Genomic DNA, 115,343 nt, shown 5'->3' on the forward strand with positions numbered 1-115,343 from the left:
CTATCCAAAACTACGCGAAGAAATCGGGATAGAGGAAATCAGTGGCTCACAGTTAAGCCGGAGGATTAATGATTTACCAACTGAGCTGGTCCAAAAATTATTTATAAAAGTTGTTGAAAATCTTTCTGAACTTACTAAAGGATTACAGGGTCTTCCGAATGGGTTAGGGAGGTTACGAATCGTTGATTCTACCGAAATAAGGTTACCCCAAAATTTATGTGACTGGGCAAATATTTCGAAGAAACAAACGGGAGTTAAAATGCATACGCGACTAACGGTTGCTTCTTCAGACGTTGTTTTTCCAGACAAAATTGTACCATCCTCCGGAAGGTTAAGTGACTTTGAAAGTTCAGATGTAATGATAGAAAAATCAGATTCTATCTATATAATGGACCGCGGCTATCCTTCCAGAGAGAATCTTCAATCCTGGCAAGAAAAAGGCGTATCGTTTGTCGTGCGGATATCCAAATCCCTTCGATTGGGGATGTTAGAAGAATTTACTCCTACACATCCATCTGTAGTTCGGGACGCTAAAGTATCCTATACGGTTTCTCAACCACCAGTACGTTATGTAGAATTCATCGACGAAAAAAAGAGAACATATAGGATTCTGACGGATAGATTTGACCTTGCAGACCAACAAATAATGGAATTATATCGAGCGCGGTGGATGATAGAATTATTCTTTAAATGGATTAAACAACATTTAAGATTAACAAAAATATGGAGCACTAAGCCACAAGGAATTTGGAACCAAATGTTCTTAGCCTTGATTGCGTACGTATTATCGTTAATCATTAAACTCCAAACACATTCTAAAAAGTCACCTTGGGAATTCTTTAGACTACTACAAACCTATCTGTTTAAAACAGTTAGCTCATTTGAAAAAGCTCTAAATATCAAAAAGAAAAGAACGTCCAAAGGAAGACAAAAGGTCCCGATATCAAAAAATAAGTTGACACCGGAACTTGGTAATGTAGCTATGGATAAAAAGGGAATCAAAAAAAGAAAACGAAGATAACTAATTCACAATTGTAAAAAAAAGGGAACAAGGTCGAATGCAACCTCGTTTCCCTTTTTTCTCTATCAGGATAAAAGCAACTTGAAAAAAATTACATAAATTCAATTTACCAACAAACACGCAAGGCTAGTGGACAGGTCCCTCGTCCACACAGAAACTGGAAAATGGAAGCTGGAGATAGTGAGCTCACTTCTCCATAAATGAACCCAACCATTAAATTATCATGTAGAGTTTTATGCTATTTTGCACTACTATTTGCAGCAAATGATAACATCGCTCGTCAAACGTGAAAGGGACAGAGTTTTGTCCCTTTTTTAGTTTGGTATATAGAGTGTAAGATGACTTTGGAAAACCTATTGAAGAACTAATCTGTTTATTTTTTGGTATACTAATAAACGACTTAGTATCTAATAATAATACCTACTGCAAAATAAGAGTGCCTACTGCCGTGTAGTCAACTCAATAATGTATAGTACAGTTAATTTATTATTTTCCAAAAAATGTGTGGACGAGGGACCTGTCCGAGACCACTGAAAAACCCCTCCTAATAAATGTAAAAAAATAAAAAAAGAAAACCTTCCTTTATCAAAATTTGGTATAATTAGACACGACCAAGAATCTAATTATCAATCGAAAAGGAAGGTTTTCTTCTATGCTTAAAGAAAAAGATATGCAGTTAAGCATCTACTCCGAATTATACTATAAAATCCCCAAAAATCATACACTCAAACTTGTCAGAGAAGCAGTTGATTTTTCTTATATTAACAAAGTACTGGAAAAATCGTATTGTAAATACTATGGTAGGCCTGCCAAAGAACCAGAAATGATGGTTAAATTACTCGTTCTTGGATACCTTTATAATCTTTCTGACGAAAGAGTAATAGAAGATGCTTCACTTAATCTAGCTTATATGTACTTTCTAGATATTAATCCTGAAGACACACTACCACACCCCAGCCTGTTAGCCAAGTTTAGAAAACACAGACTACAGGATGTCTCGTTAGATGATATTATAGCCCTATTTGTTAAACAATGCGTCGATAAAGGGATTATCAAAGGTAGTTCTGTAAGTATTGATACCACTCATACAGAAGCTAACACGTTCAAAGCTACACCCGAACGGGTGATGAAAAGATTAGTTAGTAAGATGTTTAAAACATTAAAAGAGGAAGTAGAAAAAATTCCAAGTGATATCAATCAAGAAATCCCGGATTATAAAGAAATTGAAGACCCTAAAGTTGCGAAAGAAACAATGAAAGCCTATGTTGAAGAAACTATCACCACAGTAACAGAAAACGTAGACGTAGAAACTACACCCAAGACAAAAGCAGTGATTGAAAATGCGAAAGAAATACTATCCGACCCAAAGTTTTTAGCCCAAAAAGGTGTACGTTCCATTGTTGACCAAGAAGCAAGAGTTGGGCACAAAAGTAAAACTTCCAACTTCTTTGGATATAAAACAGAATTTATGATTACAACAGAAGATAGAATTATTACTTCCGTAAGGGTAGGCAATGGGGCATACGTGGACGGTAGTTTTTTTGACGAGCTATTACAACTCACTATAAAGTCTGGTATTTCGGTTGAAGAACTATATGGAGATAAGGCATATTTCAAAAAAGTAATTTTGGACAAATTAAAAGAAATAAAAGCAGCTGCCTACATACCTGTAAGTGAAATGGCTTATAGAATTAATGAAGAGTTATTTAGTTATAACAAAGACGCTGATCAATGGAGTTGCGAACAGGGAAATACGACTATAAAAAAATATTATAAGAACACCAAAAACAGACAATCGTACAAATATTACTTTGATAGAGAAAAATGTAAAGCCTGTCCAATCAGGACAGATTGTATTAAAGGAAAAAATGTTGGAAAAATCTTAGAAGTTGGAATCAACACACCAGAATTCTATGAATATAGCCAACAACAAAAACAACCAGAGTTTAAAGAAAAGTATAAAAAGAGAGCATGCCAAGAATGGAAAAACGGCGAAATGAAATGCTTTCACGGGCTAGATCGTGCCAGGGGGTACGGTCTCAAAAGCATGTCTACACAAGCAAAATTAACTGCATTAGCAGTTAATATAAAGAGGATAGGAAAGATCCTATCCTCCAAAACAGGGTAAAAAACACTGGTTAGCATCAAAATAGGACAACATTTTCCTTATTTAGGGGTAAAAGTTGTCCTTATTATTTTTTTTGTTTCAAAAAAAGGGACTTTTTCAGTGATTTCGACCTGTCCCTATGTCCCACCTATGTCCCAAATGAGGTGAGAGTGTGATTACCGTTATTGGTAGTATTAATATGGATTTAGTTGTTGGTACGAACCACGTTCCTGATAAAGGGGAAACGACGTTAGGAACTTCTTTTTCTACATTTACTGGTGGAAAAGGGGCCAATCAAGCAGTAGCGGCTGCAAGATTGGGAGGAGAAGTACAAATGATTGGTGCTTGTGGTACGGATGAGTATGGCAAAATAGCGCTTGCTTCATTAAAACAAGAAAACATAAAAACTGATCATTTATTTTTATTTCCTGATGAAACAACGGGCATTGCGTCTATTATTGTATCGGATGCAGATAATCGGATTATTGTTGTTCCCGGGGCCAATAATCGATTAACTCCTAAAGAAATAGACGAAATGAAAGACGAAATTATTAAAAGCAAAATGGTCGTCCTACAGTTGGAAATACCGTCGGAAACTGTTCATTCGATATTGAAACTATGCAACGAACACCACATCCCTGTCGTTTTAAACCCAGCGCCAGTGAATCATTTTAAGCAGAAGTTTATCGATATAGCGACCTATTTAACACCAAATGAATCCGAATGTAAAAGCATTTTTGGCGAAGATATCGAAAAGTCGTTAGAACGTTATCCGAACAAATTAATTGTAACGTTAGGTGAAAAAGGTGCCCGTTTTTATAATGGGGAAGAGCATGTGTTTATAAATGGCTTTAAAACGAAAGCTGTTGATACAACAGGTGCAGGTGATACGTTTAATGGGAGCTTAGCTTATTCCTTAACAGAGGGAAAAAATCTTGAAGAAGCTGTAAAATTCGCTAATGCAAGTGCTTCTTTAGCTGTTGAGAAAAAAGGTGCTCAAACTGGTATGCCTTCATTGGAGCAAGTTTTGAGTAGATTACAAACGAAAAAATAGATTCGGGCTCCTGTCCGAAAATGAGAGAAGAATAATGGAGTGACTCTATATGAAACCAATTATTTTTGATGTTGATACTGGAATTGATGATGCTTTAGCAATGTCCTACGCACTGCATTCCCCTGAATTGGAGCTGCTCGGTTTTACAACCTGTTTTGGAAACGTACCAGTAGATGAAGCGACCCGTAATACACTTGCTGTTTTAGAAAAAGTCGGGAAACACGTTCCTGTTTACGAAGGTGCTGCTCAAATGTTCATTCGTGGGGAGAAGAAGGTATGGGCAAAACATGTTCATGGAGAGGACGGCTTAGGCAACTCCTTGCAACACCACCCAACTACTAAAGCAGAAAGCCAATCTGCCCCTGATTTTATGATTGAACAGGTGAAAAAGCGTCCGCAAGAAATAACTATCATTGCTGTTGGCCCGCTTACGAACGTTGCACTTGCTATACAGAAAGCGCCAGAAATTATTCCCCTCATAAAAGAAGTAATAATAATGGGTGGAGCAGTAACAGTACCCGGAAATGTAAATGCTTTTGCAGAGGCAAATATGATCGCTGACCCAGAAGCAGCCGACTATGTATTCTCTTCCGGATTAAACATCACCCTAGTAGGACTAGATATAACGTTGCAGACGTTGTTGCCAAAATCCAAGCTTGCTGAATGGCGTGCTACTGGAAAAGAAACGGCTCAATTTTTTGCAGATATTACGGATTTCTACATAAATTACTATGAATCCTATTATCCTGGAATTGGCGGTTGTGCCCTTCATGACCCACTCGCAGTAGGAGTAGCCATTGATGCAAGTTTAGTGTCAGCGGAATCGATGAACGTTAAAGTTACATTAGAAGGTGAAGAAGTAGGAAGAACAGTCGGTTATCCTGAAGATGAGCCGAAAATTCGTGTTTGTACGAAAGTCGATGCGGCACGATTTTTAGAACACTTTCTTAGTAGGGTAGTAGGCTGAAAAATAGAATGTGCCAATTAACAACAGCTTAGAAATTTATTACGTAATAGAAGATGAGGTCAATTATATGTTAAAAAAACTATCCAATAGAGTTTATTATATGCCGCATTATTCCGAAACAGATCGTCCAGCACTAGGGTTAGTTTGTGGAGATAATTTTAGCGTTATTGTTGATGCTGGAAATTCACCTGCCCATGCAAGGGATTTTTTAAATTTAGTAGAAAAAATGGATATAGCACCAGTTAAGTTTGTCGTCATCACGCACTGGCATTGGGACCATATTTTCGGTATTAAAACGATGGACTTATTAACGATTAGTCATGAAGAAACGAAAAAGAAAATAGATTATTTAAAAACGTTAGATTGGGACGATGCTTCACTAGATGCACGGGTGGAGACAGGTGAAGAAATTGAGTTTTGTAGCGATATGATTAAACGCGAAATGCCAACGAGGGAACATTTAGAGTTACAGGCTCCCAACATCACATTTGATCATAAGGTGGAAATGGATTTAGGTGGTGTGACTTGTGTAGTAGAGCATGTTGGAGGGGTTCACGCACATGATTCTTCAATTATATACATTCCTGATGAAAAAATAATGTTTCTCGCAGATTGCGTTTATCAAGATTTTTATAGTGGTGAATGGAGCTATAATTTGGATGAGCTTCACACGCTTTTAGAGAAAATAAAGAAATACGACACGAACTGGTATGTGCTTGGTCACCAAGATCCGAAAACTCATGCAGAAATGTGGAATTTTTTTGAGGACCTAACAAGCATCGGTGAAATCGTCGGCCAAGAAACATCACTGGAAAAAGCGGTCGCAAAATTTACAGACGTACGAAAAATAAACCCAACCGAAGACCAAATAGAATTCATCCAAAACTTCATAAACGGCAACTTAAAAAAATAAAGGGAAGAGGGACAGGTACCGTGGATGGAGGTCCCTTGTCCCTTTTGTTATATTGTGGTAACACTTACTAAAAATCTTTGGACGGTGGGAAGGACATAAACTCAAGAAGTAGATTAGATTATTCACAGAGGCTTCTCATATAGGAACTGTCCCCGCACAAACTCCTTATAAAAAGGCATCCCATACTAATGACAGAAAGAATAAAAGAGTTATCGTACTGCCAACAATAATGATTTTTCCTCTTTTTTCTTTGCTGGATTTTTTTTTAAGCAAGTATCTGAAATAAAAAAAGCACCCAACTGCAATTAACAGAAACTCTAGCAGAAAGCTTCCAATAAAAGAATTCCACAGCCCGAATCCAAGTAGCGGTAAATCACCTATATTGCCAGGAAGAATAGGCAAATCAGGCCGATGAACGATTAGATCGAGTATCCAATGGCTAAATGAGACTAACCCTATAATGACTCCTGAATTTTTACCCCAAAACTGTCCTGAAATGATACCTGCTAGTAAACTAATAATTAGTGCGCCAACTAAAGAGTGAGTGTAGAAGGCGTTGATTGCCATACTTCCATAACCGCCCTCCCCTATTGGCTCTATTGACTCTAACCCACCTAAACTAAATGGAATGAACACTAGATCAAGCAATTGTGTACTGACTAATAGCGACCATAGTGGTAGTTCCGGATATTTACTTTTTACAACAGTGGCAACCCCAAAGTGCCCAGCGAACATTATGAACAACTCCTTAAAGGTTAAATCTGTTTTCATTATAAAGAGTTATTTTAAGTAATATATTTAAAATAGGAAGTTTTTACATAACTATTACAAAATGTCAACCAAGCCTTTAAATTTTGGGAAAAAGTAAGGGGAGAAAACAGATTAATAACACATTGAGAAGGAAAACGTACTATAAAAATTTGATATAATTAGGGTGAATGTTAACACTGATGAATTGGCCATAAAATATATTTTTCCAATATTTATGTGAATGGGGAACCTGTCTCTCTGTCCCTGGGATAGTTTATGCAATTTTTGTACATCTCTACAGGATAGAATGGTCGTTAGTAAGGTCACCCACATAGAAGGGAGTTATGGTTATGAACAATGCAACTATTAATCACTTATCTAGTGAGGAGATTAAAGTAGTCTTAAGGGCAGCAGATGAAATTATTGCACGGGGTGGTAGGACTCTCCTTGCCAAAATTTTAAAAGGGTCACGAGAAAAAAAGGTACTAGAGTTAGAGTTGGATAAGTGTCCGGTCTACGGTGCATTTCGATCAGAAACATTAGAAGAGATCACGAAGAAAATCGATTGGATGATAGATTATGATTTCTTAGCTATTGAATATAGTGGAAAATTACCGATGATTGTATTTACCGATCGAGGATGGCAAATTGAAGCGGACCAACGAGCGGATGAATTTTTAATAGAATGGGAACAGTGGTTGGATGAAGGAAAGATAGACCCAGAAATGAGCTATTTAAAAGACCGCAACAGAGAAATGATCTTGTTATTTCTTGATAAAATAAAAGAATCAGGGAATAAACAGTTCATTCCTTACTTAGAATTGTGGGAAAAGATTGATTATAAGAAAGTTAGGGCAGAAATTCGGTCAACCATCAAAATTTTAGAATCAGACGAAATAATAGAGCAACAATCAATGAATACAAGGGTGGAATCTATTAATAAAGCCCTCGAGGGATTAGCTCCTCAAGATTTCCTATTGAAATGTTGGGAGTGCGGTGATCGATTTACCTTTACGGTAGAAGAGCAAAAGTTATATAGACAAAAAGGATTTGTTCACCCGAAAAGATGTAAAAGCTGCCGCCGTAAAAAAAGGTATGAAGATTATTTTTGAAAAAAGACGAGTACTTTCTTCTCGTCTTTTTTATCAACTCCATTATTGATACTAGCCCATCCTATACATTGTTTTCCTAAAAATGTGTGAACAAGGAACCACTGTCAAACCCTCTATCCAGTAATGGTTAATAATGGTATAATTTATAGAGTAGTAGTGTTGTAGAGCTATCGGAAAAGAGGTGAAATAGATGTCTGGTGAAAAAGTAATGTTGGTAGAGGATGACAGTGATATTAGAGAGATTTTACAAATGTATCTACAAAAGGAAGGCTACCATATCATTCATGCGGAAGATGGTACGACAGCGTTACGGCTGTTAGATGAGAAAAAGCCTGACGTTATTATTTTAGATGTCGTCCTGCCAGGAATGGATGGATTTGAAGTGTGCCGCTTATTACGTCAAAAGACAAATATCCCAATCCTATTTTTAAGCTCGAAGGAAGATGAGATTGATAAAATACTAGGACATAAAATTGGTGGCGATGACTATGTAACAAAACCATTTAGTCCGGCTCTCGTAATAGCGAAAGTTCAAGGTCATCTTCGCCGTAATCGCCATATCGCTGGACATACTAGCTCAAAAGAGGAAAAGGCAAGCGAAGTGATTGAATACCCAGGTCTACACATAGATAAAGGAAGTTGTGTTGTAAAGGCAAATGGATCACCCGTCCTTTTATCAGCAAAAGAATATCAGCTCCTATGTTTATTAGCGGAACATCCAAATCGTGTGTACAGTGTAGATGATCTTTTTGAACTCATTTGGGGTGAAGAAAGCCTCGGTGATAATCGAACAGTTATGGTGCATATTAGTAATTTACGTAAGAAGATTGAACCAGTATCAGATAAACCTATGTACATTGTAACAGTTAGAGGAATGGGCTATAAATTCATTAGTCATAAAGAGTAACCGTGCCATTTTAAAAAATTATATATTTCTTCAATCGTTAAGCCTAAAGCTCTCGCTTCTAATATTAACGTTACCCATTCACTATCTAGCTCCTGACTAGAATCAATACTAATATGTATACTATTATTGTCCATCATCCAACCTCCATGAGTTAAGCATACGTATATAGTAGTCGAATAACTATAAGTTACGTATAAGGGTTGTTAAAGTTTTGTTAAAGAAATTAGAAAATTCCTAAAGGGTGAGGCAAGTGAGAGGAATACCTGTATTGCCAGATTATAAACTCGTTAACATTGAAATAGAAAATAGTACCTCGATTATGTATAAAGGATATGCTACACGTGAAAATAAACTCATACTACTAAAATCAGCAAAACAGCCCACTCATACTCTTCAAGAAGTCGCATCTCGTATCCATGAATATCACATTACGAAAGATTTAAGGATGGACGGTATAATTAATCCAATAAAATTAGAAAAGCATTTGAACGAACCATATATCATTTTGGAGTATTTTCCCGGAGTAACTTTACGAGAAATGCTTAAAGATAAAAAACAACTAGACCTTTCAAAATTCCTTTCTATTGCGATTAAATTAACAGCTGCACTTATCAACCTACATAAAGAACAAATCATCCACAAAAATATAAATCCAGACAACATCGTTATTCATCGAACAACTGGCCAAATAAAGCTTACAGGTTTTTATTATGCAACAACATTAAAAAAGGAAAATCAACGTCATAATATAACACCAAATGAAATAGAAGGACAGCTAGCATACATTTCTCCAGAGCAAACCGGAAGAATGAATCGCTCAGTTGACTATAGGGCGGATTTATATTCTTTAGGTGTTGTATTGTATGAAATGATCACTGGAGAACTGCCTTTTACCTATGAAGAACCTATGGAGCTTTTACATGCACATCTAGCAAAAAGACCTTCCGATCCTATTGATAAAAACGATAGTGTTCCTCAAATTATTTCTGACATCATTATGAGACTTCTTTCGAAAACACCGGAGACCAGGTATAAAAGCGCATTTGGTTTACGGGAGGATCTAAAAAAGAGTAATGACCAACTTCAGTTATTTGGCAATGTGGCACCTTTTCAGCTTGGGCAACATGATCCAGCTGCAACATTCGAACCAGGAATCAAATTATACGGTAGAAACTTGGAGAAAGAGTTGTTACTTAAGGCGTTTGAACGTGTAAGTAATGGCAATGCTGAATTAGTCCTCATAAAGGGACACTCTGGAATAGGAAAAACAGCTCTTGTACATGAGATACAAACTCCATTAGTAAAAGAAAAAGGGTATTTTATTTCGGGTAAATTTGATTTGCTTCAAAGGCAAAAACCATATTCACCAATCCTGCAAGCTTTTAAATCGTTAATGAGACTAATTTTATCAGAAGGTGACGAACGTATTCAAAGTTGGAAAACAAGTATCAAAGCCCAATTGTCCAATAATGAATCAATCATTACATCGATCATTCCTGAGTTAAAATGGATAACAGGGGAAAATTTAGAGGAAAATACGTTAGCAAATAAGGATGCGCATTTAAGGTTTCACTTGATTTTTCAAAAATTCGTAAATGCATTTGCAACAAAGGAGCATCCGTTAGTTCTATTTCTTGATGATTTACAATGGGCAGATACAGCATCACTAGAGCTAATTGAGTATTTGCTTACACATATAGATAGTCGTTACTTTTTATTAATAGGAGCATATCGCCATAATGAAATTGGGATGGATCATCCATTTACAGAAACAATTAACAATTTAAAGAAAGAACGTGTTGTTATTACGGAAATTACGTTAAATCCGTTAGAGGATAGGATATTACTTCAATGGGTAGAAGAGGCACTGATGGATGATGGTTTAGAAACGAGACAACTAGCTCATGTTATGTTCAAGCTTACTCAAGGAAACCCATTCTTCATAATGCAGTTGTTTCAATCCCTTTACAATGACGAATCGATTATGTTTGACGAAGAATTAGGGAAATGGAGCATCCGCTTTGACAGAATTCAAACAACGCTAGAAAAGGAAAATATTATCGATCTAATGATTAAACGAGTTCAACAGCTACCTTTGGAAACTCAAGAGTTATTAAAGAAGGCTTCATGTATTGGCAATGAATTCGACTTAAAAACATTGTCCACTATTTGCGAAAAAGATCTTGCTACAACAGGGGGAATTTTGTGGAGGTCTCTGGAAGCAGGGTTAATTTTACCGGAGGACTCCATCTACAAATGGATATATCCGGATGGAGCCCCACATATTGTGGATCAGCCACCTACATATAGATTTTTACATGACCGGGTGCAACAAGCAGTATACTCTCTCATGACAAAAGAAGAAAAAGAACAGACGCACCTTAAGATAGGTAGGCTGCTCATGATTTTAAGTGCAGAGGATCATCATTTATTTGACATGGTCAATCATTTGAATATTTGTAGAAGCTATTTAAAGGATGAAGAACAACTTGCACTCGTTCAATGGAATGTAAAAGCCGGTGAACAGGCGAAAGAATCAGCTGCCTTTAAAGAATCTCTAGAGTATTTTCAAACTGCTTACGAAATGTTTGGTGCAAGATGGGATACGCATTATAGTTTAACGAAACAGCTAATGACAGGACTTGGGGAATGTTGTTATTTAAATAGTAAGTTTGAGGAAGCAGAATGGACGTTGAATCAAGTATTAGAAAATGTACGAACTAATCACGAAAAATTATCCATCTATAATTTAAAGGTAGTACTCTACACTCATGTCCATCGGGTGGGAGAGGCTGTACAATCTGGAATTGCTGGATTAAGAATGTTTGGATGGAAGATTCACAGAAAACCAAGTAAAGCGTTAATTGCGGTAGAGATATTACAGGCAAAAATAGCCTTACGTAAGAAAAACACAAAAGATCTAATGAAGCTTCCTACGTTAGAAGATCAAGAAAAAATTTTATTATTAAATACGATGATTACGATGAATGCACCAGCCTTTCATGTCGATCAAAATCTTGCAACGATACTAATGGTAAGAGCATTACGTTTTTCTTTAAAACATGGCATGACGGATATAACATCACTAGTATTTAATAATTATGCGCTTATTTTAAGTGCAGGGTTTAATGATTTTCATAAAAGCTATGAGTTTGGCAAGCTAGCAATTGAAGTAGCGGAAAGAAGTGGAAATATCGGATTAAAAGGTAGAACCTATTTTGTCTTTGGCAGTTTTATCAATCATTGGAAGCATCCACTAAAACGTAATTTTAACTATTTAAAGCAGTCTCAGCAATATTGTATAGATGCAGGAAACATCCACCTAGCGGGGGCGAACAGTTCATTTATTTCTATAACCCTTTTCATGATGGGGGAGTATTTATATGACGTGCTTACCGGTATTAAAAATCAACTCAAATTTATTGATAAAATTCGTTACGTTATTTCGAAAGGTTTTTTAAATGAGTTTGTTCAATGGATTGAGGTACTCCAGAATGAACAAGCAACAATGAATTGGGACTTTGAACAAATATTAGACGATGATTCTGCGAAAATTATTCACTACACGATAAGATTACAGCTGTCTTATTTGTTTAATCAGAAAGAATTCGCGAAAGTAGTGATCGACCATTTAGAACCATTAGTAAGTAATCGTTTAACACTCGTTATTATCTCTGAATACTATTTTTATGATGCACTTTGGGCTTCTAGGTTTTATGATGATGTTTCTCTTTTTGAACAAAAAGTACTGTATCGAAAATTAAAAAAGAATGCAAAAAAGCTGAAAGATTGGGCAAAGCTTTGTCCAGAAAATTACCAGCATAAATGGAAGCTCTTAATTGCTGAAATAGCAAGGATAGAAGGAAAGCATAATGGTGCAATTACAAACTATGATGACGCTATCCAGCTTGCAAAAGAAAACAATTTTATTCAAGATGTGGCAATAAGTAATGAGCTTGCAGGCTACTATTATATTTCAAGAGGTTTAGAAAGTGTAGCAAGTGCTTATTTGACAGAAGCATATCGTACTTATATTAAGTGGGGTGCCTATGCAAAAGCAAGGAAATTACGGGAGGGATATGCAAGTTATATTATGAACGTTTCCAATGAAAGAGGGTCTCAGTCATCTCTCTTCGAATTTGATATGAAAGCCAGCTTCCAAGCTTCTCAAGCGATATCAAGTGAAATTATTCAAGAACGATTAGTCCATAAATTAATGGATATAACGATGAGAAATGCTGGAGCAGAGAGGGGAGTGCTTGTACTTGTCAGAGATGCTGAATTACTAGTCGTTGCTATAGCTAACATTGATGGGCAAATAGAGGAATTATCGTTTCAACCGGTGGAAGATTCTAACATCTTTTCTGAAAAAATTGTTCGTTACGTTGCGAAAAGCCAGGAAGCGGTTGTGTTAAACGATGCTAAGATAGAAGGGATTTTTGTTGAAGACCCATATGTAGTTAAAAATAATGTGAAGTCGATTTTATGTTTACCAGCTATATTTAAAGGAAAATTAACTAGTATACTATATTTAGAAAATAATCGAACAACCCATGTATTTACGGAAGATAGAATTAAATTTTTATCGTTTCTTTCAACTCAAGTAGCTATTTCGATTGAAAATGCCGAGCTATATGGAAAGTTAGAAGAGAAGGTAAAAGATCGCACAAAGGAGCTTGAATACGCTAATAAGCACTTGGAACAAATGAATATTGAGCTTGAAAAGTCTGAAGGAGAAAGGCGCCACTTATTTTCTAATATATCTCATGATTTGCGGGCACCTATTGCTTCTGTAAGCGGGTATATACAAGCAATATTAGATAAGTTAATAGATTCTGAAGAGGAACGAGATGCTATTTTAAGAAAGTGTTTACAGCGAGTAGATGGCTTGAATATGATGATTAATGACATATTTGAACTTGCTCAGCTTGAATCTGGACAAACCCATTTTTCGTTTGATTTCGTGCCGATTGACCGTTTGATTAAGCGATATAGTGAGCAATTTGAATATGATGTGATTAGAAATGGATTAAATTATACAGTCACGATTGAAGATATTGGCCTGGAGCATTACCCAATGGTTCAAGTAGATGTGAAAAGATTTAACCAAGTATTTTCCAATATTATTACAAACGCGATGAAGCACACGAAAATAGGAGAGATTTCTATTAGTCTTCATTTTAATAAAGACTTGGAAGAGGCATACATATCCATCCAAGATAGCGGAGAAGGAATACAAGTAGAAGATATCCCTTATATATTTGATCGGAATTTTTCCAAATCAAGTGAGGGTAATGGGCTAGGATTAGCTATAAGTAGAGAAATAATACTATTACACAACGGTGAAATTTGGGTGGAAAGTGAACATGGTAAAGGATCAACCTTCTTTATTAAGTTGCCTGTTTTTCAAGTGGATAGTCTAGTTGATGTTTAAATGGATGAGGGACCTGTGTGATAAGAATTTTATTTGATCTTAAACAAACCATTCGTAAATTAATACGAATGGTTTTTGTAAATTTACGGATGGTCATCCATCCGTCCACAAATTATAACCCACTTTCATCTAAATACCTTATACTAGTTATTTTGTCATCAGAGTTGAAGGTAACTCTACCAGAAACTTCTGCTGTTTGTTGTTCGCTTCCTTCTTTTTCGGTTAACAGAGTGGCTTTAAAATCATAGGTTCCTTCTGTAGTTTCGCTACTATCCACTTCGATGTGATCTACCTTCATTTCATAACCTCCATTATACGCCGTTAAATGATAATGAAAAGCGTAGGTTGAAATAAAGCTCGTATACATCTCTTCAGTGAAATAAGACTTATAAAGTTTCTCGTAATAGCTTTCAATCTTAGCTGGATCTTCCCACTCAATAACTTCAAGGTCTGGCCCATTTAGTTGATGTTTTAGAACTGTAGAGATGGCTTCAATATGTTTTTCTTGAGTAGCGGATGAAGAGCAACTAGCCATAAATAACATTATTCCAAATAAAAGCAATGGCGTAACTATTCGAGCTTTGTTAAACGTAAGAAACTTTTTCATTATTAATCCCCCCATATTTCTATTACGAATTATATATAAAAAAGTTCCGAAATGCGAAATAGTTTTCCAAAAAATGTGTGGACGAGGGACTGTCCCTCCGTCCACCTTTGTCCCTATAGCTAGTTCTTACATACTAATTCATAGTTTTAAAAACTGGTCATTTTATCACAGTTCCTCTTTTGTTACAAGGAAAAAAACGATAATTTACATATTCTTTACTTAATACCCATCAAGGTTTAATAGTTTTCTTTTATGATAAATGCGAGTTTAATAGTTTTACTAAGAAAGGAGATTGTTAAATGAGACGCATTTTGAGTAAAAAATTAGCTATTATTTCAATGGCTACAGCTGTAACTATTTCTACTTTAGGCTTTACTGGGTACAATAGTTTTCCGGAAGCTAAGGGTAAGAAGAATGAACCAACGAATGTCATTATGATGGTGATGGATGGAACTAGTGCAGGGGCTACTACTCTAGCAAGATGGTATAAAGGTGAGGACCTTGCCATGGATGAAATTGTTGTTGGAGGAGTGCGTACTCATTCTGCTGAAGCAGCGATTACGGATTCAGCACCAGCTGCAACGGCTTTGGCAACAGGATATAAAAGTAATGATAAGGTCATTGGGCTACTTCCTGAAGTAGTAAATACACCTGGAGTAGACGCTGTTGACCCTGAAGATGCCTATAAGCCAGTTGCGAATGTATTAGAAGGGGCAAAATTATTAGGAAAGTCAACAGGTATCATTTCTACTTCTGAAATTCAACATGCAACTCCAGCAGGATTCTCTTCTCACGCAACACATCGAAGTAACTACCAAGATATAGCGGAGCAACAGGTGTATCAAGAAATTGATGTTGTTCTAGGTGGGGGAAAAGAAGCTCTACAACCAGGCACAACTAGAAATGCTCGAGTGGATGGTGTAGATTTAATTGAAGTACTTGAAAACAAAGGATATGACTTCGTTGAATCACGTGATGAACTTTTAAATACAAACTCAAATAAAATTTGGGGATCATTTGCTCCTTCAGCTTTAGCTTACGATTTTGATCGTCAGGCTACAAACAATAATGAACCATCTCTTGCGGAAATGACGAAAAAAGCGATTGACACTCTATCTCAAAATGAAAAGGGCTTCTTCCTATTTGTAGAGGGAAGTAAGGTAGACTGGGCAGCTCATGCCAATGATACAATCGGTATTTTAAGTGATGTTCTAGCTTTTGATGACGCGGTAAAAGAAGCACTAGACTTTGCTAAAAAAGATGGAAATACAATGGTTATCGCAGTTAGTGACCACGGAAACAGTGGGATTACGATGGGGAACGTAAATACAAACTCTAATTATCCTGAAATTCCAGTTTCTGCATATATTGATCCGTTAAAGAAAGCAACGATGACAATTGAAGGTGCGTTAAGGCAATTAAAATCAGATCGCTCCAATATGAAAGAAGTAGCCGTATTGTATGGCTTGGACAACTTAACAGCAACAGAAATTGAAAATCTAAAATCGTCTAAAACTTTACAAGCTGATATGACGAAAATGCTGGCAAATCGCGCGAACATTGGATTTTCAACTGGTGGACATACTGGGGAGGATGTTTTCCTTTACGCATATGGACCGTCCAAACCGTTTGGCTTAGTAGATAACACCGACATTGCGAAAACAATGGCAAAATTTTTAGGAATTAATTTAGATAAAACAACGGACAAGCTCTTTGTTAATGCAAGAGAGTCCTTTGAGAACAAAGGATATACAACTCGTATCGATGTAACAGATGCGAACAACCCTGTATTTATTGCAGAAAAACAAAAAATCAAAATTGAACTACCTGTTAATAAAAACATTGCCTACGTTACACAAAATAACAAATCATACGTTAAAACGCTTGATGGCGTAACAGTATACAACTCAAAAGATTTCTCGTATCAAAAACTGCGTTAAATCTATCAAAATAGTGGACAGAGGGACAGGTACCGTGGACATGGGGACAGGTCCCTCGTCCACACTTTTTTTGGAAATTTTATAATTATATAGAAATTATTGAAGGGCAAAAAGGTGTTCGCTATATACTAGCAAACGCCTTTTTCTGTTAGCCACACCACTCCATTCCTTAAACCACAAGCAATTATCTCTCCTAGCCCACATATACATCAATATATAGACAATTTAGCGCAATCGGGAAAAGTGTAAAAACAATGGAGTGGAAAATTCTACTTATCTACTCAAACGAAATGGGGAATAGCATGATACAAGTAGCTGGAAGACCTTTAACTGCAGAAAGTGTAGCCGAGTTTGGAGCGGATGAAAGGATAATTATTCAACAAATGTTGAATGCACCTGAAACATTTTCTTACCGAACGATGAACGAACTTCGGTTTGAACTCAACATGCGTAAAAATATTATGGATAGCGCACGAGAGATGAGCGATAGTAAGGCTGCGTTTACTATTTTTGAAACCGCTCGTTGTAATCCTGCATACTGGAATTTGACCAATGCCGGAGGGTTTTTATTAAGGCCAGGTGTAAGACCTTCAGAAGCAGTTTTAGATATTTATCGTAACGGTTCTCTTTACGCATTTGAATGTGCAACCGCAATGGTAATTGTCTATTATCATGCAGTTTTGAAAAGTATAGGGTCACCGAATTTTGATATTCTTTTTCAGAACCTTTACTTGTATAGCTGGCATACAGACCCGGACTTAGAATTACACTCATCTTACCTGAATTATTTTCTACCTGGAGATGTTGTGTATTTCAATAATCCAGAGTTTCATCCGAATGTATCGTGGTTTAGAGGTTTGAATGCGGTTGTATTAAGTGATGGGACATATTTCGGTCACGGGTTTGGAATCATGACTGCAGATCAGATTATAAATTTTTTAAATACACAACGTTTTCCAGGAAGCACGCAGCCTGCTTACTTAGCTAATATAGTTACAAGAATTTCGTCTTCAACGATGCATAAGCTTTTCACCTTACAAGGCAGTCGTATTGCTCATAAAAAGCCAAAAGTGGTTGTGCATCATAATCTTTGTTCGATATCGTCTGTACAGTATGAGCATTATTGTAAACAAGTAAATGGATCGAATTCTAATTAAATGTCACACATGAGTGAACGTGCAAATTTATGTCTACCTTGAGAAAAGTGGTAAAAATAAAAGAAACGCATTTTCAACAATGCGTTTCTCCCTTTAGCGATGCTAGAGACTAACATCTTTCACTTCAGAGGTATTCATTTTATTACGGCGAACATGAAGTAACTGGAAAGCAAGTAATACTATAAAAGTGATTAATCCAATTGTGTCGGTATACGATTCCGGATAAATCAATAGTAATCCAGCTAATATAGTGACAATTCTTTCTATCCAATTTATTTTTCTATACCAGAAACCAATTAATCCAGCACCTATAGAAATCATCCCAATAATAGCAGTAAAAAGGGTCCAGGATACTTCTAAGAAGGTTGTGTCAATTAATAGTAATTGAGGTTGAAACACGAACATGTATGGAATGATAAATGCTGCTATCGCTAGTTTTGAAGCATTTACTCCCGTTCGAATAGGGTCACCTTTTGATATACCAGTTGCTGCAAAGGCTGCAAGTGCTACTGGAGGTGTAATATCTGCAACAATACCAAAATAAAATACAAACATATGGGCAGCTAAAACTGGAATAGCAACTTCTAATTGCCCATTTAGTGCAATAATTGCCGGGAGGGCAATCGTAGAAGTAATAATATAGTTAGCAGTTGTTGGTGAACCAATACCTAGTATGATAGATGTAATCATTGTGAAAAATAATGTTAAAAACAATAATAAACTTGGTGTAGAAGTGATAGAAGATGCAATACCAACTAGTCCATTACCTAACTTTAGGCCTAATCCTGTTTTTGTCACAATACCAACGATTAAACCAGCACATGCAGTTGCTGCAGCAACTCCTAACGCAGTACGTGCACCAGAAGTTAAAGCGAAAAGAATCTTAGATGGAGTAATTCTTGTATCTTTTCTAATTAAACTGACTAAAATAGCACTTAAAATTCCATATAATGCTGTTCGCTCAATACTCATTCCTTGGAAAAGTAGAACAACGATTACAACGATCGGAAGTAAAAGGTGAATTTTCTTTAATACTTCTTTTTTCGGTGGAATCTCTTCTTTCGGTAATCCAAGCAAACCTAATTTTTTTGCTTCAAAATGGGTCATAATCCAAATGCCTGAAAAATATAGAATTGCCGGAATAACAGCAGCTTTTGCTATATCCCAATAAGGTACACCCGCAAATTCAATCATTAGAAAAGCAGCAGCACCCATTATTGGTGGCATGATTTGACCACCAGTTGAGGCAGCTGCTTCGACAGCACCAGCAAAATTTTTGTGATACCCGAGACGTTTCATTAATGGAATTGTATAGGAACCTGTCGTTACGGTATTGGCAACGGAGCTTCCTGAAATAGTCCCTTGCAATGCACTTGAGAAAATCGCTACTTTGGCTGGTCCACCGATACGACGACCTGCTATTGAAATAGCTAAATCATTAAAATAGTTACCTACACCAGTTTGGACGAGAAATGCCCCAAATAAAAGGAAGAGAAAGATAAAGGTGGATGAAACCTGTAACGGTGTACCAAGTATCCCTTCTGTAGTAAAGAACATAGATTGTACTAATTGGTGTAAATTAAGCCCGCGATGAGCAAGCATACCAGGCATATAAGGGCCGAAATAGCCATACGCTAAAAATACTACTGCTATAATTGTAATAGGAATACCAACTGCTCTTCTTGCAGCCTCTAAAACTAGCAAGATTGCGATACTACCGATTACAAGCTGTTCAGTAGAAATCCTACCAATTTGCTGGACGAGTGAGTCGTAATTTAATGGCCAGTAAGAACAAACTATAATTGTTAATAGGATTAGAATATAGTCATACCAAGCTACCTTATTTTTCACCCGACCTTTAATTGCCGGAAATAATAAGAAAATCGCTGTTAGTGCAAAACCCAAATGAACAGTTCGTTGAATATAGGCAGTGAATTGACCGAAAATACCTGTATATAACTGGAATAAAGAGAACGAAAGTAGTAATATAAAAACAACTTTAGCAGAATAACCAGTTAATTTACGAGTGTTAGATTCAGCGTCATACTTTTTTAGTAATTCTTCATGTTCTTCTGGTGTTAATTGTTTATCATTTGTAGCTTTTTCACTCATGTATCTTAACTCCTTTCAAATATTGCCAAACGGTAAGTTTTTTCATTTCAACTTTATACCACGCACCTGGTTCAAAATAATCGTTAAATTCGACCATTTTTTTACCATTGTCCCATACAAGACGATGCTCGGATATAGTTTTACCATTTCGTATATTCATAGAGGGGAAAATATTATTCATATTTTTTATATGATATTTACCATTTTCATATACAAACAGCTCTTCCTCGTTTGCGTTAGAAGGCATTCCTATACCAAACTGTTCATAAACTATTTCATATTGAAGTATATTAAGGTTGGGTAGAACTCTGTATTTTTCTGTTACATCGGTTAAATGAATAGAATGAGTAAAAATAATGGTAAACTCTTCCCCTTTATTAATTGGAAGAATTGCTTGAATTCGATTCGTGTTTTCAAAGTGAAATACTAAAGCAGTCCGAAAGGGATAAACAAATATACCCCCCATAATGAAAATAGTGAAACAGATAATATATAATGACCTATTTTGTTTGAGAAATTTCATAGTAGAACCTACCAATTATAAGAGTTTTTAAAATAGGTTATCTTTGATGCACATTTATCATTCATTTAATTTGGATTATATGATAAAAAAGAAAGGCCGAAAGCACAAACAAGTAGGGTTGTGCCGGCCTTCTCTCTTTTACTATTCCTTTATTACTCCAACTTCTTTAAAGTACTTTTCAGCACCAGGGTGTAAATCGATGCCAATTCCATTTAAAGCTGTATCTTTGGAAATGAATTCACTTTTTGCATGAGCAATTTTATCAGTATTTTCATAGATAGCTTTCGTAATATTATAAACTAATTCTTCAGATAGGCTATCTGTTACTGCTAACATTGCAAGCACTGCAACTGTTTGAACTTCATCTTTCATTCCATATGTTCCAGCTGCGATAACATCTGATGCATAGAAAGGATATTTTGAAATTAATTCGTCAACTTTTTCTTTTGAGATACCAATAATAGAAACAGGTGTAGTAGCTGATAAACCTTCAACAGCACCTGTTGGAGTACCTGCAGTAATGAAAGCTGCATCAATACGCCCATCTTGAATTCCACCTGTAGATTCACCGAAGTCTAAATTTTGTGCATTAATATCATCTATAGATAAGCCATGAACTTCTAAAATTTGAGTAGCGTTCATATATGTTCCTGATCCTGGTGCACCAACAGAAACCGATTTACCTTTTAAATCTTCTACACTAGTAATTCCAGAATCAGCTCTTGTAACAATTTGTACTGTTTCTGGATAAAGAGATCCGATTGCTAGAACATTATCGACTGCTTTTCCTTCAAATGCATTTACCCCTTCAACTGCATATGAAACAACATCAGTTTGTACAAATGCTAGCTCAGCATCTCCTTGTTGTAGCGCAACTACGTTATCCGCAGAAGCATTGGAAGAAACTGCGTCTGTTTGAACTCCAGTTTCATCAGTAATAATTGTTGCCATTGCTCCACCTAATGGGTAGTATGTACCACTAGTACCACCAGTTAACATACTTAAATATTCAGGATTGTCTCCACCTTCATCACTACTCGAAGTGTTACTACCACCACATGCTGTTAAAAACAACGAAAAAATAAACAACACTAAAAGTAATAATATAGACTTTTGTTTTTTCACACTAAATCCCCCTTTGTCTATTTAGTAATTACAAGTAAAGTTTATATAATATTCAATTAATTGTCAAACCTTCTTTACAAATATAGTAGTGTACAAATCTAATAGAAAATATGTCTAATAAGAGATAATTTTAAGTAGTTTTTTGAAATTCGAAAGAAAAGTCTTTATTAGGTTTATTAACATTTACAAGACTTGATTCTTGACCTTCCTTGTCCACCAAGGGCGTTTACCCATTTATTAGGCAGACAGGTCCCTATTCCAACTAGGTGAGTATAATGTAGTGTAAATATACTAAACCGAAAAGGAGTACTGAGATATGTATGCTAATAATGTACCGCCTATGGTGGCAGGCGCAAATATGCCACCAAATGTACCGCCGATGGTTGCAGGTGTAATGGATGTTCCTTATGCAGCACCAGCTTACGGATATGGATGTGGCCCTGTTGCTCCAGCTTGTGGGTATGGGCACGGGTTTTTGCTAATTGTTGTGTTGTTTATATTACTAATCATTGTAGGATGCAGTTTCCCTAAATGCTAATATAAGAATCAGTGGGCGGCTATCTCAAAAAAGGTACCGCCTTTGAAATTTGTGTAAAATGAATTGACTTGTACCAGCGCCTAAACTGCCCTGTCTCCTATTACACCCAATAAAAGAACCGACATTTATCCCAAATTTGTTCTTTAAGTTATTGTTCATAGAATATTTTTGTGATTTTACAGGTTTCAAAAATTACTTTACAAGATGTCGAATTTACTTATTTAATCATCAGATGTAATTAATAGATAGTTTTGTAACCCAAGAAGTTTCCTTTAAAATAGTGAATGAATATTCACTCACTACGTGTTATGATAATAAAAAAGAAAGCAAGGGGAGTGAACATTGTTATTTAAAAAGGATTTTACTCAGAAAACTCTAAATGGAGTTCAGATGGGAAATGGAACAATCGCTTTTCAAGGTGTAAAGCTTAATGTTCATAGCTTTTGTACGGACGGAGTGTTAATTGATACCGGTGCGAGGTCTCTAGAGAAATTTTTTATCCCCTTTTTTGAAAACTTATCGATCGATCAAGTAATGATAACGCACTATCATGAAGATCATACAGGGTGTGCAACGTATTTACAAAAAGAAAAGAAGTTCCCACTTTATATGAGTAACGAAATGATAGCATCCTGCAAGGAAAAAGCAGATTATCCCCTTTATCGACAATTGTTTTGGGGGAAGCGTAAACCGTTCCATGCACTCCCAATTGCTAACACGTTTCAATCACGGAATGCAACTCGGAGCGTTATCGAAACTCCAGGTCATGCTAAGGATCACCTTTCGTTTTTAAACCGCGACACTGGCCAGCTTTTTACAGGAGACCTATATTGTCAAGAAAAAACGAAGGTGGTGCTCCGAGAGGAAAGTATTCCGATGATTATCGAATCGTTGGAAAGGGTATTAACCTACGAGTTTGATGAAGTGTTTTGCAGCCATGCAGGCCACTTGAAAAATGGACGCATTGCTCTACAAAGAAAGCTAAATTATTTGTTAGATCTCCAAGGTAATATTTTAAAAATGCATAAAGAAGGATTGTCTTCAGAAGAAATAAAAAGCCAGCTCTTTCCAAAAAAATACCCGATCATGCGTTTCTCTCAAGGAGAATGGGATTCTATTCATATTGTGCACTCAGTTATAAAGCAACATTCGACTGTTTGTTAAGCTTAAGGCTTAGATTAATTCACATCATATTGTACAATAGCAGGGAAAAGCTAATGAAAAATAGCTTTTGGAGGTTTAGAAGTGAAAGTACTATCAATGATTCAGCCGTGGGCAAGCCTTTTTGTCCTTCGAGAAGCTCAATATGAAACGAGAAGTTGGAAAACGAACTACAGAGGGCCACTCGCCATACATACAAGTAAAAAAATAAACAAAGCAGTATGTAGTCATCGTGCAATACAAGCATTGCTTTATAAGCATGGTTATACAGTTGAAGGTTTACCAACTGGTAAAATTATTGCAGTTTGTAATCTTATCGATTGTTTAAAGGTAGTGGAAAACCATCAAACGAGTGCGATTCTTGAAGATGGAAGGGAAGTTTCAGGGAATGATTTTTTCCTGGGAGACTATCCCGAAAATGGTTATGTATGGGTCATAGAGGGTATGAGAACGTTAGATTCTTTTATTCCTGCAAAAGGAAAGCTTGGATTGTGGGAGTACGAAGAAGAATAATTTTAGGGGCGATATATATGATGAGGTTCCGAGGAGTCTTCACTAACCAAACAATATTAGAAGTTCCCATCGATGCAGTTTGGGACTTTTTCCAAACAACGGAGAATCTAGCGCGCATTACGTCTTATCCAAAAGTAAACATTCAAGGTTCTTCTGTAGTGGAGGTAGGGAAAACGATGAGATTGCAATTACATTTTGGAATATGGAAAACATCATGGGACTCCTACATTTCGGAATGGAGAGAAAAAGAATGGTTTGAAGATACAATCGTCAAGCCACCATTTCCTTTTAGTGCATGGAAACATCGTCATCAGTTTATTGCTAAGTCGGAAGACGAGACAATTATGATGGATATACTCGAGTTTCAAAGCCAACTTCCACCTTGGCTTATAAAAGCAGGTTTGTATCTTATGTTTAAAGATAGAGAAAGAGCGATAAAAAAGTATTTAAATAATAAAAATTAAACAAAAGTCATAACTAATATGGCTTTTTTTGTCTATAAAGAACCTTCTCTCGCTTTCCACCGTCTCAATAAAGAAAGTATCTACTATGAATAAAATTTCTAAAATTGTAGATGATGAAAAAGGATGGTTTTGTATGCTTAATAGCTTTACACATAAAGCAACTGGTTAAGTTTACAAAAGAGATGTTGGAGGAAAACAATGAGCAAAACAAAGAAAAATAAAGTTTACATACTTCCTGTAATGTTAGCCGCTTTATTTAGTATGTTTGCTTTAAATCCATTATTATTTATGAATGAACCGATCGTTGACGCGAGTGCGGCCATTGTGATGGATGCAACGAGCGGGGATGTGCTTTATTCAAAAAATGAAAACGTGCCGTTAGCACCAGCAAGCATGTCTAAATTAATGACTGAATATATCATTTTAGAAGAAATTGAACGAGGCAATGTTTCTTGGGATGAATATGTCGTCATAAGTGAAACGGCTGCATCTACTGGAGGCGCTTCTATTCCGTTAATGGAAGGGGAACGTATTTCTGTTCAGGATCTCTTTTACGCAATGGTGATGCCTTCTGCTAATAATGCAACAGTACTTCTTGCAGAACATATTGCTGGTAGCGAAGAAGAGTTTACGAAGCTTATGAATGAAAAAGCACGGTCGTTAGGGCTTTCTGATGAAACCAATTTTGTGAACGCAACGGGACTACCGAATGAGATAAGTCAACAGTCGACGATGACCGCTCATGATGTAGCTAGCCTTTCTATTCAACTGTTGGACCGTTTTCCAGAGGTTTTAGAGATTACCCAACTGTCAAACTACCAATTAAGTTATCACAATACATATATTACAACGACAAACGCCATGCTGTTATCGGATAATCCGAAAATACTTTTTGACGGCCTTGACGGATTAAAGACAGGTTACACCGGGGAAGCAGGGTACTGTTTTGCAGGGACAGCTAAACAAGGAGATAAACGAATTGTTTCTGTTATCATGGGCACATCTACGACCGATCAACGGTTTGTAGAGACAAGAAAATTAATGGCTTACGGCTTTGAAAACGCTCCTGTCACACTAGAGCATATCGTTAATACGACTATATATAAATTCAAAACAGTACTGGAAAGTAAATTAATATAGTATATAAAAATATGTTGACAGCTTTGTAAAATTACTATATCTTTAATTTAGATTAATATTGGTTCCCTAAAGGGGAGTAGCTTTTACAGCAAAGTCGTCATCTCGGAGTTTTACCACTCTCGGCTTTGTTGGCAACATAACAGTTGTTAGCAAGACCTTTACCTATTGGTAGAGGTCTTTTTTGCATAAAAAACCTTTACCGTGATTTGGTAAAGGTTTTTTTATTTATATATTAAGGAGCAAACGTATGAAAGAAATAAGGTTGATTCTCTAAAGAAAATCAGAAAACTAGTTAGACTAATTAAACGAGAGGTTGATAAATATTGAAAAAAGTAAAACTTTCTTTTTCAGAGTTAATGAAGGAAAACAAAGAAGAGTTACTAAAAGACCGTGAACAAATGGAGAAAATTGAAAAACGCTTAGAAGAAAAGTATGTTGGTCAAAAATAAAAAAAGCAATAGAGGCTGTTAAGTTTTTGGTGAAAAATATAAAAATATATTTCCTTACTAAAACAAGAGAAAGTGTCGCCCAAGATACAAAAAATAACATAAAAACAGAGAGGAAGTATTCTAGTGTAGAAAAAATCGATTTCTTACAATTATTACATTATAAGGAGAACGAATTTAATTGACGAAACAATATGTAAGAAACTTATTCATCGCATTCACTTTATGAACCGTGATGGAAACTCAGTTCCTATCAACTGGAAGTGAGGACCAGAAGAATCCACCTCGATTCCAAAATAGTATCGTAACTGTGATTCAAAGTTATTCTATTAACAATAAAAACTAGCAAAACAACAAAATTATAACAGTAAAACTAGGAGGTCATTGTTTAGGTGGATTTTTCAATATTATTTGAGTATGCATGGGTTTTACTATTATTAATAGCCATTGAAGGTTTGTTAGCAGCTGATAATGCACTAGTATTAGCTATTATGGTGAGGCATCTTCCTGAAGAGCAGCGTAGAAGGGCATTGTTCTACGGACTAGCTGGAGCATTCGTGTTCCGTTTTGGTTCACTATTTGTGATATCTTTTCTTGTGGATGTGTGGCAGGTGCAAGCGATAGGTGCACTTTACCTATTGTTTATCGCGGCAAATCACATATTTAGAAAACTAATTGTTAATAAAGAAAAAGATAAAGTAAATGAAAAAAAGGAAAAGAAAAAGTCAGGTTTTTGGGTAACAGTTTTTAAAGTGGAGCTTGCAGATATAGCTTTTGCTGTAGATTCTATTCTTGCAGCTGTTGCTTTAGCTGTTACACTTCCAAACACTAATCTTCCTGAAATTGGAGGCTTAGATGGTGGGAAATTCCTCGTTATATTTGCAGGGGGGTTGATTGGGTTAATAATTATGCGATTCGCGGCTAACTATTTTGTAAAACTTCTACAAACGAGACCAGGATTAGAAATTGCAGCATTCGCGATAGTTGGATGGGTTGGTGTAAAGTTATTAGTGTATACGTTATCTCACCCAGAATTAGCTATCTTGCCAGAAGGGTTTGCAAAATCACCCGAATGGAAAATTTCGTTCTATGTAATCCTTCTACTAATTGCGCTTTTTGGTTGGTTTCTTTCCAAAGAAAAGAAAGCTGATACAACGAACGCTCCATCACAAGAGAGCAGCGTAGAGGTAGGTAAGTAAAAAGGTAACTCAATTATAGATAAGAATAAAACAATTGTTATTTCAAACAATAGTAAAAGAAAGTAAAGTATTTATATAAACTGCTTGTTATTTTTATGGAGGTATGTTTGGTGTTGATCCCAATGGCACGGATGGAATTGTGACTATCGAGGATCTAATTTAAGAGATTGTCGGTAATATCTTTGATGTATACGATGAGCCTGAAATGGATTCAGGTCAAGTGAAGAAGATAGGTCAAGATTTGTTCGTACTTTCTGGAATGCTCAATTTGCATGAGGTTGAAGATATATTAAAGGTTGAATTTCCTAAGGATGAATACGATACATTAAGTAGATTTATTATTGGTCAATTATGTTATAGTGAAAATTACAGTAAAAAAGAAAATGCTAAGTAAAATAGGATAGTTGGTGTTTATTATTCAAGGAGAAATTATCGAAATCTGGTACGCACGAAGAGCTGTTACATAAGAAAGGCTACTAATATGAAATGTATGTAATGCAGTTCCAAAGTCGAAGTAAGTTGCTGGTCAGAGAGCGTGAAAAAGATACCTACTATTTAAATTAGGTATCTTTTTACGCTAGTTATTAGTGCCAACTAGCATTGGCGTTGTATAAAATATATTAGCGAGATGCTTTTGGTGGTTGGCACACTTCACATTTTCGTTGATTATTATTTTTAAATTTCGTAAATGTTTTTTCGAAATTAGTACCACAAGCACATTTTAAAAGTAACTTCTGAGAAAAACCGTGATATTCTGTCGACAGTAGTTTACTTTCGGAATTTTTCTCGATAAATTCTTTTATTTTCTCAATTGTCCATCGTTTATTCAATATAATGACCTCCATATTTATCCAAGACAGAGGCTATTTCTCCGTCATTTGAATCAAGCTTCTCATTATAGCATGATTGGTATTCATCATAAAGTTAAATTAGTACTTCACTCATGAAAGCATGTGTATTTCCTTCCGTGTCATGAAAAAATACCATCCATGTTTCAGTATTTCCCATTTTTGCCACAACATGAGGTTCACCCAAAAAATTTACATCCTTATGTAATAACTCATCATATGTTTTCTGGATATGTTCCACTTTAAAGTAAATGACGGAACTCGAATGTGTAAATTGTTCTTTTTCAGGAAGGCTTAACAAAATCCGTAGTCCATTACAATCTAAAAAGGCCATATTCTCCGTGTTAAATAATAGTGATAATCCAAGTGTATCCTTATAAAAATGTATCGCTCTTTCTATCTTTTTAACTGGCACTCCGATTTGTCCGATTTTCTGAATCGTATTAGTTTCCATTATGGATAATCCCTCACCTTATTTTTATCTATTATAACTATTCTATATAACTAAATTTTCACCTTTATTTTGGACTATGGTTGGTATTATAAGGGTGGATTACTTTTCCTCTTTAATCCACTAACCTAACTGCTTGAGGTTTCTCTAAACTTTTGTTTTAATAAGCAATAGTACTACAATTAAAAGATTAATAGAGCTAATAAATTAGCTTACTAGAGGAGAATGAAGGATATGTCAATAACAAAGGGCCAAATGCGAATGGAAAAAGACTTCTTAGGTTCAAAGGAGGTTCCTTCTGAAGCATATTACGGAATTCAAACGCTTCGTGCAGTTGAAAACTTTCCTATTACAGGATATCGAATTCATGAAGAGCTCATAAAAGCGATGGCTGTTGTGAAAAAAGCAGCTGCACTTGCTAACATGGATACGAAACGTCTTTATGACGGAATTGGAAAGAATATTCTGAAGGCTGCAGATGAGTTGTTGGCAGGAGAAATGCATGATCAAGTTATCGTGGACCCGATCCAAGGTGGAGCAGGAACGTCCATTAATATGAATATAAATGAAATCATTGCCAATCGTGCCCTAGAACTAATGGGTGAACAAAAGGGAGACTATTCGTACTGTAGTCCAAATACGCATGTTAATATGTCACAGTCTACAAATGATGCTTTCCCGACAGCGATGCATATTGCGGTGTTAAACACATTAGAAAAATTGATTAAATCAATGGAAGCAATGCACGCTGCCTTCCAACAAAAAGCGAATGAATTTAATCACGTAATTAAAATGGGTCGTACTCACTTACAGGATGCAGTTCCGATTCGTCTTGGACAGGAATTTGAAGCATATAGTCGTGTCGTTGCACGTGATATAAACCGTATTAAACAATCGCGCCAACATTTATACGAAGTGAATATGGGAGCAACAGCGGTTGGAACTGGCTTAAACGCAGATCCAAAATATATTGAACAAGTGGTAAAACATCTTCAAGACATTAGCGGACTTCCACTAACAGGTGCAGATCATCTTGTAGACGCAACGCAAAATACTGATGCGTATACAGAAGTTTCAAGTGTATTAAAAATTAGCATGATAAACATGTCGAAAATTGCCAATGACTTAAGATTAATGGCATCTGGACCGAGAGCTGGATTAGGAGAAATTACATTACCTGCAAGACAGCCAGGTTCTTCGATTATGCCTGGAAAAGTAAACCCAGTAATGCCAGAGCTTATTAACCAAGTAGCATTCCAGGTTATCGGAAACGATCAAACGATTTCGCTAGCTTCCGAAGCTGGCCAGTTTGAATTGAATGTAATGGAGCCAGTTCTCATATTCAACTTGCTTCAATCCATTACCATTATGACAAACGCTTTTGGTACTTTCACCGAACATTGTTTAAAAGGAATAACAGCAAATGAAGAAAGACTAAAAGAGTACGTGGAAAAGAGTGTTGGAGTCATTACAGCCGTTAACCCACATATCGGTTACGAAGTAGCATCTCGTATTGCGAGAAAAGCGATTATTGAAGGTGTTCCAGTTCGTGATCTATGCTTACAATTTGATGTTCTAACAGAAGAAGAGCTAGACCTTATTTTAGATCCTTACGAAATGACGAAACCAGGTATTGCTGGTGCGGCGTTGTTTGATAGGGAATAGATTCGTTCAAAGCTGAGTTCAGTTTTTTGTTTCATGTACAAAGGGCTGAATTCGGCTTTTTTTGTATAGTTTTATCATTTTTAGCAAATGAGACATTTTGTCATAATATATTATAAAAGAACGTTAAACGACTAGGAAAGCAGGGGGTTTTATGGGAAACATGCTTGATTACTTAGATTGGCGCGGTGATTTATCTTTTGCCCAATCTCCATTTAATGAGGTAGATAACCTTATACTATCACAGCTGGCCTATGTCAATTTTGAGGGAATAGTCCCTCCTAGAGGAAACGACGAAAGTATTTCGATTAAAGATGCAGCCGAGTTTTATTTTAAAATGTACGAAGAAGAAACAATTATGAACTTTGGGTTCCTCATCCGTATTTCAGTTCCGTTGTTAAAGAAGCTCGGAGAAAGCAATCGTTTTGGAAATGCAAGACTATCACAATATGTAAACATAATTGACCTAGATGAACAAAAACAATTTTCAGCGATACATATTACTCTTAGCGATGAAACCATTTTCGTGGCGTTCAGAGGAACAGATAATACGATTGTAGGCTGGAAAGAAAACTTTAATATGAGCTTTATGATGCCTGTTCCCGCTCAACTAGAAGCTGTACGTTACTTAAATGAGACGGTTAGGGGATATGATACGAAATTAAGAATAGGTGGACATTCAAAAGGTGGAAATTTAGCAATTTTTGCATCGGTTATGTGCCAGTCCCAGATTAAAGCTAACATATTAGAAGTGTACAACAATGATGGACCTGGATTTAACAGAGAAATGACAGAGAGTAAGGAATATAAAGAAGTGTTAAGTCGTATGAAAACAATCGTTCCTGAATCATCTGTTGTAGGTATGCTACTAGAACACGAGGAAGATTATTACGTTGTAAAAAGTAGTAAAACAGGCTTTATGCAGCATGATGCGATGACGTGGGAAGTGCTAGGGAAAGGGTTCGTCCATGTTGGGCATGTCACACAAGAAAGTAAACTATTAGATGTGACGTTAAAAGCATGGGTTAATAGGATGGATAAAGAGCAGCGTGAGCAGTTTGTAGATGCGATTGCTTATGTGTTCCACGCAGCGAACATTGAAAGTTTAGATGACTTGTCCCGATCCAAGTGGAAGAAGGCGAGTGAAATGCTAATTGTCATTAATCATATGGCACCTGAACATAAAGAGGTTTTAACAAAAACATTAAAGCTACTTTTCGATGAGGGACGGAGGGTATATAAAGAAGCAAAAAGTAAAGGAGATTAGCGCTTGTTTTCGTCCAAAAAATATCTTGAATTTTTAGGATACATAGATAATGAAAGTTAAAACGGTACGGGAGGATGAGGAAGTGCATACTTACTCATGAAACGACACGTGTTGGATCCTTATTAATGGCGCGGCGTTGTTTAATAGGAATAAGATTTGAAAGAGGCCGAGCCGAGGTTTCATATCTCGGCTCTTTTCTCCATTACTTTTACGAAACAGCTTTCAATCCCACTACACCTATCACGATGATAATCACACTAATAATTCTTCTAATATCTTTTGATTCACCAAAAAAAGCCATATTTACTAAAACAGATGCGGCTGTACCAATGCCAATCCAGACGGAATAAGCAACACTTAACTGTATATAGTTAAAAGATGCATATAAAAAGATAAAAGAGAAGGCAAACCCAGAAATAAAAAGAATTCCATTGAATACAGATTTCTTTTGACTATATTTTTTCAAGCCAACAACACCAACAACTTCAAGTGTTGCAGCGATAAAAACAAATAACCAACCCATTTTTAAGCGGCTCCTTTCTCACTTTTATTTTCCACTCGGCTATCTGCAAGTTTCAGAGAGATTACACCGATTATTAGGAATGCCATGAATAATCCTTTTAAAAAGTTAAAGCTTCCTCCAAATAGAAATATGTCCATAAGGGCAGTACCGACCGTACCAACTGCGGCAAAAATGGCATAAACCGTCCCAGTTGGTAAAGATTCACATGATTTGGCTAGGAAGTGAAAATCAACTAAAATGACAGCTACAACTATTGTCCAATGCCACCATTGAGTAGCAGTATTAAAGCCATATACCCAAAGTAATTCAAATAAACATGTCAGCATAACGTATATCCAAGCTTTATTCATTTTTTCTCCTCCTTTTATGAATGAATGTCATTCAGTTTTAAGTGAAATACAATCTTTCAGTTAAAAAGATTGTACTCCTAATCCTCTTTGGATAAATAAAAGTAATTCTTTTTTTGTGTTACTAACATTTGGTGATATTTGTTCTTCATATAGATAAACTTGTTCTGCTGAAGATTCAATAAGTCCGACTAACATTTTAGACATGTAATCAGGATTTACAGAAGAGTTTATTTCACCAGATTCGATTGCAGTATTTAAGAAAGAAATCATCCATTCATATACAGGTGTATAGATCATTTCCCACTCTCGGACATGTTGTGTTTGTGCTAAACCAGCATAAATTAATGTAAACGTTTCTCGATATTTATCTGTTAGTGTAAAGAAAACGTCCACGGTCTGCTCTAGCCTGCCAAGGAAATCTTTCTTTGTTACTTGTTCATTAAGTCCATTAATTATTTTTTGTACCATCACTTCAGCAATTGCTGGCATAACCGACAATTTTGAAGGGAAATATAAATAAAAGGTACCTTGACCAATACCAGCCTCTTTTACGATATCGGAAATTTTCGTTTTCTCAATCCCTTTTTCAACGAATACTTTAATAGCTGCATCTATAATTTGATTTCGTTTTTCCATCTGAACAATCACCTTCCACATTTATGACTGAATGTCATTCAGTCATAATCCTACCACAAGGTTATTTTCATTGTCAAACAGCTGCTGATGAAAAAGACCGTCCCCAAGCAGATATGTTCTATTCATCTAGTTTTTTCAACTTTGTATGATTTATAATATATACAGATATATACTCCTCATCGTTATTCACCTTACTAATTTTTATATAAAAAATCCAATGGGTAACTTGAGCTTTCGTTGTCAGACTTTAGATGTGTATCGTGTTTGTTAAAAAGGACTAAATGCTTAGAAACTTATTATTAATTGAGGCGTACATATACATGTAACGTTAGAACGGTGCGAAGGCAATGATAAGGAGGCAATGATGATTAATAAACATTCATTATTAACTATTTTCATAATCTTATTAACTAGTATGCTACTGCTTTCTGCATGTAGTAATTCTAATAGTAGTTCTACGACCGGTAATGGGGAAATTGAATCGCCCGTTGTAGAAGAACCTGAAATCGATCCATATGAAGCACTAGTCATGGAAAAAAACGAAGAAATAGAGCTCACACCATTAGAGCTTACTAGTTATAGTGAGGATGTTGGTGCAACTTTTGCAAATCCTAGTTATCAAAAATTTGCTGTAGACGGGCAAGTAGTCGTGGAAGGGCAAATTGAAAAGCACGCGGAATTGCAAACTGACTTTGTGTGGATTAAAGTTACGACTAACGTAGATGGGCCGACTGGGAAAAACCTTGAATATTATACACCTATTATTAATGGTACTTTTAAACAAGAAATTCACTTTTATAATGGAGAAGGCGAGTACCAAGTAAATGTTCAGCTTCCGAGCATGGATCGAGAGAATTATTACTATTCTACAGCGAAGTTTGATGTTATTAATGTGAACCCAGAAAAGAAGCGAGATGTAACATTTACGCCGTACGGGTATGAAGCAGGATTAGCTTTAGATTTATCGTCTAGTTATGTGGAAGAGAATGGCGTAATTTCCTTAAAAGGGACGGCAAATTTGACTGATGAAGATACTGTTATGATCACGTTGAAAAAGGATTCGGATAATTGGAAACATGTGATACCAGTGAAGAATGGCCAGTTCTCCTATGATGTTCCGTTGTTTTTTGGAGAAGGTTTGCACGAGCTAGAAGTGCTAGTTCCAGATGAAAATCGAAATAATTACTATCGAACAGCCTCCGTCATTTATATTCACAATCTTTCAAATGAGGTCATGATGCCGATTACGTATTATGACATGTATATTAAACGTGGAGTTACGTTGGAATCTCCTTCATATGGGGGAGAAAAGGCAGAGCAAACATATTTTGTTCGGGGAACGATTGATCAGAGTGCTGAATTTGCACAAGAAACGACACATCTTTATATAACGACTGAGTTAGATGGTGAAACAGCATTAGAAGTTATTCCAGTGGAAAATTTCGTTTTTGACGGTGAGTTCCATCTTCGTTTCGGGCCAGGTACGTATAAAGTGACCTTAAGTGTACCGGAAATTAGGGAGAGAAATAGTAACGAGTTTAGATATTTCCACTTTGCTGAGTTCGAGGTAGAATCAGTTGCGGCGGTAGACAACCGAAATCTACTACCATCCCGAGGTGTTCAATCCGACGATCCCATTATTATTGCGCTAGCTAATGAAATTACAGAAGGTGCGAGTTCGGACCGGGAAAAAGCAAAAGCAGTGTATGAATATGTAGCGAAAAATATTTCGTACGATGTCGAGAAACTGAGAACAAACGACTTTCAATGGGACGATAGTGCATTAAAAACGTTGGAGTTAAAGTCAGGGGTTTGCCAAGACTATGCTTATTTAGCAATTGCACTATTAAGAGCAGTAGATATGGAAGCACGATATGTAGAGGGGTTTACGAGAGAACGACATGCATGGGTTGAAGTACTAGTCGATGGTGACTGGCTTACGATGGACCCAACGTGGGGAGCCGGGTATGTTCATAGAAATGAATTTGTCGCAGAGTATAATGAAGCATATTTCGATCCAAATACAGCAGAGTTTGAAAAAACACATAAGCGTAATGGTGTAGCATATTGAAAAAAGGGCGAGAGCGTTGAGTGCTTTCGCCTTTTTTGATGGTGTTTTTTATTGGAAGTGGAGGGGCTGTTCAACATCGGGCCGGTTCTGTTCTGCATCCAGTCAGTTCTGTTCCACTTCGCTCAGTCAGGAAAGGGAAAATGCGGAATATTAAAGGTTCTGTTCGAGAAGTGATTATTTCTGTTCAACATGAAGCCGTTTCTGTTTAACATCTAGCCAGTTCTGTTCCACTTCAAGCAGTCAGGGAGTGGATATTGCAAATCATTGTACGTTCTGTTCGAGAAGTGGTTATTTCTGTTCAACAAGAAGCCGTTTCTGTTCAACATCGGGCCGGTTCTGTTTCAAATACAGTAATCAGGGATTGGATATTGCAAATCATTGTACGTTCTGTTCGAGAAGTGGTTATTTCTGTTCAACAAGAAGCCGTTTCTGTTCAACATCGAGCCAGTTCTAATCCAAATCCAGTAATCAGGGAGTTGATTTTGCAAATTATTAAACATTCTGTTCGAGAAGTAGGTATTTCTGTTCAACATCCAACCAGTTCTGTTTCTTACATCCTAGCTCTAGAAAAAACATATTTTAAAATAGAATATGTCAAACAATCGTTTGTTTTATCAATAAAAAACGTATTAGACCAATAAGGTTTTTCCATCAAAAAGTACGAATTAACTTTTTAAAAAACAATACTACTAAAATATATTAGGAGCTAGGTTCCAAAACCTTATAGTAAATATAGCACCGCTCCAACTAATTCAATTATCATACGTTCGTAATAATAATGGGGATATCGTTACAGTACCCCTCCTTTTATAAATAGTCGCTTGTTCTTATTTACAGACTATTCAAAATTATTTAGTCTAAAATTAGGAATCAAATAATAAAATTATAGTTTAGAGGAGGCACTTTACTTATGAACAAGCTTAGTAAAAAAATGTTAGCGCTATCACTAACAGGCGTCATGACTTTTGGGGGACTAACGACAGTAAGTTTACCAGCAAGTGCAGTTGGAAATGGACCGAACTACAATGGTAATGAGTCTATTCAAACGTCGATTCTTACTACATATGAAGAGCTAGTTGATTTTCTACATGTACAAGAAGCGAAGCAAAGTGCTTTAGAGCTAGAAGTAATTGGTGAAACAGTAAAGGGCCGTGACATTTACATGGCAAAATATATTACAAATGAAGACAATCCAACGATTCTTTTCCTAACTCAACAACATGGGAACGAGCAGCTTACGACAGAAGGTGCGTTGGAATTTATTAAGCATTTAGGAACTGGCAAAACGAGATCTGTATTAGAAAATGTAAATATTCTTGTCATCCCGATGTTAAATGCAGATGGCGCAATGGGTGATGTAAATTTCTCTACAGATAATTACATTGCAGACGGTGACCGTCATTTAACACGCGCGAATGCAAATAATTATGATTTGAACCGTGAGCATGATAAGGCGACGGCAGCTATGCAGCCTGAAGCGCGTGTCCTACATGAAAATGTGTTAGAAGTATACGACATTGATTATTTAATTGATTTACATCATCAAGGTACACAAAGTGAACGTGATGGGAAATACGTATCAGGGTCGATTTTATATCCTACGAACCCTAACGTAGACCCTGCAATCGTGGAGCAATCCAAAAAGTTAGGTGCAGTTGTTTTCCATGAGATCGAGTCCAAAGGATGGGGTCACTTAGGAAAGTATAACGGTGGTTCAGGTGCAAATATTGGCCGTAATGGAATTGCTTTACGTTATGACATTGCGACCCTACTATTTGAAATGCGCGGAATGTCTGATCACACAAATCCATCAGCTGTTTTAGGACAAAAGAGTAACGGTTATTTAATAAAACAAACAGTTAACACACTTGACTCTACTGTAAAAGCAATTGCCGACGGTTCCATCCATACAGTAGATACTAGCTTCTGGGATACTTTACCGTTCCAAACAACTCGACCGGCTGAAGAAGGCGACGAATAAAAGAAAAAGTAAAACCTTATAAAATATTGAAAAACCTGTCCAATTATTGGATAGGTTTTTTAACTTGTAGCAAACTAAAAGAGGACTTTTCACAGAAAAAAATGAATAATAATAAGAGTTGATTTGAATGAAAAAGGGGAGAGTAAAATGGTAGCTACAAAAGGTATTTTAGAATGGACACTCGTTTCAGAATGCCCAATTCCAAACGATGTGCATGATCTATTAGTCGACGGCGAAGAGGCAATTTCTGCTTACAAAACGTTTCGGGATAGCGCAATATTTACAAACAAAAGATTAATTGTTCGAGATGCACAAGGCTTAACTGGGAAAAAGGTGGAGATCTATTCATTGCCGTATTCCTCGATTTACATGTGGTCTACAGAAAATGCAGGTAGTTTTTTAGATGTCAATGCCGAAGTGGAGCTTTGGACGAAAGCTGGTCATATTAAAGTGAACTTGAAAAAGGGAGTAGACGTTCGGAAATTCGATAAGTTAATTGCGAATGCAATTTTATAGGGGGATGGGATACTCACCATCCTTCTCTTTGAATTCTATCTATTAAAATAATTTCCTTTATATAATTAGCCGTTACAAAATCTATCACATTCGCATTATCTATTAGTAGTTAATAGAAAAGGGGGTGTGATAACAAATGCCGTGTGTTCGCCCTGGCTTAACCCAAAACGTTTGTTTAACTATTATTTACAATGTTAGTTCCCAAAAATTAAAAGATTCATTTATCAATTGTGTCAATGTGGGAGAGGTATGTAATTTTGAAGCTAGTTATAATCCAACTAATACGGACCTTACCATTAGAGTACCATTTACACTAGAAGGTGAAGTTACCTTTACAGACAATTTCCAATCATTTTGTGTTACAACAGGAATTGATTTAACAAATACTAATTCCTCTAAGATACCTTTTTTCTAAAAAGTAGATTTCTATAATGTTTTACAGAAAAAACGTTAATTCGAAAGGGTAACGTTTTTTCTCTTTAGGAAGGACTTTACTCTACATGAAGAGAATATAATCAAAGTTTGCATAGGAGGTGGCTTCAATTTTTAAAAATATATCAGTAGTAGGAATCGCTGGAGGTGTGTTATCCATTATTCTATGGATTAATTTTGCTTTTGTAAATCCTTATAATGACCCAACGATGGGACCGATGCTAAATACGTTTTTTATGTTATTGTTACCTGCGTGCTTAGCTATTTTTTCTTCTATTAAATTAAGCCAACTATTAATGTTTATCGCCTTTGTATGGTCTGTACCGATGAGTATTTACTTAATAGCTACTCCGGGAATTTTCTCTCTTTTTGGTTTAACTAGTGCGTTCTATTTAGTTAGTTTTCTATTAATTAGGTTTGGAAGACATTCAACAGCTATTCATCAATAACGAGGTGAAACAATGAAAAAGCAAGTAACAGAAACGTTTAACGAGCTTGCTAGTGTGTATGAACATTCTGTCGATACTACTAGCTTGTATAATAGTGAATACGAAAGACCAGCCATGTTACAACAACTCCCAACAGATTTAACGAATAAAAGTGTACTAGATGCAGGATGTGCAGCGGGTTGGTATACAGAGCAATTGCTACAGAGGGGCGCAAAGATAAAAGCAACAGACATAAGTCCTGAAATGGTCAGCGCCACAAAAAGACGTATTGGCAATCGAGCCGACGTACGTTGTTTAGACTTAGAAGAGAAGTTGCCGTTTGCGGATCATACCTTTGACTACATTGTCAGCTCCTTAACGCTTCACTATATAAAAGATTGGAGTCATACATTTCAAGAGTTTCACAGAATATTAAAGCCTAATGGTATTTTGTTATATTCCGTTCACCACCCGTTTAGTGATATTGAACTGCTGGAAGAACCTAGCTATTTTTCAACAGAATTGATTATCGATCGGTGGAATAAGGTAGGAAAAGTATATGACGTTCCTTTTTACCGAAGGCCGTTACAAGACATAATGAACGTAACTGCTACCTATTTTTCGATAGAGAAAATAATTGAACCTCAGCCTACTGAAGCATTCAAAAGGATGAAAAGAGAAGCATACATAAAATTAATGAAACGTCCGCAGTTTCTCATCATAAAATCTATTAAAAAACAGGGGGATTGGCATAAGGGGGAGAAAAATTGAAAGCAAATTATATAGTTTTTTCATCTGTTATTCTTGGGCTCTCTATTATCGTAAGTGCCTGGATATTAGGAAATGCGTGGAGAGATAGCGCCGAAACCATGCGTTTACAACATGTTACATTAGATCAACTTCAATACGAAAATGAAAACATCGAAACGCCGCAGTTATTGGACTTATCAGGTTTAGCAATGTATTTAGGTATTACAGATGACCAAGCAATTAAGTTAATGCCTAGAGAATCTGGTGGGGAAACTATTAGTCAAATCCCTTACGTGAAAATAAATCATCAGTACTATTTTCCGATAAAAGCGATAGATAACTGGCTGTTAGAAAATGAAATGAGACATTTTGAATAATAGGTTACCGGGTGTATAAGCACTCGGTTTTTTTCTGTTATGAAACTATTAATAGGATCTTGAGGGTGAATGTTCTGTTTACTAATATTTGTTTTTTAGAATTCATTAATGTGAATATTTAATTGGTATTTGTTATGGTTATTTATATATAAAATTTTTAGGGAGAGATTTTTTGAGTAATAATAAGAGGCTTTCCATAAAAGGAATGTTAAGTTTAGAAGACTTTATAAAGTATAATAAGTACCATTTAAACAAAACAGTAACAATTTACTTTATCATTTGTTTTTTCATTTTATTTGCGATTATTCAAGGACCTTTGTCAGGTGATTTGTTTTTTATTATTATTTTTGCTGGTATTCCGTCACTAATCATTTCAAGTTTACTTTTTTTGTTTGCAAAAACAGTTAATAAACAACGGGCCATTAAAGAGTTTAACAGCGATCAACTTATTAAAAAAGAAACAATGTATTCCTTTAGCAGTGAAGGGATAGAACAAAAATATAGCTAAAAGATTAGGAAGAGTATAAATCCTGATCTTTTTTCTTTTTTATATATTAAGGTTATACGCTTCCATTCTGAAAAAATATTCCTTGTTCATTATGTCGCGTCGTGATATAGTCGAGTTACGACATATCTAACCGTGATACAAATTAGATTTGAGGTGAGTAGCCGTTGAATATAGAAAAAATAGTTAAAAAATACATCCCAATGACGGAAACGGCATTTTACATATTGTTGTCGTTAACAAAACCACGTCATGGTTACGGCATTATTAAACACGTAGAGGAAATTTCAAACGGTCGAATTCGATTAGGATCAGGAACGATTTACGGGACATTAACGAAAATGCAGGCAGACGGGGTGATCACAGTTTTTTCAGATGGGGAAAGAAAAACAGTGTACGAAATTACCGACCATGGTAAACAGTTAATCCTTCATGAAATTACAAGAGTAAAAGAGCTTCATCACAATGCAATAAAATATGAGGGGGACTTTTTATGAGTGCATTTTTTAGACCGATGTGGAGCTTCGATGTTCAAAAAACGGAGAAATGGCTTTCGCGTCAAGCCGAAAAAGGTTATCACTTTCACCACCTCCATCGATTTACGCGAAGTTTTTCTTTCCAAAAAGGGGAGCCTAAATCATTAACATATCGGATAGGCTACGACAAATTTCAAACATCTAGTTTATCACGATCATTAGTGGACGATGGCTGGGAAAAGATTTCGCAAAGTGGAAAATGGTACGTTTTAGTGAATGAACGAAATCAGTCCGACATAAAAACTACGACAAGTAGAGAAGCAATTATGAAACGAAATAACTATTGGATGTACTTTTTCAGTGCAATCCTTTTATACTTAGCGTGCATGGCACTACTTAACATTACGATATTTGCTAGTGCATTCTTTTCTAATGTGCCAGTTGAAAGAGTGGAAAGTCCGTATTGGATTATTACGTATATCGGTTTTGGAGTTGGCATCGTTTTTCTCATTTTTTTAATCTATTCCGTATTAAAAATTAGAAAATCAAACAAAGAGTTGTCGATAGAAAATCAACTTGTATGGAAATCTGATGTACAGCCAGTAAAGGAAGAAATGAAGCGAAGAAAGTTCGGTTGGATGTATTCGCCGGACAAACTAGAAAATTGGTTAGAAAAAATGGAGAGTGAAGGTTACCAACTATATCGTGTGAACAAGTTAGGGACGACGTTTTACTTTTTGAAAGGTGAACCGAGACTTGTAAAATATTGTGCAGATTATCAAAGTCTTTCCCGTAATAGTTATTTTGAGGTTCATAGACAGGCTGGTTGGCAGGCGGTATTCCGTTCAACAGGGGCTCTACAAAAATGGACGATTTGGAGTAAGGAATATAATCCAGGGGAAGAACAACCGCAAATGTATAGCGATAAAACCCACCAATTAAAGCATGCTAAGCGGGTTGCATCCTCTTATACAATGTTATTTTTACCGTTGACCTTAATGTATCTGTTTATTTTCTCAATAAATATAGGCTATATGTTTACGACAGACTCATGGTCCTTAACCGAATTTAATTCTTTCATGTTTTTACTATTAATCTTCGTATTCGGTTCTTTTATCGGACGGTCGTGGATGTATTATTATCGATTAAAAAGAGCGTAATTAAAGTGGGTCAGAGAATAAACTCTGACCCGTCCTCTAAAAAGAAGCCAATCCTTTATTTGTCAGCCTAATGACAATCTCCGCCATTTCCTTCGGTGATTTGTTCATATCGTTTTCAAGCCAACTTTTAATAACGTGAATGCTGCCACTAACAACGAACATACTAATATACTCCGATATTTCTTTATCAATGTTGTTGTTATTCATCCAGCTTTGTACGGTGAATTGGTGTGCGATCATCATTACTCTTTTTTGAAACGATTGGTCACCATGCTCACTAAGTAAAGTTTGACATATATCGCGGTTTTCGGCGACATATTCTAACAGCTTTTCTGTCATTTGTAGTGCTTCTACTTCCTCCGTAGTGTAATTGTATTGACTGAGCGTTTTGTTCATATCTTCAATAATTTCCTCTTCTATTTTAAAAAGAAGGTCATAATGGTCCGAGTAATGGGAATAAAATGTGGAGCGATTAATATCGGCAAGTGCGCATATTTCTTTTACAGTAATGGCCGACATTGGCTTTTCTTTTAATAATTGTATTAGGCTATCCTTTAATACCATTCTTGTATATTTTTTCCGTCTATCCATTTTAGTCATACTTCCACCTATTTCTTACAATTTTACACTTACTCAACATGAGAGCGATTTAGTGTTGGAAAATGTACGTAACTAATTAAACTGTTTGTTGAATACCCAACACCGTGTCTTTATAATAGTAAAGTGACATTGAAGATTTTGCAAGAGAGGGTGGGCTATTATTAATATAGCAGCACGAATTATTCAACATAAAAAATTAGTCGTTATTGTATTTGCGATTGTTACAGTTATATCCACCGCCGCTCAATTTTTTGTGTCGGTAAATTATAATATGGTAGATTACTTGCCTGAAGATGCGCAGTCCACTCAAGCGTTAACTATCATGGAGGATGAATTTACAGCTTCTGTTCCTAATACACGGGTGATGATTCATGACGTGACCGTTCAAGAAGCGCTCCTATTCAAAGAGCAACTTTCGAAAATTGAAGGTGTAACGGATGTTATATGGTTAGATGACGTGATGGATTTAAAAATGCCGTTAGAAATGGCAGACCAGGAGACGGTAGAATCCTATTTTAAAGATGGGAAGGCGTTGTTTTCGATAAGTGTAGATAATGGCGCAGAAGTGGAAGCGACTGACGCTATTTATGAAATGATTGGTGAAAATGATGCGATTGCTGGAGAAGCGGTAGATACAGCAACTTCACAAAAGATGGCTGGAACAGAATCGATGTATGCAGCTGCATTATTAGTGCCGATCATTATTTTAATTCTCGTCTTATCTACAACTTCATGGATTGAGCCAGTCTTTTTCCTAACAGCAATTGGAGTTTCGGTGTTAATTAATTTAGGCACGAACATATTTATTGGCGAAATTTCGTTCGTAACTCAATCAGTTGCCCCAATTTTACAGCTCGCTGTTTCCTTAGATTACGCTATATTTCTTCTTCATAGTTTTGCAGATTATCGGAAGAAAACAAATAACCCTGAAGAAGCGATGCAGCTTGCGATGAAAAAATCTTTTCCAGCGATAACTGCAAGTGCGGCAACAACTTTCTTTGGATTTACGGCACTTATGTTAATGCAGTTTGAAATTGGATCTGACCTAGGTTTGAACTTAGTGAAAGGAATATTACTAAGCTTTATTAGTGTAATGGTATTTTTACCAGCATTAACATTAATGTTCTATAAATGGATGGATAAAACAAAGCATAAAAGCTTCGTTCCAAGCTTCAAAGGCACTGGAGAAAAGGTGTTGAAATTAAAAATGCCGAGTTTGATTCTCGTGTTTGCGATACTAGTACCAGCGTTCTTAGCTCAAAGTAATACACAATTTACGTACGGCCTTGGCGACCAGCCGGAAACGACAAGAGCAGGTAGTGATTTCAAACTAATTGAAGAGACATTCGGAGAATCTACTCCACTTGTCCTATTAGTTCCGAAGGGTGATCTCGTCAAAGAGGCACAATTAGTGGAGGAACTGGAGAATGTTGACCACGTCACGAGTGTTATTTCCTATGTAAATGCAATCGGTTCGGTTATACCACCAGAATATTTAGATGAAACCATCACAAAAGATTTTTTCTCTGAAAATTACAGTCGGATTATTTTATACACAAGCGTTGGAAAAGAAGGAGATGTACCTTTTTCCATTGTGGAAACTGTACAGGAAGAGGCAGCATATTATTATGATAATGAGGCACTACTCCTAGGAGAAAGCGTAACATTGTACGATATTAAAAACACGGTTGCAAGAGACAATGTAGTCGTTAACACGCTTACTGTCGTTACGATTGCTATCGTGTTACTAGTAACTTTTAAATCTATTAGTATACCACTAGTATTATTAATTACGATTCAGTCTGCGGTTTGGATTAATTTATCTGTACCGTACTTTACAAATACACCACTCGTATTCGTAGGCTACTTAATTATTAGTACCGTGCAGCTTGCGGCAACCGTTGATTATGCAATTTTACTTTCTGAAGCGTATAACGAGCATCGCAAGGAAATGCCAGCACTGCAAGCAATTAAGAAAACATTGGATGAGAAAATATTCTCGATTTCCATTTCCGCTTCGATCCTTTCAAGCGTTGGGTTTATTTTATGGATTACATCGTCCAACCCGATTGTCTCTTCTATAGGACTATTGTTAGGAAGAGGGGCATTACTCGCCTTCATCATGGTAGTATGTTTCTTACCAGCTATGCTATTAGTTTTTGATAAAGTGATAAATAAGACAACGTTAAAAGCAAACTTTTATGAGGAGAAATGATGATGAGACGTAAACGATTGTTATTCAGTATATTGGTAATCATGTTGTTCTTGCCTTCATTTCTAGTAGAAGCGGCTTCTGAAAGTCGTTCGACAAAAAGTGTTAAAGCAGAAAATGAAAACGGAGCAGTCGCTTCCAAAGATGAAGTAATTTACGCAACGTTAAACGCGAATGGTAAATTAAACGAAATATATGTAGTAAATATTTTAGAAGTGTTGAGACCAGGAACGATAACAGATTACGGCAACTACAATAGTATAAAAAACTTAACAGATTTATCCGAGATCATCCAAGAAGACGATGCAATTGTTCTTGAAGCGCCAAAGGGGAAGTTCTATTATCAAGGGAATATGGATAATACAAATGAACTTCCTTGGGATGTTACTATTTCTTACTTCCTAGATGGAGAAGAAAAGCAACCATCTGAACTCCTTGGTACGGAGGGGCGAATAAAAATCGATATTTCTACAACGGCGAATGACGGAGTAGACCTTGCTTTTTATGAGAATTATATTTTACAAATCTCGCTCGTTCTATCTCCGGACATTTTTAGTGATATACAAGCCCCTGACGGAATGATTGCAAACGCAGGAAAGAATAAACAAGTTACGTTTACTGGACTACCGGAACAAGAAGGCAATTTTGTGGTGGAAGCTGATGTAGTAGATTTTGAAATGGAAAGTATTGAAATATCGGCTGTTCCATATTCAATGGCTTTCGATGTAGAAGTAGATGGGTTAACAGATGATATTCAAACACTTTCCGAAGCAATTGAGGACATTCATAACGGTGTATCGAGTTTACATTCCGGTGTTTCCGATTTAAATAAAGGTGTGAAGTCTTTACGCGATGGCTCTGCTCAATATCAAAATGGCGTAAACGAAATTAGTGGAGCATCTTCACAGCTCGTTAATGGCTCTGCTGAAATTAATAAAACGTTAGCGGACATTAGTAGCTCGATCAGTAATGGTTTAGGAGAGATAGATTTAGGTGATTGGGACGTAAGCGATTTAGAAGACGTGCCAGGCTCCTTAAAGCAAGTTGCACAATCACTAAACGGCATTGCGGATGTATTAGATAGCTTAGCTAAAAATTATTCAGCTGCCCTTACCGAATTAGATGGTGTGATGAATAGCATTCCAACCTATTCGATATCGGAAGAAGACATTCAAAGCTTATATGAAAGTGGCGCAAATAAAGAAGTAGTAGACCGATTAGTAGAGACGTATAGGGCTAGTTTAGCCGCTGTGGAAAACTACCGTACTGTTAGAGAGAGGTTTAATGAAAATGAAGCAACACTTAAAGAACTTCGTAACAATTTACGGGAGTGGAGTAACGGTTTAACGGCATTATCTAGTGAACTAGAAAAGGCGCTCGAAAATATGGATGCTGTTGATTATATTACGCAATTAGAACAAGGAATGGCTACGTTCGCAGCGAGCTATGAGGAGTTCCATAAAGGTTTAGTAAGCTACACAAATGGGGTTTCCCAACTAGCAAGCTCTTACAAACAAATACATTCGGGAATTGTCGGTGTTGCAAATGGTACTGGAGAGCTTGAAGAAGGTGTAGGTGAACTAAAAGACGGAACAAGAAAATTGTTTGAAGCGACCAACGATATGCCAGAGCAAATGCGAGAAGAAATTGATAAAATGTTGGCAGACTTTGATAAATCAGACTTTGAGGCCGTTTCATTCGTTTCAGCCGATAACACGAATATCAACACCGTTCAATTTGTCATTAAAACTGAAAAAATAAAGAAAGAAGAGAAAGAAACGGTTGCGGTTGTAGAGGAAGAGAAGAAAGGATTTTGGACTCGACTACTCGACCTGTTTCGCAAATAATCGTTAAGAAGTTTATAATGAGTTCAGTGTTACATGCTGAACTCTTTTTTTGCACTTTTCATGAAAGTAGGGAAATGAATGTCAGGAACGATTCGAAGTAATATCCAAATAGGCACCCGTGTTAAAGTTGTACAAAAACATCACCAACGTACAGGAGAGTTAACGGAAGGTATTGTGAGCAAACTTTTAACGAAATCACCATCGCACCCACACGGTATAAAAGTAATGCTAGAGGGTGGAATTGTTGGTAGAGTGAAAGAAATAGTAAAGTAGGACGAGCATAGGGGGAAAGTATACCCTATGCTTTTTTTAGTGTGCCAGGCATGTTCATCAACTCGACGGTGAAAGTCCGTTATGGGCGTTGGGATATGCGAACCATTAGTCGAAGGCAAGGGTGTCCGTGGCGACGCGGAATCTGAAGGAAGCCCTAGGCAAACCCTCGGTCTGAGGTACACGAACCACATTCGAGGTTCTCTGTTCTAGGATGAGTTTGCTAAACAAAACAAAGTCCGAAATATCCCCAGATAGAACAGGAATAAATGTGGCAGATATATGAGGGGAAAGTGGATGAACTTACCCTGGGAGATCTCTTAGTACCTCGCTAGAGAACCTACTTAGCGATAAGTAGCTGAACTAAGAGAAGTCAGCAGAAGTCATAGTACCAACCGAATGGTTGGGAAGGACGGAACGAAAGGAGCGACTATGTTAGAGCCATTTACAAGATAACAATGACATAGCCAACATAAAGACTATGAAAAGAGCAGAATGCTCGGAAAGCAGAAGCATCTTTTGTAGTGTGGAGTTACTCTTGTACAACCTTGATGACATAGGAACAATATGAAATTTACTAAAACACTGATAGAGATGATATTAGAAAAGGATAATCTAAACCAAGCCTTCGAAAAGGTCAGAAGAAATAAAGGAGCAGCAGGAGTCGATGCGAAAGATATTGAAGCTACTCGCCTTCACTTAAAGGAAAATGGTGCAGAAATTATCCTACTTATTAAACAAGGTAAGTACAAACCTCAGCCAGTAAGAAGAGTTCAAATACCTAAATCAAACGGTGGGCTTCGAAACCTAGGAATTCCAACTGTGACTGATAGAGTCATCCAACAGGCGATGGTCCAAATACTAACTCCGATATTTGAACCTCAGTTTAGCCAATATAGTTATGGTTTTAGGCCAAATAAAAGTGCGCACCAGGCTATAGAACAAGCAAGGCAATATATAGAGGAAGGATACAACTTCGTTGTAGATATTGATTTAGAGAAATTCTTTGACCGAGTACAACATGATAAGTTGATGTCCCTAGTCACCAAGTCAATTTCAGATAAACCTACTCTTAAGTTAATAAGAAGATACCTACAAGCTGGAATTATGGAGAATGGTGTAGTAACGGTAAATAGAGAAGGTACACCACAAGGTGGACCACTCAGCCCATTACTTAGCAACATCATCTTAAATGAGCTTGATAAGGAGTTAGAAAAGAGAGGCCATAGGTTTGTCAGATATGCAGATGATAGTAATATCTACGTGAAAAGCCTAAAGGCTGGAGAACGAGTGAAGACAGGAATCACAGAATTCATAGAAAAGAAACTAAAACTAAAGGTGAACGCTGAGAAGAGTGCCGTGGGAAAGCCGAATGCACGTATGTTCTTAGGAGTGAGCTTCTACAAGATTGGAAGGAAGACTAGAGTATACGTGCCAAAGAAAACAAAGAGTCGTTTCGAAGAAAAGCTCAAGAAATTAACTAACCGTAATTGGGGAGTAAGTATGAAGTATAGAATTCTGAAATTGAACCAACTCATTCAAGGATGGGGTAATTACTTTAAAGTTGGAGATTTGAAGAGATATGCATCAGACCTTGATGCACATATACGTCGAAGACTAAGAGCTTGCCGATGGAAGGAATGGAAGAAGGTACGTACTAAGTACAGAAACCTAATGAAATTAGGTATATCAAAAGAAAAAGCATTGAAGAACGCTAACACCAGGAAAGGATATTGGAGAATGTCTAACTCACCAATCCTGGATAGAGCATTGAATAATGATTACTGGCGTAATCAGGGTTTGAAGTCTCTTTCAAAAGTAATTTTATAAACTTTCGAACCGCCGTATACCGGACGGTACGTACGGTGGTGTGAGAGGTCGGCGCCGCGAGGCGCCTCCTACTCGATTGGAAGAATTAGGTTAATAATTATGTTATAATTCTGAAAAAGAGGATGTAAGGAGTTCATTTATGACGACAGGAATTAATGAGTTAGAAAATGTAATCCAACAATATGAAGAGAGTTTGTTTTTTGTTGCCTCTTTATTGAAAAAGGATAGGGAAGAAGCCGAAAAGTTAGTTATAGATACTTTTCTATATATGGAAAACGAGCTTACGAGCTTTCCGAAGAAAGATGCGTCCTTTGATTATTGGTTTGTCAGTAATGCTGTAGCATACATGTTTAGAGAAGGTTCCTTTTCTTTTAGAAACCATCCTAACTTAAAAGATGAATTAATAAACTCAACCTTTAAAGCACTCGGACCATTTTCCCAGCAAACTGTTATTTTACATTATATTTTCTCTATTCCAATCGCATCTATTAGTAGTCTACTAAATAGTTCAATAGAAGATATACAGAATCGGATTATTTCGTTCCAGTTAGAGTTAATAGGAGAATTACGTTCGTCCGAAGGGATGGGGAGTGATTGCATACAAATAGAACAGCTAGTCCGTTACTCACAAGAAATGCTACCTGAAGAAACGGCTACTTCAGCTCGAGATCATTTGGAGTTTTGTCCTTCTTGCCGTACTAAGTTAGCGTTAACAACAGACGTTTTACAGAAAGTACAATTATATTTTCAACCAGTACCGTTAGAAACATCCATACTAACTCCCTTATTACATAAACAACAACCACCTACTAAAAAGAAATCTTTCCTTTACCAAATTATTGCCGCTGCAAGTATCGTAGCCATTTTCGGTATTACGATATGGAACATGCCAAAAATAGAGCATTGGACAGAACTCGCCAACAATTACATGAAATATGGGGAATTTTATAACGTTTGGCCAGAAGGTACTTATGTTACAGAAGTGAGCAATATTGCATTTGAGGTAACAAATGTTGAAGTGACACCAATTATGATGCGTGTTGATTTTCAAGTTGAAAGTGAAAGGGATTTTATGTATCCAAATGAACATCCGCTCTCTGAGCAAATAGGAAAGCCGTTATTCGATATAAGATCATATGCTGGACATAATACCTTTACTATAAAAACAGAGGATAAGATTATACCCATTCGCAACATTACAATTTTTAATAAAAATTTTGATGGTACAGAAGGCTCTTTCTTTTTAGATTTAAAAGAAATGGATGGTGACATTCCTGATGTTTTTGATCTATTCTTCTTTACTACGCGAATTGGAAATTACTTTGGACCATGGGAGTTAGAAGTACCAATCAATTATAAGGAAGGTGTGAAAAAAGTAGATACAGTTGCCTTAGAAAAATCAGTAACGGTCAAGGACAATATCCTTATTTCCTTGGATGAATGGGTGACTGGTTCGGTAGGAAGTAGCTTGCGATATAAAATGGATGTATCGGAAGATGTAATAGAAACAGATGTCCGAGTAAACTATAACTTAGAAAATGAGCTCGGTGAAAAAGTTATACCACATCCAATTTCTTTTGCTTATTCATCCCCTCGTCATTTCGGTAGAGGGTCAGGTAATGATAATCATGAACTAGAATGGTACGGTTTTAACCAAGGTTCAAATGAGCAACTTTTCCTTCCATACTTATTAACATCTAACGAAGAGAAGCAAGTAAAGCCTCTTGATGACAAGGAGCGCTTGTATTTAAGTTTGTATGAAGTTCAATATTTTGAAGAAATAGATGTCGTTATTCCTATCCCGCTTTCCGAAATAGAAAACGAATCGATACAATATAGTTTTGATGGAACACATTTTGAGATTGTGCTAGTGAGGAAGGTAGAAGGAGAACTGGCAAACATTTATGATGTGAATATTTTTGGGAAAGAAGATGACAATTTAAGTATACGTAATTATTATTGGTTTTTTGATAATGAATTTGGTTTTACTGTTTTTCCATACCCTGATTATCATAGGGGTTCAAATGATCCAGATGCCTACGGACAATTTCAAATCACTGTATTTGAGGACAATGTGGAAACGGTATATATAAAGGCTAGTGGAGCGAATACTACTATTCAATTAGAAGAACCAATTAAAATTCCATTATATTAATTAGGCCTTGGAGCTAACTCCTTGGCTTTTTTTTATTTAATTCAAAGCTATCCACTGCCCAAATTTAGAACGATTTAGGTGCTTTAACCATAAATTACATTATCCATTTTCAAAAAACTGACGAGGTGAATAGTGTGTCCAAAACGATGATTATCCCTTCCGCGTACAAATCTAAACTAAATTTAATGGAAACCGAAATTGCAATAAAACGTGTGAAGGACTATTTTGAAAAGAAGTTAGCAGAGGAATTACAGTTAGTTCGTGTGTCCGCCCCTTTGTTTTTAAAAGAAGGAACGGGGCTGAATGATAATTTAAACGGTGTGGAGCGGGTTGTTTCTTTTCAAGCGTTAGATGTAAACACAGGAAAGATAGAAATTGTTCAATCTCTCGCTAAATGGAAAAGAACTGCCTTAAAAAAATATGGCTTTATTGTAGGGACGGGACTTTATACAGATATGAACGCCATCCGGCGGGATGAAGAACTCGACAACCTTCATTCCATGTATGTCGACCAGTGGGACTGGGAAAAAGTAATAGCCAAACATCAACGTACTCCAGAAACATTAAAAGGGGAAGTACGAAACATATATAATGCCTTAGTGGCAACGGAGCAACATATTCAAGAATTATATCCAACACTTCAACCGGTATTACCGAAAGAGATCCATTTTATTACATCTCAAGAATTAGAATTAATGTACCCATCACTCACACCGAAGGAAAGAGAAGATGCAATTGCGAAAGTATACGGGGCCGTATTTATTATGGGGATAGGTGGAAAATTGCGTTCAGGAGAAAAGCATGACGGTCGTTCTCCAGATTACGATGACTGGAAGTTAAACGGTGATATTATTGTTTGGTATCCCACGCTAGAACGAGCAGTCGAACTTTCGTCAATGGGTATCCGCGTCGACGATAAAGCTTTAGTACGACAAATCAAGGAATCTAACTGTGAGGACCGATTAGGATTAGAATACCATCAAGCCGTTTTAAACCGAGAACTTCCTTACACAATAGGGGGAGGAATTGGCCAATCAAGACTGTGCATGATCTTGTTACAAAAAGCGCATATCGGAGAAGTGCAAGTTTCAGTATGGAATGACGAAATAATAAAAGAATGTGAAGAGGGAAATATTTTTCTTTTATAAGGGGAATGCCTGGTGCTTTAAATGTACTAGGCATTTTTTGTATGTAACTGATGTTAATGGTTGTCGCTTTTAGGACTTTAGTCTAATATAATAGTAAAATATATGGTGGTAACTGGCGAATAATGTCGGAAAAGCAAGAAAAAAGATAGAAACAGAAAGAGGGATGATATGGGTATTGAGTTGCTAGCTGTTGTTGTATTTGGACTTATAACGGCTTATATAGCTATTAAAAAAAATCGACATCCACTAATTTGGTTTATTATTGGTGGAATAACAACAATTGTAGGATTAGCTATTATTATTTTAATAAAATCAAAAGAAGCAACGTTAGAAGAATCATCAGGAAAAGAAAAGTCAATCGATCAATTTTCTAGTTTTACTAGAAAACTAGTTATCGTTGTTGGAATTACCGGCCTGTTTGTACTTATAGGAACACTTTTCGTAATTGGATACATAGAATATCAATCTAAATATGCCGCTCAAGAACATTTGCAAGCTATTGTAATTAAAGAAGCATTAATGCATAGAACGGAAGGAAAGGATGCTAGTATAAGAGATGTGACCGTTATTGCACAAATGTACCATTCGGGCAGTCGTAGTGTAGGCGCGTATTTTGTTCAAATATACGAAGAGCGCTTGTTTAAAACGCAGGTAACATTTGGTGTCTTTGGTTTTGTCCTTTCGTTATTATTACTCGTAAGAAGACGTGCTACTGCAATCGCGAAGGAAAGTTATAAGAAGTTTTCTAATAGTGCTATTTATGATTTTCTTTTAAAATGGAAGAAACAAATAATAATTGCATTTGCTATCTTTTTAGTGTCAGGATATGTCTTCGGTACAATCGGTTATTATTATAAGCAATTTTCGATAAATAACGATCCTCAAATATATTATTATAACGTTTTTGAAAAACGAAACGGTGAACCACTTACTTCCGAAATGGAGTATAACGTTTCTGCCTTTTTAGCTGGTCAAGATTATGTTGAAAAGGGCGTAACGATGAAAGAAGCAGAAACAACAAAAGGGAAATTTAAAATTTTCGGTTACATTGTTGGCCTTTTTCTCGTAATATACATAAATAAACCTTTGTGGAACCGGATTGTAAATAAAGTTGCTAGTACAAGACAAATACATACGGCAGAGAAGATATAATATAGCGGTAAGAAGGAATGGAGAATTAATCCATTCTTTCTTTTTTAAAAAGGTCTAAGAAGTTTGTTAATATAGCAATTTTCAATCAAACGTTTGATTGAGCTATAGGAAAAAATGTGAGGCGTCAACATTTTTAGCATCTCCCTTATTATTAACTTTTTTAAAAGCTATATTAGAAATGTTAATTAGGAAAATTTGTCCTTTTTAGTTTGTTTTAATGTTAAGTCGAGGACGAACTTGATGAAGTAATATTTGCTACATCAACTTTAGTGGGGAGTATAGTATACAGAGAGACATTGTAGCAGCGTCAAAATTTTTCGGCTGCGTCAAAAAAATCGCCAAGTGTGTCAATAAATTTTCCAGCAGCGTCAAAAAACCGGCCAAGTGCGTCAATAATTTCTCCAACTGCATCAATCAACCCCGCCACTGTATCTAAAACCCCTATAAAATAGCAGCGGCACAACCCGCACCGCTATTCATTCCAATCGAAAATAATATTTCTCCACTTTTCTGCAAAAACTATATTGAATTTCCCAGAAAGGAGGCGTACATAATGCCAAATGCGCAAGACTATGTGAATCAAAGTATGTCAAGTGTTCAAAATACGGTAGGAACATTACAACAGGCTCTTAACTCTGCCGAAAAACCAGAGAACAAAAACAAGATTCAACAAGCAATTGATGCTCTTCATTCCGTACAGCAAGATTTATCTAATTACCAAGACTAATGGTTGCGACCCATTTATAAGCTTACCCCGTTAGACGATGAAAAAAGTCTGCCCTAAAAAATAAGAGCAGACTTTTTATTATGGAGTGAAGTGTATTCTTTGCTTCACAAATCCCCATCGTATATAGTAAAAAGAGGAAATTTGAAGTGAACGGGTGAAGTTAAATGATGATATTTTTCGGACTGTTTTTTCTTGTAGTATATGCAGCGCTTGTATATTACATTGGAAGAAGCGTATGGGGATTGATGCTAGTTAGAGGAAGAAGGAGTGTTTCCTGGAAGTTTAAACTATTGTACATTATTACACTGACGGTTGTTTCCACTTCCTTCATAGTTGGGAGATTTTTCGATAATACGATCCTTCATATTATCGGCTCCTTTTGGATGGCGCTTTTCTACTTAATGGTTATTTTGTTACCGGTACTCCATCTTACTGTTTGGCTACTCGGCTTTACGAAAATACCGAGAATTCATATTGATAGATGGGCAAGAGTAATTGTGTTCAGTGTTGTTATATTTGTCATATCCTTCGGAGTTTATAATGCATACACACCTACTGTGAATCAATACGACGTGACAGTGGAGAAAGAAGTTGAGATGGAGAGTCTTAATATTGTCATGGCATCAGATATGCATTTTGGCGTTCTTTCTGGAAAAAATCATGCTAAAAAAATGGTGGAACAAATAAATGCACTTCAACCAGACGTCGTTATTTTTCCAGGCGATATTGTAGATGATGATATTGATCCGTTTGTGGATAAAAACATTGCGGAAGTACTTGCGCAAATTAATGCGCCTTACGGTGTTTACGCTTCGCTAGGAAATCACGATAAGCATAATGGACCGATTGAAAAATTAATTGATGTAATCGAAGAAGGAAATGTGACGGTTCTATATGATGATTTCATCTTAATAGATGACCACTTTTATATAATCGGTCGAAAAGACCGTACTGATAGAAACAGAGAAGAGTTGGCCGTGTTAACAGCAAATTTAGATAAGAGCAAACCGCTCATACTTGTCGATCATCAGCCGTACGATTTAGATGTGGCACAAGAGCAGGGGATAGATCTCATGCTTTCTGGTCATACACATTATGGACAAGTGTTCCCTGGAAACTTAATTACCGGAAAAATATATGAAAATGATTGGGGCTATCTCCAACTAGAGCAGCTTCATTCTATCGTATCATCAGGTTATGGATTTTGGGGACCGCCAATCCGCATTGGGTCACGCTCGGAAATTGTACAAATTGTCGTTTCTTTTTTAACTGAATAAATGCGGGGAAAGAGTTCTTTTGCTTAAAGGGCATAGAGCTCTTTTTCTTTTCACCTAAAGGATAGGCCAGGCAAAATAACAAATAGAGCAGCATAGGATAGTAACACTAGTTTAGGGGGTGACTGTCGATGTGGAGAAACAGAAACCATTTAACGTTTATCGGGCCAAACCCGGTTACAACGTTTAATCCTTATTCCCGCATACCTACTATTGCTACTACTGCGTACTTAAGTCCGTTTACATATATCGTGGGCGATGTGCGAGTCGGACATAATGTTTTTGTTGGGCCATTCGTTTCGTTAAGAGCGGATGAAGGAACTCCTTTTCATATTGGGAGTAACAGCAATTTGCAGGATGGGGTCATTTTACATGGCCTTGAACATGAATATGTCACAAGAAATAACAAACGGTATTCCATTTATATAGGAAAGGGAGTAACGTGTGCGCACGGTTCGCTTGTTCACGGACCATGCTTAATAGAAGATAATGTGTTTGTTGGATTTGGATCGGTCGTATTTAATGCAAAAGTCGGTCGAGATAGTTTTATTTCTTCTGGAGCGGTCATTACGGATGGGGTCGAGCTTAGACCGAACTCATTTGTTCCACCTGGGGCTAGCGTTGATAGTCAAGAAAAGGCAGACTCACTGTCAGGTGTTCCTGAAAACAATCAACAGTTTGCGATGGAAGTACAACGAGTCAATCGAGAATTTCCAGCAGCGTATTCGTTACTCTTAGGAAAAAATAGATGCTCTTGTGGACTGGCGTGTAGTTAAAAAGGGCAGAAATTATTCTCTTTCAAATTCTCCTACTTTATATAGAAGGAAATGGTATGATAAGGAAAGCTACCATTAAAAGGAGAGTTACGATGCATAAAATAATGCTGATTGAAGATGATCCCCAGTTAAGTGAAATCATTCAAGAAAATCTCGAGCGGTACGGGTATGTAGTAGCGCAACCAAAAAGTTTCGCAAATGTAGTAGAAGAATTTGTGGACTTTCGACCAGATTTAGTGTTACTCGACATAAACCTTCCTTACTATGACGGCTATTATTTATGTAGAAGCTTCCGCCAAAAATCTAATGTCCCAATCATTATTATTTCTGCGCGAAGTCAGGAAATGGATCAAATAATGGCAATTGAACTTGGGGCAGATGATTATATTACGAAGCCGTTTACGTTTGATATATTACATTCAAAAATTAAAGCAACGGTCCGAAGAGTGTACGGGGAATATGCAGTCAAAGAAAATCAGAACACTTCTATAGGTGAACTTTATATAGACTCGCAAACTTTAACAATAACGTACGGAGAAAAGAGCAAGGAACTTAGCAAAAATGAATATAAGCTGTTAAGAAAGTTGATGGAAAATAACAATGCTTACGTAACGAGAGAACAGTTAATGGAGGAAGTGTGGGATTCCTTTACGTTTGTTGATGATAATACACTAACTGTTAATATAACGAGAATTAAGCAAAAGCTTGTGGAGATAGGGGTAGGACAGGTGATTAAAACGAAAAGAGGGCTAGGGTATATGCTTCAATATTCTGTGGGGATGAACAATGACTAAAAGGTTACTCGTAAATTTTTTGAAAGATAGATTGTTGCTCATCGTCTTTTATGGGCTAAATATGTCTGCTATTATCGTCTATTTTCACCTTACTGAGCCAGCGAATACCGAGTACTTTTACCCGCTAGTTGTAGGGGGGTTCTTACTAACTATTTATCTCATAATAGATTGGCTTCGATACTATGAAACGAACAGTGCTGTTAGTCGAATGTTAAACGATGATTTTGCTGAGATGATTGCTCATACAGAAGAACAAAAAGCATTTCAACTGTTGCTCCAAAAGGTGAATCGTGAACATAAGAGTAAGTACTATGAGATGAATGAAAAAAATAAAGAAAGAGTTTACTTTTTATCTCATTGGATGCATCATTTGAAAACGCCTGTCTCAGTTATAGAGCTTATTTTGAATAAAGAGGAAAAAGATTCTGATAGGCTACTAGAAAAAATACAACGAGAAAATAAACGACTACATTCTTCTATCGAGCAAGGCTTAACGATGATCCGCATGGAGAACGTTGAGAATGATTTAGAAGTAAAGTCAGTTGATTTGTTACACGTTTTAAGAAAAATAATGAACGAACGAAAACGCGAGTGTATTTACCAATCCATCTTTCCGACTATTGAATTTGATGGTGAGTCAGCTTTAATCGTTACAGACTCTAAATGGAATGAAGTATTATTAGAGCAAGTAGTTTCCAATGCAATTAAATATTCGAGCTTTAAAAGTGGCAATAAAAAACTTCTTTTTAAGGTTGAACAAGGCGAAACGTATACAACGCTATCCGTAAAAGATGAAGGAGTCGGTATGCCTCCATATGACGTAGAGCGAGTATTCCAGCCATTTTTTACAGGCGAAAACGGTAGGAAGTATCCGAACTCAACAGGAATTGGCCTTTATTTATGTAAAAGGATTGCGGATAAGTTAGGCCATACGATTACGGTTCAGTCAAGAGTTTCAGTAGGGACAACGGTAACCGTTCAATGGATGACAGGAAAAGGCGAAGAGAAAGATTAGAGAAAGATCTTGAACGTTCCCCTTTAAATGCAAAATTACCTTACAAAACTGTAAGGTTTTTTTAGCATTTCCGATGGTTGGAAGCCTCTATGTTTTATACGATAGTTAGTAAGAAAGCAAAGTGTTTTGGTATAAGGAGGAAACGGATGGTTATTTTAGAAGCTAACAATATAGTAAAAGTATATGGCGAATCTAGTGGGGAAGGAGCAACAACTGCTTTAGGTGGTATAAGCCTTTCGGTTCAAAAGGGTGAGTTTATTGCCATAATGGGTCCTTCTGGTAGTGGGAAAACAACGCTATTAAATATGTTCAGTGGGATAGATAAACCATCTTCTGGGGAGATAGTAATTGCTGGTAGAGAACTAAGCGAAATGTCAGGAGATGAATTAGCGTTGTTCCGCCGAAAGCAATTAGGCTTTGTGTTCCAAGAATTCAACTTATTAGATAGCTTAACGGTGAAAGAAAATATTATGTTACCGATGGCACTAGAAAAGAAAACGATAGAAGAAATGGAAGAAAAAGTTCAAAGTGTCACCAATCTATTTGGAATTAAAGACATCTTACATAAATATCCTTACAACATTTCAGGAGGGCAACAGCAACGTACTGCTGTTAGCCGCGCATTAGCAAACGACCCGAATATTATTTTTGCCGATGAGCCAACTGGAAATTTAGACTCAAAATCGTCCTCTACCATTATGGAATGTTTTGAGAAAATCGTTGATGAGCTTATGACAACAGTTCTTGTCGTCACACATGATGTATTTGCAGCAAGCTACTGTCGAAAAGTTGTTTTTATAAAAGATGGGCTCATTCATTCTTATATTATTAAAAAAGGAAGTAGGAAGGAGTTTTTGAATCAGATTATAGATAACCTTGCTGTTTTAGGAGGGAAATCGTATGACATTTAGTCAGCTCGTTTGGAAAATGGCAAAGGTGAATAGTAGAAAGTATATTTTTTATTACTTATGTAATAGCTTTGCAGTTTTGTTCTTTTTTATGTTTTCGACTGTTTATTTTAACGACCAAGTTGTCGCTGTAAAGGAACTAGAAAGCATTCAAGATGCGTTAATCATTCCTGCTGTTGCACTTGTTGTTTTCACTGTATTTTTCATAAGCAATGCGCATACTGTTTTTATGAAAAGTAGAAGAAAAGAGTTTGGTCTTTTTATCACACTAGGAATGTCTAATCGGGATATTAGTAAACTACTATTAGTTGAAAACGGTGTAATTGGTTTTGTTTCCATTTTTTCTGGAATTGTTGGAGGAGCTGTTTTTTCTAAGCTGTTCTTCCTTTTACTAATGAACAGCGTTGGCATTCAAGGAGTATCCTTTCATATAAATAGTAATATGTTCTTGTACTCTATTTGTGCTTTTATGCTCGTCTTTCTTTTTTCAGTTGGGAAATCGCTCATCCAAATTTTATACTTTAACTTAATGGATAGTTTAAAGAGTGATAAAGTGGCAGAGACGATTAAAATGAAAAGTCCTCTATTAGGTGGGATAGGGTTAATGGTAGTTGTCGGTTCCATTTTATTACTCTATTTCACTTATGCAACAGCAGGGGATGCAGGTGGTTTATTGCTTCTTTGGACCATTATATTATTAGCAGGATTGTATATGTGTCTTAATCAGTTTTTTAGCTTTTATATCGATATAGCGAAAAGAAATAAGTCGTATTTCTATCGAAGATTATTAGTGTTAACTAGTTTAGATTATAAATTTAAACAATTAACATCTCTATTAATGCTCATCACGGTGATGGTAATGGTGACGATTTTTTATAGTACGTTACTATTGTTCTTTTATACTTCTGTAGAAAAACAAGTGAAGGAACATAGTCCGTTTGATATCGCCTATATTCAAACAGAGACGAAAAACAATATTTCGGTCCATGATCTTTATACCATTTTGGATCAAGAGGAGCACCGAATTACACAACATTTGGACATACCAATTTTCAACTATTTTCAAGAGCACCCGTATTGGGAAGGTGTGCATTATATTTACACATTCATGTCTCTTGAGGAATTTAACACGTTAACGTCTAGTCAGGGAAAACTACAAGACGGTGAGTATTTTTACTATATAAATAGTGTCCCAGAGTATGCATATAGTAATAGCGACTATGATCAAGGATTAACATTTCAGATTGGAAACAACCAGCTTACGTATCATTTAAAGGATACTAAGGTTGAAAGGCAGATAAATTATTTGAGCTATGTTAACGACATAATTGTCGTCAATGAATCAGACTACCATTTTTTAAAGAATAACTTGGAAACATATTCTGCCAATCTTCAATTAATCAACTTGAACAATTGGAAAAATACAATAGATGCGGCCAAGGAATTAGAAAATACGTTAAGTATCAAAAACGCATCCACACCACCTATCGAGGATTTCCGTACTATATATACGTTAGAAGAAGATTTGCTACAACTATCAGCTAAAGTGTTTGATTATAACAGGGAAAAGCATACGAATGGTATTATGTTTTTTGTGACGATTTTCTTAAGTGTTATTTTCTTCTTCGGAACGTTTATTCTCCTATATTTACATTTGTTCTCTGACATTGAAAAGGAAAAAGTGAAGTACAAAAAGTTGTATAAAGTTGGAATTACAGTAAAAGAAGTGAAAAAGGTAATTTCACAGGAACTATCATTCTTATTCTTTTTACCAACTATACTCGGTGCAACAATTGCGTACTTATACATCATGATTTTAGCAACTGATATAGGTGGAATTATGGAGAATCCAAACCTGTTAGTTAATTTTTTTATAATAGCGAGTATTTATCATGCTATTCAATTTAGTTATTTCTTTTATGCAAGAAGAAAAATGGTTGTAAAAATAATGGATTAAGAATATATGTTATTAAGCCAAGTACGAATAAAAGTACTTGGTTTTTTCGGTGAGAAAAGAACTAATTGTTATCACGTACATACGTTTACAAAAATGTAAAATAACCCCCTGAAATATCGCAATTTTCAGTAGATTAACTCAAGCAATGTTTAGCATCTGGTAGCATTTGAGAGGAAATGAACGAATGTCACTTCTCATTTTAGCTCAAAGTGATTCATCTCAAAATATGTAAGATTATTCGAAAATTTCACGTTTGTGTCAAAGGTGAAAAAAGGGTTAAGGTTATATAGTGATAATTACCTAAGTAAGTAAACTTCGATTCGTTTACGCTTAGTAACAAGTTATACGTGCTGTTAGAAGGATAGAGGTGAAGGTATGCCAACGATTGAAATTAGTCAATTAACAAAAGTATTTGGAAAAAATACGAAACAAGCGATCAAGCTTTTAGAACAAGGGTACACAAAAGAACAAATTTTAAAAGAAACTGGTTGTACCGTCGGAGTAAATCAAGCATCTTTTTCAGTAGAGGCTGGTGAGATTTTCGTCATTATGGGTCTTTCCGGTAGTGGAAAATCTACACTAGTAAGATTACTTAATAGATTAATTGAACCAACTTCTGGAACGATTTTAATTGATGGAGAAAACTTATCCAAAATGGATAAAAAAGCGCTTCGTCAAGTGCGCAGAGAAAAATTAAGTATGGTCTTTCAACAGTTTGGTCTGTTTCCCCATCGTACGATTTTGCAAAATGCCGAGTATGGCTTAGAAGTACAAGATGTTCCAAAAGAGGAACGAAAAGAAAAGGCAACAGAGGCATTAAAGCTCGTCGGCCTTGGTAATTATATTCATCAAAAACCCGGGCAACTATCAGGTGGTATGCAGCAAAGAGTGGGGCTAGCTAGAGCATTAGCGAATGACCCGAAGGTATTGTTGATGGATGAAGCATTTTCCGCATTAGATCCACTTATTCGAAAAGAAATGCAAGACGAACTCCTTGATTTACAATCTACTATGCAAAAAACAATCATTTTTATTACTCATGATTTAGATGAAGCATTACGATTAGGCGACAGAATAGCGCTCATGAAGGACGGGTCTATCGTACAAATTGGTACACCGGAAGAAATTCTTATGAACCCGGCGAATGAGTATGTTGAAAAATTTGTGGAAGACGTAGACCGCTCAAAAGTGTTAACAGCACAGCACATTATGAAGCGTCCTGAAACAATCAACATAGAAAAGCATGGACCGCGCGTTGCGTTAGAACGAATGCGAGAGTCAGGAATATCGATTATTTTTGTGACTGATAGTAAACGGAATTTAAAAGGTTACATAACGGCTGAAGATGCGTCGGAGGCAAGAAAAAAAGACGTGTCAGACATCACCTCCATTATTAAAACAGACATACCAACAGTGGAAAAGGATAAAACATTGAATGATATCTTCTCGATTATTCATGATTCACCAGTTCCAGTAGCTGTTTTAGAAAATGAGAAATTAGTAGGAATTGTTGTAAGAGGATCAGTTATTGCTGCTCTTGCTGGAGACGGTGAGGTGAATGTGGACAATGAATAGTATATTAGATTTTATTCCAAAAATACCAATTGCAGAAGGAATAAAAGCTTTTGTTGATTGGATTACGAACGTGTTTGCATTTATCTTTAACCCTATTAAAGTACATTTCGGTAATTTCATGGAATTTCTAGCAGAAGATGTGCTAATGCCGATTCCGCCTATTATCGTCATCATCGTTATAGCGGTCATTGCATTTTTTGCATCAAAGAAAAAGTTAGGATTACCGGCTTTCACAATTTTAGGACTATGGCTTATTTATAACCAAGGTCATTGGAACGACTTAATGAACACGGTAACGTTAGTACTAATTGCAAGTATTCTATCCATTATTATAGGAGTTCCAATTGGGATTTTAATGTCGAAAAGTAAAACGGCAAATGCAATCTTTTCTCCTATACTAGATTTTATGCAAACAATGCCAGCATTCGTTTATTTAATACCTGCAGTTGCCTTTTTTGGAATCGGAATGGTTCCAGGTGTATTTGCATCTTTAATATTTGCGACACCGCCAACTGTACGATTTACGAATTTAGGTATACGCCAAGTGCCGAAAGAATTAGTAGAGGCAGCCGATGCTTTCGGAAGTACTGGCTTTCAAAAGTTAATGAAAGTGGAGCTACCCGTTGCAAAGGCTACCATTATGGCAGGAATTAACCAAACAGTTATGCTGGCACTATCGATGGTTGTTATTGCCTCGATGATTGGTGCGCCTGGATTAGGAAATGCTGTTCTTTCTTCCTTACAGCGTGCGCAAGTAGGACCTGGATTTGTTGCAGGAATCGGAATTGTTATCCTGGCAATCATTATTGATCGAATCACACAAAACTTAAATAAGAAAAATGATTAAACTGGTATATCTTTTCAACGTGAAAAGTTTCCATAAATAATAATAGAAGGGGAGATTACGAAATGTTTAAAACGAAATGGAAAAAGATGTTAGGTGCAGCGGCACTTTCATTAGCTGTTTTTGCAGCAGGTTGTTCTTCTGATACAAGTGGATCGGAAGACACGATTGGAAAAGGTGAAAGAATTGAGTTAGCATATGTAGAATGGGATACGGAAATTGCCTCTACGCATGTTGTTGGAAAAGTATTAGAAGACCTAGGGTATGATGTTAGATTAAGACCACTAGATAATGCTGTTATGTGGGAAGCAGTTGCAAACGGAGAAGCGGATGCAATGGTAGCAGCTTGGTTACCAGCAACACATGCTGCTCAATTCGCTGAGTATGGCGATAAAATGGTTGACTTAGGAGCTAACTTAGAAGGAGCAAAAATTGGTTTAGTTGTTCCATCATATATGGACGTTGATTCTATTGCAGACCTATCAAGTGAAGCAAACCAATCCATTACTGCGATTGAACCTGGAGCTGGCGTTGTTCAAGCTGCACAGCAAACATTAGAAGATTACAGCAATCTTAGCGATTGGAGAGTTCAAACTTCTTCAAGTGGTGCAATGGTTACAGCTTTAAGCCAAGCGTATGAAAAAGAAGAAGATATTATTGTAACCGGTTGGTCTCCACATTGGAAGTTCGGTGCGTATGACTTAAAATATTTAGATGATCCAGAAGGAACATTTGGTGGCGAAGAAGTCATTAAAACTATGGTTCGTGAAGGCCTAGAAGAAGATTTAGAAGCAGCGTACAAAGTGTTAGATAATTTCTTCTGGGAAACAGAAGAAATGGAAAAAGTAATGCTAGAAATTCAAAACGGAAAAGACCCAAGTGATGCGGCAGCTGAATGGGTAGAAGCAAATGAAGATATCGTTGCGGAATGGACAGCAGGATTAGAATAATAATATAACAGCTTATAATATGGAAAAAGATAAGCATGAGTTCGATAACATCGGACTCATGCTTTTGTTCGTGGAAAAAATTATATTCTTTTAACTAAAATTGCTTCGCGCATTTTTTTTAGTGCTGCTTGTCCTTCCTCGCCCTTTTTCAAAAGAATATTAACGTAAAGGACATCAATTAACGTTAACTGTGCAATTCTCGACGATAATGCTTCTGAACGAAAATCTGTTTCTTTCGAGCTAGTATATAAAGGTACATGTACGGCTGCACTCAAAGTGGATTTTGCAAAATTCGTAATAGCGATCGTTTTTACATTATTTTTCTTCACAACATTTAAAATATGAAGAATGTCTTTCGAAGAACCTGAATGTGAAATAAGGACAGCACAATCTTGCTCTGTTAATTGAGATGCTGCCATTAGTTGAAAATGAGTGTCTGTTACGGTGTGAACGTTTACCCCTGTTCGAACTAGCTTATGATAGGCATCTAAAGCGATAATACTCGATCCGCCACTGCCAAAGACGTGAACGGATTTAGAAGAAACGATCGTATCAACAGCAAGCTGCAACTGTTCTTCATCTACAATTTGTAACGTATCCTCCAACGTTTCAATGTTTGCTCGAAAAACCTTCGACGCAATCGTATCAAAGCTATCTCCTTCATCGACATTTTCATGAATATCTTTTATCGGGGAAACTACTTCTGAAGCTAGTGCGATTTTCATTGCCTGATACCCTTTATAGCCAATTCGTTTACAAAAACGAAATACAGTAGAATCTGCCACATCTAAATCTTCCGCTAATTGATTAATAGAAGAATGAATAATTTTATTCGGATTTTTTAATATATAATCTGCAATCTTTCGCTCCGTTACACTAAATCTTGGATAGTTTGTCCGGACATTCATAAGAACGGATTGTTGTTGTTTTTTCATAACGACTCCTCTGATAAGGCTTTCTTTATATTATACAAGAAAACAGGTCGAGAAAAAATATTTTTTTGAAAACGCTTGCGAAAAAAATATTTTTTCGTATAATGAACTTAATAAGAAAATTTTTTCGATAGGGAATGATATATATATGCAAATTGGTATTGTTGGATTAGGAAAAATGGGATATCAGTTATCTCTTAATCTATTAGATAAAAAATATGATGTAGTTGCAAATGATGTAAATGTAGAAGCAATGGAAAAACTATCGATAGACGGTGGAAAAACGACGGCTACGATTGAGCAACTCGTACAATCTTTAGAAAAACCAAGAACTGTTTGGATGATGGTGCCAGCAGGTGATATAACAGAATCAGTATTCACATCCATTTTGGCTCACTTAGAAGAGGGAGACCGCATTATTGATGGCGGAAATGCTCATTATAAAGACTCTATTGCGAGAAGTAAGCGTTGTGAAGAAAAAGGGATTTACTTCTTTGATTGTGGTACGAGCGGTGGAGTAGATGGTGCACGTCAAGGAGCATGTGTAATGGTAGGTGGAAATGAAAAGGTTTTCAAGGAGATTGAGCCATTATTTAAAGATCTAACAGTTGAAAATGGTTATTTATATACAGGTGAAGTAGGGAGTGGCCATTTCTTAAAAATGGTTCATAACGGAATAGAATATGGCATGATGCAATCAATAGCGGAAGGCTTTGACATTTTAGAAAAAAGTTCTTTTAACTATGATTATGAAAAAGTTGCAAAAGTATGGAACAACGGTTCTGTTATTCGTTCATGGTTAATGGAGTTAACGGAAAATGCCTTTTCAAAAGACAGTAAACTGGATGATATTAAAGGGGTTATGCACTCTTCGGGAGAAGGGAAATGGACTGTCGAGACGGCACTAGATTTAGAAATGGCAGCTCCAGTTATTACACTAGCATTATTGATGCGTTACCGTTCTCAAGAAGATGATACATTTACTGGGAAAGTCGTTGCTGCACTTCGAAATGAATTTGGCGGCCATGCGGTTGAAAAGAAGTAAGCCTCAATGAATAGGAAGGAAATGAGTACATTATGGCAGATCATTTATTACTACTTATAGCGTTAGCAGGGATTTTCTTACTATTATTTTTAGTAATGCGTACAAAACTACATGCATTTGTTGCTTTATTACTAGTAAGTTTAATTGTTGGAATTCTAGCAGGGATGCCTCTAGATGAAGTAATTAAATCGATGGAACGTGGGATGGGCGGAACTCTCGGATTCGTTGCCGTCGTTGTCGGTCTTGGTGCAATGTTTGGACAAATGCTAGAAGTTTCTGGAGGAGCGGATAGACTAGCGAAAACGATGATCAATCGTTTTGGAGAAGATAAAGCACAATGGTCGTTAGGTTTCACAGGTTTTCTGGTAGCGATTCCAGTCTTTTTTGATGTTGGTTTTATTATTCTTGTTCCAATTGTTTACGGATTAGCGAAGAAAACAGGTAAATCGTTATTGTATTATGGAATTCCGTTGCTAGCTGGATTAGCTGTTACGCATTCCTTTATTCCACCAACACCAGGACCGATTGCGGTTGCTGATTTAGTAGGAGCGGAATTAGGTTGGGTTATCTTATTCGGTGTACTAGCAGGGATTCCTTCGATGATTATTGCAGGGCCATTATTTGCCCGTTATATTTCCAAACGACTTCACGTCGTTGTACCGGAATATATGAATATAGAAGAAGTAGAAGATAATCGTGATCTTCCGAGTTTTAAATTAATCACGGCAATTATTTTAACGCCATTAGTTTTAATACTACTTAATACAGTTTCAGGTGTGTTATTAGAAGAAGGTAATATGGCAAGACAAATCTTTACTTTCTTAGGTCATCCATTTGTTGCATTAACTTTTGCTACAATTCTCACGTTTGTGTTTTTAGGAACAAAGCGTGGTTTATCTCGTCAGGAAGTACAAGATATTGCTAATAAAGGATTAGAGCCAGCTGGTATTATTATACTTGTAACAGGTGCTGGTGGTGTTTTCAAACAAATCTTAATTGATTCAGGTGTTGGTGATGTTATTGGTAATATGATGGCTGGCTCTGCATTACCACCAATCTTACTAGCATTTTTAATTGCTGCGGCAGTCCGCGTTGCACAAGGTTCTGCAACCGTTTCGATGGTAACAGCAGCAGGTTTAATTTCACCATTAATTCAAATAATGGGGTTAGAAGGACCAGTTCTTGGCTTAATTGTTATTGCAATTGCTTCTGGAGCAACTGTACTTTCACACGTAAATGATTCAGGTTTCTGGCTTGTAGGTAGATACTTCGGCTTAGATGTAAAAGATACATTAAAGTCATGGACAGTAATGGAAACGATTATCGGACTTGTAGGTTTAAGTGTTGCTCTTATTTTAAGTGTGTTTATTTCATAAGGACGTTATGTTTCAAATAAAATATGAATAGTTAGAAGAAAAAGGTCAGTTTTTAAACTGACCTTTTTTACTTACCCTTATTTACGCTTTTTTCATCAACAAATACATAAAGTATGGAGCCCCAATTAACGCAACCATAATACCAGTAGGAATTCCTTCAGGTTCTATAATATTTCGACCTATTACATCGGCAAGAAGTAATAGAAACCCACCTAATAAAATTGCAATCGGAATGAATAATTGATGTCTTGGTCCAACTAATGCTTTTGCAATATGTGGAGCCATCAGACCGATAAACGCAATTCCTCCTGTAACAGATACTGCTGACGCCGCAAGAGCTACTGCAGCTAATAATAGAACTATTCGTTCTTTTTGGATTGCGATACCAACCCCTATGGCGACCGAATCTCCTAGATTTAAAATGTTTAACCGACTCGCTTTATATAGCGTAAATGGTATTAGGACGACTAACCACGGAAGAAGCGCCCAAATGAATGGCCAATCATCTCCCCAAATGTTACCGGCAAGCCATCTAGCGATAAAATCTACTTGAAATGGATCGAAGGAAGAGAATAGTAAAATCATGACACCCGAAAGTGCCAATGAAAAACCAACACCTGTTAGAACTAATCGAATTGGTTGGAACCCGTCCGTTCGACTATAGGAAAAAGCATAAATAGCAAATGATGTGAGCAGAGCAGAACCAAAAGCGATAATAGGAAGTAAATATACAAAATAACCGCTTTGTATCGGGAAAAACAAATAAAAACAAGCAACACCAATCCCAGCTCCAGCATTTATTCCAATAATACCAGGGTCCGCTAAATCATTACGAGTGATACCTTGTAAAATAGCTCCTGATAAAGCAAGCGCCATTCCTGCCAAAAGGACAACAATCATTCTCGGAAGCCGAATAGAAAATAGAATAAACTCTTCTTTAAAAGTACCTTGACCAAACAGTGTAGGCAGTAGCCTGTCATAGGAGAGGGAGGAATAACCAAGCCCTAAATTAACGAACATCGTAATAATAATGAACAAAACTAATAATAGAATAATTGTTCGTTGTTTTTTCAAAAGGATAGGATGGATCATAAAAAGGCTTTACCTCCTTTACGGACAACGAATAAGAAGAAAGGAAGCCCGATAATGGCGACTATTGCTACTACAGGTGTTTCGTAAGGAGCGCTAATCGTGCGCCCTACTAAATCCGCTAACAACATGAAACTTCCTCCAATAAATACGCTCATCGGAATAATAAATCGGTAATCACTACCAACAAAAGAGCGAACGATATGTGGAATCATTAAACCAATAAACGCGATATTACCAACTAGTGCTACAGCAGCACCAGCTAAAATTACAATCGTAATAAATAATACAATTTTTACTTGTGTTGTTTTCTGACCTAATCCAACAGCCACCTCTTCACTTAAACTTAAAATAGTTAACTGTTTAGATAAGAGAATGGCAGAACATATTCCTACTAAAATAAATGGAATGATCATTTGCAGCTGTCCCCAAGTAGTCCCGATAAGCCCACCAGAAGTCCACATCGAAACTTCTTTTGATATTTTAAAGTAAATCCCAATTCCTTCCGCAATAGCAGATAAAAAGGCAGTTACGGCAGCACCAGCTAAAACTATGCGAAAAGGAGAAAAGCCTCCTTTTCGTATTGCCCCAATACTGAGGACCATAAAAGTTCCAACTGCTGCTCCAATGAAACAGGCAATCATAATCGTAAAGTAATTAGCACCTGGGATTGCAACCATCGTTACCGCTAACGCTAAGTTGGCACCGGCGGTTAAACCTAGTAAACCAGGATCAGCTAATGCATTTTTCGTTAATCCTTGCATGATTGCACCAGCAACGGCTAAGGCTGCACCAACAAAGATTGCAGCAACAGCTCGAGGTAAACGAATTTCTCGTAAAATAGATAACTTTTCACCGGTAGCATTTGTTGTAATCGCTAACCAAATGTCTTTTAAAGTCACCTCTGCTGCTCCAAAACGAATCGCTAGTATAAACACGAGCATTAAAAGTAAGCAGCCAATGACTAATTTAAATGTAAAAGAAATGATAGGTAGCTTTTCTTTATTCATTTTATCCTCATCTTTTCTTATGAATTAAAGTATTATTACAAAAAAGAAAGGGTGTCCCATCGGTAATGACACCTTTGCGCACCCTACTAATATTTATTAGTTTCCAAGAAAGCTGTTTTTAAAGAATTCTAATTGGAAATCTAATGTAATTGGATCGTTAAAGTAAAATTGTGAAGCATTTGCAGTAAATACATGGTCATTTTTTACTGCTGGAATATTTTTATATGTTTCTGTTTCTTGGAACGAAATATCAACACCGTCGGAACTCAAGATAATATAATCTCCAGCATATTCAGGAAGAACTTCAAGGGACAAAGCATAATAACCGTCTTTTAGTGCCATTTCTTGAACTTTCTCCGGCATTGCTAACTTCATTTCTTGGTATAAAATTTCCGTACCACGCCCCCAATTATCTCCAAAAACGTAAAGCTGTTTGTTAAAGCTTTCGATAACAGATACTGTCACATCTTCACCGATATGAGCTTTTACTTCTTCACCAGCTTCATGTGCACGCTTTTTAAAATCTTCTACCCATTCTGTTGCTTCTTTTTCTTTGTTTAGTAATTTCCCAATTTCAATATGTTGAGTTAAGTAATCAACTGCTCCATATGTAAATGTAACAGTTGGAGCAATATCACCAAGTTTGTCTAAGTTTTTGTTAGAAGGAGCAGCAATAATTAAATCTGGTTCTAACTCAAGTATTTTTTCTAAGCTTTCATCTGTAACTTCTTCTGCATTTTTTAAATACGGCTCGTAGTTAGGATTCATTTTTGCCCAAGTATCAACGCCAACGATGTTTACATCTAGTGCCATAACACTACCTGCGTTAAAGGATGATAATACTACGACGCGTTGTGGATTAGCGGGTACTTCAATTGGACCGTTTTCTGATTCGAACACGATTGTTTCGTTCGATTCGGTAGTATCTTTTTCTTCGTTACTAGAAGTAGTAGAAGAGTTGCTGCTGCAAGCACTAATAAATAACACTAAGATTAGAATGATTGGAAATATGATTTTCTTCATTGTTCAATTCTCCCTTTAATAAGTTGTAAGTCATGCAGATTGGTTTATTTGTTCTTGGGTCGTTACTAATAAGAGCATCAATATGAAATACTTCTCGTAAAACCTCACTAGTGATTACTTCTTCACACGTGCCTGCCTTAACGATCGAGCCATTTTTTAAAGCAACAATGTAATCAGCGAAACGTGCTGCTTGATTTAAATCATGTAAAACCATAACGATTGTTCGAGACTGCTCTTTATTTAACTGTTGAAGCAACTCCAGTACTTCGAGTTGGTGAGCCATATCTAAATAGGTAGTAGGTTCGTCGAGAAAAATTATTTCTGTTTCTTGTGCTAACGCCATCGCAATCCAAACTCGTTGACGTTGTCCACCTGATAACGCATCTACTGTTCGATATTTAAAATCAGTTGTACCAGTTACTTCAAGAGCCCAATCGATTACTTCATAATCTCGTTTGGTTAAACGTCCGAAACCTTTTTGATAAGGGAATCGACCGTATGAAACTAGCTCTCCAACCGTTAAACCACTAGTGCTTTCTGGGGTTTGCGGTAATATTGCCATCTTTTTCGCTAGTTCTTTCGTATTTTCTTTTAAAATATTTTCTCCGTCCAAAATAACAGAACCGGATTGATAGGAAATAATTCTAGTAATTGCTTTTAGTAAAGTAGATTTCCCACAGCCATTTGGACCAATAATTGTTGTAATTTTTTTGTCGGGAATCTCAATAGTAAGATCCTTAACAATTAACTGCTCGCCATAGCCAATGGTTAGCTCATCCGTGAAAAGACGAATCATAACTAACCTCCTCTAAATTGTTTCGTAATTGAAAATGATTATCAATTTCATGTATATCATTTAATATAATTCCATCTCAGCCATTCGTCAACAATTATTTTTTTGGTTGTAAGAATGAGAAAAGTATCGTATATTTATGTTAATTGAGAATGATAATCATTTTAAGAGCTTCGCTTTCAAAGGAGTGGAAGTAATGAACGAGTTAGAATTATATGATGTGACAATAATTGGTGGAGGGCCTGCTGGACTTTATTCAGCTTTTTATAGCGGTCTTCGTGGGATGAAAACGAAAATAATCGAGTATCAGCCTCATTTAGGTGGGAAGATTCATATATATCCAGAAAAAATGATTTGGGATATTGGTGGGTTGACGCCCGCGCCTGGAGCAAGAGTAATTGAACAGCTAGTAGAACAAGGGTTAACTTTTCAGCCAACTGTTGTGTTAAGTGAAAAAATTAATGCTATTACTAGAGATGATGAAGGGCTCTTCGTTTTGAAAGCGGCGTCAGGTAATGTGCATCTTACTAAAACAGTTATTGTAGCAGTAGGTAGTGGAATTTTGAATCCACAAAAGTTAAATATCGAGGGCGCAGAACGGTTTGAAGTTTCTAACTTAAATTACACGGTTAAATCGATTAAACGCTTTAAAGATAAAACCGTTATTATTTCTGGTGGTGGAAATTCGGCGATTGATTGGGCAAATGAATTAGAGCCGATTGCGAAAAAAGTGTACATTACGTATCGGAAGGATGCCTTAAAGGGTCATGAAGCACAAGTGGCACAATTGATGAATAGTTCGGTGCAATGTCTTCTTCAAACAGAAATAACAAAACTAATGGCTACGTTTAATCAAGATAAGATTGAACGAGTAGAGCTTACTAATACGGAGACGGGGGAAGTTACGTACTTACCAATCGATGAAGTGATTATTAATCACGGATTCGAACAAGATACGACGCTATTACAAAATAGTCCTTTACATATCGAAATGGTCGATAGTTTTTATTTGAAAGGGCAAGCAAATGGAGAAACGTCGATACCGGGTCTTTACGCGGCGGGAGATATCTTAATGCATGAAGGTAAATTAAATCTAATTGCAGGGGCGTTCCAAGATGCAGCGAATGCAGTAAATCGAGCGAAGCAATTTATCCAACCAGAAGCGAATAAAGTGGCGATGGTATCATCCCATAATGAAGTTTTCAAAAAAAGAAATAGAGAATTAATCAAAAAGATGTTTGTTTAAAAACGACAGAGCGCTAGTTCTCTGTCGTTTTTTATTCTACTAATAACCTTATTATGTGCAGTTAATGACTTAATTTTGTATAGTAAGAGCAGATTAAGAAACAGATAAGTTATCGAAAGGTAGGAAGAAGACTTGAGCGGAGCAATTCAGTTTCATGATGTGCATTATAAGTCAGAAGATGGTATTCATATATTACGTGGAATTACTGGCTCTATCATAGAAGGAGAAGTTACAACATTAGTTGGTCCTTCAGGTGCTGGAAAGTCAACGCTACTAAAATTATGTAATGGGCTACTTTCCCCGACTTCTGGGGAGATAAGAATATTAAATAAAAATGTATATGACTATGATCCAGTTCAATTGCGTAAAGAAGTGGGAATGGCTCTTCAAAGTGCTCCGATGGTAGAAGGGGATGTTTTTCATAATTTAGCGTTGCCGATGCTATTGCAAGGAAAGTCATTACCCGAAAACGAAGCAGTAAAATTATTAGAGGATGTTGGTCTAGAAGGAGAGCATTTACGACGAAACATTAAAGATTTATCAGGAGGGCAACGTCAAAAAGTTTCCATTGCAAGGACACTAGTTAATCGTCCGAAAATTTTGTTGCTCGATGAGATAACTTCTTCGCTAGATCAAGTGTCGCAAAAAGAAATTGACGAGCTAATTGTGAAAATAAGCAAAAAATATGGTGTGACGATAATATGGATTACCCACAACTTACAGCAAGCTCTTAAAGTCGGCACATACGCTTGGATGTTAAAAGAAGGCGAGCTATTAGAATCGGGGAAAAGCGACCTGTTACATACCTCCACGAATGAACATGTACAAGCATTCGTAAAGGGGGAAATCGAATGAGTCCAATCGCATTAATAATGGCGCTCGTTTTCGTCCTTATCCCAATTTTTTTATCGAAAACATTTAACCTAGGTTTAGGAAAAGATACAGTCATTGCTGTTGTTCGGTCAATCATTCAACTATTTGCAGTTGGGTATATTTTAACGTTCGTATTTTCAGCAGAAAGTTTAATTTTTATTATCTTAATGGTAATCGTAATGATTGCTGCTGCTGCACAAAACGTTGCGAAAAAGGATATGCCGTTTAAGGGAATTGCGTGGAAAGCTACAGTAACACTTATTTTTATTGAGATACTCACACAAGGTATCCTACTTGGGTTTGGTATTATTCCGGCAACAGCTCAATATATTATACCAATTAGCGGAATGGTGATTGGAAATTCAATGGTGTTAGGGATCCTATTTCTTAACCGATTTACATCCGAAGTAAAATCTCGTGATGATGAAATTGAACTCATTTTATCGCTCGGTGGAAACCCAAAGCAAGCTATTCATACCCAACTTATTCAATCAATTAAAGCTAGCATGATCCCAACAATAGAAAGTCAAAAGACGATAGGACTAGTACAACTGCCAGGTATGATGAGTGGACAAATTATTGCCGGGGCTAGTCCTATTGAAGCTGTTCAATTTCAATTACTCATTTTGTTCTTACTATTAACAACTGCATCAGTAACGAGTATCATGCTTGGTTTATTGACGTACCCGAGCTTGTTCAATGAACGAATGCAGTTAAAGCGGCTGCGGTGAAATAAATGAGGCTCCCTTTTGTTAAGGGAGCCTGTTGAAAGGCCAATAAAAGAAGTAAACTCTAATAAGATCATTGTTAACGTAAATAAAATAACGATTACCGCAAATAAGACACTAATTGGAAGGCAGATTGAATTATATGTTACCAAACATAAATTCCTTAAATTCTGCCCAGTATCTAATATATTTTATACGATTTTAAATCGCGTAGTTCGTTAATTAAGACAGCTGCGAAATAACCTTTAAATGTTTTATGAATTTTTTGCTGTAATTCCCTTTCAATTGTTATCCGAAGTGATTCTACAATTGCTTTTATTACTTGTTCATCATCTAAAGACTTGTTTAAATTAACTTCTTCGTAAGTACAAACAACTACATCCCAAAGTTCAATAATATTATTTGCATTTAAATAAGGTGCTGCGTGAACAATAAAATCTTTAGGTAAGAAATATTGCCAATGATCAAACTTACATACAGGTTTCACCTCCATAGAATGAAATGGTTTAAAATCTTCACTTGCTACATTAGACATGTTATTTCCTCCTTCAATGGATTGTAAATCTTTCACTCTCTATATAAATCCAATTCAGAGAAAAGTAGCGTACTCTTTAAAAAGAAATTTTATTGGAGCTACGATACAAAACAAAAAGCAAAATTAATATCGTTAGATCTAATCTTGACTGGAATAAAAACGGAATAATTCCGTTAGAAATGACAGGTAGTTTTGTAAAAGCGAGCGCGGTTATCATAATAATGATTAATGGTAGCGTAGCGTTTCGTACCCATTTGTTAATAGAAATAAGTAAACCAAGGATAACTTCTAATAATGCGAGAACGTACATCATATAATAAGGAAACGGTATCCCAATTTCACTAAATGTAGTTAACATATTTGGTTGTGTTAACTTCATTAGTCCTGAAACGATGAACACAAAAGCAACAACGTAACGAATTAAATCGTAATTAGAAATTGATCTTCTCATAGGCTTATCCCTCCTGAAACAAACATATGAAAGAGAACTATGAAATATGAAACGAAGAACAACGACGATATAAATTGTGATAGGAATATAGAAAAAATCACCATAATCGAAAAAGAAATGATATGATGTTAATACAGAAAAATTTGATTTAATACGGAGTGAGGTTGTACATGTACAAGCGGTTTGTGAAGATGATTCCTAATATGTTTACGCTAGGAAATTTGTTTTGTGGTTTCTTATCTGTAGGCTATGCTGCTGGCGGGCAATTTAGCAATGCAGCTATATTAATATTAATAGGTATGATGCTTGACAGTATGGACGGAAGACTTGCAAGAATGTTAAAAGCAGACAGTCAACTAGGTAAAGAATTAGATTCGTTAGCAGACGTCGTTACGTTTGGGGTAGCACCGGCATTTTTAGTATATTATACGTATTTTCACCAGTTCGGTTTAATAGGGTTAATTATTGCGGGCTTATTCCCGTTGTTTGGAGCGTATCGTCTAGCTCGCTTTAACGTCACAGCAACAAATAGTAACTCGAATTTCTTTACAGGAGTACCGATTACTGCAGCAGGGGGAATAATGGCTCTGCTCACTCTTTTTGGTAACAGTATTCCTCAAATTGTTTCAACTGTTATATTCACAGCACTATGTTTCTTAATGGTAAGTCGTATTAAAATCCCTAGCTTTAAAGAAGTGCCGCTACCGAAATACGGTACAATTATAACCATTTTTATGGGTGGATTACTGTATGTAATTTATAGAGGTACATATGCTCAGTTTCCTTATTTAATATATATAGCAACTCCATTATATATCGCTTTTGTAGCATACCGATTTGTAAAAGGAAAAAATAAAAAGCACATCGATTAATGGTTAGATAATAGTAGAGTGGTTTTTGTTAAAATCCACAGTGATATGAAAAAACACTGACCACTACTATCAGCTCCCTACTGCGGGGTAGCATAAGGAGTGTTAAAGTTCATTCGAATTTTAGCACTCCTTTTCCATTTGTCTAAAAAAGAGATAAAATAGAGTTGAACGGAAATTTTTCATTATTTTAAATCTTGATAGACGTTAAATAAATATGAATAAGGGTCGTTCTTGTTTTGGGCAGATTTTTTTATTCCTTCCGGTAATTGTGAAGCAACTAGTGATGTTAACACTAAAATGACAGAACACATAAAGATAATACTAACGATACCGATCATTATGTCCATCTATGACAGCCTCCTTTCTACAATGTAAGCATAAAATATGAAACGCATTTCAGAGCAAGAAAAAGATTGAACAGAAGGTGATTGTATTGACAAATATTAAAGATATTGCAAAAATGGCTGGAGTTTCCGTCACAACTGTTTCGAGAGTATTAAACAATCATCCGTACGTTAGTGAAGAAAAAAAAGCTGCCGTAGAAAGAGCAATTCAGCTTAGCAATTACCAGCGAAACATTAATGCGGTACACTTAAGTAAAGGAAAAACATTTTTAATTGGAGTAGTGATTCCTTTTTCGAACCACCCTTTTTTCGGATCGTTAGTAGAAGGAATTGCAACGGAAGCAGTGGAAAATAATTATAAGCTCGTTCTTTTTCAAACAAATTATAAGGAAGAAAGAGAAATGGAAGCTTTAATGATGTTAAGAAATAAACAAATTGATGCACTTATTATTTGTTCAAGAGTTTGCCAATGGGATGTTATGGAAGAATATCTTTCGTACGGTCCAATTGTATTATGTGAAGATGCGAGAGAAAGAGAAGTTTCTTCCACGTATATTAACCATTACGAAGTATTTTCAAAAGCGCTAGCATATTTACATACAAAGGGTCATTCTAAAATTGGGTATTGTATAGGAAGGAAAACGGGCTTGAACAGCAAACAGCGAGAAGCAGCGTACAAAGATTTTCATGAAAAAATAAAGGAACCAATTCTACCAGAGTTTATTTTCGATAACTGTTTATATTTCGAAGACGGTGAAAAAGTGGTCAATAAGCTTAGAAGTTTGCATAATAAACCAACTGCTTTACTCGTTACTAGTGATCAAGTAGCAGCAGGAATTTTAACATGTTGTAAAGAGCAAAATATTCCCGTTCCGGATGAACTAGCAATATTAGGTTTTGATAATCAACCGATTGCAAAAGTAATGAATATTACAACGTTTGAAATTCCGTTAGTAGAACTAGGAAAAAAGTTGTTTTTACAGTCGATTGAACATACTATTTCTCATGAGGAAATCAAGGTGAAACTAATTGAGCGAATGACTGTGTAACTATACATAATAGAAGGTGGATATATAGGATGTACTTAACAATAAAAGAAACAGCAGAACACTTATCGGTTACAGAAGAAGCTGTTCAAAAACTAGTAAAAGAGAAAAAAATCCGTGCACTATGGGATGGAGAACAATATATTATTAACAAAGATCAATTCAAAACCCATCTAGAACAAATGGGAAAATACAAAGAAATGATCGAAGAAATACTAAACGAACCAATCCCAGAAGACCCCGACATAAAAGACGAAGATTAACAGAAAAGCGGAAGGGGCTTGTTTAGCGGCGACAAGCACAAGGCAAGCCGGCTAGAAGGTCGCTCTTTGACCTTCTGGACGGATTGACTTGTGACCTCGAGCCGCTAGCCCCTACAGCTAGACAGATAGAAAAGCGAAGGCGGCTCGCTCAGGCCCGACAAGCATAAGACAGGCGCTGCAGGTGGACGCTTTTTGTCCACCGGAAGTGACTGGCTTATGACCTCGAGGGCCAAGCCGCCGAAGCTAGACAGCTAGAAAAGCGGAGGGCGTTCGTTTAGCGGCGTACAAACTGGATCTTTCCTGGCGGAGATAAAGGAAACACAGCGAACGTAAGTGAGCTGATGTTGACTTATCGTACAGAAGGAAAGTGAAGTTTGATAGCCGCTAACGCCCGAAGCTAGACAGATAGAAAAGCGGAAGGGGCTTGCTTAGCGGCGACAAGCACAAGGCAAGCCGGCTAGAAGGTCGCTCTTTGACCTTCTGGACGGATTGACTTGTGACCTCGAGCCGCTAGCCCCTGCAGCTAGACAGAGAAAAGCGAAGGCGGCTCGCTCTGGCCCGACAAGCATAAGACAGGCGCTGCAGGTGGACGCTTTTTGTCCACCGGAAGTGACTGGCTTATGACCTCGAGGGCCAAGCCGCCGTAGCTGGACAGATAGAAAAGCGGAGGCGCTTCGATCAGGCCCGTACAAACTGGACTTTTCCGGTAGGAGATAAAGGAAACACAGCGAGCGAGAGCGAGTTGATGTTGACTTATCGTACGGACGGAGCGGGAAGTTTGATAGGGCCTAAGCGCCGAAGCTAGACAAAAGGAGGGTGCAACCATGGTAACTGCTATTAGAAAAATAAGTAAGGAAGAAGCCTGGAAAATACGGCATAAGGTCATGTGGCCAGATAAACCTTTCGAATACATAAAATTAAAAGACGATGATGCTGGTATTCACTTTGGTCTTTTCAATGATACCCTATTAATTGCAGTCGTATCCCTTTTTGTTAACAACGAAGAAGCCCAATTTAGGAAGTTTGCAACTCTTCTAGAAGAGCAAGGAAAAGGCTATGGTACCGCATTGCTTAAGTATGTTTTAAAGGAAGCTGAAGTTCACGGTGTAAAAAGAATATGGTGTAATGCCAGACAGAATAAGGCCGATTTTTATAGTAAATTCGGTTTGGATGAGACCAGTTTCACATTTATAAAAGGGGGAAAATCTAACGTAATAATGGAGAAGTACCTATAAGGACTACTTTATAATAGAAGAATAATAGGCAAATGGGGAAAGAAAATGGCAACCTTTTTATTACTAATTATATATTTAGCATTTATTAGCCTAGGTTTACCAGATTCATTGCTAGGAGCAGCGTGGCCAGTCATGCAGGTAGACCTTGAAGCTCCACTTGAGACCGCTGGATTGCTCTTCATGACTATTGCTGCTGGTACGATTATCTCGAGCTTATTTAGCGGAAAGGTCCTTAAACGGTTTGGAACTGGTAAAGTAACATTCGTTAGTACTTTAATGACGGCTGGGGCTTTACTTGGATTTTATTTTGCGCCTTCCGTTATTTGGTTGTTTCTATGTGCTATCCCACTTGGTTTAGGAGCGGGGGCAATTGATGCGGGATTAAATGATTATGTTGCTACACATTATAAAGCGCATCATATGAGTTGGTTACATAGTTTTTGGGGAGTTGGGGCTACATTAGGACCTTTCATCATGGCATACTATATTTCAAGACAAAATTCCTGGAGTAGCGGTTATTTAACGATTGCAGTTATCCAATTTGTGTTAGCAATCATACTTTTACTCAGTTTACCCCTATGGAACAGAGGAAATAAAAATAGCGCTATCGACTCAAACGAAAAGTCGGAAGTGGAAAATGTATCATATAAAGATGAAAATGTGAATGACAAACCTTTGAAAATTCGTGGAGTGAAGCTAGCTTTGGCGTCGTTTCTGTTTTATTGCGGAGTGGAAGCTACGATTGGGCTTTGGGGAAGTAGCTATTTAGTGAATGTTAAAGATTTGCCAGCCGCTACAGCAGCACAATGGGTTTCCTTTTATTTTGGAGGAATTACAATTGGTAGATTTATTACCGGATTTATCACGTTTAAAGTAAACAATGTAGTTCTCATTCGGTCAGGACAATTTATTGCCTTAATTGGTGCAGCACTATTATTCTTACCTTTACCACTCTACTTTTCACTTGCAGGCTTTATTTTGGTAGGGCTAGGATTAGCGCCGATTTTTCCGTGTATGTTACACGAAACGCCAGCACGTTTTGGAAAAAAGCATTCCCAAACTATAATGGGTTATCAAATGGCCGTTGCATATACAGGAAGTACGTTTGTGCCACCGCTTCTTGGTGTGATGGCATCAAATACAACGATGGGAATATTTCCGATTTGCGTCGTTATATTAGTAGGAGTAATGTTTTTAAGTACGGAAAAATTAAACAGAGCACTTAAAGGTAAAAATATTAGCCCCACAACGATGTAACTTTTTACCTTTTTAAGAGTTATATTGATATTTATATAATAATAGAGTATAGTTTATGTAAATATTGAAAGGAGGGTTGTTAAAAATGATGCATGCAGGAAGACTACGCCAGCAAACTTTGAACAATAAGTAATTTCATATGTTCAAAGGCTCTGTTTTCATAAAACAGAGTAAACGGGATTAGTCTGCACATTTTTAATAATCTTCAACGGGAATTTTTACAGTTCTTACGTGAGGAAAGGCAGATACTATCTGTCTTTTTTTGTGTTTTATTTTTATATAAAAAAGGGAGACGTCTATTTAGTAGCCCGTTTACTCTTTTACCACAAACAGAAGCTTGTTTGTGTTTTTTTTATGAAAACATTTATGCAAGTTTCAAGTTAAATAGGAATGAAATAAGTAATAAATTGGAGGAAATTATGAATACATTAGAAATTAAACAACTAGCAAACAGTAAAGGGTTAAACATTTTAGAAGAAACAATAAAAATAAATGAGTCTGGTGTTGACTTTAGAGTAGCGCATGCAACAGATGATAACGGCGATAAATGGATACTACGAATACCACGCAGATTACAATCAATGAGACATGCTTTACAAGAGAAAAAGGCATTAGAGGTAATTAACAACGTTACAACATTTCAAGTTCCGAATTGGTCCGTTTTTTCAGAGGATTTAATTGCTTATAAGCAACTAGATGGTATTCCTGCCGCTACAATTGATATGGAAAAACAAGCATACGTATGGAGCTTCGTCGAAAACAATGTACCGGCCGAATATTTTTCCTCATTAGGTAGTGTGCTAGCAAATTTACACTCTTTATCGCAGCAGCCGTTCACAAACTTCGGTGTGGAGATGGTACGTACAAATGAATTAAGATCCTCTATGAGAACAAGAATGGAACGTGTAAAAGAAAAATATGATGTTAATCCAACACTATGGGACCGTTGGCAAGCTTGGTTAGGGGAAGATTCATATTGGCCATCTCATATAGGGGTGAAACATGGAGATATACATCCAGGGCACATCCTCATTAATAGCGATAACTATGTTACAGGCATAATTGATTGGACAGAAGTAGGAATTGGGGATGTATCTGTTGATTTCATGTCGCATCAACTACTTTTTGGTAAAGAGGGGTTGAAAAAATTAATGGATGCGTATGACAATGCTGGAGGGAGAACTTGGTCGAGAATGGATGAACATATTGTGGAACTTCTAACAACGAGCGGAATAACAGTTGCAGAATATGCTCAAGCTTCACGTATGGAAGACATGCATGAAGCAGCTAAACATATGCTTGCAAGTGAAGGTTAATGTTATAAACGGCGAAAAAGCTCAGAGCAATTCTGAGCTTTTTGTCGGTTAGAAGAAGAAAAATTATTCGGCTTCTGTCAGTTCTGGTACTTTTCGATGTTGGGTTGCTTGTTCATAAGCATAACCAATTTGAATTAATTTACCTTCTTCAAATGCTCCAGCAGTAAATGTGACGCCTAACGGTTTCCCTTCCGAAGTATATCCTCCAGGAACAGTAATAGAAGGATAGCCTGCTTTAGCTGGAATAGCTGCACCAAAGTTGTTTGGGAACAGAATAGCATCTAACGAGTTGTTTTGTAATGCAGCATCAATTCCTTGCTCTTGGGAGAAGTAGATATCTTTTTCTCTACTAAGTATATACGCTGCTTCCGTTAATGTTCCGCTTGTTTCTTCACATTTTGTTAGTAAAGTTTGGCCATACGCTAGCATTTTACTAGGGTTTTCAAGATTAAAATCAATTAGTTCTTTTAAATTAGAAACGGGTACATTTACACCAGTGTTTTGCAAGTATGCATTTAAATCCGTTTTAAATTCGTAAATGAGTGTATTGTAATCCCAATTCTCCATTGCTGAAGGGATGTCAATCGAGTCAATAACCGTTGCCCCGAGCTCTTTAAGTTTCGTGATTGCGTCTTTAACTAATTCCCGTTCTTCCTCATTTAAATAAGCAAAGAATGGTTCACTAGCTACACCAATCGTTATTCCTGTTAAGTCTGTATCTTTAAGATAGTCCGTATAAATAATATGTTGATAAGGGTTCGTTAATGTAGCTGGATCACGTTCGTCTTTTTTTGAAAGAACAGAAAGAAGTATGGCAGCGTCCTTAACCGTTCTTGTCATTGGCCCAGCAGTATCTTGGCTGTGGGAGATTGGTATAATACCAGTTCGACTAACAAGACCGACTGTTGGCTTTATCCCGACAATCGAGTTTGAACTTGCCGGGCTAAGAATAGATCCAGAAGTTTCTGTACCAATTGCAGCAACAGCGAAATTTGCCGCAATAGCAGCCCCTGAGCCACTACTAGAACCGCCAACATCAAATTTTCCAGGTCCATAAGGATTTAACACTTGACCTCCGCGTGAACTATATCCGCTAGGCATGTTATCTGTCATGAAGTTTGCCCATTCTGTCATGTTTGTTTTTCCAAGAATTACGGCACCAGCTTCTCTTAATTGTTTGGCAACAAAGGAGTCTTCTACTGCAACATGATTTTCAAGTGCAAGCGAGCCAGCACTAGTATGCATTTTATCCCCTGTATCAATATTGTCTTTTAGTAAAATAGGGATCCCGTGTAATGAACTTCGAGCACCCTTCTGTTTTCTTTCTAAATCTAAGCTCTCCGCAATTTGTACAGCATCAGGGTTTATTTCTAACACGGAATTGATAGAGTCATATGTAGCAATTCTGTGTAAATACATGAGAGTAAGGTCTTTAGAAGTAATGGTACCAGTATCCATAGCTTGTTGAAGAGATTCAATATTAGCTTCTAATAAATTTTCTGCAGCAAATGATGCTAATCTAGGATTATGCATCGAGTTCACCTACTCTTTCTATGAAAAAATATGTTAATTTCTACTATTATCTAAATCTCATTTTACATGAACAATACTAGTCTGAAAACAATTTATTTCGTTCTGCGAATGTTTCGAGTTGGAAAGTGATTTTAGTAATAAATATAATAAATAAACGAACGAGGTTGAGACAAAACTATATTATATCATGTAAAAAAGGAACTATCGCAGGTTTAGCGTAGGAAATATACGTAGACTCCTCGAAAAATGCCTCCGCATTTTTCTTCGTGCGATGTTTCGCTGCCGAAGCCTTCCTTGTCCTGCGGGAGGAAAGGCATAGGTGAGACCCCGCAGTGCGCAGCACGAGGAGGCTCACCAGCCAGCCGCCCGCGGAAAGCGAAGTATATTTCCGAAGCGGTTTATTCCCGTCTACTATTTTTGGGTTCGATTATAAATTTGATAGAAATAGTTATATCCCAACCTTGTAGTATTTGTTCTGTTAGCAATATTTAAAATGTTATATTTTCCGTATTGTCTTCCCGATAAAAATATACTTTTCTTCGATTTAACACAAAAAATGCAAATAGGATAGAGGAGACAAGCATGACGAGTGCTAACGTGATAATAGTAAATCGTAATGAAATAATATCTGCTGTAAATCCAATTGCTAAAATAAATACTACTTGAATAGCGCTTTGTATTAACTGATAAATGCTCGTTACTCTACCCATTATTTCTACTGGAACATTGTTCTGATAGAAAGTCGTAATTCCAGCATTTAAGAACACATTAAAAAATCCTAAAATGACAAACCCAACTACAATCGATAAGAATGACCATGAAAAAGCATAAATGACATAACCGATTGTCATCATGATAAGACCAATGACTATCATATATCGAAGAGAAAAGAAATTCGAAAAAATGGAAAGCAACAAGGCACCTATTACAGAACCAATTCCAGTAATACTTATTAACAAACTATACTCCATCTCAGATAGCCCAATCACTTGTTGAGTAAACACAACTTCTTGCGCATCCATCGCAAAAGAAAAAATCATAATGATAATAAAACCAAAGTAAATAAATGATACATATTTATTATGAGACATGTAGTTTTGTACAACGGTAAAATCTTTAAACACTTGGGGAATAGTCAACGGTGGAATAGTTCCTTTATCAATGTTTTCTTTTTCCGGTAGAAAAATTAATAAGAAGGCAGAAATCAGAAAAAATAATGCATTAAGCCATAATGTTGTTTCAACAGAGGTCAATAAAATAAGCGCGCCTCCAATTGCTGGTCCAACAATAAATGCTCCGGAACTTGCAAAAGAACGAATAGAGTTAAAGCGCTTTCTTTTTTCTTTCGGGACTAGCATGGCGATATATGTCATAGAGGATGGATTGAAAAATGCTTTCGCCACACTTAATACAACTAATATTCCGTATATCACTACCATATTTGGTGCAAAAGGGATGAAGCAGATGAAGACCGCTCTCATTATGTAAGTGACAATCATTACTTTTCTCTTGCTACGATAATCGATAAAACTACCAGTCCAAAACTTCGTAACAATATTCGTAAGTGGACTAACTATCCAAAGTCCTGCTACAGCTGCTGCTGATCCTGTTAGTTGATAGACAATAATATTAATCGTTACTAAATAAATAAAGTCTCCAATACTAGATATCCCAATGGAGGTTAGTAACAGCGTAGGGTCTCTCCAGCCCTTTAAGTGTGCATTCATACATATTTCTCCTTTTAGTTAAGACGTTACAGTATGTGTTTAGAAAAGTAAATGGAACAGAGGAAAAAAGTCCAAGGACGTATCCCATTCATAAGTACTTAAGGAGATACTCACCAAAAAACGAAAAGAGGAGCAGCGGTAACTGCTTCCTCCCTTTACTTTTCAAGAAATTTATAAATATCGTCTACAAATTCTTTCCTATCATACTCGCGATAAGTCCCGTGAACGAAGCGGACTGGATCTCCAAAGAAAAATCGTTCATAAAGAGTCTGTCTGGACCCGAAAGCGCTCATCGTAGCATCCCAGGCTAGACGGAACAGCTTTACTTTTGCTGTCGCATCACAAGTAGCAGCTTGCATGTATTGCTTCACATCTTCTTTTATAGGAGAGCAAAAATCTTTTTCTGTCGGAATAGAGACGAGCCCACTCGCACCTAATAGTTGAACTATCTCTACTAATCTCGGATACTGTTTCGGATATAAAGTAATAGCCGCAGCTAACGGGTTTAAATCAGGTACCATCGTACCCCATTTATCAAAGGAAGCATGGATTTCAGAAGCGAGTAAAAGTGATTTCATTGATTCATAAAAGGCGATAATTTCGACTATTTTCTCACGCACATGTTGATATTCTCCAATTGCAATCGTATCTACAATTGCTTGGGCGAGTCCGAGAATAAAAGCTGTTTTCTCCACTTGCCTTGATACAACTTGGTGAAGAACTAACTGTTTATAGCTACTTTCCGTATATAACGTATTAGCAACTTCAACATTTTCAACGACGAATACTCTTTCCCATGGGACTAACACGCTGTCGAACGTAACGATTGCATCCATCTCTTCGAATCTTGCTCCGAGCGGATGATCCCACGTGGAAGAACGATAGGAAAAAGGTTCTCGACAAAGAAATTTTAAGCCGTCAGTATTGCTAGGAATACTAAAAAAATAGGCAAACGGCTCATCAAACATTTTTAATCCGGAAGAAGAAACGATAATTTCATCGGTAATGCCACCTTGTGTTGCGAGGAGGCGTGCTCCTTTTATGACGATGCCGTCCGCATTTTTTTCAACAATTCTTGCAGCGACGATTCTTTCTTCTGATTCGTAGTATAACTCGGAACGATTCACTTGTGGTGTGACGAATGTATGAGTAAAGGAAAGGTCATGTTCTCTTGCATGCTCATAAAAATTTGCGAGGTTTTCTGCGAATAGAGATCCTTGGGCATCTAATAAACTGTTTGCAGCAGCTAATGCCATTAAGTTTGTATTCATATAGTCAGGTGATCGTCCCATCATCCCTGCCGACGTTTTTGCCCAATACTGTACCATTTTTCTCCGTTTCTCTAAATCTTCTTTCGTAAGAGGTCGTAAAAAAGAAGTACCAATACGGTTACCAGTTGTAGGAGACTTGAATGTCATAATATCTTTTATCGTTGGATCATGTTGTAAATCATATAATGATGCTTGGCTTTTAATGACTCCTTGAAATGCTCGATGAGTCGTTACGTCTGTCACTTTCTCTCCATCAACCCAAACATTACTCTTTAAATTTTGAATTCGTTCTATATATTGCTTACCTGTAGCCGCCCCAAATTACCACCCCTTTAAAATCTAGTGTCAGCAGATTGTGTTAATAAGAATGTTGTCTTTCAGCGGCGATATCATGAATAAGTTTACGTTCCAACATACTATTCATCTCATCGACTCGTTTTAATAAACAATAAATGCCATCAATTAAATTCCAAATGCCAAACGTTAACCAGCCGAGTAAAAGTAAGGCGATCCCAAGTCCGAAATCACCTAAATAAAAACGGTGAACGCCAAACATACCTAAGAAAAACCATAATAAAAATGTTATAAGCTTAGACTTTCTCCGATGTTCTAGTTCAGATGAAAGGATAGAAAGTTGTTCTTGAGTGAGGTTTTGCTTCAGTGATAAATTGCTCATGTTGATTCCTCCTTAAGAAAACGAATAAAAAATGGCCATATACTTACTTTTATAGCTTATTAAGGAGTAAAATATTTCAGAACAAGTAGTTTTTTTAGAGAGGATGAGGAAGATGATGGCTTCAAATATTCAAGAGTTAGATACGCCAACACTTTTAGTAGATTATAAAAAATTAACGAAAAATATAGGAGAGATGAGTTCATTTGCTCGTGAGCAAGGAATCGCACTCCGTCCTCATATAAAAACACATAAAAGTATACATATTGCAAAAATGCAAGTGGAGCATGGGGCAGTCGGGATAACCGTTGCAAAAGTTGACGAAGCGCTTGTGATGGCGAGCGGCGGTATAAAGGATATTTTAATTGCTTATCCAATCGCAAGTCCGCAAAAGATAAAGCGTATTGTGCAGCTTTTACAGGAAAACATTAATGTGAAGTTGGCTGTTGATAGCGTAGAACAGCTAAAATATTTGCAAAAAGAATTAGAAGAAACTCCATTTACGTTAGAAGTGTGGATAAAAGTAAATAGTGGTCTTAACCGATGTGGAGTAGAGCCAGGGAAAGACGCCGTAAAGCTTGCTCAAGCAATTCTGTTTTTATCTAAACTAAAATTAGGTGGGATTTTTACGCATGCTGGTCACTCTTATGGGGCGACATCTTACTACAAAATAGAACAAATTGGTGCTCAAGAAGCAAATGCTGTTATTGAAAGTGCAAATGCATGTGAGGCCGCTGGCATTCCGATTTCTGTGAGAAGTGTTGGGTCGACACCGACATATCGAATCGCTGGAAAAGTTAAAGGGATTACAGAAATACGACCAGGAAATGCGGCGTTCTTTGATAGCATCCAAGTCGGATTAGGTGTGGCAAAAGAAGAAGATTGTGCATTAACAGTACTTGCATCGGTTGTTAGTAAATATGGGGAGGAACGAATCGTTTTTGACACAGGTAGTAAAGCTTTGAATTTAGATAAAGGGGCACACGGGAATAGTACCGTAAACGGGTTTGGGACTGTTGTCGGACATGAAGAAATAACAATCGAACGATTATCAGAAGAACATGGAGTAGGCACGATTAATGGTCATACGAACTTACAAATGAATGATAAAGTACAAATCATTCCGAATCATGCATGTACGGTCGCAAATCTATTTGATGAATATGTTGTACACGACGACGGAAAAGTAATCAACCGTTGGAAAGTAGACGCACGTGGGATGAACAAGTAAGGAGGTGTTTTCGTGAATTACATCGATGCACATATTCATTTCGACCAATATGAAGAAAAGGACCGGGATATAATTTTAGCAAATCCGAAGTTACATTCCCTCGTAACGGTTTCAAATAATATTGCATCTTGTGAGAAAAATTTACTGCTTTCTCGAAAACATCCAAAAGTAAAGCCTGCTTTTGGGTACCATCCCGAACAAGCACTCCCTACAGAAGAAGAGAAAACAGCGATCTTTCAATTCATTAAAGATCATAGGGAGGAAATGGTGGCAATTGGCGAAGTTGGGTTGCCTTATTATTTGGAAAAAGAGGGGAAAGTGGCTAATCAGGAGCCGTACATAGAAATGTTAGAACAGTTTATCCTACTAGCTAAACAATTAAATAAGCCTATCGTGCTCCATTCGATTTATGAGGATGCACCATTAACATGTGAGTTACTTGAAAAGCATAATGTGGAAAAAGCTCATTTTCATTGGTTCAAAGGTGATAAAAAAACGCTGGAACGTTTAGAAGACAACGGATATTATATTTCGATAACTCCCGATATCGTCTATAAGGAAAGAACGCAGCAATTAGTAAAAGATTACCCGTTAACATTATTAATGGTAGAAACAGATGGACCATGGCCGTTTGAAGGTCCATTTAAAGGGCAGCAAACGACTCCACTGTTAATCGAAAAAACAATGAAGTGTATATCAGAAATAAAGATGGTGCCGCTAGAAGTAGTGGAGCGTCAAATAATACTAAATACATCTAGTTTTTATAAAATTTAAAACAGTTAAAAAACATAAGTCAAACTATTTAAAAATTAGGAAAATAATTGTATGATAATAATAGAAGAAAAATATTAAGTGTTACGAAATATTCGGTTTACAAAGAAGTAAGTTTCAACATGGTTTTTCAGACGTTTGGGGGATAAAGTATGTTAAGAGTATTAAAATTTATTAAACCATACCGAATAGCCGTTTTTATCGCTTTAGCTTTAATGTTAACAGAGCTATTTGTAGAACTGTTTCATCCGTTATTAATGGCGAAAATTATTGATGACGGTATTTTGCAAGGGGATCTGTCTGTCGTCATGAAGTGGGGAGGAATAATGGTTGGTCTCTCGTTTGTTGCATTTGCAGCGGGAATCATTAACTCCTTTTTTGCGGCACATGTAAGTCAAAGCTTTGGATTTGATATTAGAAGAGCAATGTATGAAAAAATACAGTCATTTTCATTTGCAAACTTTAACTTTTTTCCAACATCATCGTTAATAACGAGAATGACAAACGATGTTACCCAAATACAAAATACTGTTTTTATGAGTTTACGTATTATGCTCCGTGCACCGCTTCTTGTTATTGGCGGAGTAATTATGGCGCTATTCGTTAACTTCCGCTTAGCCTTATTCGTTTTAATTGCTGTTCCATTTCTTTTCTTTTTCTTAGTTTGGGTGATGAGGAAAGGATCTGGATTGTTTACTGCTGTTCAACAGAAAGTAGACGGAGTAAATAATGTAATGCGAGAAAATTTAGGCGGGATTCGCTTAATTAGAGCCTTTTTACGTCATGATCATGAAAGTAAACGGTTCACGAAAGCGAGTGGCGAGCTACAAGATAAAACCGTTCGTGCACTTCGCTTAATGGAAATTGCGATGCCAATTCTTTTACTCGTCATGAACTTAACAATCATTGCAGTATTATGGTTCGGAAATATCGGGGTTCAAAATAACAATGCACGAGTAGGAGAAATTGTTGCGATTGTTAACTACGTAACGAGAATAACGGGTGCACTGTCCATTTTATCTTTTATTATTATGGCATTCTCACGGGCAAAAGCATCGTCCACACGTTTAGCAGAAGTGTTAGAGGAGGAAATTGATTTAGTAGACATAGAGCAAGCAAAGGAAATGGAAACAGTCGACCCTCCTCATATTGAATTTGATGCTGTTTCCTTCCGCTATCCAGGAACGAACACTACTGTTATTGAGGATATTTCATTTGAAGTAAAGCCTGGTGAAACAGTGGCGATATTAGGCTCAACAGGTTCGGGGAAATCTAGTTTATTTCAATTACTTCCACGGCTGTACGACGTTGATGAAGGGGCCATCTATATCGATGGGCAAGATATTAAACAATTAAAACTAGCTTATTTAAGAAGATTAATTGGATACGTTCCACAAGAATCGCTTCTTTTTACCGGAACAGTTAGTGACAACCTTTCATGGGGAAAAGAAAATGCAACGATGGAAGAAATGATAGAAGCGACGAAAGCAGCACAAATTCATGATACGATTGAAAGATTACCTAAAGGCTATGAAACGAGATTAGGGCAAAAGGGAATTAACTTATCAGGCGGACAAAAGCAACGACTCTCTATTGCGCGAGCATTAATAAGAAAGCCGAAAATTTTAATGATGGACGATAGTACGAGTGCGCTAGATTTAAAAACAGAAGGTAAACTGTTACAGGCTTTGAAAAAATACGAATGCACGACATTTATCATTACACAAAAAGTGAGTACCGCAACAGAGGCGGACAAAATATTACTTATGGATGATGGTATGTTACTCGAGCAAGGAACACATGAATCACTATTGAAAGAGTCTTCTCTCTATCAAAAAATTTACGAGTCACAGTTCGGAGAGGAGGTATCTTATGCAAAAACAGCAAAATAAAAAAGCAAAAGATATGTTCGGGACTCTAAAACGAATTTGGCAATATCTTGCCGTGAAAAAAGGCATTCTAATTTTAGTATTTTTAATGGTTATCGTCAGTTCGGCATTAGGGTTACTCGGTCCGTTTCTCGTTGGGATGGCAATAGATGACTATATTGTAGAACAACAGCTTGGTGGCTTCATTCCGGTGTTAATCGGTCTCGTGTTCATTTACATTTTTTATTCCTTATCGATGTGGCTACAAAACTATTGGATGATTGGAATTGCCCAAGATGCGGTATATACGATGAGAACGCAACTTTTCCATCATCTCCATCGATTACCGATTCCATTTTTCGATAAGCGACAACACGGAGAGTTAATGAGCAGAGTAACAAATGATATTGAAAACGTAAGTTCTACATTAAATAGCTCCGTTATTCAAGTTTTCTCAAGTGTCTTAACATTAGTCGGAACAGTGTCTGTTATGTTGTACTTAAGCCCTTTAATGACGGCCATTACATTAACGATTGTTCCTGCAATGTTTTTAGGTTTACGTTGGATCACGAAGAGAACTGGCCCGTTGTTCAAAGAAACGCAAAAAAATCTCGGAGAGCTAAACGGCTTTATCGAAGAGACAATTTCCGGACAACGTATCGTTAAAACATTTTCACAAGAAGAAAGAGTGATGGAGGAGTTTGAAGAAAAGGCGACAACTTTAAGAAAAACAGCCTATTGGGCACAAACATACTCCGGTTTCATCCCAAAATTAATGAATATGTTAAATAACTTAAGCTTTGCCATTATTGCGGGTGTTGGTGGAGTGCTAGCCCTCAACGGTGTTAGTGGCATTACGATCGGGGTTATCGTTATTTTTGCAGAGTACTCGCGCCAATTTACTCGTCCATTGAATGACTTGGCGAACCAGTTTAATACACTTCTTTCAGCGATTGCTGGAGCGGAAAGAGTATTTGATATTTTGGATGAAGACGTGGAAGCCGCTAATGAAAAGAATGCGGTGGAAATTTCCTCTGTTAAAGGAGAAATTGAGTTTCAAAACGCAACTTTTTCATATGAAGACGATGACCAAACGATTAAAAATGTTAGCTTTATCGCTTCTCCAGGAGAAACGGTAGCATTTGTTGGACCTACTGGTGCAGGAAAAACGACGATTATTAATTTAATTTCACGCTTTTACGATTTAGATAGCGGGAAAATTCTTATTGACGGTCATGACATCTCTAAAGTGAAAAGAGCAAGTTTACGAAGCCATATGGCATTTGTGCTCCAAGATTCCTTCCTGTTTGAGGGGACTATTTTAGAAAATATTCGCTACGGAAGATTGAATGCAACTGATGAAGAAATAGTAGAAGCGGCAAAAGAGGCAAACGCACACAGTTTTATTATGAGACTACCGAAAGGATATGAAACTGTTTTATCCCAAGACGGCGGCGGTATTAGCCAAGGACAAAAACAGCTATTGTCGATAGCGAGAGCCATCCTTGCCAACCCATCTATTTTAATACTAGATGAAGCAACAAGTAGTATTGATACAATTACCGAAGTGAAGATTCAAGAAGCACTACAACGTTTAATGGAAGGGCGAACAAGCTTCGTCATCGCTCACCGTCTAAACACCATTCAAAAAGCAGATCAAATTTTAGTATTAAAAGAAGGTCAAATCATCGAAAAAGGCAACCATGAAGAGTTAATGGAGAGTAAAGGATTTTACTACGAGTTATTTTCAAGTCAAAAAAGAGTTGGGTAGATTATTGAGTCGAGGCTGTCCAAAAAGTCAGGAGTTACTGGCTTTTGGGCTTTTTTATTTTTGTTGAATGGTGTGGCTATCTGATTGGCTTGTATCAAAGGAGTGAATGGGGGCCGCAACGATTTGCGAAAAGCTCGTGGTGGAACAGAAACGGTTGGGTGTTGAACAGAAAATAGAGGTTGTTGAACAGAAATCGTGTTATGTGAAACAGAAACACGAACCAGGCTGGGAAAAGTCCGTCCGAACGGTCGATGTGGAACAGAATCGATAGGATGTTGAACAGAAACTCGAGGATGTAGAACAGAAATTGAGTTGTGTGAAACAGAAACGTGTACCAGGCTGGGAAAAGTCCATCCGAACGGTTGATATGGAACAGAATCGACAGGGTGTTGAACAGAAAACCGAGGATGTAGAACAGAAATCGTGTTATGTGAAACAGAAACACGAACCAGACTGGGAAAAATCCGTCCGAACAGGCCATTTGGAACAGAACCGATAGGATGTTGAACAGAAACTCGAGGATGTAGAACAGAAATTGAGTTGTGTGAAACAGAAACGTGTACCAGGCTGGGAAAAGTCCGTCCGACCGGTCGATGTGGAACAGAACCAATAGGATGTTGAACAGAAAACCGAGGATGTTGAACGGAAATCGTGTTATGTAATACAGAACCGCAAACCAGGCTTGAAAAATTACATTCGAACCAGCAATGTTTTTCAGAATGTGAAAATGGTTTGCAGTTGAATTATATAAAATAACTTTCTATTTTGTGCATTTCTACAAACATCTACAAAATCAATTGTTTTTTTTACTAAAAGTGTTGTCTTATTTATATCATTAAATTATAATTCAATTAATATAATTTTCTGAAAAGTGGAAATTGTACATGTGTGAAGGGGAGGGAATATTTTGGCTGAAAAAACAGAGTTAGAAAAAGTGGTTAGTTTTTTAGTAGACATTTTATGGAGCACGCCAATGATTGTGCTTTGTCTAGGAGTAGGTCTATACTTTACGTTTTTTACAAAGTTCGTACAAGTAAGGCTTATTAAGGACATGGTCGTTCAAATGTTTAAAGGGAAAAGTTCTAGTGCTGGAGTTTCATCGTTCCAAGCGCTAGCGATTTCATTATCAGGACGCGTAGGAACAGGTAACATTGCCGGTACTGCAACGGCTATTTTTTATGGTGGCCCTGGGGCAGTATTTTGGATGTGGACGATTGCCTTTATTGGTGCAGCAAGTGCATTCATTGAGTCTACACTAGCACAAATCTATAAAGAAAAGCGTGATGGGCAATATCGTGGGGGACCAGCTTATTACATTGAAAAAGGTATAGGTTGGAAATGGTATGCCATTCTTTTTGCGATTTCAGCAATTTTAGCAATGAGTTTGCTAATGCCTGGAATTCAAGCAAATGCGATTGGTGAAGGGTTAAGTAACGCCTTTAGTTTTAACAAAACGTGGATTGCGGTAATTTTAGTAGTAGTTTTAGCAGCGATTATTTTTGGTGGAGTTAAAAGGATTGCTTCTGTAGCGCAAGTAGTTGTTCCATTTATGGCAATTGCGTATGTCTTTTTATCTATTATTATCGTTATTATGAATGTTACAGCATTACCAGAAGTTTTCGGTTTAATCTTTAGAAGTGCTTTTGCAGTTGATTCTGCCTTTGGTGGAATTATCGGTATGGCCATTGCTTGGGGAGTAAAACGTGGTATTTATTCCAACGAAGCTGGTCAAGGTACAGGACCGCACGCAGCAGCGGCAGCGGAAGTATCTCACCCGGCAAAACAAGGGCTTGTGCAATCTTTCTCTGTTTATATCGATACGTTACTTGTTTGTTCAGCAACAGCATTTATGATTCTCTTCACAGGTATGTACAACGTTCAAGGTCCAGATGATACGATGCTTCGAAGTAATTTAGGTGAAACAGTTTCTGCTGGTCCTGCCTATACGCAAGCCGCAATTGAATCCGTTCTACCTGGATTTGGGGCTGGATTCGTAGGTATCGCTCTGATGTTCTTTGCATTTACAACAATCATGGCTTATTACTATATTGCCGAAACAAATGTTGCCTATATTTTCAAAGGAAAATGGAATAAATATGGAATGCTTGCTTTAAAAGTAATTCTATTAATCTCTGTTTATCTTGGAACGGTTAACGAGGCTGGGGCAGTATGGGATTTAGGTGACGTCGGGCTCGGTATAATGGTATGGCTGAACTTAATAGCCATTGTTATTTTAGCAAAACCAGCGTTGAAGACATTGAAGGATTACGACGAACAACGTAAGCAAGGTTTAGACCCGACTTTTGATCCAGAAAAACTAGGTATTAAAAATGCAGAGTTCTGGACAGAAGAATATAAAAAAGAAGAAGATAAAGTTTCGTAAACAATGTAAGGTGCGTGGTTCATGCAGAGCCCGCACCTTTTTTGTGTTCTGCGAGCTGAAATATGAGCCAGTGAACTATTTATGTGTGTTGCAAATCGATTTATGTGGGCCAACAGTCAAATTATGTGTGCAAGGTCTTCGCTTATGTTGGACACGATCAGAAATAAGAGTCTATTCCCGATTTATGTGTGTCGTGAATCAATTTATGTGGGGAACCCGCGAATTTATGTGTGCCAAGTGACCGTTTATGTGGGACACGATCAGAAATAAGAGCACGTGCTCCATTTATGTGTGTCGTGAATCAATTTATGTGGGGAACCCGCGAATTTATTTGTGCCAAGTCCCCGTTTATGTGGGGCACGAGCAGAAATAAGAGCACGTGCTCCATTTATGTGTGTCGTGAATCAATTTATGTGGGAAACCCGCGAATTTATGTGTGCCAAGTCCCCGTTTATGTGGGGCACAAGCAGAAATATAAGGCAGCCCTCCTGTAAAACAGAAATTAGTTTCCCATCGTACCCTGAATTTTGCGACACGCATAATCAATTGGCAAACGCATACCCGTCCGATTTTTACAACCCAACAGCAACAAAAACCCACCTTACCATACGAAGGTGGGCTCAACAATATGTATCAATCAAACGTTTGTTTGAAGTGGAACTCGCCTAGTTTACGTTAATTTGTTTTAACGGTTTATCGGCAGGGCCTTCTAATACTTCGCCTTTAACGGAGAACCTTGATCCGTGACAAGGGCAATCCCAGGACCGTTCTCCATCGTTCCATTCTAATTCGCATTTCATATGTGTACACGTTGTATCAACGCAATAAACATTTCCTTGTTCGTCCTTGTAAGCACCAGCTCGTTCCCCGTTAACAGTAACGACTGCACCTTCATCTAGTTTTAAATCTTTTATCTCTCTTGTAGGTCTTTCAAGCTTACCTTCAATTAAATGTCCAGCAACATCAAAGTTAGTAGTGATAAACTTTTTCAAGCTTGGATCCGCTACAAATCGAGAAGGAGAGAATAACTCCTTATATTTATTATCATTTTCTAAAATGATATCTTTTAGCAACGTGGCTGCAAATGTGCCGTTTGTCATCCCCCATTTTCGATAGCCGGTGGCAATTAAAATACGTGGGCTATTTTCGGTAATATGTCCGATATACGGCATTTTGTCTAACGTGTATAAATCTTGGGCTGACCAGCGATAGGCAATTTCTTTCATACCAAGCACTTGCTCGCCGAATGTTTGTAATGCTTCGTAGTGCTCTTTTGTATTTTTACCTTGACCAGTTTTATGGCCGTCTCCGCTAATAAGTACATACTCTTGCCCTTTAATTGTCACGGAACGTAGCGATCTTTTAGGGCTATCAGAGCTGTAATACATCCCACCAGGATATGGAGCATCAATTTTTGCTGCAAGCACGTATGATCTTTCTGCATACATGCGAGAAAAATAAAAGCCTTTTGCATCATAAAAAGGAAAATGAGAAGCCGCCACAATGTAATTACATTTAATTTTTGGTCCTTCTTTTGTAATCACTTTTAGCTCTGGTGTCTCTTCTACATCCACTGCTACTGTATGTTCAAATATTTGCCCGCCGTTATTAACTATTTCGGTAAGTAGCGTGTTCAAATATTGTAACGGGTGAAACTGGGCTTGTTCTTTCATGGCAAGAACTGATTGTGTCTCAATGGAAAAAGGAATGCTATTTTTCAGTTCATTTGGAATGCCAAGTCGTTCATAGGCTGCATACTCTTTTCTAACCTTTTGATCGTCTGCGTCACTAATGGAATAAATAATCGCGTCTTGCGTTTTAAAGTCGCATTCAATTCTTTTTTGACTAACAAGATTTTTTACATAATGAATAGCATCTGTACTTGCTTCGTAATATAGTTTTGTTTTTTCTACTCCGAAATGATTAATGAATTCATCATAAATGATACCGTGTTGTGCCGTTAATTTAGCTGTAGTATGACCGGTAGTCCCATTTAAAAGGTGGTCGGCATCAATAAGTACTACTTTTACCCCGGCTTGTGTTAATTCATAGGCGGTTGTAATTCCAGTAATACCACCCCCAACGATACAAACTTCGGCTTCAATGTCATGTGTTAATTTTTCAAAAGAGGGTAAGTCTACACTTTGTCGCCAATAAGGCTCGGGTGATTTCGGTAGTTCGTTATTGTCGTTTTGTACGTTCATCATCTTTCCTCCTATAACTTCTATGTTCATAATTTTTCCAAGTAAGAGAAAAACATGTATTTATATATTGCAAATAACAAAAAGAAGGAATATAATTTTATTAACCAGTGGTCAATAAAAGGAGAAAATTAAGATGACACCTAGAAAATCGAAGAAGGACGAATTAACGCAGCAAATGATTTTAGATACGGCCAGAGAAATATTTGTGAAAAAAGGCTACAAAGAAACATCAATGAGAGTAATAGCGAAAGAGTTAAACTGTAGTCACGGTGCCATTTACTACTATTTTAAAGATAAAGCTGAGCTTCTCTATGCCATTATTAACGCTGATTTCCAACTTTTGAACAATCTAATTGATACTATTTTACAATCAGATCAGTCTAACGGGGAAAAGCTACGAGCTATTCTATTTAGCTATCTTCAGTTCGGGTTGGAAAATAAGAGTCATTATGAAGTGATGTTTTTAATGAAAAGAGAAGGCGGGGGAAGCGAGTCGGGACCGAATGTATCGTACGAAAAGTTTGCTCATGCACTTAATCAATTAGGTGGTGGCACAATTTCCATTAAGCAAATTTGGTCTGTCTTTTTAGCTCTACACGGATTTGTAAGTCAATACTGTTGGACAAATCAAACATTTGAAGACGTGAAGCAGTTGGCGGAATCTCATGTTGATTTTATATGGAAAGGATTAAACTTAGAGGAGATGATGTAGTGAAAAAGGCGTTAGTGTTAGGTGCTTCTGGTGGAATGGGTTACGCGATTGTTCATGAACTAGTAGGGCGAGGAGTAGAAACGGTTGCTTTTGCTAGAAATGAAGAAAGGTTGAACAGTTTATTTGGAAATATTCCTGGTGTATCTATTGTTCCCGGAGATGTTGCCAACTTAGAAGACTTACAAGAGGCGGCAGATGGAGTAGATGTTATTTTTCATGCGATGAACATTCCGTATGAACAGTGGGAAAGTTCATTAGCTACTCTCGTGAAAAATATTCTTGCAGTAGCTGAGCTAGTAGGTGCGAAGCTTGCGGTCGTAGATAATATTTACGCTTTTGGACGAAGTGGTGGAAAGAAAATCACTGAGGATCATTTGAAAAACCCGCATACGAAAAAAGGGAAAATTCGATTACAAACGGAAAATATTATTAAAAGTTCAACCGTACCATACGTCATTGCCCATTTCCCTGATTTTTACGGACCTAACGCAACAAACGCCATACTTCACTATACGCTTAAAGATGTGGTGGAAGGGAAAAAAGCAGGATTTGTTGGCAATAAACAAATTGAACGGGAATTTATTTTTACACCAGATGGGGCGAAAGCTATCGTAGAGCTATCGTTAACCGAAGCAGCTTACGGACAAAACTGGAACATTCCTGCTACAAAGCCGATTACCGGAAAAGAAGTAGAAGCAATTCTACGGAATCATTTTCATTACACAAAATCTTTTTACACAATTCATAAATTTATGATTGGGGCACTAGGTCTATTCCAGCCTCAAATGCGAGAAGTAGTCGAAATGCTTTATATAACGGAAGAACCAACGATTTTAGATGGTAGTAAGTACGAAAAGCTCATTGGCCCACTACCGAAAACGAGCTACGAAGACGGTTTACGTGAAACGTTAGACTATTTAAAGAAGGAAGTTTTAGAGAAAGTTGGAATATAGGTGAAAAAAGAGTAGAATGAGTGAGACAACATTGTAAAACATATGAATAAAGGTACGGAATATAAAGGAGTTAATCTATGACAACATCATTCATTTCAACTTTAAAGCCATTTATCCAACAAATATGGGAAAAAAGTGAATTTCAAGAACCGACAGCTATACAGCAACAAGCAATTCCAGCAGCCTTAGAAGGTAAAGATTTATTAATTGAATCTCCGACTGGAACTGGAAAAACGTTAGCGTATTTGCTACCTATTTTAGAAAAAGTAGAGGCTAATAAACAACATCCACAAGCAATCATACTAGTTCCTTCAAAAGAATTAGCGATGCAAATTTTAGAGCAAATCCAGAAATGGACAGAAGGAACAGACATTACTGGTGCATCTTTTATCGGTGGAGCAAACATCAAACGTCAAATTGAAAAATTAAAGAAAAAGCCAGAAATCATCGTCGGTACCCCAGGTCGTTTAGCAGAACTTATTCAAATGAAGAAAATAAAAATGCATGAGATGAAGACGGTCGTATTAGATGAGGGAGACCAGCTATTAACGTCAGAGAATATGAAGTCTGTTAAAAATATTGTGAAGTCAACGTTGAGTGAACGCCAAGTAATGTTAGTGTCTGCAACTCTTAAGGAAGAAGCAAATGCCGTCGCGAAAGAGTTCATGCAAGACCCTGTAACAGTGAAAGTAGAAAGAGATGAAAAGAGTAAAGCGCAAGTGGAACACTTTTACGTTGTTTGTGAAAAACGTGAGAAAGTGAACGTACTAGCAAACGTTCTTCGCCAACCAGGCATAAAAGCGCTAGCGTTCGTCCGTGATATAGGAAACTTAGCGGTTGTAACGGAAAAATTAACATACAAACAACTAAACGTCGGTGTTTTACACGGTGACTCTTCTAAAAAAGAAAGAGAAACGGCTTTAAAAGATTTTAGACGTGAAGAATATCCGATATTACTAGCAACGGACGTAGCAGCACGTGGACTAGATATTAATGAAGTAACCCACGTTGTTCATTTTGACGTACCGTTAGATGCAGCAGCCTATACACATCGCTCTGGTCGAACTGGCCGTCAAGGTGCAACCGGAACAGTCATTTCGCTCGTTGCTCCAACGGAAGAACGCGATTTAAAAAGAATCGCTCGTGACCTAAACCTTACGCTAAACAAACGCGAAGTTTACGGGGGGCGCTTAGTCGAGCCGAAAGAAGGATCTGCAAAACCTGCTGGGAAAGAAAAACGTCCTAACTCATCCAACAATACCCGTCCAAAAAATGCTGGACCCGGACCGTCAAAGCGAAATTCACAAACTAAATCACGTTCGAAATAACCATCCTTCGGTAGTGTCAAAAGTTCTATGAAAAACTAGCACGGTTCATACTACCTACCATTTATTAGGTGGAAATACCACGCTATCGCTCTTGACAAACACACCAATGGTTTATTCAGAGGTCAATCAAGGGCGAAGGGAACAAAAGAAGGCATGCTAAATAAACCCTTGACTTTTTCCATTTTAAACCATTGGTAAGTTCGGTTTGTCAAGAGTTCGCTTCGCCGATAGCTGAATAGGGCTCAGCTAAACAAAAGTTAGGCTGACTGTTGTTGAATCCAGTCTTGAGCTAATCCAATAAGGGCTGTCCATCTCGCTGGCATGGTTGGTAGCTTTTCTAATTCTGGAAGTGTTACTGGCACTTTACCTTCAAGTGAAGAATGTGGGCGCAAGAAGTTAAAGTAAGCCACAAACAATGTCACAAAAGAAACAGATCCTTGTTCAGAACCAAAGCCGTGCGTCGATCGATAATTCCCTTTAAACGTGCGATTTAGTCTCTCGATGATTTGCTTGAGAGGTCGATACTCTCTAGAGACATCGTCTTCATTTGTTAGCCCGATGACCTGTTTTACGTCAAACGATATGTGGTTCTCTGCGAAGAAATGCTGTGCCAACAAGTAAATAGGGTTACCATCTACTACAAATTGTAGGTTTTCTGGTATTACTTTCAGTTTCACTAGTACTTCATCAATCGCTCGTATCGCTGTTGCGGTGTCGCGATTTGGTGATACTGGATACGAAAGAATGACTTTCTTGACCGCATCAAAAAAGAAAAACAGATAATGCCAACGACCGTTGACCCGGATGTACGTTTCATCCCCACAGAATTGATCCGACAGCTCATACGGAAAGTAGTCAATATAAGGCTTGAGCCATAATGCGACGCTGTTTTCGTAGTTTAGGATACTTTGATGGGAGACAGACACGCCGTGAATATCCTTCATGATCGCTGCCGTTTTACGGGCCGATAATCCGTAATTGACATGGTACGTCAAGATGAGCCCAAGTGTATGCGGTGAAACATACAATCTTGATAAATCGACTTTTGGCTGCTTTGGTGATTGTTTGGATAACGGTTGATAGTCGATGTGGAACTTCCGGTAAATGTAGCGAACTTTCAGCGATTGTGGATCTTCTTTAAACTGTTTTTTCTCTTTTTTAGTCATGGCGCTCAAGTTTTTTTGATAATAGGTACACATATCATTTTTGCACTTAAACACGTGAAAATCTTTTCGTTCTTTAATTTTTTCAAGCGTTTTAAGGCAGTGAGGACACTTAAGAATGGCCTCTTTCTGATAATGACTTTTTTTATTGAAAACACACGCACACACCTTACACTGATATTGTCCTTTTCCTCCGTTGTTTGCGTACAAATACGCAGAAGGAGCACCACACTTAGGACAACATAAGGTAGACGGTACGGGCGTAGAATTCGCTCGACGCTGTACTGGTTTTAACGGTTTCCCTTTGGATTGAAGGTGTTCCGCTAATAAAAGCTGATAATCGAGCCTTTCTAGTTTTTCAATAATAGGTAAATCATCAATTTGAAGCTTTCGATAAGGCTGATTAACAGGAGCTTCTTTTGGTTTATCGAACATGCTTTTTCCAATCAATAGAGTAAGCAAAGTTCGAATAATTTGTTCTTGATAGTTTATAAAAGTTAATAAATAGGTTATAATTTGAGGGTACAAATTGTCACTTCCTTTTCTGGAATTGGGTGTTGTGGTAACCTCAATTATCTACAGAATTCAGGGGGTGGCAATTTTTTTGCTTATAAAGCCCTCTAACATAGGATTTAATAACCTATTTTTATATAAAGTTTTGACAATACGCATCCTTCAGAGGGTGGTTTTTTTATGAAAGGAAGTAAAAGAATAAAGGATACGAAAAAAATATCTAGAATACTTAAAAGTAGATCATTACATAAATTTGGAGGCCAAACATGAAACCAGCCTATTTACTAGCAATTATGATAATTATTTTAATAGTTATCATCGTTGGAAGTTATTGGATTACAAAAGATTATTGGCAAGTGGGTACGGCCATTGTATATTCGTCAGATTACGGAGTATCCCAATTTCACACAAGAAGTGTCACCTAAAGTTCGCTCTCGTTAGCGGGCTTTTTTTTATTTACAAATCACCCATTAAAATCCATAACAAGCAATGATTGTGCTTACAAAATTTACGAAATATTCTAGGTTATCAAAATTGTAAAAATATTTCATTGATTTCTATTAATTATCAGAATATAATGTTACCTAACAAACGTTAGGTGGTGTGAAAATGAGGCAAAAATTAATTGAGGCTGCACTGCACCAATATTCTTTACATGGTTATCATGGAGCAACGATGCGAAAAATTGCTGATGAGGTTGGGATAAAGCCTGCATCTATCTATTTCTTTTTTGAAAATAAAGAAGAACTATTCATCGCTGCATTTGAACAACTTTTACAAGCTCATTTTCAGGCGATGCAAACTGTGTTAGCCGAGAACGAGGATCATCCGGTAGAAGAAATATTTTCAAAAATGTTACACGGTATAGCTTCTCACCATACAGGCGATATGCAAGGAACGATTGCATTCATTTCCCTTGTCACTTCTCCAATTCCAGAAATAGATTCTTATTTAAAAAAGTACATGCTGAAGTTTAATAATTGGTTAATAGATTCATTGCAAACTCTAATCAAACAAGATTACCCGACAATATCAGATCAAGAGGTAGATCGAATTATTAAGCAATATGTGCTAATCGGTAACGGTGTGTTTTGGGGAATTAACTTGTATGAAGGGGAAAGTTTTAAAGAGCAAGTGGAATTAGCAGATTCATTAATACAATCACTTTTTATCGGATTAGATAAAAAAGAAAAGGAGACAATCTCATGACAATCAAACAAGATCAAGCTATTACAAAAGATTATGAACGAGAACCGGTGCCGTTAGAACAAAGAAAAGGTTGGTTAAAGCTTTCCATCGTGTGGCTAGGTGGTATTGTTGCTCTTTCCGCAACGGCACTAGGTGGAGCGTTAGGTGGAGGATTGCCACTATCACAAGCAATTATCGCTTCCTTTGTAGGGACGTTTATTTTAGCTATTTTAAGTGCTTTATGTGGAGTGGTTGGAGCAAAAACAGGCCTTTCTACATCGTTTGTTTCGAAGTTCGCCCTCGGTCGTTACGGCTCTTATGCAGTTTCCATCATCATCGCAATTGCGCTATTTGGATGGTTCGGGGTACAGCTAGATATATTCGGAGCAACGTTACACAACGTTATTTTGTCCGTATTTAATGTAAGTGTACATCCGAAGTTGTTAGTAGTAATCGGTGGAATTTGTATGACGCTTACTGCATTTATCGGCTATAAAGCAATTGAAAAATTAAGCTTAGTTGCAGTGCCATTATTAGCGGTTTTACTAATTGCATCGTTAGGAAAAGTAATGAGCAATAGTGATTTTTCAACAGTTGCAAATGCACCACTATTTGGAGATGCGTTAACGGTAGGATTATCTGTTTCGCTAATTATCGGTTCATTAGCGACTGGAGCGATTATCGGCCCAGATATTTCTCGATATGCGCGCTCTACGAAAGATGCAGTTATTTCTTCATTCGTCGGCTTCTTCGTTGGATTTAGTATCGTTTTAATTATTGCAGCAATTTTAGCGAAAGCAACAACAGAGGTTGATATTGTAGCGATTATGCTCGGTTTAGGTTGGGGATCAGCGGCTTTATTAATTCTTATTCTCGCTCAATGGACAACCAATGATAATAACTTATATTCTTCGGCACTTGGCTTTTCTGTAGTGTTCAAAAAAGTACCAAAATCTATGTTAACAGTAGTAGCTGGAACAATCGGTACACTAATGGCGGTCGGTGGCATTTATGATAACTTTATTCCATTTTTAATTTTCCTTAGTGCACTTATCCCTCCGATTGGAGGAATTTATGTAGGTGATTTCTTAAATAATAGATCTAAATATCAATTTAGTAACTTATCAAATGTAAAAAATATTAATCTTGTAAGTATCGCAATTTGGGGAATCGCATCGTTCGTTGCTTTCAGTACGACACCAAGTCCGAATGGTTTCGGTTGGTTCACACTAACCGGCGCATCTGGATTTGACGCATTTTTAGTAGCATTTATCCTTCAGTTTATCGTAAGTAAAACGTTAAATAAAAATGAACAAGCTGATATCGAACTAAAGGCGAAAGGAGCATAACATTCATGAGATATATAGGAAAAGAAGAGATTGAAAATATTGCGATTGGGGCGGCTCTATTAGGTACTGGAGGTGGGGGTGACCCTTACATTGGTAAACTAATGGCGTTACAAGCGATAGAAGAGTACGGGCCTATTAAACTTTTAAGTATCGATGAAGTTCCCGACGATGCATTAGTCGTGCCCACTGCCATGATGGGTGCACCAACTGTTATGATTGAAAAAGTACCTAGTGGGGAAGAAGCAATTGAATCTTTTCAAACTTTACAAAACTATTTAGGAAAAGAAATTTTTGCAACGATGCCGATTGAAGCTGGTGGGGTGAATTCCCTTCTGCCGCTAGCGCTAGCTGCTAGGTTAGGTTTACCAGTCATCGATGCTGATGGGATGGGGAGAGCATTCCCTGAGTTGCAAATGGTGACGTTTCATCTAGATGGTGTAAAGGCAACACCGATGGTTTTATCCGACGAAAAAGGAAACAATTTATTATTTAACACGATTGATAGTGTTTGGGCGGAAAGAATTGCCCGCGGAGCTACGATTGAAATGGGTGGTTCTGTTATGCTATCTATCTATCCAATGACGGGGAAAAATATAAAACAATCTGCCATTCATCATTCGTTAACGTTTGAAGAGCAAATCGGAAAAGCGATTCGTGAAGCGAAGAAAAATAATAAAAACCCAATTGATGAAGTAATTGCCTTAACGAACGGTTATTCATTATTTAAAGGAAAAGTTACCGATATTAACCGAAAAACACAGCAAGGCTTCTCGAAAGGAACAGCGACTATCGAAGGGTTGGAAGAAAATAAAGGGGAAGAATGCTACCTCCACTTCCAAAACGAACATTTGCTAGCAGAAACGAAAGATAATGTGTTATGTGTTACTCCTGATTTAATAACAGTGTTAGACAAAGAAACTGGAATGCCAATTACGACAGAAGGATTAAAATACGGAGCGCGCTGTGTTGTGATCGGTATCCCAGCAGACAAGAAGTGGCGTACACAAAAAGGGATTGAAGTAGCAGGTCCACGCTATTTTGGCTATGACTTAGATTTTTCACCGGTGGAACAGCTGTTACGAAAGGAGAATAACTAATGCCGAATTACCGAATTGGAATTGACGTTGGGGGAACTCATACAGATGCCGTAGTGATAGATGAAAACTATAACGTAGTAGCTGAAGTTAAAGCTTCAACTACAGAAGATGTTAGTAGTGGAATATATGATGCATTAAGCAAAGTAGTTGCTTCTGCAAATGTACCTGTAAACGAAATAAAGCACGCAATGTTAGGTACAACGCACTGTACGAATGCAATTGTAGAAAGAAAAAGATTAAATAACATAGCCATCGTTCGTATTGGGGCACCAGCTACTTTAGCGATTAAACCGTTAGTAGGAGTGCCAGATGATTTAAGAGAAATGCTCGGAAAACATGTTTACTTAGTTCGTGGCGGACATGAATTCGACGGAAGAACAATTGCTGAGTTAGATGAGGAGCACTTATACAAAATAGCTCATGAAGTAAAAGGAAAAGTAGACTCTGTTGCGATTACATCCGTGTTTGCACCAGTATCCGCTGACCATGAGCAGAGAGCGGCAGCAATTTTTCAAGAAGTGTTAGGTGATGAAGTTGCTCTATCGCTTTCGCATGAAATCGGTAGTGTCGGTTTACTAGAGCGTGAAAATGCTACGATTTTAAACGCAGCGATTGTAAAGGTTGCTCGTACGACAGCTTCTGGCTTCATTAATGCACTACAACAAGAAGGGATACATGCACAAGTATTTTTCGGTCAAAACGACGGAACGTTAATGTCGGTAGAATATACGGTGAAATATCCGATTCTTACAATTGCTTGTGGACCGACGAATAGTTTGCGTGGTGCTTCTTATTTATCAGACAGAGCCGATGCCCTTGTTATCGATGTAGGTGGAACAACAACGGATGTTGGAGTATTAGTTGATTCTTTCCCTCGTCAATCGTTTTTAGCGGTAGAACTTGGTGGTGTTCGGACAAACTTCCGTATGCCGGATATAACAGCAATTGGCTTAGGTGGAGGAACAATTGTCCGAATTGCCGAAGACGAAAGCTTCCAAATTGGACCTGACAGTGTCGGACATAAGCTCCCACAAAAAAGTTTAATTTTTGGTGGAGATACGTTAACGACAACTGATGTAGCGGTTGCCTTAGGGATTGTCGAACTTGGTGACCCAAGTAAAGTCGCGCACTTAAACAAAGAATTACTCCAAAAAATTTATGATCGAATGATTGAAATGGTAGAAGAAACGATTGATAAAATGAAGACTAGTCAAGAGCCTATCCCAGTAATTTTAGTTGGAGGAGGAAGTGTCCTATTCCCAGGCGAGCTTCAAGGCGCTTCAGAAGTGATAAAGCCGACAAATGCTGGTGTAGCCAATGCGATCGGTTCTGCTATTTCTCAAGTAAGTGGTCAAATTGAAAAAATCTTTTCCGTAGATGAACTAGGCAGAGAAAAAACGATGGAACTTGCAAAAGATATGGCCCGTCAAGAAGCGATTAAAGCAGGAGCAGATCCGGAGCAAATATACATCGTAGATTTTGAAGATGTTCCATTAGCATACTTACCAGGAAATGCAACGAAAATAAGAGCAAAAGCTGCAGGACCATTATTTTTAAATTAAACGAAAAATCCGCAAACTACTCAAAAGGTTTGCGGATTTTTTTATAACTAAATTTTCACCTCAGCCTTCACCTTCAACGTTTCAAAACCGCGGAAAGCGACATTTGCTCTCCGTGTTGGTTCTTCCATTAATTCTGGTTGGTGAAAATGGTCTAACAATGTTTCAAATGCTATCTCTGCTTCTAGTCTAGCGAGAGGAGCACCTAAGCAAAAATGAGGTCCTGATGCGAATGATAAATGTTTAATCGTGCTACGAATAATATCAAATTCGTGAGGACGCTCTACTACTGCTGGGTCTCGATTTGCTGCTCCTAATACGACAAAAGCCATCTGTGCTTTTTCCATCTCAACACCGAATAGATTCATATCTTCCCCAACCCATCTTGAAGTTAGTAATACAGGTGGGTCATAACGTAACGTTTCTTCGACTAGATTGGAAAGAAGGGAGCGGTCTTCCCGAACTTTTTCATACTGATCCTGATGCTTTAATAGTTGATAATATCCGTTCGTAATTAAATTTACTGTCGTTTCGTGACCAGCAATTAATAGAAGTAAACATGTTGAAATAATTTCTTGCTCTGTTAATTTATCGCCAGCTTCTTCTGCAGTAATGAGCCCACTTAAAAGGTCATTTGCAGGCTCTAGCCTTCTTTTTTTAATTAATTCACGAAAATAATTGTTTGCTTCTTCAACATGTGGAGCAGCAGCCTCCCATTCTTCTGCTGTCGTATTAAAATCAATGAATTTAATAAACGCTTCGGACCATATTCTAAATTGGTCACGATCTTCTTTTTCTACCCCAATGAGCTCGGCTATTACCATAACAGGTAACAGATAAGCGAAATCGTGAATAATTTCATGTTGCTCTTTTCCTCTTCGTTGCTCCATTAAATAAGAGGCTAAACTTTTTATCGTTGGCCGAAGTTTTTCTACCATTCGAGGTGTAAAAGCTTTCGTTACTAAGCTTCTTAATCGTGTATGGTCTGGTGCATCTTTAAAAAGCATCATATTTCTAACCGTCATGACCGCGGGCATTAAATGAGCAGGTGGTGTAAAGATTTGATCTGGAGGTAATAGGTTGCGGATTTCTTTCATAAATCTACCATCTTTTAATACCGTTTCTACTTCTTTATAGCCAGTAACTAGCCAGCCAGATGTATTAAAAAGATGAACCCACTGAACATTGTTTCCTTGGCTAAATTGTTCTAAATACGGAAACGGGTTATGTATAAACGATTGTAAAACTTCTTTATTCAAATTCATCACTCCTTTTTCCAATTATATTCGCTAAAAAAAGATAGTATCCTTTTCTTTTGGAAAAAATCCCCTCAGTTAGTTTTAAATTTTAAAGCTTATGTTACACAATTTGACATGAATATGCGTTAAAATGATAGAAGTAAGATTGACTCGATTTTAACCTTGAAACTATAGATAGATTTGCATAGTAATAACAGATCCTTTACTTGCATAACAAAGGGTAAGTTTTTCTAAGGAGGAAAATGTAAATGTTTTGTCACCGCTGTGGTGTAAAAGTAGTGGAAGACGCTAACTATTGTTCCAATTGTGGAGTTAGTTTAAAAGAAGAGCCTACTCTTTTGGAGAGAAATAGAAAAAGTACAACATCAAGAAGAAAACGAATGGTTCCGTTCTTTTTACCCATCCTAACAGCTATTGTCGTGTTCGCTTCTATATTCGCCTATTATTCCTATGAGAAAAAAGTAAATGCACAAGTGTTAGCTTGGAAGGAAACGTCCGAAAGCTTAGCACTAGACGGAGATTATGATCGTGCAAAAACGTATTTAAAAGATGCGTTAGAAAAGCGCCCGAATTATTTTGTATTAAGAAATAATTTAGAAGTAGTTTCGATAGTAGAAGAATATGAAGAGGAACTACAAAAAGTAGCTAGCTTACTAGAAGAGCGAGACTTTGAAGAGGCAGAGAAAAAATTACAAAAGATGCGAGAAGGGATGAATAATATACAGGGCCCGCTTGCAGATAAAATTAAAAGTGAAATTAACAGTCTTGAAGGATCGATAAAAATTGCCAAAATTGTGATGGACTTAGAAAAATTAACGACTGTTGATGAACTAGCAAAACAGCTACAAATACTATCTTCAATTCCGAGCGAAGATGGGAAAGTAGTAAAAGAACAAATTATGAATCGAATCGTTCAACTATCGATTGAAGATGCGGAAAAAGAGCTGGAAAATCGACAATTTACGAGAGCACTTGCGATTGCGGATAGAGGCTTGCAATATGCGTTAAACGATGAAAGGTTGCTAGCTTTTAAAGAGAAAGTGCAGCTAGATCAACAAGCATTTGAACAAGCGGAAATAGAGAGAATAGAACGAGCGAAAGAAGCTGCTGCACAAGAAGAATTAAAAAATAGAACAGCGGCGGTTGAAGTTGTTTCCTTTGAGGCAGAAATGGATGAATTCAAAGGGTTAGTCGTATCAGGAGAAATAAAAAATGTGGCAACAGCAGACATTTCATCGATTACTGTTTCTTACAAAATATTAGATAAAAACCGGAAAGAAATAGAGGAACGTTCGACAACTGTTTTCCCATATACGCTAAGCCCTGGAGAAACTGGTAAGTTTGAAGACTACTATTTTGACGTAGACGATGAAGTGACGGTTGAAATTGATAACATTACTTGGTTTGTAGAATAAGGAGGAGAACGTAATTGAAAAAAGTTTGGGTGTTAAACGCAATACTCTCCTTATTAATAGTCGCAGCTGGTGTATATGCTTGGTCTTGGGTGAAAAATACGTTACCGAAACAATTAGCGGCCCCATCTAGTTTATATATTCAAGCAGAGGAAACGAAGAAAGAGGAAGTGAATCCTCAATTAAAGGAAATCATTTATGAGGCGCAAAAATTAGTCGTGAAAATAGAAATTGCGGACGGATCTTTTGGGTCAGGTTTCCTCTACAATAATCAAGGAGATATTATAACGAATGCGCATGTCGTTGCGAATGCGAAAGAAGTAAAAGTAATTACTGTTGATTCAAAAGAATTAACAGGTGAAGTGATTGGCATTAGCGTGGATACAGATATTGCGGTTGTTCGTGTACTGGAACTAGAAGGAACGAAGCCGTTAAGAATAGCAAACAATCAAAAAGCAGAACTCGGAGATGAAGTAATTGCTTTAGGAAGTCCACTTGGGCTACAAAACACAGTCACAACTGGAATTGTTAGTGGTGTTGGCAGATCTTTTCACATCGAGCCTTTCCGATACGAGGATATGTACCAAATATCCGCACCAATTGCTCCAGGAAATAGTGGTGGACCATTAATCGACACAAGAACGGGCGAAGTAATCGGGATTAATTCAGCTGTCATGGAGCAAGGAGTAATCGGATTTAGTATTCCAATCAACAATGTCATTAGTTTAATAAGAAGTTGGTCGGAAACACCGATGACATCACTGCCGAGAGTGGGTGTAGCGGTACCTGGAAACAACAACGGGCAATCTTCCAGTAACGAAGACATTGCAAACTATATTGCTCAATATTATTTTGAAAGTATTAATCATCGAGACTATGTTACTGCGTATTCTTTACTCGGAAGTGAGTTGCAATCAACGTTATCATACGAAGAGTTTCGTGCGGATTTTATGAATGTATTAGCTGTTGAAATAAACAGCACGTTCACGGAAATGGTGGATCGAAATGTGAACGTAACAGTACTCATCCAAACTCAACAGCGTGGGGATGATGGCCTAACCTTCACTAATTATGAATGCAATTTTGTACTTGGATTAGAAAATGATCAAATGAAAATACTGTCCAAAGATCGGAAAAAAATAGACTAGAAGTGGTTGTCCCAAAAGTTAGTAGAAGCCTGACTTTTGGGGCTTTTTTTGTTCGTCCATTTGAGTTTGGACTGGTACGTTTAGCACGGGGGTCTGTTGGAGCCAAACCGATTTTGGACAGCTGCGTCAAAAAGCTCATTAAGTGCGTCAATTATTTATCCAGCTGCATCAAAAAGTTCGCCAAGTGCGTCAATTACTTATCCAGCTGCGTCAAAAAGTTCGCCAAGTGCGTCAATTACTTATCCAGCTGCGTCGAAAAGTTCGCCAAGTGCGTCAAATAATTTTCCAGCTGTGTCAATAAAATTGCCAAGTGCGTCAATTAATAAGTGCTGTTGGCACAAAAGCGCGGATGGTTGGCCGAAAAAAGAGTTCAGTTGGCGCAAAAGCGTGGGTGGTTGGCCGAAAAAAGAGTTCAGTTGGCGCAAAAGCGCGGGTGGTTGGCCGAAAAAAGTGTCCAGATGGCGCAAAAGCGCGGGTGGTTGGCCGAAAAAAGTGTCCAGATGGCGCAAAAGCGTTGGTGGTTGGCCGAAAAAAGAGTTCAGTTGGCGCAAAAGCGTGGGTGGTTGGCCGAAAAAAGAGTTCAGATGGCGCAAAAGCGCGGGTGGTTGGCCGAAAAAAGAGTTCAGTTGGCGCAAAAGCGCGGGTGGTTGGCCGAAAAAAGTGTCCAGATGGCGCAAAAGCGCGGGTGGTTGGCCGAAAAAGGTGTCCAGTTGGCGTAAAAGCGCGGATAGATGGCCGAAAATTTGTGCTCTTGGCAAAAAAAGCTCATGAGGTTGGCCGAAATAAAAATCCGATAGACGCAATCTACTTGCAACTAAACCATAAATAGCAGAACCTGCAACACAATCAAACATATTCACTCGACCTTGTCTAACTTTTTCTCCAATCGATAGCTATAATCTGAAAACTTGTCTCATATGATGGTTAGTAGTCTAGAATACGTGGACGACCTCTTAATGGGAGAAGGGAGAAAGAAGCATGAAGAAGTTTTACAAAGGAGTACTCCTATTAGCGCTGGCAGCATTTTTAGGGGAAAGTTTAGAGTTTCTTGTCAACATGGTTTTAGCGAAGCAGCTAGGAGAAGTTGGACTAGGGCTTTACATGTCGATTATGCCAGTCATTTTTTTAGTCGTCATTATTGCAAGTCTTGAGTTGCCGGTATCGGTCTCGAAATTTGTGGCGGAAAAAGAGCAAAAATATCACGTTAGTATGCTTCGTCATACGTTTAAATTAACGTTGAAATTTACTATTATTTATTTACTATTAGCAGCGATCGTCTTACCAAATATACCAGTTTTCCAAAGTTATCATCCGTTAGTAAAGTGGCTCGTTCTACTATTAATTCCGATTATCTCGTTTACTTCAATTGTAAGAGGCTACTTTATGGGAAAACAGATGATGGGGAAAATCGCCTTTTCCAACTTTTTAAGAAAAGCTGTGCAACTAGTTTTACTCACAGTCGTTTACTACTTGTTTCAATTTAGTTTACAAACTTCGATCCTTATTGCAATCTGTACGTTTATCGGAACAGAGCTCGTTGTTTGTCTTTACTTAGTACTTATGTATTTCACTCAATGGAGAAAAATGAAAACAGAGCCTAACAGTGAATTAGCAAAAAGTACAGTACATGCGAGTCTTTTACAAGTCTCTATCCCAACAACAGCGATGAGAATTTTTCATTCTGTAACGCATGCAGTTCAACCGTTTTTAATTAAAATTGCCTTATTAAAAGCAGGCTTTACGGAAACGATGGCGTTAGAACAATTCGGGCTACTTGCTGGAGTTGCAATTACGATTGGATTTTTCCCAGCATTCATTGCTCACTCTTTAATGATTGTTCTTATCCCAACTGTGTCAGAAGCTCATTCAAAAGGAGACCATGTCAAGTTACAAAAGCTACTACAACAAGTAATGTTCATTACTTTTTTATACGGCATTCCAGCAGTCATTGTTTGTTACATATTCGCTGATCCGTTAACACATATCTTTTTTGAAAATTCATCAGCATCCACCTATTTACAATTGTTGTGGCCGAATTTCCTCTTTAACTTTATTGTCATTCCGTTACAAGCGTTTATGATTGGGCTTGGCTTAATAAAAGATGCGTTTATTCATATCGTTTGGTCGCACGTCGTAGGCTTTGCGCTTATCTTTTTCTTAGGGTCAATGTCTAGCTTTAACATGGGTGGAGTCATTATCGGAATGAACACTGGTACGGTACTACTAATGATGATGCATTATTTAACAGTATGTAATAAAATTGGGGTATCCTTTACGTTACAAGTACCAAAAAATGAGTGGAGATAGATAGGTGGAAAAAATGAGTCAAACCCGAGAGCTAAAAGATTCGATTCGAAGTAAAGTATGGACTAAATTAGAGGACGAAAAGTTAGGGAGGTTTCCGTTTCCATTAAGAGGTCGCATTCCAAATTTTAAAGGAGCGGAAAAGGCTGCTAGCTTTGTCACGACGATGCAAGTTTATAAAGATGCGAAAGTAATTAAAGTGAATCCTGATTCGCCTCAGTTACCGTTAAGAACTCAAATTTTAAAAGATGGAAAAACATTGTTAGTTCCAACACCGCGTTTGAAAGATGGCTTTATTCAAGTTAAGCCATCATGGGTACCTCCAGGTGAAGAAAGGAAAGCAGCTAGCTTAAAGCATATTCTTTCGTACGGAAAAGTGATCCCCCTAACAGAAATTCCTCCAATAGATCTAATTGTTGTCGGTTCTGTCGCCATGCATAAGGATGGTCGTCGATTAGGAAAAGGAGAGGGTTATGCCGACCGAGAGTATGCTATTATTAGAGAACTTGGAAACCCGTTAGTACCGGTCATTACGACGGTGCAAAGTGCCCAACTTGTGGACGACGACATACCTCGTGATGAATACGATTTAACTGCAGATTGGATTGTAACAGAAGAAGGAATACTGGAAACCCATTCTCCATACGACAAGCCAAAAGGAATTGTTTGGGAGAAAGTTACAGATGAAGAATTAGAAGAAATGCCAGTTTTGCGAGAAATTAAAAGGTTAACGAACCGTTAGGCAATGTTCATTTGTTGTTCATACTTTTCATTTGGGCAAAGCTATATAATAAAAAGTATGACAAGATTATAATGAGGTGGCTTTTTTGCAAGCGAAGGAATTATGGCAAGAAGCAAAAAAATTTCTCGTCACTTGTTATGAAGAGCTTGGAAAAAGGGAAGAAGAGCTTCAAGTAAGATTAATGCAAGTGGAAAGAGAAATAAAAGAAACTGGGTATTACGATCATACGTATGAAGAACTTGCGCATGGAGCGAAAATGGCTTGGCGCAATAGCAATCGCTGTATCGGTCGACTTTTTTGGAACTCGCTTCATGTTTTTGATAAGAGACATGTAAACGATGAAGTAGAAATAGCGCAATCTTTAATCGAGCACATTGATTTTGCAACGAATAACGGAAAAATACGACCAGCCATTACAATTTACAAGCCAAAGCGCGATAAGGAAGAAATACGAATATGGAATCATCAACTACTTCGGTACGCTGGATATGAGACGGAATATGGAGTAATTGGAGACCCGGCATCTATAGCATTTACAAAACAATGTGAAAAGCTAGGATGGAAAGGGGAAGGAACTCACTTTGACCTTCTACCTCTTGTTATTCAAGTGATAGGCCGGGAGCCGGTTGTGTATGAAATTCCGAGAGACGTTGTGCTCGAGGTGCCGTTAACTCATCCAGAGTTGAACGAGTTTGCTGATTTGAATTTGAAATGGTATAGCGTTCCGATTATTTCAGAAATGAAGTTAGAAGTTGGTGGAATTCATTACACCGCTGCGCCTTTTAACGGTTGGTACATGGAAACGGAAATTGGTGCAAGAAATTTAGCGGATACATTTCGATACAACATGTTACCGAAAGTAGCGTCTATAATGGGATTGGATACTTCTAGTAATGCAACGCTTTGGAAGGATAAGGCGCTTATTGAGCTGAACATTGCGGTGTTACATTCTTTTAAAAAGTACGGTGTAAGTATTGTCGATCATCATACGGCTTCGATGCAATTTCAACATTTTGAACGTCAAGAAGGAGAGAAATGCCGGCACGTAACAGGAGATTGGACATGGCTGATTCCACCGGTTTCTCCAGCAGCAACACATATCTTCCATCAATCATATGAAGATAAAATTGTAACGCCGAATTATTTTTATCAAGATTTACCATATAAGTAGAAGAGAAGGTATGCGTTTTTTTCGTATACCTTTTTTACGTTTTTAAGCCTTAAGGGCTATATAAATAAAGGCTACAGAGGTATTGAAGCCGAGTGCAATTAACGTTAAGGTTATGTTAGTGGAAAAAAGTTGAAAAAGGAGGGGGAGTAACTGAAGATGAAAAAACTAAGTTTCTTGCTTCTATTCATTATCTTGACAGTTGTAGGTTGTAATAGTGTAAAGGATAACAATGAGACAGAACTAGGGATGGAAAAAGCTCAAAGAATTGAAGTTCTAGAGGAACCGAATACTGTAGTGACTGTTATAGACGGTGAGGATATCCATGAATTTATTGAATCGTTAAAAGTGGAACAATGGGAAAGTGAAAAAATTCCTTCCGGTGAAAAGCAAGGAAAAATATATAAAATGTTTCAAGAAGATACGAAAACAGTCATTAATTCTAATAAAAATGAAGAAGAGTTAAAAGAAATTTCAACTATTATTACGTATGAAACAGGACCATACATCGAATTTATTATAAAAAATGTTAGCCTTAGCTTCAAAGTACCAGATGAAGTATATGAGTATCTTTCTACTAAATGGTAAAACGTACAGTGCTATTGAAACTGTACGTTTTTCATTTTGTTTTAAAACCACGCCTCATGCATTTCTTGTAAAAACTCTTTCGTTATATGGAAGTCAGAGCTGTCACCGATAACGGAATCAATACCACAATGAGGACAAACGGCAGTTTCCTCATTATCCCACCATTCCTCAATTAGTGCTGGAGAAAAGATTTTTAAACAATAAAAACAGCCGCAAACATTGCTCTCCTCTAAACTTTTTCTATTTTTGCTACTGAACCGATGTGCTTGTTTAAGTAATTCATTCATAATATCTCACCTCATTATAAGGATAATTTTACATTTTGATTATAAGAATG

105 protein-coding genes and 2 pseudogenes (1 of these 107 only partly in view) are annotated in these 115,343 nt (G+C 37.1%); 79 read left to right on the forward strand and 28 right to left on the reverse strand.

Annotated features, from left to right (window positions below):
• From BC6307_RS00545 to BC6307_RS00565, 5 genes and pseudogenes are all read left to right on the forward strand, one after another.
• Positions 1-1,021, forward strand: the 3' portion of a protein-coding gene (locus BC6307_RS00545; protein ID WP_094366013.1) for an IS4 family transposase. Its footprint begins 194 nt before the window's first position; 1,021 of the gene's 1,215 nt are visible here — the last part of the coding sequence; its start codon lies beyond the left edge, outside the window; the stop codon is at positions 1,019-1,021.
• A gap of 652 nt (positions 1,022-1,673) precedes the next feature.
• A pseudogene (locus tag BC6307_RS00550) lies at positions 1,674-3,140 on the forward strand (IS1182 family transposase); the annotation flags it as partial.
• A 160-nt stretch (positions 3,141-3,300) separates the two neighbouring features.
• Positions 3,301-4,182 carry a ribokinase gene (rbsK, locus tag BC6307_RS00555; protein ID WP_066416202.1) on the forward strand — a complete coding sequence of 294 codons (882 nt, stop codon included), beginning with the start codon at positions 3,301-3,303 and terminating at the stop codon, positions 4,180-4,182.
• A gap of 49 nt (positions 4,183-4,231) precedes the next feature.
• Positions 4,232-5,149 carry a nucleoside hydrolase gene (locus BC6307_RS00560; RefSeq protein WP_066416203.1) on the forward strand — a complete coding sequence of 306 codons (918 nt, stop codon included), beginning with the start codon at positions 4,232-4,234 and terminating at the stop codon, positions 5,147-5,149.
• 67 nt (positions 5,150-5,216) lie between these two features.
• On the forward strand, positions 5,217-6,062 hold the full coding sequence (locus BC6307_RS00565) for an MBL fold metallo-hydrolase (RefSeq protein ID WP_084380425.1): 846 nt from the start codon (positions 5,217-5,219) through the stop codon (positions 6,060-6,062).
• Between the two features lie 165 nt (positions 6,063-6,227).
• On the opposite strand, the gene BC6307_RS00570 is transcribed toward BC6307_RS00565, so the two are convergent.
• Positions 6,228-6,797, reverse strand: a complete 570-nt coding sequence (locus BC6307_RS00570; protein ID WP_066416206.1) for a permease — start codon at positions 6,795-6,797, stop codon at positions 6,228-6,230.
• Between the two features lie 365 nt (positions 6,798-7,162).
• On the opposite strand from BC6307_RS00570, the gene BC6307_RS00575 reads away from it, so the two are divergent.
• Together BC6307_RS00575 and BC6307_RS00580 are read left to right on the forward strand one after the other, a co-directional pair.
• Positions 7,163-7,924 (forward strand): RQC-minor-1 family DNA-binding protein, encoded by a 762-nt coding sequence (locus BC6307_RS00575; protein ID WP_066416208.1) that lies wholly within the window; start codon positions 7,163-7,165, stop codon positions 7,922-7,924.
• 190 nt (positions 7,925-8,114) lie between these two features.
• On the forward strand, positions 8,115-8,831 hold the full coding sequence (locus BC6307_RS00580) for a response regulator transcription factor (protein WP_066416211.1): 717 nt from the start codon (positions 8,115-8,117) through the stop codon (positions 8,829-8,831).
• Here the strand turns inward: BC6307_RS00580 and BC6307_RS00585 are convergent.
• Positions 8,819-8,965: a DNA-binding anti-repressor SinI gene (locus BC6307_RS00585; RefSeq protein WP_157076651.1), complete on the reverse strand. Its 147-nt coding sequence runs from the start codon at positions 8,963-8,965 to the stop codon at positions 8,819-8,821. The two genes, BC6307_RS00580 and BC6307_RS00585, sit on opposite strands and share 13 nt — an antisense overlap.
• 134 nt (positions 8,966-9,099) lie before the next feature.
• Here BC6307_RS00585 and BC6307_RS00590 point away from each other — a divergent pair, with 134 nt between their 5' ends.
• Positions 9,100-14,265, forward strand: a complete 5,166-nt coding sequence (locus BC6307_RS00590; protein WP_157729265.1) for an ATP-binding sensor histidine kinase — start codon at positions 9,100-9,102, stop codon at positions 14,263-14,265.
• A gap of 112 nt (positions 14,266-14,377) precedes the next feature.
• On the opposite strand, the gene BC6307_RS00595 is transcribed toward BC6307_RS00590, so the two are convergent.
• Positions 14,378-14,872 (reverse strand): hypothetical protein, encoded by a 495-nt coding sequence (locus BC6307_RS00595; RefSeq protein WP_066416214.1) that lies wholly within the window; start codon positions 14,870-14,872, stop codon positions 14,378-14,380.
• 299 nt (positions 14,873-15,171) lie between these two features.
• On the opposite strand from BC6307_RS00595, the gene BC6307_RS00600 reads away from it, so the two are divergent.
• Together BC6307_RS00600 and BC6307_RS00605 are read left to right on the forward strand one after the other, a co-directional pair.
• Positions 15,172-16,812, forward strand: coding sequence for an alkaline phosphatase (locus BC6307_RS00600; protein ID WP_066416216.1), 1,641 nt, complete (start codon positions 15,172-15,174; stop codon positions 16,810-16,812).
• A 302-nt stretch (positions 16,813-17,114) separates the two neighbouring features.
• On the forward strand, positions 17,115-17,969 hold the full coding sequence (locus BC6307_RS00605) for a protein-glutamine gamma-glutamyltransferase (RefSeq protein WP_066416218.1): 855 nt from the start codon (positions 17,115-17,117) through the stop codon (positions 17,967-17,969).
• A gap of 102 nt (positions 17,970-18,071) precedes the next feature.
• Here BC6307_RS00605 and BC6307_RS00610 read toward each other — a convergent pair whose 3' ends face one another.
• From BC6307_RS00610 to BC6307_RS00620, 3 genes are all read right to left on the reverse strand, one after another.
• Positions 18,072-20,081 carry a TRAP transporter permease gene (locus BC6307_RS00610; protein WP_066416222.1) on the reverse strand — a complete coding sequence of 670 codons (2,010 nt, stop codon included), beginning with the start codon at positions 20,079-20,081 and terminating at the stop codon, positions 18,072-18,074.
• Positions 20,074-20,604: a DUF1850 domain-containing protein gene (locus BC6307_RS00615; RefSeq protein ID WP_066416227.1), complete on the reverse strand. Its 531-nt coding sequence runs from the start codon at positions 20,602-20,604 to the stop codon at positions 20,074-20,076. The genes BC6307_RS00610 and BC6307_RS00615 overlap by 8 nt, the downstream gene beginning before the upstream one ends.
• A gap of 141 nt (positions 20,605-20,745) precedes the next feature.
• Positions 20,746-21,729, reverse strand: coding sequence for a TAXI family TRAP transporter solute-binding subunit (locus tag BC6307_RS00620; RefSeq protein ID WP_066416229.1), 984 nt, complete (start codon positions 21,727-21,729; stop codon positions 20,746-20,748).
• 316 nt (positions 21,730-22,045) lie between these two features.
• Between BC6307_RS00620 and BC6307_RS25670 the strand changes: the two genes are divergently transcribed.
• The 8 genes from BC6307_RS25670 (at position 22,046) to BC6307_RS25265 (ending at position 27,584) form a co-directional block, all read left to right on the forward strand.
• A complete protein-coding gene (locus BC6307_RS25670; protein ID WP_066416230.1) occupies positions 22,046-22,267 on the forward strand; it encodes a YjcZ family sporulation protein in 222 nt (73 codons plus the stop codon).
• A gap of 342 nt (positions 22,268-22,609) precedes the next feature.
• Entirely contained in the window at positions 22,610-23,431 is an 822-nt protein-coding gene (locus BC6307_RS00630; RefSeq protein WP_235858124.1) for an MBL fold metallo-hydrolase, read from the forward strand.
• Positions 23,432-23,512: 81 nt separating this feature from the next.
• Entirely contained in the window at positions 23,513-23,941 is a 429-nt protein-coding gene (locus BC6307_RS00635; protein ID WP_066416232.1) for an ASCH domain-containing protein, read from the forward strand.
• A gap of 17 nt (positions 23,942-23,958) precedes the next feature.
• A complete protein-coding gene (locus tag BC6307_RS00640) occupies positions 23,959-24,405 on the forward strand; it encodes an SRPBCC family protein (RefSeq protein WP_066416242.1) in 447 nt (148 codons plus the stop codon).
• A 198-nt stretch (positions 24,406-24,603) separates the two neighbouring features.
• Positions 24,604-25,545 (forward strand): D-alanyl-D-alanine carboxypeptidase family protein, encoded by a 942-nt coding sequence (locus BC6307_RS00645; protein WP_084380429.1) that lies wholly within the window; start codon positions 24,604-24,606, stop codon positions 25,543-25,545.
• 323 nt (positions 25,546-25,868) lie between these two features.
• A complete protein-coding gene (locus BC6307_RS00650; protein ID WP_084380431.1) occupies positions 25,869-25,994 on the forward strand; it encodes an FbpB family small basic protein in 126 nt (41 codons plus the stop codon).
• Positions 25,995-26,383: 389 nt separating this feature from the next.
• Complete coding sequence (locus BC6307_RS00655) at positions 26,384-27,190, forward strand: TerC family protein (protein ID WP_066416243.1); 807 nt, start codon at positions 26,384-26,386, stop codon at positions 27,188-27,190.
• A 205-nt stretch (positions 27,191-27,395) separates the two neighbouring features.
• Complete coding sequence (locus tag BC6307_RS25265; protein ID WP_066416244.1) at positions 27,396-27,584, forward strand: HlyC/CorC family transporter associated domain-containing protein; 189 nt, start codon at positions 27,396-27,398, stop codon at positions 27,582-27,584.
• Between the two features lie 226 nt (positions 27,585-27,810).
• Here BC6307_RS25265 and BC6307_RS00665 read toward each other — a convergent pair whose 3' ends face one another.
• Both BC6307_RS00665 and BC6307_RS00670 read right to left on the reverse strand, forming a co-directional pair.
• On the reverse strand, positions 27,811-28,020 hold the full coding sequence (locus BC6307_RS00665) for a hypothetical protein (protein ID WP_066416246.1): 210 nt from the start codon (positions 28,018-28,020) through the stop codon (positions 27,811-27,813).
• Between the two features lie 94 nt (positions 28,021-28,114).
• Positions 28,115-28,492 (reverse strand): VOC family protein, encoded by a 378-nt coding sequence (locus BC6307_RS00670; RefSeq protein ID WP_066416247.1) that lies wholly within the window; start codon positions 28,490-28,492, stop codon positions 28,115-28,117.
• A 231-nt stretch (positions 28,493-28,723) separates the two neighbouring features.
• Between BC6307_RS00670 and aspA the strand changes: the two genes are divergently transcribed.
• Complete coding sequence (gene aspA / locus BC6307_RS00675; RefSeq protein ID WP_066416249.1) at positions 28,724-30,154, forward strand: aspartate ammonia-lyase; 1,431 nt, start codon at positions 28,724-28,726, stop codon at positions 30,152-30,154.
• Positions 30,155-30,305: 151 nt separating this feature from the next.
• Positions 30,306-31,418 carry a DUF2974 domain-containing protein gene (locus BC6307_RS00680; RefSeq protein ID WP_066416250.1) on the forward strand — a complete coding sequence of 371 codons (1,113 nt, stop codon included), beginning with the start codon at positions 30,306-30,308 and terminating at the stop codon, positions 31,416-31,418.
• Between the two features lie 208 nt (positions 31,419-31,626).
• Here the strand turns inward: BC6307_RS00680 and BC6307_RS00685 are convergent, their stop codons facing one another.
• Genes BC6307_RS00685 through BC6307_RS00695 form a run of 3 tightly spaced genes read right to left on the reverse strand, consistent with a single transcriptional unit; the run spans position 31,627 to position 32,927 of the window.
• Entirely contained in the window at positions 31,627-31,941 is a 315-nt protein-coding gene (locus tag BC6307_RS00685; protein WP_066416252.1) for a DMT family transporter, read from the reverse strand.
• 2 nt (positions 31,942-31,943) lie between these two features.
• Entirely contained in the window at positions 31,944-32,291 is a 348-nt protein-coding gene (locus BC6307_RS00690; RefSeq protein ID WP_066416254.1) for a DMT family transporter, read from the reverse strand.
• Positions 32,292-32,351: 60 nt separating this feature from the next.
• Positions 32,352-32,927: a TetR/AcrR family transcriptional regulator gene (locus tag BC6307_RS00695; RefSeq protein WP_066416256.1), complete on the reverse strand. Its 576-nt coding sequence runs from the start codon at positions 32,925-32,927 to the stop codon at positions 32,352-32,354.
• A gap of 361 nt (positions 32,928-33,288) precedes the next feature.
• Here BC6307_RS00695 and BC6307_RS00700 point away from each other — a divergent pair, with 361 nt between their 5' ends.
• The 11 genes from BC6307_RS00700 to BC6307_RS00750 all read left to right on the forward strand — a co-directional run bounded on the left by BC6307_RS00700 (position 33,289) and on the right by BC6307_RS00750 (position 41,623).
• Positions 33,289-34,998 carry a transglutaminase-like domain-containing protein gene (locus tag BC6307_RS00700; protein ID WP_066416257.1) on the forward strand — a complete coding sequence of 570 codons (1,710 nt, stop codon included), beginning with the start codon at positions 33,289-33,291 and terminating at the stop codon, positions 34,996-34,998.
• A 35-nt stretch (positions 34,999-35,033) separates the two neighbouring features.
• Positions 35,034-35,207, forward strand: coding sequence for a hypothetical protein (locus BC6307_RS24615; RefSeq protein ID WP_157076650.1), 174 nt, complete (start codon positions 35,034-35,036; stop codon positions 35,205-35,207).
• A 45-nt stretch (positions 35,208-35,252) separates the two neighbouring features.
• On the forward strand, positions 35,253-35,639 hold the full coding sequence (locus BC6307_RS00705) for a hypothetical protein (protein WP_066416260.1): 387 nt from the start codon (positions 35,253-35,255) through the stop codon (positions 35,637-35,639).
• A 269-nt stretch (positions 35,640-35,908) separates the two neighbouring features.
• Positions 35,909-36,979 carry a M14 family zinc carboxypeptidase gene (locus BC6307_RS00710; protein WP_066416262.1) on the forward strand — a complete coding sequence of 357 codons (1,071 nt, stop codon included), beginning with the start codon at positions 35,909-35,911 and terminating at the stop codon, positions 36,977-36,979.
• Positions 36,980-37,126: 147 nt separating this feature from the next.
• The gene (locus tag BC6307_RS00715; protein WP_066416265.1) at positions 37,127-37,495 is read left to right on the forward strand and encodes a PH domain-containing protein; all 369 of its coding nucleotides are present in this window, start codon (positions 37,127-37,129) and stop codon (positions 37,493-37,495) included.
• 533 nt (positions 37,496-38,028) lie between these two features.
• Positions 38,029-38,376 (forward strand): hypothetical protein, encoded by a 348-nt coding sequence (locus BC6307_RS00725; protein ID WP_066416268.1) that lies wholly within the window; start codon positions 38,029-38,031, stop codon positions 38,374-38,376.
• A gap of 12 nt (positions 38,377-38,388) precedes the next feature.
• Entirely contained in the window at positions 38,389-39,126 is a 738-nt protein-coding gene (locus tag BC6307_RS00730) for a class I SAM-dependent methyltransferase (RefSeq protein ID WP_066416274.1), read from the forward strand.
• Positions 39,123-39,482: a hypothetical protein gene (locus tag BC6307_RS00735; RefSeq protein WP_066416276.1), complete on the forward strand. Its 360-nt coding sequence runs from the start codon at positions 39,123-39,125 to the stop codon at positions 39,480-39,482. Before BC6307_RS00730 ends, BC6307_RS00735 begins: the two co-directional genes overlap by 4 nt.
• A gap of 172 nt (positions 39,483-39,654) precedes the next feature.
• Positions 39,655-39,990 carry a hypothetical protein gene (locus BC6307_RS00740; protein WP_066416278.1) on the forward strand — a complete coding sequence of 112 codons (336 nt, stop codon included), beginning with the start codon at positions 39,655-39,657 and terminating at the stop codon, positions 39,988-39,990.
• Between the two features lie 200 nt (positions 39,991-40,190).
• Positions 40,191-40,484: a PadR family transcriptional regulator gene (locus tag BC6307_RS00745; protein ID WP_066416291.1), complete on the forward strand. Its 294-nt coding sequence runs from the start codon at positions 40,191-40,193 to the stop codon at positions 40,482-40,484.
• On the forward strand, positions 40,481-41,623 hold the full coding sequence (locus BC6307_RS00750; RefSeq protein ID WP_066416281.1) for a DUF2812 domain-containing protein: 1,143 nt from the start codon (positions 40,481-40,483) through the stop codon (positions 41,621-41,623). Before BC6307_RS00745 ends, BC6307_RS00750 begins: the two co-directional genes overlap by 4 nt.
• Before the next feature lie 36 nt (positions 41,624-41,659).
• Here BC6307_RS00750 and BC6307_RS00755 read toward each other — a convergent pair whose 3' ends face one another.
• The gene (locus BC6307_RS00755) at positions 41,660-42,214 is read right to left on the reverse strand and encodes a TetR/AcrR family transcriptional regulator (protein WP_084380439.1); all 555 of its coding nucleotides are present in this window, start codon (positions 42,212-42,214) and stop codon (positions 41,660-41,662) included.
• Between the two features lie 280 nt (positions 42,215-42,494).
• Between BC6307_RS00755 and BC6307_RS00760 the strand changes: the two genes are divergently transcribed.
• The 17 genes from BC6307_RS00760 to BC6307_RS00835 all read left to right on the forward strand — a co-directional run bounded on the left by BC6307_RS00760 (position 42,495) and on the right by BC6307_RS00835 (position 63,657).
• Positions 42,495-44,438 (forward strand): efflux RND transporter permease subunit, encoded by a 1,944-nt coding sequence (locus BC6307_RS00760; RefSeq protein WP_425319483.1) that lies wholly within the window; start codon positions 42,495-42,497, stop codon positions 44,436-44,438.
• Between the two features lie 2 nt (positions 44,439-44,440).
• Positions 44,441-46,282, forward strand: coding sequence for a YhgE/Pip domain-containing protein (locus BC6307_RS00765; RefSeq protein ID WP_235858126.1), 1,842 nt, complete (start codon positions 44,441-44,443; stop codon positions 46,280-46,282).
• Between the two features lie 78 nt (positions 46,283-46,360).
• A complete protein-coding gene (locus tag BC6307_RS00770) occupies positions 46,361-46,555 on the forward strand; it encodes a YwbE family protein (protein WP_066416289.1) in 195 nt (64 codons plus the stop codon).
• A 564-nt stretch (positions 46,556-47,119) separates the two neighbouring features.
• Positions 47,120-48,382, forward strand: a complete 1,263-nt coding sequence (ltrA, locus tag BC6307_RS00775) for a group II intron reverse transcriptase/maturase (protein WP_066422027.1) — start codon at positions 47,120-47,122, stop codon at positions 48,380-48,382.
• A 139-nt stretch (positions 48,383-48,521) separates the two neighbouring features.
• Positions 48,522-50,537, forward strand: a complete 2,016-nt coding sequence (locus tag BC6307_RS00780; RefSeq protein ID WP_066418842.1) for a hypothetical protein — start codon at positions 48,522-48,524, stop codon at positions 50,535-50,537.
• A 146-nt stretch (positions 50,538-50,683) separates the two neighbouring features.
• The gene (gene asnA / locus BC6307_RS00785; RefSeq protein ID WP_066418844.1) at positions 50,684-51,685 is read left to right on the forward strand and encodes an aspartate--ammonia ligase; all 1,002 of its coding nucleotides are present in this window, start codon (positions 50,684-50,686) and stop codon (positions 51,683-51,685) included.
• 168 nt (positions 51,686-51,853) lie between these two features.
• A complete protein-coding gene (locus tag BC6307_RS00790) occupies positions 51,854-52,837 on the forward strand; it encodes a hypothetical protein (protein WP_066418840.1) in 984 nt (327 codons plus the stop codon).
• Between the two features lie 553 nt (positions 52,838-53,390).
• Entirely contained in the window at positions 53,391-53,564 is a 174-nt protein-coding gene (locus BC6307_RS24970; RefSeq protein WP_169714863.1) for a hypothetical protein, read from the forward strand.
• A gap of 164 nt (positions 53,565-53,728) precedes the next feature.
• Positions 53,729-54,841, forward strand: coding sequence for a metallophosphoesterase (locus BC6307_RS00795; RefSeq protein ID WP_066418838.1), 1,113 nt, complete (start codon positions 53,729-53,731; stop codon positions 54,839-54,841).
• A gap of 128 nt (positions 54,842-54,969) precedes the next feature.
• Entirely contained in the window at positions 54,970-55,614 is a 645-nt protein-coding gene (locus tag BC6307_RS00800; protein ID WP_066418835.1) for an LbetaH domain-containing protein, read from the forward strand.
• A gap of 92 nt (positions 55,615-55,706) precedes the next feature.
• On the forward strand, positions 55,707-56,408 hold the full coding sequence (locus BC6307_RS00805) for a response regulator transcription factor (protein ID WP_066418833.1): 702 nt from the start codon (positions 55,707-55,709) through the stop codon (positions 56,406-56,408).
• Positions 56,401-57,423, forward strand: a complete 1,023-nt coding sequence (locus BC6307_RS00810) for a sensor histidine kinase (protein WP_066418829.1) — start codon at positions 56,401-56,403, stop codon at positions 57,421-57,423. The genes BC6307_RS00805 and BC6307_RS00810 overlap by 8 nt, the downstream gene beginning before the upstream one ends.
• 146 nt (positions 57,424-57,569) lie before the next feature.
• The gene (locus BC6307_RS00815; protein WP_066418827.1) at positions 57,570-58,334 is read left to right on the forward strand and encodes an ABC transporter ATP-binding protein; all 765 of its coding nucleotides are present in this window, start codon (positions 57,570-57,572) and stop codon (positions 58,332-58,334) included.
• Positions 58,324-60,288 (forward strand): FtsX-like permease family protein, encoded by a 1,965-nt coding sequence (locus BC6307_RS00820; protein ID WP_066418825.1) that lies wholly within the window; start codon positions 58,324-58,326, stop codon positions 60,286-60,288. Before BC6307_RS00815 ends, BC6307_RS00820 begins: the two co-directional genes overlap by 11 nt.
• A 375-nt stretch (positions 60,289-60,663) precedes the next feature.
• Complete coding sequence (locus tag BC6307_RS00825) at positions 60,664-61,863, forward strand: quaternary amine ABC transporter ATP-binding protein (RefSeq protein WP_066418822.1); 1,200 nt, start codon at positions 60,664-60,666, stop codon at positions 61,861-61,863.
• Positions 61,856-62,710: an ABC transporter permease gene (locus BC6307_RS00830; RefSeq protein ID WP_066418819.1), complete on the forward strand. Its 855-nt coding sequence runs from the start codon at positions 61,856-61,858 to the stop codon at positions 62,708-62,710. Before BC6307_RS00825 ends, BC6307_RS00830 begins: the two co-directional genes overlap by 8 nt.
• Positions 62,711-62,772: 62 nt before the next feature.
• Positions 62,773-63,657, forward strand: coding sequence for a glycine betaine ABC transporter substrate-binding protein (locus BC6307_RS00835; protein ID WP_066418817.1), 885 nt, complete (start codon positions 62,773-62,775; stop codon positions 63,655-63,657).
• A gap of 80 nt (positions 63,658-63,737) precedes the next feature.
• On the opposite strand, the gene BC6307_RS00840 is transcribed toward BC6307_RS00835, so the two are convergent.
• On the reverse strand, positions 63,738-64,592 hold the full coding sequence (locus BC6307_RS00840) for a MurR/RpiR family transcriptional regulator (RefSeq protein WP_066418816.1): 855 nt from the start codon (positions 64,590-64,592) through the stop codon (positions 63,738-63,740).
• Positions 64,593-64,737: 145 nt separating this feature from the next.
• Between BC6307_RS00840 and gnd the strand changes: the two genes are divergently transcribed.
• On the forward strand, positions 64,738-65,634 hold the full coding sequence (gene gnd, locus BC6307_RS00845; protein WP_066418811.1) for a phosphogluconate dehydrogenase (NAD(+)-dependent, decarboxylating): 897 nt from the start codon (positions 64,738-64,740) through the stop codon (positions 65,632-65,634).
• Positions 65,635-65,666: 32 nt separating this feature from the next.
• Positions 65,667-67,010, forward strand: coding sequence for a GntP family permease (locus BC6307_RS00850; RefSeq protein ID WP_066418809.1), 1,344 nt, complete (start codon positions 65,667-65,669; stop codon positions 67,008-67,010).
• A gap of 81 nt (positions 67,011-67,091) precedes the next feature.
• On the opposite strand, the gene BC6307_RS00855 is transcribed toward BC6307_RS00850, so the two are convergent.
• The 4 genes from BC6307_RS00855 to BC6307_RS00870 form a co-directional block, all read right to left on the reverse strand.
• On the reverse strand, positions 67,092-68,102 hold the full coding sequence (locus BC6307_RS00855) for a FecCD family ABC transporter permease (RefSeq protein ID WP_066418805.1): 1,011 nt from the start codon (positions 68,100-68,102) through the stop codon (positions 67,092-67,094).
• Complete coding sequence (locus BC6307_RS00860; RefSeq protein ID WP_066418802.1) at positions 68,099-69,109, reverse strand: FecCD family ABC transporter permease; 1,011 nt, start codon at positions 69,107-69,109, stop codon at positions 68,099-68,101. The genes BC6307_RS00855 and BC6307_RS00860 overlap by 4 nt, the downstream gene beginning before the upstream one ends.
• A gap of 96 nt (positions 69,110-69,205) precedes the next feature.
• Positions 69,206-70,132, reverse strand: a complete 927-nt coding sequence (locus BC6307_RS00865) for an iron-hydroxamate ABC transporter substrate-binding protein (protein WP_066418801.1) — start codon at positions 70,130-70,132, stop codon at positions 69,206-69,208.
• A complete protein-coding gene (locus BC6307_RS00870; protein WP_066418800.1) occupies positions 70,083-70,928 on the reverse strand; it encodes an ABC transporter ATP-binding protein in 846 nt (281 codons plus the stop codon). Before BC6307_RS00870 ends, BC6307_RS00865 begins: the two co-directional genes overlap by 50 nt.
• Before the next feature lie 193 nt (positions 70,929-71,121).
• On the opposite strand from BC6307_RS00870, the gene BC6307_RS00875 reads away from it, so the two are divergent.
• From BC6307_RS00875 to BC6307_RS00885, 3 genes are all read left to right on the forward strand, one after another.
• Complete coding sequence (locus BC6307_RS00875; RefSeq protein ID WP_066418798.1) at positions 71,122-72,171, forward strand: NAD(P)/FAD-dependent oxidoreductase; 1,050 nt, start codon at positions 71,122-71,124, stop codon at positions 72,169-72,171.
• Between the two features lie 132 nt (positions 72,172-72,303).
• Positions 72,304-73,026: an ABC transporter ATP-binding protein gene (locus BC6307_RS00880; protein ID WP_066418796.1), complete on the forward strand. Its 723-nt coding sequence runs from the start codon at positions 72,304-72,306 to the stop codon at positions 73,024-73,026.
• A complete protein-coding gene (locus BC6307_RS00885) occupies positions 73,023-73,775 on the forward strand; it encodes an ABC transporter permease (protein ID WP_066418794.1) in 753 nt (250 codons plus the stop codon). Before BC6307_RS00880 ends, BC6307_RS00885 begins: the two co-directional genes overlap by 4 nt.
• A 178-nt stretch (positions 73,776-73,953) precedes the next feature.
• Here BC6307_RS00885 and BC6307_RS00890 read toward each other — a convergent pair whose 3' ends face one another.
• Positions 73,954-74,307 carry a hypothetical protein gene (locus tag BC6307_RS00890; protein WP_066418791.1) on the reverse strand — a complete coding sequence of 118 codons (354 nt, stop codon included), beginning with the start codon at positions 74,305-74,307 and terminating at the stop codon, positions 73,954-73,956.
• A gap of 76 nt (positions 74,308-74,383) precedes the next feature.
• The gene (locus tag BC6307_RS00895) at positions 74,384-74,758 is read right to left on the reverse strand and encodes a DoxX family protein (protein WP_066418789.1); all 375 of its coding nucleotides are present in this window, start codon (positions 74,756-74,758) and stop codon (positions 74,384-74,386) included.
• 170 nt (positions 74,759-74,928) lie between these two features.
• Here BC6307_RS00895 and pssA point away from each other — a divergent pair, with 170 nt between their 5' ends.
• On the forward strand, positions 74,929-75,630 hold the full coding sequence (gene pssA, locus BC6307_RS00900; protein ID WP_066418786.1) for a CDP-diacylglycerol--serine O-phosphatidyltransferase: 702 nt from the start codon (positions 74,929-74,931) through the stop codon (positions 75,628-75,630).
• Between the two features lie 182 nt (positions 75,631-75,812).
• Here the strand turns inward: pssA and BC6307_RS24620 are convergent, their stop codons facing one another.
• Positions 75,813-75,977, reverse strand: coding sequence for a hypothetical protein (locus BC6307_RS24620; protein ID WP_157076680.1), 165 nt, complete (start codon positions 75,975-75,977; stop codon positions 75,813-75,815).
• An 86-nt stretch (positions 75,978-76,063) separates the two neighbouring features.
• Here BC6307_RS24620 and BC6307_RS00905 point away from each other — a divergent pair, with 86 nt between their 5' ends.
• From BC6307_RS00905 to BC6307_RS00925, 5 genes are all read left to right on the forward strand, one after another.
• Positions 76,064-77,023, forward strand: a complete 960-nt coding sequence (locus tag BC6307_RS00905) for a LacI family DNA-binding transcriptional regulator (RefSeq protein WP_066418783.1) — start codon at positions 76,064-76,066, stop codon at positions 77,021-77,023.
• 29 nt (positions 77,024-77,052) lie between these two features.
• Positions 77,053-77,283, forward strand: a complete 231-nt coding sequence (locus BC6307_RS00910; protein ID WP_066418781.1) for an excisionase family DNA-binding protein — start codon at positions 77,053-77,055, stop codon at positions 77,281-77,283.
• A gap of 824 nt (positions 77,284-78,107) precedes the next feature.
• Positions 78,108-78,518, forward strand: coding sequence for a GNAT family N-acetyltransferase (locus BC6307_RS00915; RefSeq protein ID WP_066421890.1), 411 nt, complete (start codon positions 78,108-78,110; stop codon positions 78,516-78,518).
• Positions 78,519-78,563: 45 nt separating this feature from the next.
• On the forward strand, positions 78,564-79,775 hold the full coding sequence (locus BC6307_RS00920) for an MFS transporter (RefSeq protein ID WP_066421893.1): 1,212 nt from the start codon (positions 78,564-78,566) through the stop codon (positions 79,773-79,775).
• 419 nt (positions 79,776-80,194) lie between these two features.
• A complete protein-coding gene (locus BC6307_RS00925; protein ID WP_066421895.1) occupies positions 80,195-81,091 on the forward strand; it encodes a macrolide 2'-phosphotransferase in 897 nt (298 codons plus the stop codon).
• Positions 81,092-81,154: 63 nt separating this feature from the next.
• Here BC6307_RS00925 and BC6307_RS00930 read toward each other — a convergent pair whose 3' ends face one another.
• From BC6307_RS00930 to BC6307_RS00945, 4 genes and pseudogenes are all read right to left on the reverse strand, one after another.
• Positions 81,155-82,624, reverse strand: a complete 1,470-nt coding sequence (locus tag BC6307_RS00930; RefSeq protein WP_066421899.1) for an amidase family protein — start codon at positions 82,622-82,624, stop codon at positions 81,155-81,157.
• Between the two features lie 488 nt (positions 82,625-83,112).
• On the reverse strand, positions 83,113-84,351 hold the full coding sequence (locus tag BC6307_RS00935; RefSeq protein WP_066421290.1) for an MFS transporter: 1,239 nt from the start codon (positions 84,349-84,351) through the stop codon (positions 83,113-83,115).
• 155 nt (positions 84,352-84,506) lie between these two features.
• A pseudogene (gene hpaB / locus BC6307_RS00940) lies at positions 84,507-85,925 on the reverse strand (4-hydroxyphenylacetate 3-monooxygenase, oxygenase component); the annotation flags it as partial.
• Positions 85,926-85,980: 55 nt separating this feature from the next.
• Positions 85,981-86,298: a TM2 domain-containing protein gene (locus BC6307_RS00945; protein WP_066421297.1), complete on the reverse strand. Its 318-nt coding sequence runs from the start codon at positions 86,296-86,298 to the stop codon at positions 85,981-85,983.
• Positions 86,299-86,410: 112 nt separating this feature from the next.
• On the opposite strand from BC6307_RS00945, the gene BC6307_RS00950 reads away from it, so the two are divergent.
• The 5 genes from BC6307_RS00950 to BC6307_RS00975 all read left to right on the forward strand — a co-directional run bounded on the left by BC6307_RS00950 (position 86,411) and on the right by BC6307_RS00975 (position 94,319).
• Positions 86,411-87,526 (forward strand): D-TA family PLP-dependent enzyme, encoded by a 1,116-nt coding sequence (locus BC6307_RS00950; protein WP_235858327.1) that lies wholly within the window; start codon positions 86,411-86,413, stop codon positions 87,524-87,526.
• A gap of 12 nt (positions 87,527-87,538) precedes the next feature.
• On the forward strand, positions 87,539-88,300 hold the full coding sequence (locus BC6307_RS00955) for a TatD family hydrolase (RefSeq protein WP_066421301.1): 762 nt from the start codon (positions 87,539-87,541) through the stop codon (positions 88,298-88,300).
• 149 nt (positions 88,301-88,449) lie between these two features.
• Positions 88,450-90,189: an ABC transporter ATP-binding protein gene (locus BC6307_RS00960; RefSeq protein WP_066421304.1), complete on the forward strand. Its 1,740-nt coding sequence runs from the start codon at positions 88,450-88,452 to the stop codon at positions 90,187-90,189.
• The gene (locus BC6307_RS00965; protein ID WP_084380743.1) at positions 90,170-91,936 is read left to right on the forward strand and encodes an ABC transporter ATP-binding protein; all 1,767 of its coding nucleotides are present in this window, start codon (positions 90,170-90,172) and stop codon (positions 91,934-91,936) included. The genes BC6307_RS00960 and BC6307_RS00965 overlap by 20 nt, the downstream gene beginning before the upstream one ends.
• A gap of 973 nt (positions 91,937-92,909) precedes the next feature.
• Positions 92,910-94,319 (forward strand): alanine/glycine:cation symporter family protein, encoded by a 1,410-nt coding sequence (locus BC6307_RS00975; RefSeq protein ID WP_066421675.1) that lies wholly within the window; start codon positions 92,910-92,912, stop codon positions 94,317-94,319.
• Between the two features lie 665 nt (positions 94,320-94,984).
• Here the strand turns inward: BC6307_RS00975 and BC6307_RS00980 are convergent.
• On the reverse strand, positions 94,985-96,526 hold the full coding sequence (locus tag BC6307_RS00980; RefSeq protein ID WP_084380765.1) for an FAD-dependent oxidoreductase: 1,542 nt from the start codon (positions 96,524-96,526) through the stop codon (positions 94,985-94,987).
• Between the two features lie 130 nt (positions 96,527-96,656).
• Here BC6307_RS00980 and BC6307_RS00985 point away from each other — a divergent pair, with 130 nt between their 5' ends.
• From BC6307_RS00985 to BC6307_RS00995, 3 genes are all read left to right on the forward strand, one after another.
• A complete protein-coding gene (locus BC6307_RS00985; RefSeq protein ID WP_066421656.1) occupies positions 96,657-97,235 on the forward strand; it encodes a TetR/AcrR family transcriptional regulator in 579 nt (192 codons plus the stop codon).
• Positions 97,235-98,188: an SDR family NAD(P)-dependent oxidoreductase gene (locus BC6307_RS00990; protein ID WP_066421665.1), complete on the forward strand. Its 954-nt coding sequence runs from the start codon at positions 97,235-97,237 to the stop codon at positions 98,186-98,188. Before BC6307_RS00985 ends, BC6307_RS00990 begins: the two co-directional genes overlap by 1 nt.
• Before the next feature lie 77 nt (positions 98,189-98,265).
• Positions 98,266-99,516, forward strand: a complete 1,251-nt coding sequence (locus tag BC6307_RS00995; RefSeq protein ID WP_084380767.1) for a DEAD/DEAH box helicase — start codon at positions 98,266-98,268, stop codon at positions 99,514-99,516.
• A gap of 257 nt (positions 99,517-99,773) precedes the next feature.
• Here the strand turns inward: BC6307_RS00995 and BC6307_RS01000 are convergent, their stop codons facing one another.
• On the reverse strand, positions 99,774-101,207 hold the full coding sequence (locus tag BC6307_RS01000) for a DDE-type integrase/transposase/recombinase (protein ID WP_094366019.1): 1,434 nt from the start codon (positions 101,205-101,207) through the stop codon (positions 99,774-99,776).
• A gap of 251 nt (positions 101,208-101,458) precedes the next feature.
• On the opposite strand from BC6307_RS01000, the gene BC6307_RS24625 reads away from it, so the two are divergent.
• The 5 genes from BC6307_RS24625 to BC6307_RS01020 all read left to right on the forward strand — a co-directional run bounded on the left by BC6307_RS24625 (position 101,459) and on the right by BC6307_RS01020 (position 106,388).
• Positions 101,459-101,617, forward strand: coding sequence for a hypothetical protein (locus tag BC6307_RS24625; RefSeq protein ID WP_157076717.1), 159 nt, complete (start codon positions 101,459-101,461; stop codon positions 101,615-101,617).
• 184 nt (positions 101,618-101,801) lie between these two features.
• A complete protein-coding gene (locus BC6307_RS01005; protein WP_066421308.1) occupies positions 101,802-102,401 on the forward strand; it encodes a TetR/AcrR family transcriptional regulator in 600 nt (199 codons plus the stop codon).
• On the forward strand, positions 102,398-103,729 hold the full coding sequence (locus BC6307_RS01010; RefSeq protein WP_066421311.1) for a cytosine permease: 1,332 nt from the start codon (positions 102,398-102,400) through the stop codon (positions 103,727-103,729). Before BC6307_RS01005 ends, BC6307_RS01010 begins: the two co-directional genes overlap by 4 nt.
• Before the next feature lie 5 nt (positions 103,730-103,734).
• Positions 103,735-104,826, forward strand: coding sequence for an S-methyl thiohydantoin desulfurase family protein (locus BC6307_RS01015; protein WP_066421314.1), 1,092 nt, complete (start codon positions 103,735-103,737; stop codon positions 104,824-104,826).
• Positions 104,826-106,388: an ROK family protein gene (locus BC6307_RS01020; RefSeq protein ID WP_066421317.1), complete on the forward strand. Its 1,563-nt coding sequence runs from the start codon at positions 104,826-104,828 to the stop codon at positions 106,386-106,388. Before BC6307_RS01015 ends, BC6307_RS01020 begins: the two co-directional genes overlap by 1 nt.
• A 47-nt stretch (positions 106,389-106,435) precedes the next feature.
• Here BC6307_RS01020 and BC6307_RS01025 read toward each other — a convergent pair whose 3' ends face one another.
• A complete protein-coding gene (locus BC6307_RS01025; protein ID WP_066421320.1) occupies positions 106,436-107,644 on the reverse strand; it encodes a cytochrome P450 in 1,209 nt (402 codons plus the stop codon).
• A 248-nt stretch (positions 107,645-107,892) separates the two neighbouring features.
• Between BC6307_RS01025 and BC6307_RS01030 the strand changes: the two genes are divergently transcribed.
• The 7 genes from BC6307_RS01030 (at position 107,893) to BC6307_RS01060 (ending at position 115,006) form a co-directional block, all read left to right on the forward strand.
• Positions 107,893-109,059 carry an FxLYD domain-containing protein gene (locus BC6307_RS01030; RefSeq protein ID WP_066421323.1) on the forward strand — a complete coding sequence of 389 codons (1,167 nt, stop codon included), beginning with the start codon at positions 107,893-107,895 and terminating at the stop codon, positions 109,057-109,059.
• Between the two features lie 14 nt (positions 109,060-109,073).
• The gene (locus tag BC6307_RS01035) at positions 109,074-110,204 is read left to right on the forward strand and encodes a S1C family serine protease (protein ID WP_066421325.1); all 1,131 of its coding nucleotides are present in this window, start codon (positions 109,074-109,076) and stop codon (positions 110,202-110,204) included.
• A 310-nt stretch (positions 110,205-110,514) separates the two neighbouring features.
• The gene (locus tag BC6307_RS01040; protein ID WP_157729266.1) at positions 110,515-111,033 is read left to right on the forward strand and encodes a hypothetical protein; all 519 of its coding nucleotides are present in this window, start codon (positions 110,515-110,517) and stop codon (positions 111,031-111,033) included.
• 149 nt (positions 111,034-111,182) lie between these two features.
• Positions 111,183-112,511, forward strand: coding sequence for a polysaccharide biosynthesis protein (locus BC6307_RS01045; RefSeq protein WP_066421447.1), 1,329 nt, complete (start codon positions 111,183-111,185; stop codon positions 112,509-112,511).
• Positions 112,512-112,524: 13 nt separating this feature from the next.
• The gene (locus tag BC6307_RS01050; protein ID WP_066421449.1) at positions 112,525-113,250 is read left to right on the forward strand and encodes a 5-formyltetrahydrofolate cyclo-ligase; all 726 of its coding nucleotides are present in this window, start codon (positions 112,525-112,527) and stop codon (positions 113,248-113,250) included.
• Positions 113,251-113,335: 85 nt separating this feature from the next.
• A complete protein-coding gene (locus BC6307_RS01055) occupies positions 113,336-114,421 on the forward strand; it encodes a nitric oxide synthase oxygenase (protein ID WP_066421451.1) in 1,086 nt (361 codons plus the stop codon).
• 156 nt (positions 114,422-114,577) lie between these two features.
• Positions 114,578-115,006: a hypothetical protein gene (locus tag BC6307_RS01060; RefSeq protein WP_066421453.1), complete on the forward strand. Its 429-nt coding sequence runs from the start codon at positions 114,578-114,580 to the stop codon at positions 115,004-115,006.
• A 41-nt stretch (positions 115,007-115,047) separates the two neighbouring features.
• On the opposite strand, the gene BC6307_RS01065 is transcribed toward BC6307_RS01060, so the two are convergent.
• Positions 115,048-115,293, reverse strand: a complete 246-nt coding sequence (locus BC6307_RS01065) for a cytoplasmic protein (protein ID WP_066421455.1) — start codon at positions 115,291-115,293, stop codon at positions 115,048-115,050.
• Between the last annotated feature and the right edge of the window lie 50 nt (positions 115,294-115,343).

This window comes from Sutcliffiella cohnii, assembly GCF_002250055.1.
Lineage (GTDB): Bacteria > Bacillota > Bacilli > Bacillales > Bacillaceae_I > Sutcliffiella > Sutcliffiella cohnii.

What these genes read in the sequence shown, in the direction of transcription:
- BC6307_RS00560 (WP_066416203.1), top strand. Translation starts at nt 4,232, where the DNA reads ATGAAACCAATTATTTTTGATGTTGATACTGGAATTGATGATGCTTTA.
- BC6307_RS00565 (WP_084380425.1), top strand. Translation starts at nt 5,217, where the DNA reads ATGTTAAAAAAACTATCCAATAGAGTTTATTATATGCCGCATTATTCC.
- BC6307_RS00570 (WP_066416206.1), bottom strand. Translation starts at nt 6,797, where the DNA reads ATGTTCGCTGGGCACTTTGGGGTTGCCACTGTTGTAAAAAGTAAATAT.
- BC6307_RS00575 (WP_066416208.1), top strand. Translation starts at nt 7,163, where the DNA reads ATGAACAATGCAACTATTAATCACTTATCTAGTGAGGAGATTAAAGTA.
- BC6307_RS00580 (WP_066416211.1), top strand. Translation starts at nt 8,115, where the DNA reads ATGTCTGGTGAAAAAGTAATGTTGGTAGAGGATGACAGTGATATTAGA.
- BC6307_RS00585 (WP_157076651.1), bottom strand. Translation starts at nt 8,965, where the DNA reads ATGGACAATAATAGTATACATATTAGTATTGATTCTAGTCAGGAGCTA.
- BC6307_RS00595 (WP_066416214.1), bottom strand. Translation starts at nt 14,872, where the DNA reads ATGAAAAAGTTTCTTACGTTTAACAAAGCTCGAATAGTTACGCCATTG.
- BC6307_RS00600 (WP_066416216.1), top strand. Translation starts at nt 15,172, where the DNA reads ATGAGACGCATTTTGAGTAAAAAATTAGCTATTATTTCAATGGCTACA.
- BC6307_RS00605 (WP_066416218.1), top strand. Translation starts at nt 17,115, where the DNA reads ATGATACAAGTAGCTGGAAGACCTTTAACTGCAGAAAGTGTAGCCGAG.
- BC6307_RS00610 (WP_066416222.1), bottom strand. Translation starts at nt 20,081, where the DNA reads ATGAGTGAAAAAGCTACAAATGATAAACAATTAACACCAGAAGAACAT.
- BC6307_RS00615 (WP_066416227.1), bottom strand. Translation starts at nt 20,604, where the DNA reads ATGAAATTTCTCAAACAAAATAGGTCATTATATATTATCTGTTTCACT.
- BC6307_RS25670 (WP_066416230.1), top strand. Translation starts at nt 22,046, where the DNA reads ATGTATGCTAATAATGTACCGCCTATGGTGGCAGGCGCAAATATGCCA.
- BC6307_RS00640 (WP_066416242.1), top strand. Translation starts at nt 23,959, where the DNA reads ATGATGAGGTTCCGAGGAGTCTTCACTAACCAAACAATATTAGAAGTT.
- BC6307_RS00645 (WP_084380429.1), top strand. Translation starts at nt 24,604, where the DNA reads ATGAGCAAAACAAAGAAAAATAAAGTTTACATACTTCCTGTAATGTTA.
- BC6307_RS25265 (WP_066416244.1), top strand. Translation starts at nt 27,396, where the DNA reads ATGGATTCAGGTCAAGTGAAGAAGATAGGTCAAGATTTGTTCGTACTT.
- BC6307_RS00670 (WP_066416247.1), bottom strand. Translation starts at nt 28,492, where the DNA reads ATGGAAACTAATACGATTCAGAAAATCGGACAAATCGGAGTGCCAGTT.
- aspA (WP_066416249.1), top strand. Translation starts at nt 28,724, where the DNA reads ATGTCAATAACAAAGGGCCAAATGCGAATGGAAAAAGACTTCTTAGGT.
- BC6307_RS00680 (WP_066416250.1), top strand. Translation starts at nt 30,306, where the DNA reads ATGGGAAACATGCTTGATTACTTAGATTGGCGCGGTGATTTATCTTTT.
- BC6307_RS00685 (WP_066416252.1), bottom strand. Translation starts at nt 31,941, where the DNA reads ATGGGTTGGTTATTTGTTTTTATCGCTGCAACACTTGAAGTTGTTGGT.
- BC6307_RS00690 (WP_066416254.1), bottom strand. Translation starts at nt 32,291, where the DNA reads ATGAATAAAGCTTGGATATACGTTATGCTGACATGTTTATTTGAATTA.
- BC6307_RS00695 (WP_066416256.1), bottom strand. Translation starts at nt 32,927, where the DNA reads ATGGAAAAACGAAATCAAATTATAGATGCAGCTATTAAAGTATTCGTT.
- BC6307_RS00700 (WP_066416257.1), top strand. Translation starts at nt 33,289, where the DNA reads ATGATGATTAATAAACATTCATTATTAACTATTTTCATAATCTTATTA.
- BC6307_RS00710 (WP_066416262.1), top strand. Translation starts at nt 35,909, where the DNA reads ATGAACAAGCTTAGTAAAAAAATGTTAGCGCTATCACTAACAGGCGTC.
- BC6307_RS00715 (WP_066416265.1), top strand. Translation starts at nt 37,127, where the DNA reads ATGGTAGCTACAAAAGGTATTTTAGAATGGACACTCGTTTCAGAATGC.
- BC6307_RS00730 (WP_066416274.1), top strand. Translation starts at nt 38,389, where the DNA reads ATGAAAAAGCAAGTAACAGAAACGTTTAACGAGCTTGCTAGTGTGTAT.
- BC6307_RS00745 (WP_066416291.1), top strand. Translation starts at nt 40,191, where the DNA reads ATGACGGAAACGGCATTTTACATATTGTTGTCGTTAACAAAACCACGT.
- BC6307_RS00750 (WP_066416281.1), top strand. Translation starts at nt 40,481, where the DNA reads ATGAGTGCATTTTTTAGACCGATGTGGAGCTTCGATGTTCAAAAAACG.
- BC6307_RS00755 (WP_084380439.1), bottom strand. Translation starts at nt 42,214, where the DNA reads ATGGATAGACGGAAAAAATATACAAGAATGGTATTAAAGGATAGCCTA.
- BC6307_RS00760 (WP_425319483.1), top strand. Translation starts at nt 42,495, where the DNA reads ATGGTAGATTACTTGCCTGAAGATGCGCAGTCCACTCAAGCGTTAACT.
- BC6307_RS00765 (WP_235858126.1), top strand. Translation starts at nt 44,441, where the DNA reads ATGAGACGTAAACGATTGTTATTCAGTATATTGGTAATCATGTTGTTC.
- BC6307_RS00770 (WP_066416289.1), top strand. Translation starts at nt 46,361, where the DNA reads ATGTCAGGAACGATTCGAAGTAATATCCAAATAGGCACCCGTGTTAAA.
- ltrA (WP_066422027.1), top strand. Translation starts at nt 47,120, where the DNA reads ATGAAATTTACTAAAACACTGATAGAGATGATATTAGAAAAGGATAAT.
- BC6307_RS00780 (WP_066418842.1), top strand. Translation starts at nt 48,522, where the DNA reads ATGACGACAGGAATTAATGAGTTAGAAAATGTAATCCAACAATATGAA.
- asnA (WP_066418844.1), top strand. Translation starts at nt 50,684, where the DNA reads ATGATTATCCCTTCCGCGTACAAATCTAAACTAAATTTAATGGAAACC.
- BC6307_RS00790 (WP_066418840.1), top strand. Translation starts at nt 51,854, where the DNA reads ATGGGTATTGAGTTGCTAGCTGTTGTTGTATTTGGACTTATAACGGCT.
- BC6307_RS24970 (WP_169714863.1), top strand. Translation starts at nt 53,391, where the DNA reads ATGCCAAATGCGCAAGACTATGTGAATCAAAGTATGTCAAGTGTTCAA.
- BC6307_RS00795 (WP_066418838.1), top strand. Translation starts at nt 53,729, where the DNA reads ATGATGATATTTTTCGGACTGTTTTTTCTTGTAGTATATGCAGCGCTT.
- BC6307_RS00800 (WP_066418835.1), top strand. Translation starts at nt 54,970, where the DNA reads ATGTGGAGAAACAGAAACCATTTAACGTTTATCGGGCCAAACCCGGTT.
- BC6307_RS00805 (WP_066418833.1), top strand. Translation starts at nt 55,707, where the DNA reads ATGCATAAAATAATGCTGATTGAAGATGATCCCCAGTTAAGTGAAATC.
- BC6307_RS00810 (WP_066418829.1), top strand. Translation starts at nt 56,401, where the DNA reads ATGACTAAAAGGTTACTCGTAAATTTTTTGAAAGATAGATTGTTGCTC.
- BC6307_RS00815 (WP_066418827.1), top strand. Translation starts at nt 57,570, where the DNA reads ATGGTTATTTTAGAAGCTAACAATATAGTAAAAGTATATGGCGAATCT.
- BC6307_RS00820 (WP_066418825.1), top strand. Translation starts at nt 58,324, where the DNA reads ATGACATTTAGTCAGCTCGTTTGGAAAATGGCAAAGGTGAATAGTAGA.
- BC6307_RS00825 (WP_066418822.1), top strand. Translation starts at nt 60,664, where the DNA reads ATGCCAACGATTGAAATTAGTCAATTAACAAAAGTATTTGGAAAAAAT.
- BC6307_RS00830 (WP_066418819.1), top strand. Translation starts at nt 61,856, where the DNA reads ATGAATAGTATATTAGATTTTATTCCAAAAATACCAATTGCAGAAGGA.
- BC6307_RS00835 (WP_066418817.1), top strand. Translation starts at nt 62,773, where the DNA reads ATGTTTAAAACGAAATGGAAAAAGATGTTAGGTGCAGCGGCACTTTCA.
- BC6307_RS00840 (WP_066418816.1), bottom strand. Translation starts at nt 64,592, where the DNA reads ATGAAAAAACAACAACAATCCGTTCTTATGAATGTCCGGACAAACTAT.
- gnd (WP_066418811.1), top strand. Translation starts at nt 64,738, where the DNA reads ATGCAAATTGGTATTGTTGGATTAGGAAAAATGGGATATCAGTTATCT.
- BC6307_RS00850 (WP_066418809.1), top strand. Translation starts at nt 65,667, where the DNA reads ATGGCAGATCATTTATTACTACTTATAGCGTTAGCAGGGATTTTCTTA.
- BC6307_RS00855 (WP_066418805.1), bottom strand. Translation starts at nt 68,102, where the DNA reads ATGATCCATCCTATCCTTTTGAAAAAACAACGAACAATTATTCTATTA.
- BC6307_RS00860 (WP_066418802.1), bottom strand. Translation starts at nt 69,109, where the DNA reads ATGAATAAAGAAAAGCTACCTATCATTTCTTTTACATTTAAATTAGTC.
- BC6307_RS00865 (WP_066418801.1), bottom strand. Translation starts at nt 70,132, where the DNA reads ATGAAGAAAATCATATTTCCAATCATTCTAATCTTAGTGTTATTTATT.
- BC6307_RS00870 (WP_066418800.1), bottom strand. Translation starts at nt 70,928, where the DNA reads ATGATTCGTCTTTTCACGGATGAGCTAACCATTGGCTATGGCGAGCAG.
- BC6307_RS00875 (WP_066418798.1), top strand. Translation starts at nt 71,122, where the DNA reads ATGAACGAGTTAGAATTATATGATGTGACAATAATTGGTGGAGGGCCT.
- BC6307_RS00885 (WP_066418794.1), top strand. Translation starts at nt 73,023, where the DNA reads ATGAGTCCAATCGCATTAATAATGGCGCTCGTTTTCGTCCTTATCCCA.
- BC6307_RS00890 (WP_066418791.1), bottom strand. Translation starts at nt 74,307, where the DNA reads ATGTCTAATGTAGCAAGTGAAGATTTTAAACCATTTCATTCTATGGAG.
- BC6307_RS00895 (WP_066418789.1), bottom strand. Translation starts at nt 74,758, where the DNA reads ATGAGAAGATCAATTTCTAATTACGATTTAATTCGTTACGTTGTTGCT.
- pssA (WP_066418786.1), top strand. Translation starts at nt 74,929, where the DNA reads ATGTACAAGCGGTTTGTGAAGATGATTCCTAATATGTTTACGCTAGGA.
- BC6307_RS24620 (WP_157076680.1), bottom strand. Translation starts at nt 75,977, where the DNA reads ATGGACATAATGATCGGTATCGTTAGTATTATCTTTATGTGTTCTGTC.
- BC6307_RS00910 (WP_066418781.1), top strand. Translation starts at nt 77,053, where the DNA reads ATGTACTTAACAATAAAAGAAACAGCAGAACACTTATCGGTTACAGAA.
- BC6307_RS00915 (WP_066421890.1), top strand. Translation starts at nt 78,108, where the DNA reads ATGGTAACTGCTATTAGAAAAATAAGTAAGGAAGAAGCCTGGAAAATA.
- BC6307_RS00920 (WP_066421893.1), top strand. Translation starts at nt 78,564, where the DNA reads ATGGCAACCTTTTTATTACTAATTATATATTTAGCATTTATTAGCCTA.
- BC6307_RS00925 (WP_066421895.1), top strand. Translation starts at nt 80,195, where the DNA reads ATGAATACATTAGAAATTAAACAACTAGCAAACAGTAAAGGGTTAAAC.
- BC6307_RS00930 (WP_066421899.1), bottom strand. Translation starts at nt 82,624, where the DNA reads ATGCATAATCCTAGATTAGCATCATTTGCTGCAGAAAATTTATTAGAA.
- BC6307_RS00935 (WP_066421290.1), bottom strand. Translation starts at nt 84,351, where the DNA reads ATGAATGCACACTTAAAGGGCTGGAGAGACCCTACGCTGTTACTAACC.
- BC6307_RS00945 (WP_066421297.1), bottom strand. Translation starts at nt 86,298, where the DNA reads ATGAGCAATTTATCACTGAAGCAAAACCTCACTCAAGAACAACTTTCT.
- BC6307_RS00950 (WP_235858327.1), top strand. Translation starts at nt 86,411, where the DNA reads ATGATGGCTTCAAATATTCAAGAGTTAGATACGCCAACACTTTTAGTA.
- BC6307_RS00960 (WP_066421304.1), top strand. Translation starts at nt 88,450, where the DNA reads ATGTTAAGAGTATTAAAATTTATTAAACCATACCGAATAGCCGTTTTT.
- BC6307_RS00965 (WP_084380743.1), top strand. Translation starts at nt 90,170, where the DNA reads ATGCAAAAACAGCAAAATAAAAAAGCAAAAGATATGTTCGGGACTCTA.
- BC6307_RS00975 (WP_066421675.1), top strand. Translation starts at nt 92,910, where the DNA reads ATGATTGTGCTTTGTCTAGGAGTAGGTCTATACTTTACGTTTTTTACA.
- BC6307_RS00980 (WP_084380765.1), bottom strand. Translation starts at nt 96,526, where the DNA reads ATGATGAACGTACAAAACGACAATAACGAACTACCGAAATCACCCGAG.
- BC6307_RS00985 (WP_066421656.1), top strand. Translation starts at nt 96,657, where the DNA reads ATGACACCTAGAAAATCGAAGAAGGACGAATTAACGCAGCAAATGATT.
- BC6307_RS00995 (WP_084380767.1), top strand. Translation starts at nt 98,266, where the DNA reads ATGACAACATCATTCATTTCAACTTTAAAGCCATTTATCCAACAAATA.
- BC6307_RS24625 (WP_157076717.1), top strand. Translation starts at nt 101,459, where the DNA reads ATGAAACCAGCCTATTTACTAGCAATTATGATAATTATTTTAATAGTT.
- BC6307_RS01005 (WP_066421308.1), top strand. Translation starts at nt 101,802, where the DNA reads ATGAGGCAAAAATTAATTGAGGCTGCACTGCACCAATATTCTTTACAT.
- BC6307_RS01010 (WP_066421311.1), top strand. Translation starts at nt 102,398, where the DNA reads ATGACAATCAAACAAGATCAAGCTATTACAAAAGATTATGAACGAGAA.
- BC6307_RS01015 (WP_066421314.1), top strand. Translation starts at nt 103,735, where the DNA reads ATGAGATATATAGGAAAAGAAGAGATTGAAAATATTGCGATTGGGGCG.
- BC6307_RS01020 (WP_066421317.1), top strand. Translation starts at nt 104,826, where the DNA reads ATGCCGAATTACCGAATTGGAATTGACGTTGGGGGAACTCATACAGAT.
- BC6307_RS01030 (WP_066421323.1), top strand. Translation starts at nt 107,893, where the DNA reads ATGTTTTGTCACCGCTGTGGTGTAAAAGTAGTGGAAGACGCTAACTAT.
- BC6307_RS01045 (WP_066421447.1), top strand. Translation starts at nt 111,183, where the DNA reads ATGAAGAAGTTTTACAAAGGAGTACTCCTATTAGCGCTGGCAGCATTT.
- BC6307_RS01050 (WP_066421449.1), top strand. Translation starts at nt 112,525, where the DNA reads ATGAGTCAAACCCGAGAGCTAAAAGATTCGATTCGAAGTAAAGTATGG.
- BC6307_RS01060 (WP_066421453.1), top strand. Translation starts at nt 114,578, where the DNA reads ATGAAAAAACTAAGTTTCTTGCTTCTATTCATTATCTTGACAGTTGTA.
- BC6307_RS01065 (WP_066421455.1), bottom strand. Translation starts at nt 115,293, where the DNA reads ATGAATGAATTACTTAAACAAGCACATCGGTTCAGTAGCAAAAATAGA.